Source organism: Ignavibacteriales bacterium (assembly GCA_026390575.1).
Lineage (GTDB): Bacteria > Bacteroidota > Ignavibacteria > UBA10030 > UBA10030 > Fen-1298.
Genome location: JAPLFR010000015.1, coordinates 57,672 through 173,014, shown reverse-complemented (window position 1 = coordinate 173,014; position 115,343 = coordinate 57,672). Strand labels below are relative to the sequence as shown.

Here is a 115,343-nt window from a genome sequence, read left to right as displayed (position 1 = left end):
CGGCAAATTGTTCAGACAGACGCGTATCCACAACCTGTACGCTGCTTTCCCTGTCGATGATGCGATATGCAAGCTCGTCAGGTGACATGATTTTCACGCTATGTGTTATAGTATATGATGCACTCTGCACTTTTTCTGTCAAATGTGCTTGGCGGGATGGCAGAAACAAAAACACAACACCTAGCAGTATAATGCCAGTACCAGCAATTTTGTGCTTTAATGGTTTGAATTCCAAGGATGGTGCAGAAGATTTATTCGCTCTTTTTTCTATCACCGTCGTTATTGTGAAAGCAGTGACTGCGACGGTAATAAGGATGAATGCAAACAACCCTTGCGAGATACCGAGCGAATCAAATACTGTGATCGGTCCCAGTGCTGTCGATTCATAAAAAGTATGATACAACGGATAGAGTTCACCGAATGCAAAGACGCCCAAAATTCCTCCACCGACAAAGAACATGGCATCGATCTTTCCAATTGCAGCAGCGCAAATCGATGTTCCAGGGCAGTATCCGCCTATGATGAATCCGAATCCCATAATCACTCCGCCAACAATTGCAGGCATCAACCATGTCGGATTCATGTAGATCGATTGAAGGTCGAGGTAACCGAAATACGCCAGCAGTAAGATGCCGCTCATCGCTGTGAGGGCCGCTGTAAAGAACACACGCAGTACAGTGAAGTCATAACCATAGAAAACTCCCGCAAGTTTACGTGAAGAAGAAAAACCGGCTTGCTCCAATACAAAACCGAAACCAATGCCAATGAGCAAGGCAACAATCAAATTTAATTGATCAGAAATAAGTTCAGGTACGAATGGTCCCATGGTCGTTTCTCCTATAGCCACAGCTTACGGAAGAAATAGGCAATCATATATCCGGATCCAAAAATTGCCGTCATGGTAATGAAGCCGGCTGTCGAAAGTACCGCCATACCGGTGAGTGCAGCACCGCTGGTGCATCCACGAGCAAATTGAGCGCCGATTCCAAATAATGCTCCGCCAATTGCTGCAAATATCCAACGCGATATATTCCTAGTGTGCGGACCGCTTTCACTCACGAATTTCAATCTGCCTGAAATCAAACCGGAGAGAAAGCCGCCGATGAGCACTCCGGCTACTTCAAACACCAGCCACGATTTCAATGGACTGTCTTTTCCTGCGCCGACATACGATCCATAAAATGCTGATTGTTCCGCATGTGCAGGAGCAACACCATCAACTGTTGCAACGACAATGCTTTTGATGGCACCGCTGGCACCAAGGCCGCGACCTGTTATAAAAATTGCTGCCAGCAACACAAGTCCTAAAAAGAAACCGGCAAGATACGGATTCATATACTTTGTTTTCATAATCATCTCCTCGTCAATTTTTCTTCGTTTTATCAGATGATGTGTGTTCATGGTCAGGCAATTCCTCGTATCCTGTGAGCATCGCTTTCAGATTGGAAGTGATGGTATGTCCAGTGGTAATAAGGTAGAGATGTGCAATGAAGAAACATACCAAGAAAAATGCACCAAGCGTATGCAAGGTTGCCACCACTTTTAATCCGGCGATATTGAGGCTAATTACTTCGTATCGCTGCGGATATCTGTAAAACATATACACGAGACCGCTGAAAACCATCAATGGTATCACGATCACTTTCAACCCGGCATAGACAATCTTTTGAAGAGGATTCAATTTGCTCAGTACCGTTTTCTTTGTAGGGTGCGGTGCATTACGAAATATTCCAAGAATGTAATACTCCATCTGTGCACGAAGGTATTTTCGTGTAGGCAAGTATTGGCGCCATTCACCCGTCGTGACGTGCCAGAAAATAGCAAAGACAATTAAAACCAGAAATGCTATTGCAGCACTGTTATGGAGTTTTACGGCTTGCTCGAATCCGAAAAAATGAATACTGCCATGAATTTCAAATCCCGTGAACCCGAGAAAGATAATCAATAGTGCCTGCATCCAGTGCCAGAAGCGTTCGAAGGATTTATAGACATATTCACGTTTCATGTATTTTTCTCCTTCTGCTTTCGCGATGCTGCTATGCGCACACCGCCATGAATCAGCACACCAGCAAGTGTGATCAGAATTAATCCAGTTCCAAGATATTCTACCCAGGAAATATAATCTCTTCCAGGGATGTAGAATCCGGTAAGAGAAGCGATTCGCCCATTATTGCGTGTGTGGCATTCTGCACACGGCACGGTTTTGATTTTCGGTGAAATCATATGATTCACCGGCCAAGTCATTTCAGTTTCTATAAAACCGTACTTACCGCTATAGGGAAGGTTAATTAATTTCATTCCTTCTTCAGATGCCCTGTTCCAATCGAACTCTTTCCAGTATCCACCATCCCCTTTTTTTGTTGAAAAGGTTTTCGGCTGAATAAGGTATTTGTTCTGCAGGTCATAAATTTGTTTCGCACGATGTATTTTCACCGGAACAATCTTTGAATCAGGATCATCATAGCTCCCATATAACGTATTGAGTTTTACCGGTGCCGAAGGGTTTATCGTATCACCAACCAAATAGTGCGATGCGGTTCCGTTGAACCAGATATATTCCGGTTTCAGATTCTTGCCCCAAACAAATGACCCTTTGATGGACATATACACATCGACGCCGTTAGAATCAGTTTCTTCGTACGGCTTTCCGTCCTTTAATTTTCCCGCTGTTGACCAATCCCAATGCAATTTAGTTGGATTGACCTTAGCGTATTCAGGAATATGACAGGCCTGGCAGGCCACTTTTAACGTATGCTTATTCAGAACATCATCTGCATGCGGAAGGGTTGTATGGCATTGCTCGCATTCGACGCGGTTGCGGTTCATGGAAGAAACGGAATACATCTTGCCGAGCATCTGATGTTTGCGTGCGGTATGGCAATCCACGCACTGCATATCTTCTCCGTCCGACGCCATATGCACATCGACATCGCGCGAGGGATCGAAGAGCGCGTTTTCAAGGTCGCCGTGCTTCACATTATTTCCACCGCCGCCGAAGAAATGGCATGTTCCGCAATTCGCGCGCATCGGTTTTCCGACATGCTGAGCGACATTTGCTAAATTCACCGAAGCGTCGGGCATGCCGGCTCCGCCAACTGCTTTTATGTATTTGTTGCTATTATCATGGCATGCAAGGCAGTCAACATTCAGCGGATTCTTAAAATCAAATTTCTCATCTCCCCAGCCGTATCCAATATGACATTTGTTGCAGCTTTGTTCATTGCCGGAAATGCCGATACAAAAATTGTTCAGAATATTTTTCTTGCCGAGCGTTCGTATTCCTTTTCCTTCCACATACTCCTGTCGTTCCCAATTCCAATGACTGGATTGCATCACTTCTTTGTGGCGTTCGTTATGGCAAGCAATGCATGCAAAAGTGACTTCCTGCGGTTTGGAAAAATGTTTTTTGAGCTGCGAAAATTGTGTGTGGTCGACAGAGGGTGTTTCTTTCTGACGGTATTTCTTGCGCAAGGTCGTAAGCGGTGTTGTTGGTGTGCCATGATCAGATAGAGTCAACATGACAGTCAACGAAAACACAAGAACACCAAGCCCGACGCTGATAATCGTTTTATTCATGTGAATGGATTCCTTGTTTTAAGAGGAAGAATCTTTTCGCTCAGAGACACTGAGTGATCGTTGAATCAGTTTCTTTATATTCCCGCAATCAGATGAAAGTTGATACACTTTACATAACCGGCATTCGCGTGTTGCACAATCGGTGTTCTTTTGTTCGAAGGTCCAGCACCCGGCATTGTGTGAGCCGTATGCAAGGCAGTCATTTCGTTTTTCCGGAGGACAACTCACCATTTCCCAGCAAGGTATCAGAGAATGAATCTTACGAATACCTTCCATACTGATCTTCTGTTCGTTGATGGCGTTGCGAATACATCGAATACGTTCTATATCATCTTCCGTGTAGATACGCTGATTGCCAGCACTTTTTTGAATGAGCATTAATCCGCGTTCTTCATAAAGCCGGAGTATTTGGGCTGACACCCCAAGCAATTTGGCAACTTTACCAATAGAATAGACTGTCGATTCTTTTGTCTCGGTTTTCATAGTTACATTTATAATTAGCAACTATTGTACCGTGTAAAAACCTCGAAAAAAGAGAATTATTAGCAAATCGCATTAAATTTTATGCAGATATTGAAATCCGTTTAGAGCGTATTGTCAAAAAATGGAAAGATGTAGGTTGGGTGAGTTAACGCATGATTTTACCAGCGTTAGGCAATCAGATGATTAATCTAAACAACACCATATGCAGTAACTGAATTGTTTCCACAGAAGAGAAGCCCGCTTGTTTTACAGCTGTAAGAATTTCTTCTGATTTAAGACGGTGTTCTAAGGGTGGGCCACTTTCTTCCTGTTTGTATGGCCATTCAAGGACGCAGACTTTTTGCTTTGCTACACGTTTGGATTCGGAAAGTGCTTTAACAATATTGTCCGATTCGTGCAGGACATGGCCCAAGAAAACGAGATCGACTGATTTGTCTTTAAATGGTATTTCCTCAATTGTACCTTGTTGAAATTTTCCGGCAGGGACAAAGTCCTTTGCTGCCTTTAACATTTCTGGATTCGGATCAATCCCTGTTACATTCATTCCTCTTTTTGAAAATGCTTCTGCAAATATTCCGCTTCCTGTTCCCACATCCAACACATTTGTCGCTTGAATTCCTTCAAGACACAGGTCGACAACCCGTTCTACTTCGAGGAGTGCAAGGCGTTGCGGGGTTCGAAGGCGTTCTATTTCTCCATGAAATCTGCGTTCGTGCATATCGTCTCTCGAATAAAATTATTTCTTACTCCAATAGTGCGTTACTTTAGCTTGCATGTATTGCGCAAGTGCCAAACGGACAATGCTGCTTGTACATTCACTTTCAAATTTATTATATGCTTTGCTTGCAATCTGTTCCGCTTCTACTTTGGATCGAGCATCGCGTATGCTCTTTTCAATGCTAGAGCAATGTTTCGTAATGAGTTCAGATTGTCGTATCTGATTGAGGTGCAGAAATTGTTGCTCGTTGATGAGCTCTTCATTCTGTATCATTTTTCAATTACTTTCCAAAAATCATCTTCAGTCCAACAGCTACAAGAAATACACCAAATATTTTTCCGAGCATATCGTTTGATATTCCTATCGCATAGCGCGCACCGAGTAAGCTGCCGACAATAAAGCCAGCTGCGATAAATGCTGCTACCTTTAAATCCACAAAACCGTGTTGATAATATGTCCATGCTGCAAGAAGACCAATTGGAGGAACGAGAAGTGCAAGTGTCGTTCCCTGTGCCTGCTGTTGTGAAAAACCAAAAAGAAATACAAGTGCGGGAACAAACAAAATGCCGCCGCCTATCCCTACAAGTCCGCTAAGAATGCCAGCGGCTAAACCTAAAAGCAGATATGAAATTATATTTCCCATAGTTATGGAGTCCTTTTTATCGCTGGTGAATATTCCCTTGTCAATTAACAAGAGAAAAGTGATAAAAACAAGAACCGTCCAATACGTTAGATAACTTGAGACTGTCTCTTTGATTTCATCCTGTTAAGATGATATTGAACAGAAAGAATCAAAGGACACTGCCTGCCGAAATCTGTGAGGCCAAGAAAGAGTGCAGCACCTGAACCGATCAATAAAAAATAATTCCTGGGGATTCCCAGAAGAAAGAGAACGATCCCAAGGAAACCAATTCCCTTCAACACATTTCTGACAATGATTCGTTGCTGCACTTGGTTTCCTTTAAGCATCTTTCTTTTTTATTGTCGAAAGCTTCAACGGCAGATACAACGGGCAGAACCCGATTGCACTTGTCAATAGAAATATGACTGCAAGGATACCAAAAATTATGGCTAGTGTACCACTGATTTGACCTGTAAAGTACAGAACCGCTATAACTGCAGCAACAAGAATACGAACACCTTTGTCGATGGAACCCATATTTCGTTTCATGATATTGCTCCTTTATGTATGTAAACGGTTTATAGATAGGATGCCGGCAGACTGGAAAGGATTCGTGTATTAAAAATTTTTTCTAAGAAAGATGAATCGTTTTCATTTCACCATCATCTTATCTGTAACAAAGATAATGTAATAAATTAACAAAGGAGAACAACCATGTCAGAACATCTCAACAAAGAAACCTTCCGCGATAAAGTCTTTAATTTTGAAAAGAATAAAGAGTGGAAATATGAGGGGAATCTTCCAGCACTCGTGGACTTTTGGGCGCCGTGGTGCGGGCCGTGCCGTATGGTAGGTCCGGTCATTGATGAACTTTCCAAAGAATATGCCGGGAAGGTAAATTTCTATAAAGTGAATACGGAAGAAGAGCAAGAGCTTGCAGGCATGTTCGGTATTCAAAGTATTCCCTCGCTGCTCTTTATTCCGCTCAATGGAGAGCCGAAGATGGCGTTGGGTGCCTTGCCGAAAAACGAATTGAAAAGAATTATTGACAGTGATTTGATAATATCCAACCAAGAAGCAGCGGTAGTTCAATGAAATCACTCATTCTTCGGCTGAAAGAATACTTGGCAGGATCAATCTGGCGAAAGCGGATACTGTTTTCTCTTATCGGGGCTTTAGGAGGATACGCATACTATTACTATATCGGATGCAGTACCGGCACATGTCCAATCACACGCAATCCCTGGATAAGCACTGCATATGGCGCAGGTATGGGACTTATCTTGACAATTGGGGAACGTAAGAAACAGCAGTTGTGATTTGACAACAATGCTTTGTCGCATTTGCTATCGCGGTTGTCCTTCCACTGCCTTGACGTTGTAAATAAGAACCGCTTTTAATTTTGTTGGACAGCTTGCATGGGACAATAACTGACACAATCCATACATTCAGCACATTTGCTTTCATCAATAACAGGCAAGCCTTTACCTTCTTGAGATATTGCTTCCATGGGACAAATGTTCAAGATAGGACAACGATGGTTCTGCGGACATACATAAGAATTTATTGTAAGTGCCATAATATAATTTTCAATATTGGAGAATCCATAGTTCTAATTCAAGTGTTCAGTAATAGGATGCAGAGTTGGGCGAAAAGGGTTCATCTAAAAGAAAAAGAATTATGAGAAGTAGAAATTGAGCGGAATGCTGCAACTACAGCAGGTAATTATTTCTTCGCTATCATCAATGACAAACCAGCCATTAACTTCTTGTGGGATTGTTCTGAAATGCCAGGAACAGGGCAATTTCGATAAAGAAATACGGTTTTTTTAAGTGACTCTAATTGCGACGTGCATTTTGGACAGGTTTGAAGATGCTTTCTGATTGCGCGGCATTTTCTGGAATTCAGATGTTCGTCCAGATTCTCGCAGACATATTTTGCCACTTCGCTACAATGTAGTTTGTTTACAGTTTTCGTTTTCATACTTCCATATACTCCTGTAATTGCTCGCGTAAGAACACGCGTGCACGACGAAGCCTGGATTTTATTGCCGGAATAGAAACCTTGAGAATTTTGGCAGCTTCTTCCGAAGATCGTCCTTCAACATCGCGCAAAATGAAAACAATCCGCTGTTCCATTGGTAATTTCAGAATAGCAGTGTCGAGAAGCTCACGGAGTTCCTTGTTCACCACTTCATCCTGCGGCGTCTGTGTTAACGAAACAAGTGTCTGAAGCGGTGCTCCATCGCCTTGAAGTTCTGAATCTTCCTGTGCGTTCTCTGGAGATTCAATTGAAACAGATGATTTGTCCAGCTTAGTTTTTCTTCTCTTCATCAGACAATTATTCGTAACGATCTGATAAAGCCACGTACTGAACTTCGCCTTTCCATTGAACTGATCAAGTTTCCGATAAACATTCACAAATGTATCTTGAAGAGTCTCTTCAGCCTTTTCTTCATTGCGACACACTTTGTAGGCAAAGCTATAGACAGTTGATTCGTATTTCTTTACCAGCAATGAAAACGCGCGTTGATCTCCATTTTGCGCTTTCTGAACCAGTTCCGATTCGTTATCAACATTCTGAATTTGTTCTATTTTCATATACTTAAAAGATATGGAAATATCGAGTACTATACTACTCCCCGTCATTGATCCAGATTGAGTGATAATTGAGCAATTTATTGTACTGCAAAGTATTTTTTCCTAAACCTCAGTGCAACATTTACCAGCCCTATAAGCGCGGGCACTTCCACCAAGGGACCAATCACGGTTGCAAATGCTGCTTGTGAATTTATTCCGAACACCGAAACGGCCACAGCAATGGCTAATTCAAAATCATTACTGCCGGCGGTAAATGCCGTAGTTGTTGATTTTTCATAACCAGCTCCCATCTTCTTTGCAATAAAGAAAGTAATAAAAAACATACCGGCAAAATAAAACAAGTATGGGATAGCAACTCTTACGACATCAAGCGGCAATTCGACAATCTTTTCACCTTTGAGCGAGAACATCACAAAAATGGTAAAGAGCAATGCAATGGGAGTAAGAATCGAAATTTTCGGGACAAATGTTTTGTGATACCATTCTTTATCTTTAATCTTAATCAGGCTTGCGCGGGTTATCATTCCGCCAAAGAATGGTATGCCAAGATAGATAAGAACAGTAACAGCAATTTCCCTAATAGATATTTCTACAAGTGCTCCTTTGAATCCAAAAAGCGGTGGTAATACGGTGATAAAAAAGTAGGCATATACTGAATAGAGAAATACTTGAAAGATAGCGTTGAAGGCAACAAGCCCGGCGGCAAGCTCAGAATCGCCTTTTGCCAGATCATTCCACACCAGTACCATGGCAATGCAACGCGCAAGTCCTACGAGAATGACACCAATCATCATCTCTGGTTTATCAGGCAAGAACACAAGTGCAAGAATAAACATAACCAACGGACCGACAATCCAGTTTTGGATTAATGATAATGAAAGCAGTTTCACATTTTTGAAGACGACAGGCAGTTCTTCATATTTCACTTTTGCAAGCGGAGGATACATCATGAGAATTAATCCGATTGCAATGGGGATGTTTGTTGTGCCGGAGCTTAACGAATCCCAGAAACCAGCAATGTCGGGGAAGATAGATCCGGCTGCTACCCCCAAAAACATTGTAATGAATATCCACAGGGTCAGATACCTGTCAATGAATGATAACCTTTTCGATACTTGTTCCATTGCGATAGCCCTTAATTCGTTTTTAGATTTTTAGTATAAAAAGAGTTGAAATTATGTTTTATTTGGTCGCGTACTTTTCTGAATACAGAAAGAACTTCCTCTTCTGTTCCGGTTGCTACTGCGGGATCGTCGAATCCCATATGCAGACGATGTGTGACTTTGCCGATGAAAACTGGACAGGTTTCTTTTGCGTGATCGCATACCGTTATCACATAATCAAAAGAATCGTTTAGAAATTGATCCACGAGTTTGGTTTTGTGCGATGAGAGATCGATGCCAACTTCTTTCATCACTTGAATCGCTTTGGGATGAACCTTTTGCGCGGGGTTCGTGCCGGCAGAATATACCTCCAAGTTTGGATCGAATGACTTGAGGAATCCCTCCGCTATCTGGCTTCGGCAAGAATTACCGGTACAGAGAATGAGTATTTTCATTTTATTTCCAACCTTATTATGTTTACTAAACTTGAGTCAGCATTTATACGCTACGCTAGGACATTGTTCCTGAATAGCAAATCCGATGCCTTTTGAATCATTGCAATACCTTTTATTTCCGATTCCAGAAGGGGCATCACGGTAACCGGCAATCGAAACCTTTCCTTTATTTCTGCAAGGTATTTTTCCTGCATTATTCTTCTTTTGATGAAATATTTATTTGTGCAGTATTCCGGATCAAGCACTTGATTCGCAACAATGAACTGAGTTTGAATCCCGGCTTCTTTCAAATCAAGCATTGCGCGGTAGGCCTCAACGACCGGCGTTGATTCCGGATAGACAACAAATGAGAATATGGACCGTTCGGAATCTTTCATCCTTGCGATAACTTTATCAAACCTTTTTTGAGTGACTGATTTCGCATCCTGACTTTTTTGATTCGTCGTCACCATCAGGCTGACCTGATCGCTATAATCAAATGGAAGTTCAAGTAATCGCAGAGTATGTCCGGTTGGAGCTGTATCGAAAATAACAAAGTCATACTCATCACTTTCCACATAGCTCATAAATTTATCGAATGCCGCCATTTCTTCCGTACAAGGGGATTCCAGTTCTTCTTTAATGGCTATCATCATATCTTCAGAATACTTGGATTTTGATTCTTCAATAATCCTTTGCTTGTATTCTATCGTCGCTTTTTCCTGGTCTACGATGACAGACCAAAGATGGGGAACGCCCTCCACCTTTTGAATTTTGTCAGTGATATGCTGTTCGAGCACTTCGCCAATATGCGAAGCCGGATCGGTGGTTAAAAGAAGGGTCTTGTGGCCTTCTGATGCGAATTTATACGCTGTCGCCACAGAAATTACAGTTTTCCCGACTCCACCCTTTCCCGTGAAGAATATTGATTTGGTTTTGCCGTTTGGCTTAATTATTTCGTCAATTGAATCTGCTTCAAATTCTTTGAAGTGTGTTTTTACCAATTCGCCATTACCGAGGGAGTAGGTCTGATCAGTGGAATTGGCAAATAAGTCCCGCTCAATATTTAGTATTCTTTCCAGGCCTTTAATCTCACCGTCGCGCTGATACATTTTTCTGATCTTCAGCGGAAAATCGGACTGAATGATTTTCATATACTTCTGCTGCATTTCATATCTGCTCTTGAAGAACGGATGCTCGCATACTGCCTTCGGGAGTATACCATTAATAATCAATTCAACATTTTTAACACCGATTTCCTTTAATTCATTTGATGATCGTTTTGTCTCGTAGACGGACGTTTCTTCAGGCTGTAGAACAAACATAAAGGTCGTTCTCTTTGCATCACCGAGAAGTCGAGTAGCTTCATCATACTTCACTTTGTTTTCCTGGATAGAGGCAACGGGACCGATGCAAGTATTGCCCTCACCTTTTGCGCTTTCTTCGATGTGCTTGCTCCAATCCACAGGTAATTCAAGAAGGCGGATTGTATGTCCGGTAGGTGCAGTGTCAAAAATGACCGCGTCATACTTCTCGCCTTTGCCCTCTTTTTCAGCGACCATGAAATCGACGAATCGATCGAATGAGGCAATTTCCGTTGTGCATGGAGAATTAAATTGCTCCTCCAAGACCACCATGACGCTTTCGGGCATAACGGCTCGCATGGGCGAGAGTATTCTTTCGCGATATTCTTCAGTCGCTTTATCCGGGTCAATTTCCATTCCCCAAAGATTATTCATCAAGGGTGTAATTTTATGTCCAATCTCTGTTTCAAAGACATCGGCCAGATTACTCGCCGGATCGGTCGTAACTATTAAGGTTCTTTTACCTTCATTTGCATAGTGAACGGCTGTTGCACAAGCCATCGTTGTTTTACCTACGCCACCTTTACCGCTGAAGAAAATATATTTTGTGTTATTCATTTTATGATATCAGATTCATTCGAATTATGTTTTATTATTTATCTTTTACAAATTTCATAAACTCATCATACGATGGATATGATTTTTCTTTTACTACCTTGCCATTCATGAGAGTAATCGGAAGTATCTCAACACCGTTTGTTTGGAGACGTTTCATGACTTCCGGCTGCTGCATAAACTTCTGCCCTTGCTGGCTGAGTAAATATCTTTCTATGTGCACTTTTCCATCATATTCTTTTTTAATTTTTAATATTGCTTCACTAATATCCAGCAGTGCAGGATCAATATCCGGCCCGCATAATCCGCTTGGGCAGCACATGGGCGGATCAAAGATTTCGATTTGAATTAATTTAATTTGTTGCATTGTCATATTTCATTCTCCTAACATCTCATACTATTTACAGCAATTTTGGATTCGAAAACCACCCTTCATACACGAGAGAAAATCCTGAACAAGCTTTGAAAGCCGTTCCAGCTTCTCCGTGTTGATTGAATAACAAGACATTGTTCCCTTCTGTTCTCGGATCACAAGATTTAATTTGACTAAAACCGATAAATGCTGCGATACTGTTGCCTGAGCAAGAGGAAGTGCTTCAACAAAATTTGCACAGCTACACCCTTTAACACTGGCGAGCTGCAACAAAATTGCTACCCGCGCAGGATGTGAGAGACTTTTCGCTAATGACGAAAGTTCTCTGTCATATCCATAAAATGTTTTAACTTTTTGCTGTGCCATAATTCATGCATCCTTTCAGCGTAAATTAAACAGAGCGTATCTCTCCATCAACGATTTTGACAGACCGGTCTGATAGGTTTGCCAAGTTTGGATCATGTGTAACCAGGACAACGGTCTTTCCTTTTTTATTCACTTCTTTAAGAATATTTATTATTTCGGAAGCTGTACCTGGATCAAGATTACCTGTAGGTTCATCCGCCAATATTAAATGCGGATTTTTTACCAGCGCCCTTGCCAAAGCGACGCGCTGTTGTTGTCCCACGCTCAATTCGCTTGGAAGATGTTCGAGACGTTCCGACAAACCCATCCGATTCAAAATGCTTAGGATATCTTTTCCATTCCTGCCATTTGGAGCAGACAAGCTCAAAGATATTTGAACGTTGTCATAAACATTCAAATACGGCAGCAAATTAAACGTTTGAAACACAAAACCAATGTTTTGTGCGCGCCAATCTGCTCGTTTATTTAACTTCCACTCATAGATAGGATCGTTCTTCCAGAATACTTTTCCAGACGTTGGCGAACTCATGCCTCCCAGCGTGAGGAGCAGTGTGCTTTTTCCGGAACCACTTGGGCCGATAATGCTCAAGAATTCACCTTCTTTAATTTCAAGTGAGATATTCTTCAGCGCTTGAACCTTTGTATGCCTGCCCGTAAAAACCTTATTGATATTTTCGACTTTTATCATGAAATCAATCCTCTTGCATAATGACATGTGGATCTACTTTGGTCGCCCTGATTATCGGTAAAATACTCGCGATGAGAGAAACGAGTATTGAAACAAGGATCCCATACACGGCTAGCATTGGTATAGGAAGCACTGGAATATCCGCCAGCCTCGGCCCCAGGACAACTGCAATGAGTGTTCCCACAATGTATCCGATAATTCCGCCTGCAAGACCTATGAGAAGGGATTTGAGTAAAAATAGTTTGACGATCCAACCCGGCGTTGCTCCCATAGCCATGAGAATGCCTATTTCGCGCCGTCGTTCATACACATTTGCAAACATATAATTTGCGATGGTGGCACCGCCAATGATGACAATAATAATCAGCAAAAGAAGAGATAAATTATTCATCATATTATTGGTATTGATTTGCGTGCTTACGATTTGCGTAATAGTAACAACTTTGGCATCGGGCAACAGTTTGTTCAGTTTTTGAATAAGTCCTTTGGAAATCTCAGAACAGCAACCTACGATTTCAATGACATTTAAAGCAGACTTGCGGTTATTCAGATTTTGAACAGTGTGGAGATGTGCAAAGATTCTGTTGTCATCCACTGTGCCGGTTACTGGCAGCACTGCATTGACAAAGAATGTTTGTTTTAATATGCGAAGGGAATCTCCTTCTTGCAGTTTTAGCTTTTGTGCAATATCGCAGCCTACCAGAACAGCATTCCCTGATAAATCTTCGATCACACGTTTTCGCACCTGAGTTTTCTTAGAGTCAGTCAGGCCGGGGATATTTGGAACGGTTCCGCATCCTTCCGGTCTGGAAAAAACTCCCAAAGCTCCCTGCCAAGTGGCCTTCGACTTAAATTCATTTTTCGGCATAATTCCTGTAAGGACTGTTTTCTGTCCATTGACTTCGACCGGAACGCTCAGTTTAGGAGAGAGATTATCAAGACCTTGAATATCCGAATTGATTAAAACGTCCACATAGCTTTCCGGAATTTCTTCTTCCTGAAAATCGGCACTGTAGTAATCCTGTACCGTCGCTGATTTAGGCAGGATGAGAACATTAGCCCCCAGAGCATCCAATTCTCTCGATACCGCTTTTTCTGAATAGACGCTAATGTTCTTGATGCCTACAATAACAGCAATGCCAAGTGTAATCGCAGTTAAACTGGTTACTAATTGGTTTCCGCGTTGAAATGTTTCCTTAAAAACTAATTTTCTTATTTTCATTTTTTACTCTTCCTACTTCTTGGAACCACAGCAACTACCACCGGAACACGAGGCTAAACCAGCAATAAGAGTTTCCTTGGTTATTTTTCCCTTAAATACACCGCCAATTTTATTCGGCGGGACAATCATAACGGTAGAGGCTTCTGTTGATGTGTTCTCTACTTTACACTGCGTGAGAAAGTCTTTTATATTACCCTCACTCGGATCCTGCTTAATGATATCCACATAGCCAGCGACACGTGTATCTTTAGAGAATTCTACAGCGACATTTTCCACTTCGGTATTTAACGTTGTATTCTTATTCTGAAGCAATATTAATGCGATTTTACCTGACTGAACTGTTTTTAAAATATTCATAATCAAATTTGGGACCATACAATCTGTAAGCTGTTTCTCCGTGGCTTTTTGAGGGAAGCCGCCCGTTATCGCACCGTTGGGTGCGAATACAAGGAGAATGGGAAGTGGCGCTTGATTAATGCCATATTTTTGAATCACATCCGATTCCTTGCTATCAGTTGTCATGGCTTCATAAGTCTTTATCGGTTTGACCGATTTTTTTACGAAGGCCTGAACGGTCTTCCGCATTTCTTGGTAAGAATCGTCTTTCTTTTCATAAAACATTATATACAGGTAATCGCCATTTTGCTGAGCCTGTGCAATTGCCTTATTTGCTGATTCGGGTGCAGAAGAACTTTTCCCCATTGTCTGCTTTTGAGTTTTTGAACGATTTGCCGTTTGTGAATTAGCAGAATCACTCATACAGATTAAAATGGTGACTAGGGCAAAGACGATCATTATTGATCCAATGTTTTTAGAATTCAAGTAACGTACCATCAGTTGATTCTCCATTTAATATTGTTTTCATAATCAAACATTAGCTACTCCTATCCACAGCACGATGGTGGCGCAGCTGCAGAGGCAAAATCAAATCTCAATATTTTACTCAGTACATCGTTGCATTCATGCAATCGGTTCACCATTACTTGACGTGTTTGAGTATAGGTCGATGTGACAGGGTGCGAGTTGAGTTTTTTTTGAAGTGCGCGCACATCGTCAATTTCTTCTTGTGTAATTGTTCCATGAGATTGCTTTGATTGGGCCATGGTCTGTTTCTCACCGAACTGCTTCCGGACTTCGCGCAATTCAGGATTTCCTTGAAATTCAGCTTTCGCTTTCACAAAGGCTTTCATCTCGTGGGAATTTATCAGAGCATTCACAAACAGTTCGGCATCAGTTTGAAGTTGTGTATTTAACATTGTCATCTCCTCTTCTATCCACAGCACCCACGCTGGGGTTTGGACAATCCGGAAAAATCCATATTGAGCTTTTCGCTGATAAATTCATTCAATTCTCTGAGCAATGGAACTAGATTTTCCTGAGCAGCAAAATATGCCGTGAGCGTCTGATTTGACTCGATTAATTTCTTTATTTGTCTGACCTGCTGCATTGCCTCTTCGGTTGAACTTTTTAATCGCCACATCAATTGAAGCGCTTGCTGAGCTTCCTCATGTTTTTTAAGCAATGCCTGAGCTTGGAGGTCGTTCTGGAAACGTTTTTCTGCATCACTATATGCTTGATACTCTGCCGTTTCAACAATGGCATTGCCAAGTTTAAGCGCAGCATTATTAATATCTATTGTGCTTACTTCCTTCTGCTTTTCAGTCGTATGCATACTGTATTGATCTCCATCTTTTATCATTTACTCTTCGGCTGTAAGTATTCGTTCAAGCTCTTGTGCAATAGTACGCTCTGAAAGTTTACCGCCATTCTGAATGAGCTTACCATCGACAGTTACAAAAGGAGGAGCCTGACCTTCCTTGAGCAAATTCATAATATTCTCAAACTTGAACGATTCCGGTGAATATAATTCAACATACACCGTGCGGACATTCTCTCCATACCTCGATGCAAGCCGGCGGCCAATCAGGTCTGCCGCTGCTTTCCACGTTTTGGCTGGATCGCATGCTTTCATCGGCAAACCAAAAATGTGGACTGTCGCCATTTCGCACTCAGCAACAATTCCCGCCACTACAGCAGCTTGAACCACCACCGGTCTTTTGATTCACCTGAGAACCAGTGAGGATTGAAAAGCCACCGAATACCTGTTCAATCTTACTGCTTCCACACTTTTCGCATGTGATAGAAGCTTCGCGGTCCTTTCGTTCCTTATCCGCAACTGTCAAGAAAGACTCAAATGTGTACCCACATTCTTTACAATGAAATTCATATGTTGGCATGGTATTCCTCTTTGATTATCGTTGATATTACTGTTCTTTTCGTCCGCTCTGAAGAAGCTCGTCTGCTAATTTATAAATATCTGCAATAGGGCGTTCTTTTACCTTTTTAGAAAGCGCAATTGCTTCAGAAACATCATCTATATTACAGCCTGCCTTCATTGCTTCCGCAAAATGATAGCGCAGGCATGGCAGACAGTTTCCCCCGATAGATGCCCCAATGGCAATCAATTCGCGAATTTGTGTATTCATAATAGATGATTGAGGCATATTATTGAGCTCCTACGAGTGCAGGCATTAGATGAGGCTTAAGAACGGAGTACGTTGTGCAGCATCCACGCTGAATATTTTTGGCAAGGAGCTGAGTGTCGCGTTGCGCCACTGGATTCGCCTTCAGTCCGGCAGCAATTGACTGTAATAATTGTCGTTGTTCAGCACTCTGAGACTCCGCGATAGAATAGAGCATCCAAAGTCCTTGCTTACGGTACTTTACGAGGCCTGCTTTGCGGAGATATGAAAGATGACGGGAGACCTTTGTTTGAGAAAAACGAAGAGTTTTCTCAATATCACATACACACAACTCATCCGATGCAAGAATGAGATAATAGATCCTCAACCGAGATTCATCGGAAAGTGTCTTAAATATTTTAGATAGGTTTTTCATCTGTATCCTCTATATTTGCTTAGACAAATATATATATTTGTATAAACAAATGCAATATTTAAGCCGTTCCCTCTTTATAAAATATTTTAAAATTGGAAGAACGGATTCTTATACCGGATTCTCAAATGCGGCTGCGATCTTTTTCATGGCTTCTTAGGTCGGCATATTACGCAGGCAATAGTCAATGCCATTCTTTAGAGTTGTCGATTTGCATACCTTACTCCTTGTTCTGCTTTTCAATAAACTTGCGATACTCCCGAAACAAAGCGTCTTTGTAATCAGATTCTGTTCCGGGTGAAATATAATTTCCATAATCTTTGACCAACTGAAGGAGTTCGGTTTTAAGTTGCTCTTCATCCTTAATACCTGAAACGTAGATATGCTTCAGTGTTTCTTCCAAACCAATAATTCCTGCATCAAAGTTTCCAACATTAATTATCTTTGCTATCGGTTTTATACAACAAGATTTTGACATGTTTCTATATCTTCTCTTTTATGAAGAATATAATGTATAGATACCTCCGAGCACCACAAGGAAACCGGCAACACGTTTTGTCCAAAGAACTGTGTTTGATTTATTCGTCCAATCGAGATACGACTGAATGCGAGAAGCAAGTCCACCGGCAGTAACAATGACCCCGCAATGTCCCACACCGAAGGCAAGCAAAAGCAAACCGGCTGCAATTGTATTTGTTGTAGAAAGTTGGAATACAACACCGAGCACCGGAGCCATATATGCAAATGTGCAGGGCCCTAAAGCAATGCCGAAAACCAGACCAAGCACTAATGCTGATAATAATGGAGAACGAATTCCCATCGGTCTCAATCCAACATTTGTGTCGGGAAGGCGAATAATATCCATTAAATATAATCCGACAACAAAAAAGATTATTGCGACAAACCATTTGCCATAGATACCGACATCGCCCATAATGCGTCCCAAAGCTGCTGTAATAATTCCTATGACGGCAATGGTGATAAAGATACCAAGAGAGAAAATAAACGAGAGAAGAATTCCGCGAGACATTTTCTTTTCACCTTGCGCTGTAAGAAATCCGATAATGAGCGGGATGCTGGAAAGATGGCAAGGACTAAGAAGGATGCTCAGGATTCCCCAGACAAAAGAGGCAAGCAGTGCAAGCGAATAACTGCCATAGAGAGCTTCTGTTAACGATGTGAAAAGAGATTCCATACATTATCCTTTATCGTTAGATTTAGGTTTTAGACCTTTCGATTGCAGGAACGCATCAATGTCCTTCTCCGGGAAAAAACCTTCATGCCGCATAAGCTCATTGCCCTTGGAATCCAGAAATACCTGTGTGGGTATCAAACGGATCTTATACACCTGTGCAAAATGCGATTGGTCTTGCTGCCAGACATCATAAAAAATTATCTTGACCTGGCTTCCATATTTTTCTTCGATGGATTTCATAACAGGCTGCATAGCTTTGCAAGGAATGCATCTGACAGAACCAAGCTCGATAAATGTAACAAGAGGCTTTGTAACAATTTTGCTCGAATCTTTTAGAGCTGGCACTGGCTTCGCTCGTTTAATCGATTTCTTTGATTGAGCAATTGCAAATGTGCAAACCATAATACTGAGTAAGAGAGTTACAATGATCTGTTTCTTCATACATGCTATCCTTTCATCCATTCAAGAAGTTGAGTGTCTTTAGGTATAGATCCGACACTTTTCAATACTCCATCGATCACTAAACCGGGAGTTGCTAAAATCCCGAATTTTATCATCTCTTGAATATCGGTCACTTTTTCAACTTCTATAGGTAGTTGATGTTTTGCGACTAATTGACGAACTCGTTCTTCAAGCGTTTTACACTTCGTACAGCTCGACCCGAGAATTTGAACTTTCATAACATCTCCATTTTTTAGTACACAATATTAAAGAGATAGCCTACGATTATGATACCGACAGCCACGACACCGACAAAAATGGAGATCAGTTTCAATTTGAGGACTTTTCGGAGAATGATCGTTTCCGGCAGTGATAATCCGATAACCGCCATCATAAATGCAAGTGTCGTTCCAAGTGATGCTCCTTTTTCGAGCAGGGCATGAACGATGGGGATTATTCCTGCCGCATTGGAATAGAGCGGGACACCGATAATAACAGCGATGGGAACCGACCACCATGCTGATTTGCCCATGAGTCCGGCCATAAAATTTTCCGGTACATATCCGTGAATACCGGCACCGACACCGATACCAACGAGAAGGTACGGCCAGACTTTCCCGACAATGTCCTTCACCGCATCATATCCGAATTGAATCCTATCACGAAATGTTAATTTCGCTTCTTCAATCGCATTCGGATTCGAATGGATTTGATACACCCAATCTTCCACCAAGTGTTCTACTTTCAAGCGGCCGATCACATAACCGGCGGTAATGGCTATGACCAATCCCGTGCTCACATATAATAATGCCGTTTGCCAGCCGAACAATCCAAAGAGCAATACCACAGCAATTTCGTTAATCATAGGAGCAGCAATCAGAAATGAAAATGTGACTCCCAGAGGCACACCAGATTCTACAAATCCGATGAAGAGTGGAATTGCAGAACACGAACAAAACGGTGTGACAATTCCGAGCATACTTGCAAGGACATTTCCGGTAAAAAGGGATTTCCCCTCGAGGATTTTGCGTGTGCGTTCAGGAGAAAAATATGTACGCACAATACCGACTGCGAACACGATAAGAGTCAAAAGGAGCAGTACTTTGGGCACTTCAAACACGAAAAACCGGACAGATTCCGTTAAGTGTTCACCGGAAGTCAACCGTATAAGAGAAATAAATCCATCTGCAAGAGGCTGCAATGCCATATAGATAATAATCCATACGGCTAACAAGACCAATGTGAAGCTGATGGTATTGCGTTCAAACAATTTATTCATTATACGCTCCGATGAGCAAGGAGAAGTTCTTTAATTTTTTCCACTGTCGGTACAAATCCGGAAGTTGCGACTTTTTCATCGATTACCAAACCGGGTGTACGCATAATGCCATAAGAAGCAATCTGTTGATAATCCGTTACTTTTTCGACAGCAGCATCCATTTTTAATTCCTGCAAAGCTTCGATGGTTCGTTTTTCTAGAGTCTTACAGTTCATACAACCGGGACCTAATACCTTGATGTTCATAACAAATCCTTTCGGGATTCAGAGTTTTGTTATTTTGATTCGATCGACGCGAAAGACCTTTTTTAGATCTGCCTGCACTATGTCGTCGTCTTCAAATGAATTTTTAATAAGATTGATGGTAGAACGAATAAATTTACGATCAGATTTATCATTAATTCGGAAGTTCACCCATTTCCCTTCCTTTGAATCCAAAAGAAGATCGGCGTTTCTAAGAATTGTCAGATGTTGGGAGACTGTCGAATTGGAAAGATTAAGCATTTCCCGTACTTCACACATACACAGTTCGCGCTTACAGAGCATCTTCACAATGCGAATTCGATTGGGGTCGCTTAGCGCCTTGAATACATTTACATAATCACGTTTCATTATATGCTCCTATATTTCGTCAACTAACGAAATATAACACAGAAGAAAGTGATTGTCAAGCGACATTAAGAGAATTAGTAATTGACTAACTTGAGGTAGCAGGATAAGATATTTGTTGCACTTTTCATTCCGAAACAGATGCACTCCGGAATGGAACTGTACTATACCATAAATGACTACTTATTGATAGAATGAATCTGGTCAAATTAATTGCAAGAAACCTCGTCCGGGCCGCCGCATGTTGGAGCTGTACCGTTAAATGCACCTTGTATAATTCCTGCAGCACATCCGCATCCATCTCCCACATCAAGGAGAATCGCTCCCTGCGGACAGTTCTTTTTACATGCGCCGCATTCCATGCAAAAATCACGGCCGACAATGCGAACCTTCTTATCTTTCAGCTCAAAAACTTCATGCGGGCACACCTTCACACACATACCGCAGTTATTGCACTTCTCCTGGATCAGTTGGAGGGTGACAACCTCAGAATAATATCGTAGTCTGTTCATAGGATTACCTTCCTGAGAATGTACCATGAAGAATGATGAGAATCACGGCAATGACTACAGAAGCAATTTGTACCGGCACTGCAATTCTCATTTCCTTCTTGACTCCTGCAAGAGATGTGAATGTCGACGCTCCGGTAAAATTCATTGCGAGAAATGATGAAATACCAGAAAGAAGAAAAAATATTGTTGGAGTAATAAAAATTGTATTTTCAAATGACTTTCCTGCTACAATGATCGATGAGACAATGACTCCCATAAGGAGTCCTTTAAAAGAAAAGCTGCGGAACAAAAGATATGGGAGCAGGAGCGGAGTCAAGACTATTCCAGAAATATATCCTGCTACAATTATTTGAGAAAGAAAAACTATGTGCCCGGATGCTTGCCGAAGAGAAAATCCATCTCTATTGATTCCGGAAAGAATAAAAAAGAATACCAGCAATATGCCTAGATATCGGAGATTATATATTAGATCGTTGGGGACAAGCTTCAGGCGGTCGTACCATTCAAACTTTACACGCCTCATTTCTTTGGATGCTTTATATCCTGCATGTATGAATGACGGAATATCAGACGCTCTCACAGGCCCATAAATCACGGTATATCCGGAAGTTTCTTTGACCAGATGCGCGGCAACACCAACGGCGCCAAGCTGCGGAAGAATGATGCGCCTGTGCTGCACGATTTTGTCAAGAGAAGTTATGTATATTCGGTTGATAAGTTCTTTCGTTCCGAATGTTCCTTTTCCGGCCGAGCACCACACATTGACTCCTTTTGTATCCAAGACCATAAGCCATACGTTCATCCCCTCGAGATTTTTGCGAACCTTATCAAAGGACAGCTTATAGTTGGCGGTCACGAGGACATCTGAGCGTTCGTTCGGTGTTCCCACAGCGTAGAGTCCCGGGTCGATACGATACCGATCTCTTCCAAGGCCCCAACGTACTTTCACAGCACCAAGAAAATCCGATACATCCAAGCGAGTAGTAATCTTTGGAACTGCTCCCGCTGGAGTTGGAATTGCGCCTATAATGAAATTGCGGTTGATCACTGCCGGTTTGGTTCCTTCTTCTGCAGGTGATTGGCAATAATTCTGATTGACTTCTTTCCTGGTAATAGAAACCAACTCGTTCGTATTCCCGCATCCGCATTTTTGATCAGAGCATCCCATATGCTATCCTTGATTATCTTTCAGCTTTGATTTATAAAATTCATAAAACTGTTCTTTGATTTCGTCCCGTACTCGCCGAAATACTGCAAGCACTTCATCTTCCGTGCCTTGTGCTTCTGCCGGATCATCGAACCCGATATGGAGCTGGTGTTTTACGTTTCCAGCAAAAATCGGGCAAATTTCTTTTGCATGATCACACACTGTGATGATATAATCGAACGGTTCACCAATGAATTGCTCAACCGATTTTGGATGGCCGCCGCCGATGTCTATGTCAATTTCTTTCATGACCTGATACGCATGTGACGAAACACGCACTGCTGGATTGGTTCCAGCAGAAAAGATTTCCAGTTTCGAATCGAACGACTTCAGAAACCCTTCTGCCATTTGGCTTCTGCAGGAATTGCCGGTGCAAAGAATAAGAATACGTTTTGACATAGATTTAATCTCTGGCTTCTTCTTCACTTATCGATTCAAGAGGTAATCCAACTGACTGTGTACTCGGTACCTTCAGGAATTGTTAATTTTGGTTCATCGATAATCCAAGAACCCTGCAAACCGAGCTCACGCACAGCGAATTTAAAGTGGCACATCGCAATACCCATATCCACTCGTTGCAAATCTGCAAGCCGCAATAAATTGAATATCAGACTGCCTTTTCCATATCCTTTTGTTCGCTGGAGATAGAAATGCCATGCATTCCCGTTTCGAACAAGCCGCCAGGGTTGTTTGTTTGAAGCTGAAGGCGCCCAGCGAACCATTTCGAGCACCTGCGCATACATGCCGATATTTTCTTCATTAATTGGATTTCCAAAAAACTTATCAAAGAATAAATTTTCCTTGGGAAGTCGGTGCTGTGCGCCCGCACGCTTGCGTATCTGACCTCTGATATTATCGTTGCCTGCGATATATCCGATTGCTGTAACCGCCGGTATTATTTCTGTGCTTGTTGCTGAAATCTTTTTTGCAAAACTGCTCTTTGTAAAGGATCCTCCAAGCCAACATGTCCCTAACCCTATGTCAGTCGCAACGAGGACAGCATGTTCCAAGAGGTATCCATAATCTTCTAGGTTTTTTGATCCATGTTCCACTGCTCCAACAATAAAACCTGTTGCGTTCTTGATGAAACCATAAGTACCAAGTCCCTTGAGAGATTTTCGATCGTACTCGGTCGCTGCAATGAGTGCAAACCGCGATTGGGTTCCAAAAGGTCCTGTGCGGTTCAGTTCTAGAAAATCCATCACTGTTCGCCGGTCATCTTCTCCAATGGGTTTATCAAGATATGTGCGACAGGAGAAGCGTTGTTGAATAATTTCAGAAATAGGTTTATTCATTCTGGGGTACTGTTTTTCAACTTTTCAATTTTTATAGAGTACTGTCTTTTTTGATAAAAATCTTTTATGGTTTTTCCGCATACACTGTAACACTAAAAATACCAATGTGGCTTTTTTTGTACTCTCTTAGTAACTCGACTGAAAGAAACTTTGCTAGTATTTCATTCGGAATATCGATCTTGCGATCTTTTTGAACGACGATGTTTGTAAATCCTGCTTCTTTAATAATGCGTAAATACTCTTCTTTTTGAACTGCACCGGAAATACATCCTGCATACAATGTCGCTTCGTTGCGCAAATCATCCGGAAGCTCTCCTTGCAGAACAATATCCGAGATGCTGAAATGTCCGCCTTGCTTAATAATACGGAATGTTTCAGAAAATGCTTTCTGTTTGTTGGGGACAAGGTTCATCACACAATTGCTCACAACGACATCGGCCGTGTTGTCTTCAACCGGCATGTTGTCGATATCACCGAGACGAAATTCTACATTCGTGAATCCAAGTTTTACAGCATTTGCTTTTGCTTTGGCAATCATTGCTTCCGTCATATCGATCCCGATGACCCGACCGGTCTCGCCTACAATAGAGCGTGCAATAAAGCAATCATTTCCCGCGCCCGAACCAAGATCAACGACGGTGTCACTCGGTTCGATCTGAGCAAACTCCGTCGGCAACCCGCACCCTAATGCGAGATCGGCATCAGCAACGTACCCGGGAAGTTTTTTGTAATCTTCTGCCATAATGGAAAACTCGACATTTGAACATCCACATGTGCTCCCGCAGCAGGAAGACTGGTTCTGTTGTTTTGATTGTTCGGCGATGGCTCCATATTTCTCTTTTACCATCTCCTTTATTTCTTGTTCCGTGTTCATATATTTTCTCCAATTATTGTTTATCGCAATATTACGATTGGTTAGGGTAAAAAAATATCAACAACAATTTTTTGCATTAACAAGAAATTGAGATAGGAGTTGTTTCGCCTCGCCCCATGCTTTCTGATTAATACAATAACAGACTCGCGGTCCTTCAATATCACCTTTAATAAGACCGACGCGTTTCAACTCGGCAAGATGCTGTGAAACAGTTGCCTGCGATAATGGAAGTTCTTCGACGATATCCCCGCAGATGCATGTATCCTTCTTGGCAAGAAATTCGAGGATCGCGATGCGCGCCGGATGCGCCAGGGCTTTCGCTAAATCAGCAAGCCGATTCTGACTATTACTAAAAGCTTCTTTCTTTGATGTTCCCATAGTTCTTATATCGTAATAATACGATAGAAGTTTCAAAAAATCAATAGTCAACCAAAAAATATTTTTAGAATCAAAAAATACTCCGGTCTCCCGGAGATAACAACTTGGAAGTAGAGAGACTCATTCCATGACAATAATTTACAATTCCTGACCGAACGGTGACATCTTTAGCGTATCGTGGGCGTATTAAGTACCAGTCGACGAATTATAAACCCACACTTTTACAGGAGGATGTTATGAACAAGAAACAAATGATATTGGCTGCACTGATGATAGTTGTAATAACCGGTCTTTCACAGGCGCAAACCTTTTATCCTGCTCTCAAAGGATATTCTGCTGAAGCGAAAGAACAACTGGATCTCGCGTATGCGTCCCTTTTAAAATCTCAGAACAACCATTATATTGAAAACGCTCTTGCTACTGTTACGATGATACAACTGGATCTTCCTGCGGACAAATTTCCGATGATCCAAAATAGAATTGATACTATTGCAGCGCATGCTGCAACACCGACAATTCAATATAGAGCATCATTAGCGAAAGCAGTGTTTGCTAACACGGCTTTCTTCAAAGAAGAGGCTACATGTCATTATAAGACCACGGATGCATTTTTCAGCGCAGTTGCTGAGAGGGCGGTAAAGCTCAATGAATACTCATTAAACTATCGTTCCTTGAAGGAAAATAACGAAAAATAATTCGGAAAAAAATCTTTGAACTGATTTTCGAATAATCCAAGATACATTTTTATGGGTTCACCGCACCCGCAAATAAACAGCGGCCTCCTAAATAACAAAACGGAGAGTTCTTTACAGGATTCTCCGTTTTTGTTTATATATTTCCATTGCTCAGAAAAAATATTAATGTTTTTTGTTGAGACTTGTCTAGAGTTTGAAAAAGATGTTACCATAATAAAAAACTCCGGCCTCCCGGAGATAACGACCCGGAACTGGAAGACCGGAGATATGTGAACCATCCTTCATTCCCACCGTGCAAGAGAGAATGGACGGAAACTCATTTTTTTAATATGGTACGATTGTATTTTTAATCCATAATTTTTCTCAGAAACGCCGGACGTTCTGAATCGGATTTATCAATTTTCTCGCGCATTCCAACTTCGCGGAGCGGTGTATTTGGAATTTCCACGCCGCGCCGGGCATAGGTTGGCACGTCGAACCGTTGAAGTTCGGTTGGACCTACGGGGACATGATCGATTAATTTTGCAGCTGGTTTTGCTGGCCGTTGTATTGCCGCCGCGCGCTTGTTGAATCCCGTCGCGATGACGGTGACCATAATTTCTTCCGTCATATTCTCATCGATCACAGTACCGAGGATGACATTCGCTTCTTCGCCTGCCGCTTCGTGAATGATTTTTGTCGCTTCATCCACTTCGGTCAGACTGAGTTCCTTGCCGCCTGTGATGTTGATAAGAATGCCCTGCGCACCGGCGATAGAGACACCTTCAAGCAGCGGACTAGAAATTGCCATTTGCGCCGCTTCCGTTGCACGATTATCACCAGTAGCAATTCCGGTACCCATGAGCGCATCGCCCATTTCTTTCATGATCGTGCGGACATCAGCGAAGTCGACATTGATATAACCAGGAATCGTGATGACCTCCGAGATTCCACGGGTGGCATTATAGAGCACCTGATTTGCAATCTCAAACGCTTCCATAATTGGAGTGCGGCGATCAATGAGATCGAGTAGCTTCTGGTTTGGAATGACGATAAGTGTATCGACATTCTTTTTCAGCTCTTCAATTCCTTCTATAGCTTGTTCATTCCGCTTTTTTCCTTCACTATTAAACGGTTTCGTTACAATGCCAACCACAAGCGCACCAACGCTTTTTGCAATGTTTGCCACCAACGGAGCGCCGCCTGTTCCAGTACCACCGCCCATTCCTGCTGTGATGAAAACCATATCGCACCCGCTTAGCGATTGGGCGATCTCTTCTCGGTCCTCTTCCACGGCACGGAATCCGATGCTGGGGTCAGAGCCTGCACCAAGACCGCGTGTGAGATTTTTGCCGATTTGAAGTTTGTGCTCGGCTTTGCTGCGCTCCAATGCTTGAAGATCTGTATTAATGGAAACAAAGTCGACGCCGGTTAGTCCTTTGTCGATCATGCTATTGACGGCATTACCGCCTCCTCCGCCAACGCCAATGACACGAATTTTTGCTCCTCGACCAGATGGTATATCAAGTTCGATAGGCACGGTATATTCTCCTTTTAAGTTAGTTTGTTGTTTGTTAGTAATTACTAATTCTATTTCATTACACAGTCGGCAGACTACAGAATGCAGACTGAAACTTAATCTTTAATAATTGTTCGTTGAAAGCCAATAAGCATTGCAATGATTTCATCAATTTGTTCAAATAGATATTTATGTTGTTGTTCAGTTGTATATTTATTTTCTAAAGCAATATCAATGCATCCAATACACTCATGAGCAGAACGGATTGCATAATCTAAGAACTTAGCGAATTCCTTGTTCGATCGATTACCTGCACCCTCTGCAATATTAAGCACAATTGAATCTACAGCTCTTTGGAATTGAGACGTCAGCGAGAATAATTCTCTCTTTGGAAAATCATTTGTCACTTTTCTAACATCCATACTTAACAATAATCCTTTTTGATATACATGTAATTTTCTAAAATTATGCATGGTTCTATCTTTTTTCTGTCATCTGTAATCTGTTCTTCTGCTGTCTCGTTTACAACTCATCAAACCATGATTTCATTTTTTGGAAAATTGTTTTTCCTTTTCCATCCTGAATAACAGCTTTTACTCCTGATCGGTCCCGGTTTTTCAATTCGTGCATTACTAATCCAACCCCGGTTGCATAAATAGGATTTTCAATTTCCCGCACGAGTCCGGAGCTGAACCCGCCAGGAATTCCAATCTTTACGGGCATGCCCAGTACTTCTTTGGCAAGATCAGCTGTTCCTTTGATAAGCGATCCGCCGCCTGTAAGGACGACGCCAGCCGAGAGATGCTTGGAATATCCAGAGCGCTTGATTTCCATCGCGGCAAATTCTAGAATCTCTTCCATCCGCGGTTGTATTACTTTGCATAGAAGCCGTTTGTCAATATCTATGGGCGCGCGGCCGCCGATGCCGGGAAGTTGAATCGGCTGGTTATCCACAATTGCCGGTTCATATGTGAAACCGTATTCAACTTTCGTTCTTTCTGCTTGATCTGTCAAAATGCCGAATCCTTTGCGAATATCGTCTGTTACTTTTTTGCCGGCAATACCGATGACAGCGGTATGGCGAATCGTGCGCTCTTCAAATACTGCAAGATCCGTCGTGCCGCCGCCAATATCCAGCAGCGCCACACCAACTTCTTTTTCTTCATCATCCAATACCGCATAACTTGATGCAAGCGGTTCAAGCACCATATCATTAACATGCAGACCGGCGCGTTGAACACATTTATAAATGTTTTGCGCCGCTGTGACAAGTCCGGTGATAATATGGACAACTGCTTCCATCCGCACGCCGGACATACCAACTGGATCATAAATTCCATCCTGTCCATCAACAATAAACTGTTGCGGAATAACGTGAATAATTTTTCTGTCGAGCGGGAGCGCGACACGTTTGGTGTCTTCAATCAGCCGATCAACATCTTCCTGTGTGATTTCATTTTCCGGCCTGCTGATACTGATGACACCGCGGCTTTGAAAGCTTTGGATGTGGTCACCTGCGATGCCAACCGTAACGGTTGTGATCTTTACACCGGATTGCTGCTCGGCATCTTGCACCGCTGCTTGAATAGAGCGAACAGTTTTTTCAATGTTCGTTACAACGCCACGCGTCAATCCTTCCGATGCGCTTTTTCCGATGCCGAGAATTTTCAATTTACCGGGATAATTATCATCCGGCGACGCGACGATTGCGCATACTTTCGTTGTGCCAATATCTAACCCAACTGCAATATCTTGTTCCATGCTACTTCCTTATAGTCAATAGTTCTTCCATCAGAGCTTTGCCGCTATAGGCTTTTCGTCGCCGATGGTTCGGATTTCCAACTTGCTACAACTTGATCTTGATAGCGTAAATCTACATACTGCAGCAATTGTGTACCGCGTGTACGCACTATAGTGTTCCAAAAAGTTTCTAACCGTACTAATTTACTGGGCATTTCATCGCGCCCGAAGATGATAGGCACGCCGCCTTCTGCCGAATAAACGACAATATCGCCCCCATTCCGCAATTGCACTTCTGAGATATTATGATACATCGGACGATTCACTGTCTTCATCGTGCTCAGCAGCTGCAATGCTTCAATAACATCCGGCTGTTTGATGATTGAACCTAAGACCATCGGTTCGCTGGCCGAAATTCCGCTGATCATTGGCAGATCAAATAATCTGTGCGAAATACTTCTTGGAAGCACCACGCCATTTTCATCCAAATACATTGTTTCAGCGCGGTTCACGATTGCGATCGGAACACGTTCCAGAACTTGAATATGGATGGAATTAGGCAGGTTGCGTTCCACTAGTGCATCTTTTATATAGTGATGACTCATCACATTCCGCTGAACTGCCGTTAAGTCAACATTATACAGAAGCGTGTTCATCTGAACTTGGGTGAGTTGAAGAATCTCATTTGCTCCGACAATTCGGTTGCCATCGACCTTAATCTGTTTTATTTTCAGACTTGATTTCCAAGCGTTCGCACCGAATACAAGACAAATCACAATGGTGACGAGCACTGACACGCCGGCAATTTTATGTTTTATTCCGCTCATGCGGCTTCCTTTGCGAAATTCGAAAACCCCACCATCTTTACTTCTAATTCCAACATCAAACCAGAATTTTGATATACCGTGCGTTTTACTAAATCGATCAGTCTCACTATGTCTGCCGCTTTTGCATTACCTAGATTGACAATGAAGTTGGCATGTTTTTCTGAAATCTGTGCATTGCCTACGCGTTTACCTTTGAGTCCGGCTTGCTCGATCAACTTTGCAGCAAATGTATTCGGCGGATTCTTAAACATGCTGCCGAGATTTGGATACTCCAACGGCTGTGTTTCGTTGCGCTTTAAAATGAACTCGCGTCGTAGTGCTGAAAGTTTTTCTTTATCCCCATCCTTTAATTTGAACGTTGCACCCAATACAACATCATCGGCAAAACGAGAGTGTCGATAGGTAAAAGATTCTTCGTCTTTTTGAATTCGCTGAACAATGCCGTCACGAATAACTTCTACTTCCACGAGATGGTCTGCAATTTCTCCACCGTGCGCACCAGCATTCATTACTACTGCTCCGCCGATCGTGCCTGGAATTCCGGCAAGCATTTCTACGCCGGCAAGTTCGTTTTGGATACAGAAATCTACAAACCTGGTCAACCGCACGCCAGCCTCAGCGAACACCAAACTATTTTCCATGCGGATGCCTGAAAGCGAATTTTCAATATTGAGGACAGCCCCGCGAACTCCCTCATCGCTGATGAGCACGTTGCTGCCGCGTCCAAGCATTATCCAGGAATAGTGATTCACACGGAAATACTCGACAATGGAAATCAAATCATTCTTGTCCGCTGGTTCGATATAGAAATCCGCAGGCCCTCCGACTTTCATCCACGTGTACTTTGTCATTGGCACATCGACAGCAATGTTCCCGCGAAGAAATTTCTGTATGTCCGTTAGAGAAATCATTTATTTGAAAATAGTTTTAAGAATTCTTCACCGTATTTCCAGATATCGCCCGCGCCCATCGTAATAACAATATCACCAGACTTGACAATGGTTTTGAGAAATGCAGGAACCTGTTTTTTATCTGGCACGTAATGAACATCCTTGTGACCAAACTGCTGTGCCGCATTCACAATTAACTCGCCGCTCACGCCTTGAATCGGTTCTTCACGTGCCGGATAGACATCCGTCACAACGAGCACATCGGACAAGAGAAACGACTTGCCAAAGTCTTCATAGAAATCACGCGTGCGGCTGTAGAGGTGCGGTTGAAAGACACACACGACACGGCGGCGCCAGCCGGCTTTTACACCGGAAAGTGTAGCCCTGCACTCGGTTGGATGATGTGCATAGTCGTCATAGACTGCAATGCCATTGCGTTCGCCTTTCTTTTCCCATCTGCGATAAACACCGGAAAACTTTTCAATGCCTGATTTAATTTTTTCAAATGGAACACCAAGCTCCAGTCCGACGGCAATTGCACCAAGTGAATTCTGCACGTTATGCTTGCCCGGCACTTGAAGCGTGATCAAACCGAGTTCGTTATTACTGCGTAGAAGTGTGAACGTTGTGGTATTATCTTTATGATGGATATCAACTGCTTGTACATCTGCTTGCGGATTGAGACCGTATGTTATAATTTTTTTCTTGCTGAGATTTGGCATGATATCCAAAAGCGCCGGCTCATCAAGGCATAGAACAATGAATCCGTAGAACGGTATTTTATTGCCGAATTGAATAAACGCGCTTTTGATGTCTTCCAAATCTCGATAGCAATCAAGATGGTCGGTCTCGAGCGTTGTCAGTACAGCAATAGTCGGCGAGATAGATAAAAATGACCGATCATACTCATCCGCTTCTACGACAATAAATTCTCCGCGTCCAAGCCGTGCATTCGTTCCGCCGAGTCCGCTGAGTTTTCCACCGACGATAACAGTCGGATCAAGTCCGCCTTCCATGAGAACGAGACTTGTCATCGATGTTGTTGTAGTTTTTCCGTGTGTACCAGCAATGCCTATACCGTATTTCAAACGCATGACTTCTGCAAGCATTTCTGCTCTTCGCACAACAGGAATCTTTCGCCTCTGCGCCTCAAGAATTTCCGGGTTATCCGGTTGAACAGCGGATGAATACACAACTGTATCCACATCGTTCGCAATGTTGCTTGCACGATGTCCTTCAAAGGTGATAGCACCGAGACTTTGGAGGCGTTCGGTGACTTCGGACAGAGATCGGTCAGATCCGCTGACTTTGAATCCTTGGTCGAGCAATATTTCTGCAATGCCGCTCATACCGATGCCGCCAATCCCGATAAAATGTAATTTCTTTATTGAACTAAACATCTAATACTCTTTCATGAAATATTTCTACACACACACTTACTTTGCCAGTTCAAGAATTCGCTGGGCAATTTCTCTGCCGGCATTCGGTTTTCCGATCGCGCGGCTTGCTTCGTTCATCTGCAGGCGTTTCTTATCATCGTTCATTATAGAATTCAAAACATCTTTTAATTTCATCTTTACATCTCGATCTGCGATCATCACGGCCGCGCCGGCATCTACCAATGTCTGCGCATTGAATGTCTGATGATCAGCGGCGGCATGCGGATACGGAATTAATACCGATGCTTTGCCAAGCCGAGTTAATTCCGCAAGTGTGGTTGCACCGGCACGGCACACAACCACATCAGCAGCCGCGTATGCATATTCCATTTTATCAATGAATGTATTCACCCAGCAATTCTTCCTCGCTGCCATTTCCTTTGCCAATGTCGCATCAGTGCTGCCCGTTTGCCAGATCAATTGAATATTGAAATCAGCAACATCATTCACCAATAATTTTACTGCCTGATTGATGGATGTTGCACCGAGACTTCCGCCGAACACAAACATCGTCTTTTTCAATGGATCAAGATTGAAAAACCTTATTCCATCTTCACGCGATACAGTTCCGAGTACATCCCGTGTCGGTGTGCCTGCCAATTCGATATTGTCCTTCCGCTTTAACCAGCGAGCCGTAGCATCAAATGCCGTAAAGATTCTCGTTGCTCTTGTTGACAGCATCCGCGTTGTTATTCCCGGATAGCTGTTCGATTCATGAACAACCGTTGGAATTCCAAGCAGCGACGCAGCATACAACACGGGCCCGCATACATACCCGCCGGTTCCAATGACAATATCCGGCTGAAACCGCTTCATGAGAAAGAACGACTGCACAAGCGATACAACAACTTTTATTGGAAACAGAAAATTATCCATCCGCACACTGCGGTGAAATCCGCTGATCCAAATAAACTCAAGCGGATATCCTCGTTGAGGAACAACGCGCGATTCAATTTTTTCTTTTGTACCAATAAATATAATTTCTGCATGTGTTCTCAGCTTTTTTATTTCATCTGCGATAGCAATTGCCGGAAATACATGCCCGCCGGTTCCACCAGCCGCTATGAGAATTTTTAGTCGCTCGTTCGACACGCGTCAATACACTTTTCCGAGTCCAGTCTCTGATCCAAGCGTTTCCATAGTTTCTTTTTCTGTTTTTACTGCTCGCGGATGTAAATCCGTATGCGCGGAAATGTTCAACAGCACACCGATGGAGAATGCCGACAGCATAAGAGATGAACCACCATAACTGATAAACGGCATCGGTAAGCCGGTGGTGGGAAGAAGTCCCAGCGCCACGCTTGCATTAACCAATGCATACAACGTAATCGTACTTGCAATAGCGACTGCGAGGAATCTTGCAAAATCGTCTTTCGCGTGTTTAGCAATCCTAAAGCCGCGCAGCATCACAAATAGAAATGCACCCAGCACAAGGAGTGTACCGAGCAATCCATATTCTTCCCCAACAATCGAATACACAAAATCGTTGTACGATTCTGGCAGGAATAAATCCCGTTGGCGGCTTTCGCCGGGGCCAACGCCGAACAAACCGCCGTTGCCAAAACCGATGATGCCCTGCCAAAGTTGATAATTATGCTGTCCGTTTGGATTTCCACGCACGAAGTGCATAATACGTTCTAGCTGGTACGGACGCTTCAGGACATATGCCATAAAGAGCACATAGAGCGCGAACAAACAGACGGCAACAACGATCATTCCAAAAAGATGTGTCATCCTTACATGCCCGACAAATAAAAGTACGATCGTTAACGCAAACAACATTATGCCAGTACTCAGGTTCGGTTGTGCTAACACCAATCCTGTTACAACACCAATCCAAATGATGACAGGGAGAAATCCTTTATTAAAGTCTCGTATATGTTCGCCTTTCGTAGCCATGAGCAGGCTTATATGAAAGAGAAGTGCAAACTTTGCAAACTCGGATGGCTGAAATCCTAATCCGCCAAAACGCAGCCAGCGCACAGCTCCTTTGGTTTCACCTCCGAGCACAAAGGTTACTGCCAAGAATAGCACTGCGAGAACAAGTGCTGTCTTGGTGAATTTTTTGTACATAGTGTAAGGAATACTTAATCCCACAAATAAGGCGGCAATACTTAATAAAATTTTTATCGCGTGCAGATCAAGGTAATGACTCTGCGTGTCGAATCGTTTAAACGACCATTCCGCAGATGCGCTGTACACTATTCCGAGACTTGCGACCATGAGTCCAAGGACGACGATAAGAAGCCAGATGTCAATATGATTGCGTTGTATTTTTAACATTGATTATTCTGATTACGCAGATGTTCCACTGATGACAGATTGCACTGATTTACAACAAAATATTTATTTAGTTGATTTTTTATCAGCGAAATCTGTAATCTGCGTTTAATCCGTATCATCCATGAAATCATAGCTTATTCACCAATTGTTTAAATACTTCACCACGATGTTCGTAGTTCTTAAACCAATCAAACGAAGCACAGGCTGGAGAAAGGAGAACCACATCTCCCGGTTGTGCAAGAAAGCGTGCTATATCAACAGCTTCTTCCATCGACGACGCCTTTTTAATCACTGTCGCACCTTTGAACGCCTGTTCGACGAGGTTTGCCGATTCGCCAATAGCGACAATTGTTTTTACCTGTTTGCGTACAAGTTCTGTTAATCTGGAATAATCATTTCCTTTATCGCGGCCGCCTAAGAACAGCACTATGGGTTCTTTGAATGATTGTAAAGCGAACCATACAGAATCGACGTTTGTTGCTTTTGAATCGTTGTAGTAACTGACATCGTTGAGTTTGCGAACAAATTCAAGACGGTGTTCTACTCCTTCAAATGTTTTTAACGTTGATTGAATCAATGGTGCATCAACCTTCAGCAGTTGTCCTACAAGCACTGCTGCCATCGCATTGTAAAGATTGTGCATGCCTTTGATAAAGATCTGGTTGACATCGATGACTTCTGTCCTCATGCCACTAAAGGACGTGACAAGTTTGCCATTTTCAATGAACGCTCCTTTGGGCAGCTTTTGATTCACGCTAAAACCAAGCTTACGGCACTGTGCATTCAAAACTACCTTAGTTGTCCAAGCGTCATCTACATTATAGATAAGCACATCATCGGCTCGCTGATTTTTGAACACACGTGCCTTCGAAGCAGCATATTTTTCCATCGAGTGATCATATCGATCCATATGATCAGGCGTAATGTTGAGCAGGACGGAAACTTTTGGCCGGAACTTATCAATATGGTCTAATTGAAAACTGCTCACTTCCAGAATAGCAACATCTGTCTCAGCCAAGTCCAAAACGACAGATGAGAATGCCGTTCCAATGTTACCAGCAACAACATGTTTTTTCGCTGCATCGCTCAGTATCCTTCCCGTTAATGTTGTGGTTGTTGTTTTTCCATTACTGCCGGTGATTGCAACAATAGGCGCCCGGCAAAACCAACTACCAACTTCAAGTTCACTAACGACCTTCATCTTTCGCTTTTGTGCTTCAAGAACTACCGGCGCATTGCTGGGTACACCGGGACTGACCACCATCAACTCACATTCATAAACACGATCGCTGTGCCTGCCAACTTCATATTCAATTTTTTCTAGTTGGAGATTGGGAAGCGAGGATTGGAGTTTATCTGCAACAGACGAATCGCTAACAAATACAAGAGCGCCATGCGATTTTAACAACGTTGCTACTGCGACACCACTGCGCGCCGCGCCGATAACAGAAACTTTTTTATTATGAAGAATATTGATATCCATGACGAAAATTACCGCACCTTAAATGTTGCCAGACTTAAAATCATTAACAGAATGGCGATGATATAAAATCTTGTAACGATCTTTGGTTCCGGCCAACCAAGCATTTCAAAATGATGGTGAATCGGAGCCATTTTAAACACTCGCCTGCCCTCGCCGTACCGTTTCTTGGTATACTTGAAATACATTCGCTGTATAATAACCGAGACAGTTTCCATTAAAAAAATGCCGCCAAGTGTCGGCAGGAGTAATTCTTTTTTTATCAGAACACACATCGCGCCGATAATGCCGCCGAGCGCTAGCGAGCCGGTATCACCCATAAATACCTGCGCAGGATGTGAATTGAACCAAAGAAATCCAAGCGCCGCCCCGCTGATTGCAGCACAGTAAATCGCAAGCTCGCCGTTGCCACGCAGAAAAGGAATTGTCAGGTACTGACTCCAAACGGCATGTCCTGAAACATAGGTAATAATAGCGAGCGTCCCGCAGACTATCCCAACCGTGCCTATAGCGAGGCCGTCGAGGCCGTCTGTGAGATTCACTGCATTCGATGTTGCTGTAATGATAAAGATGACAACCGGGATGTAGAACACTCCTAAATTCCACTCTAGGTTTTTCATGAACGGCACTGTCGTGCTCGATTTGAATGGCACAAGTGTTTGATCAATCCATTGTGGAAAGAAATATATAACACCGCCAACGACTAAGCCGACGAAGACTTGTCCTGCAATTTTATACTTACCGATGAGTCCTTTGGGTTTCTTTCGGACAACTTTGAGGAAGTCATCTAAAAAACCGACAGCACCAAGCATAACTGTAACAAACAGAATGAGCAAGATGTACCCATTTTTCAAATCTGTCCAGAGAAGCGCAGGAATGATCACTGATAAGAGTACAATCAATCCGCCCATTGTCGGTGTGCCGGCTTTTGCCAAATGCGACTTGGGCGCTTCAAGTTTTGCCGACTCGCCGATTTGATAGTCACGAAGTTTGCGAATAATTATTGGTCCGAGCCAGAATGAAATAATGAGCGCCGTGATTGCAGCAGCACCAGCGCGGAATGTAATGTAACGGAATATTCCAAGGCCGGGAACGTTGAACGTCTTGTGCAGATACGTAAAAAGATAGAACAGCATGTGTTAGATCCCTGTCTTTGGTGAAAGCTGTTCACTGAGATTCATAACAACTTCTTCCATTTTCATTCCGCGTGATCCTTTGACGAGCACAACATCACCATCGGCGAGCGTGTGCAGTAAGTATTCTATGAGCGTAGATTTATTTTCAAAATGTGCTTTCGTTCCCACTAAAGCAGCGTCGTGAATAAATTTTGAAAGTGAACCGAAGGTGAGAAGAATGTCAATACCGTATCGCGTTGTATTCTTTCCAATGTGCTGATGAAGCTCTTCTGCCTGCCCGCCAAGTTCCAGCATGTCGGCGAGAACCGCAATTTTCTTACCCGTCGCTTTCATTGCCTGCAAGGTTGCTAATGCTGCAAGTGTGGAATCCGGGTTTGCATTGTATGTGTCGTTGAGAATTGTTATTTGTGCTATGCGCTGTAATTGCATTCGCTTACTGGAGGATTGGAATGAAGCGAGTGATTTCTGAATATTCGCAAGCGGCACATTCAACTTTATTCCTACAGCGGCAGCGGCAAGGGCATTCTTTGCATTATGTTCTCCGGAAACTCCTACGGTGACTTCAAATGCCTTCTTGCCTCTCGGTTTTATATGCAGCAATGCTTGTGCATGTGCGTTAAACGATTCAATCGTCCCTTTGATAGAGACTCCACGCGTAGAGAGCCCAAAACTCACTATTCTTTTATTCTTCTTAGATAAACGAACAAGATGTTTGTCGTCTGCATTAACAAGAACGATGCCATGATGCTTTGCTATCCAAACGAACAATTCGCCTTCCGCTTTAGCAACTCCTTCCAGTGAGTCAAAGAATTCCAAATGTTCCCTGCCGATATTTGTGAGCAACCCATGCGTTGGTTCTAGAATAGAGCACAGGTAGTCGATTTCACCAGGATGATTCGTGCCAATCTCAACAATCGCAACCTCGTGCTTCTTTTCCAAACGGAAGAGTGTTTGCGGCACACCGATATGATTGTTCAGATTTCCTTCTGTACATAGCACATGATATTTCGTTTCAAGTACGCTCCGGATCATATCCTTTGTTGTAGTTTTACCGTTTGATCCGCCTATAGCGATAACTGGAATATCAAATTTGTGGCGATAGATGTTGGCAAGTTTTCCTAGCGCTTGAATTGTGTTTTCGACAATAAGGCGTGGAATATTGATGCTGACCATCATCGAGGCATTAACATCTGCCCAGCGGCGCTCGACAATGATACCGGCTGCACCTGCTTCCATTGCTTTAGAGATGAAGTTGTGTCCATCGAACTGATCGCCGCGAACAGCCAAGAACAACTCGCCGGTTTTCAGTATTCGCGAATCTATAGCGATGCCAGTAACCTTAAAATTTTTCAGTCCGTCGAAACCAATCGCTTTGAAGTGTGGTATTGCTAATATGTCAGATTTTGTCAGTTTCATTATTGATTGCTCTGATTACGCTGATGGATTGCAGAGGGCGGATGACAGAGATTGGATATCTGCGGAATAAGTAATCTGCGGCAGCTCTGTAGCATCAGCGTCATCATAAAAGGCTTTCTACAATTTCGCGATCGCTAAAATGTTTTTTCTCTTTACCTATTATTTGATAATCCTCATGCCCTTTGCCTGCGATGAGGATAACATCGCCACTTTTTGCACATTTGATTGCGCGTTCAATTGCCGTCTGTCGATCCACTTCACGCAAGACGCTTGCATGCCGGGTTATACCCCGCATAATGTCATCGATGATTGTCTCCGGTACTTCTGACCGCGGATTGTCCGAAGTTACAATGACGAGATCACTGTAGTCGCCTGCAATTCGTCCCATGATCGGGCGTTTCGTTTTATCACGGTCACCGCCCGCGCCAAATACCGTAATGATGTGACCACGATTTTTTGAGGGCAAAACATCGTGGATAGTTTTTAAACAATTCTCAAGTGCATCGGGGGTATGCGCATAATCAACGATAGCCGTCCATCCGCCAGGAGAAGCAATGCGTTCAAATCTGCCTCGTACATTTTTTAAATTCTTGATACCTACAAGAATCTGTTCTTGCGGAAGCCCAAGCCCTACACCTGTCGCATAAGCCGCAAGAACATTATACACGTTAAACTTGCCAATGAGCGATGTTGAAACCGTGCATTCTTGTTGTCCATTGCTGACAACGAATGTTGTCCCGTCTATACTCAGTTTGACTTCCTTTGCGAACACATCTGCAGTCAAGTTGAAACCATACGAAATTTTCTTCGCTTTGATAAAGCCGAGCAGTTGAACTCCCCATGGATCATCATTATTGATAACTGCACAATGCGATGGCTTCAAACGCGTAAATAAGATTTTCTTCGCCTCGAAATAATTTTCCATCGTGACGTGATAATCAAGATGATCTTGCGTTAAGTTGGTGAAAACGGCAACATCGAAATCTAATCCATACACACGGGATTGATCCAGCGCATGTGATGATACTTCCATGGAAACAGCAGTGCAGTTGTTTTCTACCATCGATGCGAACAATTCGTTCAACTCCAAGGATTCAGGTGTCGTATGCGTTGCCGGAATAATTTGCTCGCCGATCGTGTATTCGATGGTTCCGACCAAACCAGCTTTTTCTCCGCCCGCCTCCATAATCGCTTTGACGAGATGTGATGTTGTGGTTTTTCCATTTGTTCCTGTGATACCGACAAATTTTAATTTTTTTGACGGATGACCAAAATAATTTGCTGACATGAGAGCAAGTGCTTTTCGAGCATTCGGAACAACGACCTTAATGACGCCTGCGTGCATGCATAACGGATCAGGAAGAACTGTATCATCTTGAAGCACCACAACCTTTGCACCTTGATTAATAGCGCTTTGAATAAATGTCTGTCCGTCACTCGCCGTACCTTTGATCGCAACGAAACAGTCACCACGCTGAATTTTTCTCGAGTCGTACTGTACCTTACCTATTTCCACCTCGTGTGTAACAACCATTTGGCCGTACATCGTCTGGAATAATTTGGAAACAGTGACGCCTTCAAGAAGTTGAGAAAGCCTCATGAGAAATCAGAAACCTTTCATTAGATAAAATATTTTCTACTGTTCACGGACTCGGAGTGTACCTCCAGCCAAGAAAACTTTAGGATCAAAACAGTGTTGCCTGCAACACACTTCGCGGCGAGCACAGTAACAGGATGCTTGAACCCGAACGAGCACGTTCACCTGCTGATGGGATTTGCTGTGTCACCACACCTGATCCTTGCACCTTTATTTCAAATTCATCTGAAACAAGACGGTTCATTGCACGACGGATGCTCATGCCGCGCACGTCCGGCACGGTAATCATTCCATCAGATGAAACAAGTGATTCACCGTTGAGAATGAGAGAGACAGTTTCGCCTTTTTCGATTTTCTTTCCCGGCTCAGGCGTTTGCTTTATCACCATCGTGCCTGTTCCAAAAGTCTGACAGTTCAATCCGTAATTCGTTAGCATCTTCTTTGCCAGCGATGGCTGCAGCATACGAACATCAGGGACGGAGACTGTACCGTTGAGAGCAGGTTCTTGCGCAATTGCGGTACGTGAAAACTTATATGATGTCGTAATCACTCGTTCGGCAATTGAACGAAAAACCGGTCCGCTTGTGCTGCCGCCGTAATATCCTCTTGTCTTCGGATTATCCATCATCACCAAACATACAACTTGCGGATCTTCTACAGGAAAAAAGCCGACAAAGGAGGCGGTATAATTATTTGTCACATATCTGCCATTAACATATTTGCGGGATGTACCTGTTTTACCGGCAATACGTACACCATTAATACGCGCTTCTTTTCCGGTGCCGCGCTCGACCACTCCTTCAAACGCCGAGATAAGTTCGCTTTGAGTCTGCTGTGACATCACACGCCGGATAGCTTGAGGTTTTTGTTCAAGCATCGTTTTTCCGTCTGCGTCTTGAACTTTGGCGATGACGAACGGTTTCATCAATATTCCTTTATTTGCCACGGCAGCATAGGCACATGCTATCTGAAGCGGCGTTGCACCAATTTCATAGCCGTACGACATCGTCTGAAGTGTTGTACCAGACCAATCATGATCGCTTGGCTTCTTGAGCACACCGCGCACTTCACCGGGAAGATCGATCCCTGTTGTCATACCAAATCCAAAATCACGCGCCTGGCGATAAAGCTTTTCGCCGCCCACGAGTTTACCAACTTTTGCCAGCACAATGTTGCTGGACATTTCAATGGCTTCCTGAAATGTGAGAATATCAAATTCATGCGAATCGCTGATCAAACGAAATTTGTTTCCACCGAGGGATACTTTCATTTTCCCGTGCTCGGCGTTGAAGCGCATTTCCGGAGCCACGAGATTATTTTCGTACGCTGCAGTCGCCGTCACAACTTTGAACACCGAACCCGGCTCGAACACATCGCTCACAATCCGGTTTCGTGCAGCAGCCACGTTGAACGTACCGGCATCATTCGGATTGATGCATGGATACATGGACAGCGCAAGCACTTCACCAGTTTTTGGATTTAAGATCAGCGCACAGCCGCCATCGGCTTTGTTGGCCTCCACGCCATGCTTGAGTTCTTCATCAACAATTGCCTGATATGTTACATCAATTGTGAGAGACAGATCTTTTCCGTTGACCGGTTCGCGACGCGGATAATCTGCAGAAGGACGCACGCGCCCTAAACCGTCCCGCTGCATCACAACCGAACCGTTCACACCTTTCATCTCGTTGTCATATTGTAATTCAATTCCCGAGATGCCCTTATTGTCAACATCTGTAAATCCAAGCAGTGCGCCGGCAAGTTCATCATAATGATACAACCGCTTCGGTTCGTTTATGATCACGATACCGTCTAGTTTGGCCGATTCAATACGACGCGCAATCTCCGGTTTTACTCTGCGTTCAAGCCAGACAAACCGCTTATTATTTTGATTCTGATCTGTCTCCTGTAACTTATCCAGATAGAACGAACGCGGCTTTCCGAAAATACTTGCAAACGTTTCTGCTACACGCTCCTGATTGTCACCAATAATCTTGGGGTCAGCGGCAAATGAAATAAACATCGTGTTGGAGACGACAACGTTACCATTCCGGTCGAAAATATCTCCGCGTGTTGCCGGCAGTATAAATGAACGCTCATATTGCTTCCGCGCCAATGTCTTATACTTGCTCGAATCAATTACTTGAATCGTTACTAATCGAACTACAATAACAGCGAAGAAAGCAAGGAAGCACAGCGTTAAAACGAAAAACCTGGAATGAGAAAGAGACGATGTATCTTTTTCTGGAATTGTATTCTCTGGTTCCCGATCCGTCATCGCTTGCGTTCCATTTTTTGTTGGAAAACTTCTTCTACGTCGTTGATTCGCTCGGGACTAATCTCAATCCACACTGGAAGCTGTCTGGGATTCCGCAATCCCAATTGATCCTGTGCAAGCTGTTGAATCCGCTCCAGCCCGGACAACCTGTTGATCTGTGCTTTAAGCAATTCCTGCTGATTCAAGATTTGCTGATGCTTTGTTTGGAGTTGATTAATCTGAACCATCAGATGTCCGACAGCTAAAATATTACCTATGTACAAAACACTCGACACTGCACCGCCAAGAAGAAGCAATACAATGGTAAACGGAGAAATCCTTCGCTGCTTTTGTTTCTTGCCGCGCGGTGTCTGTAATGTGTTGAATGGTGCCGTTTCGTCGTTTAACGGATCTGTAGGTCCGTTGTACACCATATCCCGTGTTTCGCGTATTTTCGGGATAGAAATTGGCGAAGTCGGTTGCCCATATCTTGCCATTGCATTCGCTGCAAAAATTTCTCCAATATTTTGTTTTTCATATCCCACAAACAGTGCTTTTCTTATACTTTCTCTGCGGCACGGAGTTTTGCGCTTCGCGAACGAGGGTTGCATTCCAATTCTTCTTCCGATGCCGTGACAGGTTTTCGAGTCAACATCTTTAGTACCGGCTTGAGCGGCGTATCTGGAATAATTTTATTTCCCGAAGGAATCGACTGTGCCGATGCTGCACGAAAAGCATATTTGACCAAGCGATCCTCCAGCGAGTGATAGGAGACGACAACGAGTCTCCCACCGGGGTTCAACACATCAATACAATCACACAGTGCCTGCCGTAGATTTTCCATTTCATTGTTCACTTCAATGCGGATTGCTTGAAAAACCCGCGCCAAAGTTTTATTGAGAAATTGTCCGCCGATAGTTCGCTCTATGAGAGCCGCAAGCTGGCCCGTGGTTTCGATCAACTGTTTGCTGCGCTGTTGCACAATCGCTTTCGCAATTCGACGTGAATGTTTTTCTTCACCATACGTCCATAGAATATCCACGAGTGCTTGTTCGTCGTACTGGTTAACGACGTGTTGGGCATCCACGTGCTGGTGACGATCCATACGCATGTCGAGCATTTCGTCCGTTTGAAAACTAAATCCTTTTGTCGGTTCATCAATTTGGTACGATGAAACACCGAGGTCGAGCAAGATGCCTTGAACTGCCCCCACGCTATTGTGAGAAAGAACAGATTTAATATTCCTAAAATTTTCTTTTACAAAAATCGCACTTGTTCCAAAGCGCGCCAGACGTTTGCTCGCTGCTTCCAACGCATCATCATCAAGATCAATCCCCATCAACTTTCCGGATGGCGTCAGCTGTTCGAGTAGTGCTTCTGCATGACCGCCGCCGCCGAGTGTTCCATCAACATAAAACCCGTTCCTTGCGGTAAGGAGGTAGAAAAGAACCTCCTGCAACAGAACGGGAGTATGATACGTGTGTGCCTCCAATGAAAGCCGATGAATTATTGCTGCGGCTTAAATACTTGCTCGGCAACAGTCTCGTATGTGTCTGGCTGATTTCTCTGATACTCTTCATACACTGCAGGGTTCCAGATCTCCATTCGATCCAGTACGCCAAGAATTAATACCTCGTTTTTTATTCCGGCAAATTCCATAAGATCTGGAGGGATGGTTATGCGTGATTGACCGTCGATTTTTGAATCATTTGCTCGCTCAAATAATGTGCGTGCATAGAAACGATGTTGTGCATCCAAGAATGAAAGGCCTCGCACAAATTGTTCTAATCTATTCCATTCATCTTGCGGATAGACATAGAGACAACGTTCGAAACCGCGTGTAACGACAAAATTTCCTTTTGCACTTGTTGCAAGATTACTTCGCAGTTTTGCCGGAAGCGCCACGCGTCCTTTTTCATCTACCGAATAGGAATATCTGCCTTTAAATGACGACACAAATGCCTCATAATTTATATAGATTTTTTAGCAGGAAAAGAGGCTTCCCAAATTCCCCACTTTTCCCCACACTGGAGATGAAATTTACTGAAATACCATTGAAAGTCAAGCAAAAATTAGGATTTTTTAGTCGAGGGTCGAAAACGATTTTACAATTTCCCCACAAAGCCAATTATTTTTCTTCTTCTCCGGTTGGAACTTCTAAGATCATTAAGATAAATGAGTATTCTTCCTTTGTAAAAGCGGATATAGTCGCTTGAGCATAGAGCTCTTGAGATGTTTCACTGAGAGGTAGTGGGAGGACATCGACAATCTTTGCAACTTCCATCACAAGATTGATGGTTTTAAAAAAAAGTGTTCAACATGGAAGATTTGAATTTATCCTTTCAATTCGATAGCTTGACTTCATTGAACAGCTGATGGAGTTTATACGATGGATCAAAATAGAAGAGATTTTTTAAAATCCACTGCCATGGTAACCGGTGCCGCTATGATAACGAACAACCCGTACACAACTCTTGCCGAAGGTATTCCAGACAATTTCCTCACCGGAAAGATGAATTTGACATATCGTCCGTATACGTTAGAATTAAAACACGTCTTTACTATTGCAACCAACTCTCGCACGACGACGCCAGTAGTATTAACAGAAATTGAATTCAATGGCGTTGTTGGTTATGGTGAAGCATCCATGCCGCCTTATCTTGGTGAGTCGCATGAAAGTGTCCAGGCGTTTCTCTCAAAAGTTGACCTCAGTCGATACGAAAATCCCTTCGATCTGGAAACTATTCTCAATGACATCGATTCGCTTGCTCTTCACAATCCGGCAGCAAAGGCATCGGTTGATATTGCACTGCACGATCTTGTCGGGAAGCTCATGGGGCAGCCGTGGTATAACATTTGGGGATATGACAAGAATAAAACACCGTTCACATCTTTCACTATTGGTATCGACACAGCAGATGTCGTGCGGCAAAAAACAAAAGAAGCGGAAGAATATAAAATATTAAAAGTAAAACTTGGCCGCGATACCGACAAAGAAATGATCGAGGCCATTCGTTCTGTCACGGATAAACCGATCACCGGTGATGTAAATCAAGGATGGACAAACAGGGAAAGAGCGCTCGAGATGCTTCACTGGCTAAAAGAAACCGGTGTGGTCATGGTGGAACAGCCGCTACCGAAAGAACGCATTGATGATTTAGCGTGGCTGACTGAACGATCGCCGCTCCCCATTATCGGTGATGAAGGAGTACAACGGCTTGCAGATGTGAAGAATGCTGTTGGTCTGTACCACGGCATTAATATCAAACTCATGAAGAGTACAGGAATGCGCGAGGCTCAGAAAATGCTGACACTTGCCCGTTCGCTGGGAATGAAAGTAATGCTTGGATGTATGACAGAAACTTCCTGCGCCATTTCTGCAGCTTCGCATCTCTCGCCGATGGTGGACTGGGCAGATCTAGACGGTGCACTCCTCATCAACAATGATATCTTTGACGGCACAAAAATCATCAATGGAAAAGTGACATTAATGGATCGGCCTGGTATTGGTGTGATTCCACAGATAACACAGAATAAACGCAGATGATCGATTTCGCGGATGTGTCTCACCATGAAATCTGTCATCCGTGATCAATCAGCGTAATCAGTGTAATCATAAAAGAACACCAAGATCTTTCAACGTCTTTTCTAACTTCGCTGGGTTTTCAAACTTTATTGCTTGCATTCCTGCTGCTTGAGCACCATTTACATTTGTGATAAGATCATCGATGAGAAGCATTTCAGAGGGATCGATTTTTTGGTCTTTAATGATTGCGTCGTAAAATCCACGAGCCGGTTTCATAACGCGTAATTGGTATGAGAGATAATGTTTCTGAAGAATGCTGAGCACCACTAATTTTTTGAGACTGAGTCTGTAATGAATTTCATTAGTATCGCTTACTAAGGCTGTTCGGTGTTCTTGAGATACATGCTTCACGATATCTAACATTCCATCAACAGGTTCTTGTATAATATTCTCAAATGCCTGTTTTAGTTGTTTAACATTAAAACGTCGTCCGAAAACAGATTGAAGTCCAGACAAATATTCGCTTGTTGAAATAAACCCTGTTTCATACTGGCGTGTCCACGATTTATATCCATCTGCAAACGGAGCAATTTCTTCTGGACGCACAAGTCCGAGTGAGCGCCAGAATTCATTAAAATCGATATAAGCGAGCACGTTTCCAAGATCAAATAACAGTGTTTTTATTTGCCCCATGAATCATTCTCCATTCTTCTTCTCACAATGAAAGATCGTAAGAAGTTCTAAGAGAAAAAAATGAAATCTCTGGGAACCTCATTCACCCGTTTTCTTGTTATGAATCGTGACAATACATCATTCAAATTTAACATTAATTGAAAAAGGAAATTTTATGATTAAGATTAACGCACCAGCACCCGACTTTACTGAAGATGCTTATATCAGCGATCAAATTAAAAAGATCTCGCTTAAGGATTATCGAGGCAAATGGGTCATTCTATTTTTCTATCCGGCGGATTTTACTTTTGTGTGCCCAACAGAACTTGGAGAATTGGCGGATCATTATGCCGAAATAAAAGCAGAGGGCACGGAAGTAATTTCGGTCAGTGTCGATACAGGCTTTGTGCATAAGGCTTGGCATGATACTTCTGACACCATCAAGAAAATTACATATCCGATGCTTGCCGATCCGGCACGGCGTGTTTCCTCTGCATACGGTACACTTATTGAAGACGAAGGACTGTCACTGCGCGGAACATTTCTCATCGATCCGCAGGGTGTTTTGAAAGCGTACGAAATTCATGACAACAGTATTGGCAGAAGCATTGATGAACTTATTCGCAAATTGCAGGCGGCAAAATTTGTAGCCGAGCATGGCGGTGAAGTCTGTCCAATGAATTGGAAACCCGGAGCAAAAACTCTTAAGCCGGGATTAGATTTGGTCGGAAAAATTTAGTTTGTGCGGATAAAATAATAGGTTGGTAAAAAGTGATGGAGTGATGCACGCCTCCAGAGTTTTTATTAACGAAGGAGGCGTTTGTCTGTATTCATCTTCGACGTTTGACCTGAACTCTCATATCAACTTCAAATGATATGAACTGATCCCCCCTACTCACTATCATCGTTTTACGTATAGCTCTTGTTGTATTCAATATTCTTTTCTATTGGCATAGAAGTTCATCAGCAAACCGACCATCGTCATATTTGCGATAAGCGCAGAGCCGCCGTAACTCATAAAAGGAAGCGGCAGGCCGATGACCGGCATCATTCCCATGGCCATACCGGTGTTTATGACTGTATGCGTCGTGAGAATGCCGGTAATACCAATTGCCGATAAACTTCCGAATTTATTTTTAGAAATATTCGCCACCTTCAATCCGTGTAACGATAATGCCGCAAACAAGACTAAGACCAAAGAAGCGCCGAGAAACCCAAACTCTTCTCCCTGAACGCAGAAAATAAAATCTGTCCATTGTTCAGGAATGTAATTAAGCTGTGTTTGCGTTCCTTTTAAAAAACCTTTCCCCCTAAATCCGCCGGAGCCGATGGCAATTTTCGACTGTACGACATTGTATCCAGCACCCAATTGGTCGGCTTCAGGATTGAGAAATGTCGTAATTCTTTTTTGTTGATATACATGCATGTGCTCGTACATAATTTGCACTGAAAGTCCGATGGCAAGAGCAATCGCGAAAGCAACCGCAAATGCGAATCGATTCGCACGGAAGATATATAATAAGGTCGCTCCGAGAATCGATGCAATGAGAAATTGTGCCGTGCCTAAGAGCGCGCCCAATGCAACAAGAATCGGGACGAGAATGGCAATAAGAATAAAATTTGAAACGCCTGCCCAGTAAAGAAGCGGCAGCAGTGTTGCAAAAAATACAATGGTTGTTCCAAGATCGGGCTCTGCAAGGATGAGGAACATGGGCATAGCAAAGATGCACAACGCTACGACAAGATGTTTAATCTGCGAAATAGAAACATCTGTTTTTGAAAGATACGATGCAAATGCGAGCACGGTTGCAATCTTCGCAAACTCAGATGGTTGTCCTCCGATACCGCCGACACCAAACCAGCTTTTCGATCCTTTGACTGTACTGCCAACCACAAGAACAATGAAAAGTACAGCAAGCGTTGAAAAATAAAATGCGAACGATAAACGCTGTACAGTGCGAAGAGGAATGAAAGCTGTAACCATCATGACGATGAAGCCAATTCCAGCCCAGAGGGCCTGTCTATAGAAATTTGTCGCATTGTTGATGTCAAATGTTGCGCTATAGATTGACATCAAGCCAATGATCACCAAAGCAAGACAGATGAGGCATGCACGGAAATCAAAATATTCTTTCAAGTAAGAAAACATACTATTGCTTTCGTGTGTTCAGTGAATGTTTCGTTGTGTCGTTCATTGATGCTGCCCGCGGACTGCTGATAGTTTTCAACGGTAATTCGCCAAAGATGTACTTCTGCATCACCTTGCCTGCAATGGGGGCTGCTTTTGTTCCGCCGAATCCGGCATTTTCCAACATCACAGCAATAGCGATTTTTGGATGATCAAATGGCGCAAAGCCGATATACCAGGCATGATCTGCACCGTGTGGATTTTCTGCAGTTCCAGTCTTCCCGGCTGAAACGATACCCGGTATGCGTGCCATACCGCCGGTGCCGCCGGGCGCTTCCACAACACGCCGCATGCCTTCACGGATCAATTTCATGACGCTCGAATCAATTCCAACCGAACTTTCCTTGTGATCAATCACATCGAAACTGTTGGTGCGTTTATTACGAATGGAATTAACCGCATGCGGCTGTAAGAGTGTGCCCCCGTTCGCCAACAAAGCAGCATAGCGCGCCATCTGCATAGGCGAGACACCAACTTCACCTTGGCCGACACCGAGACTTACAAGATATCCTTGCGTCCATTTTCCTTTTCCATAGACGCGGTTGTAGTATTCGACAGAAGGAAGAATGCCCGCTGTTTCTTCACCGATATCAAAACCTGTTGGCTGACCGAACCCAAACCGCTTGCCGTATTTGTAGAGATTATCAAGTCCAATTTTGAGAATGAGTTGATAAAAAAATACATTGCATGAATGTTGAATTGCTTCTACAACATTCATAGAACCATGGACATGGAGATCTTTGAAGGTTTTATTGCCGAATCGGTACGCCCCGTTGCATGTGATACGAAAATGTTCGTCGATAATTCCTTCTTCAAGCGCCGCTGATGCAATGAGCATTTTAAACGTAGAACCTGGCGGGTAGCGCGTCATGGTGGCGCGATTGAAGAGCGATTTATCTGGATCATTATTCAATTGATTCCATACTTCAACAGATGTTACACCGCTGAAGACAGATGGATCAAAATCCGGTTTACTCACGAGCGCAAGCACACCACCGTCATTGGGATCGATAGCAACCAATGCACCCCGATAATTGACCATCAAAGATTCGGCAAGCATCTGGAGACCGAAGTCAACACTCAGATTCAAATCGAATCCTTCTTTCGAAGGAATGTCACGCCGTCCTCCATCAAGCGGTCCTAATAATTGCCCCTTGGAATTTACCGAGATGAACTCAAATCCCTTTTCGCCGCGTAAGAACGTTTCGTAACTTGCCTCCAAACCGGAAGAGCCAATAATATCACCTTGTTGATATGCACTGCCAACTTTTGCAAGCTGTGCATCGGTAATTTCCTTACAATATCCAAGCAGATGCGGCGCACGGACATTAAATGGATAGATGCGTTTCGATTCAATTTCATACGATACACCGGAGAGTTGATAGAGATTCTCTTCCACTGCCGTAAGCGTTTTAAAATCGACGTCCCGTTTGATGCGAACGGGAGAGAACCGCGAATATATACGGCCGCGATTGAGGCGTTCTTGAATCACCAATGGTTCCATCTGGAGAAGCGAACTAAAGAAAGAGAGTGCCATGGTATCAAACGTGGCCGGCGTTACAGTGATCGAATATGCCGGACCATCATCTACAACTAACAGGCCGTTGCGATCAAACATATACCCGCGCACCGGTTCTTTGATAATTGTTCGCACACTGTTCTCATCGGATTTCCTCCCAAACTCTGTATGATATAATAATTGCAACTGGTAAAGCCGAAGTACCAAGAATACAAACGCTGAAACAATAATAATGGTCAGTACCCGCTTCCGCAATGGGGCGCCAATTTCTTCTACATTAATCATTGTGCCCAAGGAGTGTTATATTTTCTGGAAAAGAAAAACATCGGCAGGACGCTGATGACGCACGTATAGAGAGTCGTTCCCATGGTATATTCAATCGTAGAAAACAATACAGAGTCGTTGCTCCCTTGGAAAAAAAATATGAAGTAGAGAAGATTATGAACAACGGAACAAAGTGCAACCAGCAACACATATCGGTACGAACCAAGAGTTTGTTCTGCTGTGTTTTCATTAAAAAAATATCCTGCAACGAATCCGGCAATAGTTTTAGAAAGTGCCGCCAAGCCAAAAAACTGTGTTGTGAGTATATCCTGCAGTAATCCGATGATGAATCCACTGATGGTTGCTTCAATTTGTCCGCGCCGCAGCGCAATATACACCAGATAGAATATGAAGAGATCGGGAAGATATCCGCCAAGCGCAATGAAGGGGAGAAATGTGGTTTGGAGCAGCAACAATCCGAGAACGATAAGGGCAGAACGTATGTAAGGTTGCATTGAATTCCGTAGGATATTTTAAAAAAAGTACCGAGAAATGGAGAGAGAAGCAAGAAAGACCACAATAAGAAATTCTGCAAGATTTGTTTAGGGAGGTTTGAGATACAAAAAAAAACAAAAGCCAGGTCCACCGGCCCGGCTTTGTGTTGACACTGCGGCTGCGTAATTTACTTACCGCTTGATCGTGTCCGTCGTTCCATACGCGCGTTACGTTGTTTTATCATTTCATCAAACTTCTTTGCCTGATCTTCTGTGAGAATGGATTTAATATTTTGCTCAGCTTTCTTCGTAATTTCTTTCCTTGCCGCTTGCAACGCACTTCGATCATCACGATGTTCATTCAACGCAGTGACTATTTCTTCGCGCTGGTCTTCCAGAATTTTTATGATTTTGGTGGTTTGTTTATCGCTCAGTTTCAAACTGTCTTTTAAAATCTTGACATGATTCTCTACAGACATTCGCTGCATCTGTATTTTTGGCTGCGCTTGTGTCAAAGTGGAAGACAATATTGAAATTCCAATGATAACGACAAGTCCTATGGTCGTTCGTTTGAGAGCGGTCGACATATATTATCCTTTCTTGTTTTTATAAAAGCGTTTTATTTAACATCTCTTGATAATGAACGGATACATAATAAAAATGTTTCTGATAATTAATGCACACTATACCTTCTTTTCATTAGACTCCGCAATAGTTCGACAGGTTGAATGGGGTTAGTGTCTTTTATGGATGTCTAATGAATACTTAAAATTTCCAGGTCGTTTACTTTGCTATTGCTTATCGTTTTGGTGCACCGCCGAAGAAAGTAAAAGATGAACCACTGAAGTACGACAACGGATTATGAAATGATTTTTGGTGGAAATTTATATTTTTAAAGCTTTTTTTGAGGTATGTAAAAATTCTCGATTTCCAAATATCAAGCTTCACACAATTACCAAATCCAAGTGTTCAATGACAAAAGATACATATCTGTTTTGTAACTTTATGTTTTGTTTGATATTTGTAGGTTGCGATTTGAGATTTAAAAGCATCTCTAAGGTTCTTGATTTACTTGAATATCCACAGTAGATATCCGTAGCCCTCTTTTTCCATGTCTTCTTTTGGAATGAATTTCAGCGATGCAGAATTGATACAATATCGCAAGTGCGTTGGAGTGGGTCCATCATCGAAGACATGTCCCAAATGTGAATCGCCTGATTTACTTCGTACTTCAATTCGTTCCATATATGCAGTCGAATCTTTCTTCTTCACGATGTATCGCGAATCAATCGGTTTAGTAAAACTTGGCCACCCTGTGCCCGAGTCAAACTTATCTGTCGAGCTAAATAATGGTTCGCCGGAAACGACATCTACATAAATGCCAACCTTTTTATTGTTCCAATAAGCGTTATTAAAAGCCGGTTCAGTCCCACATTGAGCCGTTACTTCATATTGCATGTCTGTGAGTTTTTTCTTCAGATCTTCTTTCGCTGGCTTTTTGTATTTCGATAATCCTATATCTCCCCAGGCTGCTTTGATAAATTGATCTCTGCCTGATGCGCTTCGATAACTGTAATATCGAACTGGATTCTTTTTACAATACTGCTGGTGGTAATCTTCGGCAGGATAAAATGAGGTGAATTGAATAATTTTCGTAGCTATAGGTTTATCAAATATCCCGGATGTGTCCAGTTCAGTTTTTGATGATTCGGCAATATTTTTTTGTGCATCGTTGTGATAGAAAATAGCTGAGAGGTATTGCGATCCTCTATCGACAAAAGAACCACCCGCATCTGTAGGATCGATTTGTTTCCAGAATATGTCAACCAGTTCAGAATAACTGATAAGCTGCGGATCAAACACAATCTGAACAGACTCAAGGTGGCCTGTTGTTCCAGTGCAGACTTCCTCATACGTAGGATCCTTCACATGTCCGCCCGAATAACCGGACACAACTTTCTTAACGCCATCTAAATCTTCAAACGCTGTCTCCACACACCAAAAACATCCGCCTGCAAAAGTTGCAGTTTCCAATCCTTGTCCATTTTCCGGTAATAATCCTGTATTCATATTTTTAAAGTCCGTTTTTGCACAACTTGAAATGACGAGAACGCTTATCAGTAATGATACAAACTTCATCTTCATAAGTATCCTTCATAGACTATCCTTACCTCATTGTTGAACAGTCAAAAAGATATTTTAGTTTCAATGCTGGTGTTGTCAAATGAGAAACAGGTGGATTGATTCGAAGGGTCTATGAAATCGAATCTTGGGTTATGCTCTATCTGCTTTTTCTGACATGCTCGCGGATTAGCGTTTTGTGCGTCCCGCGCTTTTTGCAGGATCAAGCGGACATCCAGATCTGTGATGTTCCTCGGTTCTGAATTCTCACTTTCGAGGAAATGACTATGGGTGCAATGGTTTTTTGCTTCTGTAGAGACGTGATTTATCACGTCCTTATAAGACATCACATCCTTCTTCACAGAGATTTGATAAATCAAATCCCTACGAGGATTTCCCTTTTTACCCGGCGGAGTTGCTTCGCAACGTAGGCGAGCCACAATCTTTATCTCTTCACCTTCGTTCTGTTTCCGTATCTGAATCACGTCACACCACATTCACCAAGAAAAATTCGCCGTGTCAATGCGGGAGGTTAGCTTCTTTGATTACTTCTTCTCCCCAGAATTTCTTATAAACTCGACTGTCTTTTCCGGTGATGCCATCCCTGGCATTGTCAACCAATCCTTATATTTATCTTTTTTACTTGGATCTGTGACAGCAGCAGTCATATCGACAAAATATTGACGCAATGTAATCACTAATTCTTTGTCACCAACCTGTCCATGCCCGGGAACAATTTTACTGTCTCCCCATCGGCTTACAATGGTATCCAATAAACATATCCAACGAGAAACATTTGCTCCACTCTCCTTCTTTAAAACAGGATTGATTCGATAGAATACTAAATCTCCAGTAAAGAGAATATGGCGATTGGATAGATAAACTACAAGATCGTTCGTGGTATGACCTTGGCCAATATTATAAAGATGCACTTTCTCATTACCAAGATCGATCACGAGACTGTCCTTCACAAAATCTGTCGGTTGATTCTCTGCATCGATATTTTTTAGAAGAAATTCTTTTCCATAACTCCCGATATAGATTTTACTTCCCTTGTAGAACTTGTTTCCACTTACGTGATCTTTGTGATAATGTGTGTTAATCACGATTATAGGTTTTTGACCCGTTCTTTCCTTTGCAAGCTTGTACAGGTCTTCTGAATTGCCCATCATTTTTGTATCGATAACAACAACAGCACTATCGCCAATAATAATACCGCTGTTGCCGCCACCACCCAATACCAATGTCAGCGTTGGATCAATCTGGACAATTTCTTTCTGTGTCATAAAACGGATCATAGGATACAATACGATGACTGCACCTATGAGTATGACGAGCACTGATATTCCGATGCCGATAAATATTTTCTTCTTCATAATTTTTCCTTTCATATAACTATCGTTTCAACAGCCGCCTTCTATCCACCAAACAACTCATCGGTATCGGTACTCATTCTTCCGCGCCAAAAATCTTGGCGGGCAGGAATTGAACGTCTCACCAAGGAATTTTACGAAGCTTTATGGAGCAATCGGTAAATCACAGGAAGACCAAAGAACAAGATAAAACTCGAAACAGAAAATCCACCGATAATAGCGATTGCGAGCGGCCTCTGCATCTGAGCACCGGCGCCAATACCAATCGCGAGCGGCAGAAGAGCAAAGACAGCGGCAAGCGTGGTCATGAGAATCGGCCGGGCACGCATTTGTCCTGCACGCACCAAAGCGTCCTCCAAATGAAGACCTTCCGCTTGAAATACTTTTACACTGTGTAAAACAAAGATGGCATTTTCTGCAACAATGCCGATGATCATAATAACTCCGACAAAGCTGGAAATGTTGAAGGAGACTCCTGTAAGCCAGAGAGCCCCCAGTACGCCGAAAAGAGAAAGTACATTTACGATGAAGATGGAGAATGGAACGGCAAACTCGCCGAACTCCAGTAAGAGCACAATAAATACCAACATAAATGCGGCGAGCGATACTAGCAACAATCCACGAAACGATTCTTGCTGTGTTTGGTATACGCCGCCGTATTCTATTGTAATTCCCTTCGGAAGAGGAAGCTCGTTAGCAAGTTTTTGTTGAATTTCTTCGACCGTTCTTCCCAGATCGCGTCCGTCGATTCTTGCCGTCACCGCCACAAGCTGGCGCAGCCCTTCGCGGTGCAATTCCGCTTGTCCTGAAGTTTTTTGAATTGTTGCGATGTTGCGAAGCGGAACGCGTACGCCATTTGGATTGACAAACTGCACTTGTTCGATTTTATCCACATCCGTGCGGTAACCGTCAGGAAATCGCACGCGAACAGCTACCAGCTTCTCGCCTTTTTGAATTTGAGTCTCCGAACGGCCACGCATAATCGTTTCCAATTGATCGCGCACATCCGCTGGATTCAATCCGGCAATGGATGCTTTGACAGCATCGACGTTCACAATGAATGACGGTCCAGAGATGATAATCCCCTTGGACACATCAACGACACCTGGTATGGTTTCAATGAACGCGGCTACTTTTTCTGCCGTGGCATGAAGCAGCGGTGTATCGTCGCCGAAGAGTTTAATTTCCACCGGCGAAGGATTGTTGGTGAGATCACCGATGACATCCATCATCAACTGCCCAAATTCAATCTGCAAACGCGGCTCGGATGATTCTACTTTCTCACGCACCTCAGCAATTACTTCATCGATTCCCCGCGAGCGATCTTTTTTTAGCTTGACAAGAAAATCTCCATCGTTTGGCTCCGTGAGGAAGAAACCTAATTGCGTCCCGCTCCGTCGCGAGTACGATTCCACTTCTGGAATCGCCATCAGAATATGCTCGACATTCATCAAGATGCGGTTCGTTTCATCCATGGATGTACCTGAAGGCGACTTATAATCTAAAACAAATGTCCCCTCATCCATTTCCGGCATAAAGTCGTTGCCAATGTGATTGTAAAGAATGTACGTTGCACCAAGAATAATGAATGCAACAGGAATAATAAGGAGTCGATATTTGAGAAGCTGGCGTAGAGTGTGCTCATACCAGGCAGCAAACTGAGAAGGATGGTTGTGCCGTTCTAATTCGTGTTCGATGTCATTTTCTCTCACTAACAGCATTGCAAGCAGCGGAGCGAGCGTTATGGAAAAGAGAAACGAGATAAGCATCGCAAACACCATCGTGATTGAAAGTGATGCGAAGAACGCTCCGGTTACACCGCCGAGAAATGCCAGCGGAATGTGGATGACAATTGTGCTTGCTGTGGAACCCATAATAGCCGGCATCAAGCCGCTCAATGAAGCAGATGCAGTTTTGGCAAACCCCGGCGCTCGCACGGTGCCGCGTTCGGGCTGATGCTTGGAAAAATGTGTGAAGATATTTTCAATGACGACGATGGAATCATCGATGATGAGACCAACAGCTGCAGCAATTCCGCCGAGTGTCATGATGTTGATCGTCAAACCGACCGAATAGAGACAAGCAAATGTTGACGCTATGGTTGCCGGAACAACCATCAGCATGACCAGGCTTATGCGCCAACTGCGCAGGAAGAGGAACACGACAATCATCGCCAGCACAACACCGATGAGAATGCTATCCCGCGTGCTGAGTATAGAACTGATGATGAAATCACCTTGATCATACCAATTCTCAAAGCGAACATTTGCCGGAAGATGAAGGTTGGCTATTTCCGCTGTAACATCTTCTCCTATTTGAACAGTGCTGCCCGTTGGCTGTTTCACAATATTGATCAACACCGCATCTTGTCCGTGCGCAGTCGTGCGGATAAATTTATCCTCAACCGATGGCTTCACTTCTGCCACATCAGATACTTTAATCGGAACACCGCCTTGAACAGCAATCACGACTGCTTTGATGTCATCCGTGGTTTTAAACAAACCGGAAACTAATGCAAGGTACATCTGGAAATTATTGTTCACAATTCCGGTAGATGAAATAAAATTTGTTTTCTGAACTGCATCTGCAACTTGACGGATGTCCAAGCGGTAGGCAGCAAGCTTTTCCGGCGAAACAGTGACAAGAAATTCCCGCGTGTCGCCGCCGGTTACTTCAACTTTTGCGACACCTTTCACTTTCATCAGAACCGGACGAATCTGATACAAGGCAATATCCCGCAGTTCCACCAAGCTCAATTTATCCGACGTGAGACTGTAGCCGTGAATTGGGAAAACGGCAACGCTCATTTGTTCCGCTTGTATGGAAGCAGATGCCGGAAGTGTATTACGAACATTTGAAATTCGACCTTGAAGAAATTGCAGTGTTTGTTGAACGTTCGTTCCCCAATCCAGACCGATGGATATTTCTGTCGAACCGCGGCCGGTGATGGAACGAACAAGCTTCACGCCGGGAATAGAACTTGCCACTTCCTCAAGAGGTTTCGTGACTTCTACCATCATCCGTTCCGCGGGCTGCTCTCCATTATCTGCTAGGATGACGATGCGGGGAAATGTAATATCCGGGAAAAGCGAAATCGGCATGTGCAGAGTAAGCGCTATGCCGGAGAGGACAAGCACAGTTACAGTGAAGAGAATCGCTTTCGCGTGATGATGAACGTATTCAAACAGACTCATGGTTCATCCTACCGTACAACGGCAAGTCGCATCGAATCAGTGAGCGCATAATTTCCTTCGGTGACAATCATCATTCCTGCTCGTATGTGTTCACTGAGTATTTCTGCTGAGTATTCATCACTGACGCCAATCGTAACAGGAACTATTTTTGCCAAAGAATCGGCCGTGATCATCACCACTGAATACGAATTGTCTTCGTCGTTGCGAAGCAGCGCTGTTTTTGGAATAAATAAAGCGTGTCTCCGAATACCTGTGGTAATTTTTGCGGTGCCGATCATCTCCGTTCGCAACAAAGAGAGAAGTGAAGTATTCAAAGTCGAAAATTGCAACCGAACTTTAACGGTCTGGCTTTGAATATCCGTTTGCGGATTGATTGCATCGACGATTGCGGGAAACAATTTTGCCGGTATGGATTGAAAACTCACTGAAGCACGCGCGCCGCGCTGAATCGATGAAACATCGCGAAGAGGTATATCCGCTAGAAAATCGATAGTGGAAAGATCGATAACAGTAAGAAGTTCGGCATTCTCTGCAACGAGTTCCCCTTCGCTTGCACTCCGCGTTGAAACGAAACCGTCAAACTTTGCGTAGACGTTCACGCTGCTCTGTGTTGTACGTGCAAGTTGGAGAATACGCTCAGCTTCAGATTTTTGCTCAGCAGTCACCGCTGACTTCAGCATCGACTCGGCACCAAGAATGGTTGCTTCGGATTCTTTCGTTTGGATAATGGCAAGAACGTCGCCCTTCTTTACTTCCATTCCCTCCAGTGCCTTGAGAGCAATGATGCGTCCAGCAATCGGTGCATACGATTTTTCTTTCCGCAAGGCATCAGTTTTTCCGATTGCATCAACGACGACAATGGCATCTCGTTCGCTCACAGTTCCAGCTTTTACAGATACGGTCGCTTTCGCAGCTGATTGACTGCCTTCGTCGTCACCCTGCTTTTGACGGCATCCATCAATGAAAAGTGAAGTGGAGAGAATGAGAAAAAAGAGCACGATCATTGTATAAGATTTTTTCATAGGGCTTATCGTGTAGTCAATTGTTCCATTTTGGCAGCAAGAAGTTGTATGTCTGCCAGCGTTTGTAATTCAGAAAGTTTTGTGTCGGTCAGCAATTGCTGCGCCGAGAGCACTTCCAGCGACAATGTTCCTCCGCCGGCATATTTAGATTTTGTGAGAAGAAAATTATCTTCCGCAGATTTAAGGTTGTTCTGGATGGAACGAAGCCGTTCGCGCTGTTTAATAATCTGAAGCCGTGTTTTCCGTGATTCGGTCGTAAGAGAACGCTGCAATAATTCCGATTGCAATCGTAGATTGTCTGCGTCAAGGTGTTTCTGCTGAACCCGCAAATCGGTTGCACCCCAATTGACAAGAGGAATTTCCAATGCAATACCAAAGGAAAACCCAAACATACTGACTCGCTCGTCGCGCGGTAAACGAAGATTATCCCCCGATGTAAGCAATCCTGCATCTCCCATAAACAAAACGGTTGGATAATTTTCGTGCTGGGTCAACTCGACGTCCATCAGGGAACGCTTGATAGCCAGCGATGCCGCCGACATTTCGAGACTTGATAATGAATCTGGATATGCATTCAACAACGATGAATCAATTTCCGTGTTCGTCGTATCGTTCAATGAGCCAACAATATTAAACGCCGTATCAAGCGGCATGCCTATTAATTCTGCCAAAGAATACTTTGCGACGGCAAATTCTTCAGTCGCTTTTTGAGACGAAAGCTGCGCGTTCGAAAGCTGAAGTTCGGTTTTCAACACATCAGTGTACGCAGCGCTTCCGACCTTGGAGAGACGGCGGACGATGTTTAAATAATCTCTCAATTGACGGACACTCTCTTCCTGCAAATCTATTTCTTTTTCGGAGCGAAGCGTTTCAACAAATGTTTGTTTAACGGAAAATATTAAATCGCGTTCAGCTATCCGTTTTTCTTTCGCAAACCGGTCGATGTCTATTGAAAGTTGGTCGGATTTCAATCCTCGTATGCCGCCATCGTACAAAGATTGTTGAACCATCACTTGTCCCGCCACTTGACCGCCATTGGATAATGCCGGATCATATCCAAAACTTCCTGATGATGGTGCATAGATAGAACTTGCGCCTAATTTTATTTGCGGAAGTTTCGTAGTGGAAAGTTCTGCATGCGAAAGCTCTGCGGCTCGTATGGCATTTTCAGCGCTCCGCATCCGCGGATTCTGTGTGCTTGCTAAAGTGAGGCAACGGTCAAGCGTGAACACTATCTGACCGTTTGCATGCGAAAGTACAACGAAAACAAGAAATAGAATTCTGATAGTGATTTTCACGGTTCTTATTTTTGAATTTTCAGAATACAAAATGTATCCGGTAAAATCGGTGGTCGTGATCGAGGCCGATCGGGTGTTGGAGCGGGCACCGGGCCGAATTCTGCAGCGGGAAGATACAACGTGTGCGTTTTGGGATCAACTGTTATTGTGCGTGCACCAATTTGGGTTTTCACAGTTTCCAGAACAGAAAATTTCGATGGAGAATCTTCGCGAATGACCGTCATGGTGCCATCGCCGTTTGATGAAAAAACGAGTCCTGCACCAGGATCAAACGCACAGCCATCGACTCTATCGCCGATGGGAAGCGAGGTAACAACATTTCCGTTTTCTGCATTTACGACGACCATCAATTTATTGCCGCACACAGAAAATAGGCGATTATGTTTGACATCGATAGCCAAACCGGAAGGTTCTTCACCGGGTTTTATTGACCAGCGATACAGTATTTTCATTGCTTTTGCATCGATGACGACAATTTCACTTTTATCTTCGATATTGACAAAGACACGTCCATTGCCATCAGTGACGGAAAATTCAGGTTTGCCGCCAAGCGGCAATGTTGAAACTACGGATCCATTTTTAGCATCAAGAATCGTTGCATCATTGCTTCGTCCGTTAAAAACAAATACGCGGCGGGAAAAAGAATCGTACAGAATCGCATCCGGATTTTTCCCAACGGAAACGGTGTCGATAAGCTTTAATGTTTTCAAGTCAACAATACTGACTGTGGCTGTACGTCCATTGGAGATAAAACAGCGTCCAAATTCGTTAGCCACCGCAATACCATGTACACCTTCTGTCTTAGGAATTTCGCCAATGACTTTATCGGAATCGGTGCTTATCACAACAACCTTGGTACCGTGCGATGCAAACAATCGATGCGATTGAGCATGAAACGTAATATAATCCCACCCGCCTTCACCGCCAACGGTAATCCTTTTTACGACATGATAACCGGTTGTAGGTTGTGCCTGACCAATTACTGAAAGGCACATAAAAAAAATTGCGATGTGTTGTATAGTTTTAAACATGATGGTTCTCCAAAATATGATTGTTTATATATAGCATACTTTATCTTAACAATAGAAAATCGCAAGTGGTTCTAAATAGTCTCTCCGCCAGCAAATGCTTTGCGATAGATGCAGATACCTTGGAATCATCTTTAATAAAAGTATAGACATAAATTACTCTATATATAGAGTACTAAAAAAAGATGAAAGAGGGATGAAAATTTTGAGGAACGATACTCTCCGTGACTGATTTCATGTGTTTGTTCCATAACAGGTACAACTATACTATTCGTAATACCGATGGAGCAAGAGTACCAATGGGATGGATATTTTTGAGATCACACATAATTCTTGATATTATCGCCATCATTCGCTATTTTTAAATAGTAAACATAATAAATATTGGTTATCATTTTACATGTTGTGACGCGGTTTTTGCCTTTTTTGTCCTCAAGCTTCCGTTCTCACCGCATTCATTATTATTAACTCAATCATAGTTTAATTAAGGAGAATTATTTATGAAAGTTTTGTTCCGGTTTATCGTATTGGTATTTTCAATTTTCACTGCTATCACTCCGCTGTTTGCTCAGTGGACTCCAATAAACAATAATCTTGGCAGCTTAAACATTACCGGTGTGGCTCGAGTTGGTACGACAATCTATGCCGGCACTTCAGATAAAGGAATTTTTAGTTCCACGAATAATGGTGATTCATGGAGTACTTATAGTGAAAATGGCACCTTACCAAGTCTTAACATTTTTGGTTTAGAGGGCGATGTTATTACTGGTCAAAATATGTTTATTTACGCTCAAAATGGCATGGCTCTCCTACAACCTCCAATTGCATTATATGTACCGCCGTTTGTGCAAACCCTTGCGAATAAAGATATAACTCTATATAGACAATACAATAATCCTTCAAGAAGAATAGTTGGAACAAAAAATGGCGGTATCTTTTTTACCGAGGATAATACTACGTTTATCTGGACTGAAGCAACTGGAATTCCTGCAGGAGCATCAAAAAACATTAGAGGATTTATGAGTCAGGATGTATCTGTTTTATTAATTGCAGGAACAGAAAATGGCGCTTTCAAGTCAACCGATCGTGGCAGCACTTGGACTGAAGCAAATACCGGGCTTAGTGGGGATGCATTGAAGATAAACAACATATTTTCGATTTTTGCTTTAACCAGTAACGGACTTTATTTAAATTTATCTCTTCCAACTTTTACCAGTTGGACGCCCGCTGTTGCAACGGGAGATTTTAGGTCATGCGCATCAGATATGATAAGTGGGCAATATTATTTCTTTGGCAATAATGTTGGTACGTCCATTAACCTGAACACATTCCAAATAGCAACGATACCTCTTGGTGGAATTTCGGGAGGAGTAATTACATCAGCATTATTATATGGCACGAATATTTTTGTTGGAACAGAAACTGGAGGAGTATTTAGAGTGCCGATTTCTGCGTTAACAACGGGTGTCAATGAAAGAAATGAATTGCCCAACGATTTTAATCTTTCTCAAAACTATCCCAATCCATTCAATCCAACAACGACCATCTCATTTAGTCTCCCATCAAAATCGTATGTATCGCTAAAAGTATTCGATGCATTGGGGAGAGAAGTGTCGGTTCTCGTTTCTGATGAAATGGCAGCTGGAACCTACTCAAAGCAATGGAACGCCAACAATTTGCCAAGCGGTGTGTATTTCTACCGTTTACAGGCAGGGACATTTTCAGAGACCAAGAAACTTATTTTACTCCGATAACGGACAGCTGCATCTCATAGTACCAACAGCAAAACGTACATCGTTTAGTATGAAGGTGAAGTCCATCTTCTTTTCTTTTACATCAGAAAGAGAAGATGGACTTCGTATTTGAGGGGGGAGTTATTCATATCTCAAAGCGTCGATGGGATTCAGCATTGTTGCTTTTCTTGCCGGATAAGATCCGAAAGACATACCATAATTTCTCGAAAATCCTGTAACAAGCAAGATGTAAGAGGTTTGCTCCAAGCGACCATATTCAACCAAACGCTGTTATCGGATATATTTTTTTCCCTTTGTCATGAGAATTGTTTTCTTCGTCGACATTGTTTCCGTTTTTGTAATATGAGGAATTCAAGATAATGAAGAGCATAATAATCTCATTTATGATCGCTTGGATAAAAATCTGTTGATCATTGTTGATCTGATCAATGGGCATAGTACAATAGACGAGGATATTTAAATTTTTTGAATTTGAAATAACCGTCGTACACGATGGAATGAGTTGTTTTTCAATAATCATTTTATTGCTGATGTGGGGATATGGACAAGAAAAGCCGTGTCGTGTTTCAAAACACTCGCTGATCGTTCTCTGGGTATTGCTGTTGATTATTCTCAACAAAGCCCAATTCGTGTTCACAATTCCAAGGACGCGTTCGCTCAGGAAACGGAAAGTCTTTTTAAATTCATTTTTTGTTTCCGGATATGTGTTCGCAGTATTAAAAATTGTTTTAATTTCTTCAATTTGAACATTTACTTTACCAATATAACTGAGTGAATCATAAAGTTTTTCCTCGGTTGTTTTCTTGTCATTATTTATTTTTTTTATGAATTCTTCCTGCCTGGAAGCTTCTCGCTTGTATAATTTAAAAATCATAATATTGAGAGAGAACAGAATAGCAAGAAGAATCACTTCGGCTATTTCTTCATCAATAATAAATGATTTTGTTATGTATACAGATCCCTTGATTAATATCGGGGTAAATATTATTACAGAAGACAGAGCCAAATAGATTATAAAATATATAGTTTGTACAACTGAAGCGTGATAATATTTTAATTTCATAGAAATGGTTCTCTCTGCTATGCAATTTCCTGTTTAGGAATCGAAAGATATGTACAAAAAAACACCACCCTCTATCGCTTCCCAGCAAATGGAAGCTCTATCGCGCAGATGCGCAGGTGGTGTGAAATGGTTTATAAAATCTTCTCTGCAACTTGAAATGAAACGAACCAACACGTTTACCCCGGAGAAATAATTATTCGCATAAACGGTCATCAAGGTTCTCTCTAGGTTTGTCCTTTCATTATATGTGTTTCATTGCTCATACATTGATAGACATACATTATTGAATAAAGGTTCCCTATTACGAAATTACGAGTTGTAGATTCTCCAAAGGACTGACAACTTGGATTTGTCTTCCATAAAATAATAGGCGCATCATTACCCTCTATGAAGATGGAACTATGATGAAAACTTCGAGGAAGGAGAAGTCCATCTTCTTTCGTTCATCAACCAGAAGTGGAAGATGGACTTCGTTCTTGGGGAAGTTATTCATATCTCAAAGCGTCGATGGGATTGAGCATTGCAGCCTTTCTCGCCGGATAAAATCCAAAAAATATCCCGATAGCAATTGAAAAGCCGAACGAAAGAATAATCGAGAATGCTGTGACGATCGTAGGCCACTTCGCAATGCTCGATATAATCGATGAACCGGCAACGCCAAGGATGATTCCAACAATACCGCCCAATAAACTAAGCACAAGCGCTTCAATAAGAAATTGAGTAAGGATGTCTCTACTTCGTGCGCCAATAGACATCCGGATACCGATTTCGCGCGTGCGTTCTGTGACAGAGACAAGCATGATGTTCATAATGCCGATTCCGCCGACAAGCAACGAAACCGATGCAATACTTGCCAGAAGGATTGTGAGGATATCAGTGGTTGCTGTTGCTGTTGCGGCGAGGTCAGTCTGGTTACGAATTGTGAAATCGTCCGGATCATACGGTTGAATTTTATGCCTCATGCGCAGAAGGTCGGAGATCTGTGTTTGAGCAACACTGATATCCTTCAAACTCGTAGCGGAGACAAGGATAAACCTTAAATTGGGCCAATGAGAGAGTCTTCGTATGACGGTGGTATAAGGTGCAAGGATAACATCGTCTTGATCCTGCCCCATTGCGTTTTGCCCTTTTTTTGTCAGCACGCCGACGACTTTAAATGGGACACTTCGTATGCGAACAGTTTGATCAACCGGACTCGATTCGGGAAAAAGATTATCAGCAACTGTTCTTCCTAAGATGCAGACTTTTGCTGCTGCCTTCACATCTTGATCGGTGAAGAACTCTCCGTATTCAACCGGCCATTGGCGTATCTCAAGATAGTCGGAGCCGACACCCTGAATACCGGTCGACCAATTTAGATTGCCGGCAATGACCTGACCTCCGGCTCCTGCCCCCGGCGAAATATACTGAACTGCCGGGCATTCTCTTCCAATAGCGAGAGCATCATCCTCTGTGAGAGTTGTTGCTGATCCTGCAGCAGTCCTTACTCCGGCTTGTTGTTGAGCGCCTGGATAGACCATAAGTACATTTGTACCCAACGCTGCAATTTGTTCCTTTACTGAATATTCAGCGCCCTGGCCGATGGCAAGCATCGCTATCACAGCCCCAACACCGATAATGATTCCGAGCATGGTGAGAAATGACCGCATCTTATTGCGCTGCAATGCTCTGAACGCTGAATGAAGAATATTGAGAATCTTCATGCCGCTTCCTCCTCTTCATCATCGATCATCGGCATCTCTTTGATCACCTCGGAAGCAACCTTTGGACTGCTGTTGATCCTGTCTGTTTTAATCTTACCATCTCGAAAAACGATGTGTCGTTTCGCAAACGTTGCAATGTCCGGTTCGTGCGTTACAAGAATAACTGTAATACCATGATTATTCAGTTCCTGGAATATACCCATGACCTCAACGCTTGTTCGACTATCCAGATTACCGGTTGGCTCATCGGCGAGAATAATACTCGGATCGTTTACCAATGCTCTTGCGATTGCAACTCGCTGTTGTTGACCGCCAGAAAGCTGGTTAGGATAATGATGAATTCTATCCCCAAGTCCTACGCGATCGAGCGCTTCAATAGCTTTTGCTTTGCGGACTTTGTTTGAGGTCGGACCGTAAAACAAAGGGAGCTCCACATTCTCAAGCGCCGATGTGCGCGAAAGGAGATTAAATCCCTGAAACACAAATCCGATTTTTTTATTCCGTATCGATGCGAGTTCATCTCTGGATAATTTGCCGACATCGATGCCCTCAAGGACATACGATCCCTTCGTTGGTTTATCAAGGCAACCCAAAATATTCATAAATGTGGATTTACCGGAACCAGACGCCCCCATGATTGCGACAAATTCTCCTTTTAACACACTTACCGATACTCCACGCAAAGCATGTACATCAACTTCTCCAAGTTGATAAACTTTGGTTAAGTGATCTATCCGGATAAGCGCTCCGTCAACACCTATTGGCGCAGTGTGGATATCGGCGATCATCGGAAGCCACCTCCCCCGGGGCCTCGCTGACCTTGACTTTGACTTTGTCCTGAGAGAGGACTCTGTACCTGTTGAGATGTCCCATTATTGTTAGAAGTCGCGCCAAGCACTATTTGATCGCCCGGTTTCAATCTCGATGAATTTATTTCCGTGAATCGTCCATCATTCAAACCGGTTCTTACAAAAATAGACTCAAGCAACCCATTGGATTTCAATACCCACACTCTTCCTCTTCCAGATTGATGAGAAGGTATATATGCACTTTTCTGGTACTCAGGATAATTCGAAACAATTCCGAATTTTGCAGCATCTCCAGACACTCGGGATTTTGGTTTACTTGAAGTGATTGGAGTGATCCTCTGGGACGTTTTGCCAGCGAACATCTTTTGCATTTCACTGCGTAGATCTTCTGGACTTAACTTGCCGCCATGCGCCGATTGAATTGAGTCTCTGATAGCTCGGAAACGCAATCTGTCTGTTGGTGATGGTTCTGATGAGTTGTTGTTTTCAGTAAAGGAAGGGCGGCCCGACTTTAATGAGTCTGTTATATTTTCTCCTCTTCCTATATAACTATTTCGTGCGGAACCAGCACCTGTTGTGTCAATAATATCTGCCGCAGGTTGAAATCGTAAGGCCATATTCGAGACTTTCATAACATTTTGTGCGCTCGCAATGAGGATCTTCACGTTTGCTGTCATTCCCGGCATAAGCTTCAACTGATCATTTTGAACATCGATGATGACAATATAATTCACAACGTTTTGTACTGACTGGGGAGCAAGCCTGATCTGTGACACCGTGCCTGAAAATGTCTCATCAGCATAAGCATCGACGGTAAATGTTGCCGGCTGACCAACACTGATCCTGCCAACATCGGATTCATCAACCGTGGTTTGAACCTGCATTTTCTTCAGATCGTTTGCAATGGTAAATAATGTTGGAGAAGAGAAACTCGCCGCTACTGTTTGACCTATATTCACTGCACGATTGATCACGACACCATCGATCGGAGCATAGATTGTCGCGTACGCCAAATTAATTTTTGCTCTATCCAATGAGGCTTGGGCTTGTTTTAACGCGGCTTGATTCGATTCGTACGACGTCAGGGCAGCAGAGTAATTCAATTCTGATTCGAGGCCTTTCTTATACAGTTCAGAAGTTCGTTCGTATGATCGTTTACTGTCATTTAATTGCGCTTGCGCACGATCAAGGCTTGCATCAGCATCTTTTACAGATTGGACAAGGAAGGTAGAATCAATTTGTGCGATGAGCTGTCCCTTCTTCACAATAGAGTTGAAGTCTGCATAGAGCTTAGCAACGATCCCTGAAACCTGTGTTCCGACATCAACACTTATGACGGCATTAATAGTGCCTGTTGCTGTTACAAAGACTGTCAAATCTCCTTGCGTAACTTTATCAAACCGGAAATTGTAGCTCTGACTTTTGTTTCTTGCAAAGAGTAGAATTACTCCGATAACTATTACGACAACCACTGAACCATAGATATAGTAAGATTTTTTCATTAGGAACTCCTGAAGAACTATCAAATAAGATTTTCACATCCTCTGTAGATATTAGACGAATCCTGCACCGGAAAGTTTTTTAATTTCAAACGGAATCAATGATGATTTCGAGCAGCAGGCTAACATATAGACAATATTTGAAGTCCGAAAGTTTCATCGGCTTTGTTCAATATTGTATGGCGGGGGATAAAATAACGTTATTTGGCGTGTTTGAACGTTAACTGTCTATGCGAAGGTTTGTTTTGTTACGATATGCCAATAAGTTCACGTAATGTTTTCCCTGAAATCACCTGGCCCTCTTTCAGAATTGTTCGAACAGAAACTTGCCCGCGTTTCGCACGACGTACAAAATCCGATTCAGTGAAAATAACGGTCTGCAATTTTGCACCATACCGCTTCCATACAATGGGTGTAATAAGGTTGAGGTGACTGCGAATTTCTCGTTCCGTCATCCGGCTGTTGATAACAAGGCACAAGTCAACTGTAGTGTCGTGCATATCGCGTTTCATAATACTGTTGCCATAAAGAATTGCACTCTCGACATGAATCGCCAATTCTTTCCGCAGACGCTTGGCAAGACGTCCAAGATGTCGCCGCTCAATCTCTAGCATGGGAAGAATTCCTTCATGCCACAAGCGATGTTCTCGGTTAACGGTGAAGAGGTGATCGCGTCCTCCACGATTGCGATTGACGAAACCGATGTGCTCGAGTCGTGTGAGAGCCTTCAAACAAGATCGGTGGTTCATGTGAGAAAGCCGCGCAATTTCTCTGCCGGAAAGCGGACGCGCAGCATCCATGAGGATTCGCAGTGTAGAGATATGTGACCACGTGGAAAAGACTTCATCAAGGATATAATCGAAACGCATAGATTGACTTTCTAGAGCCGGCAGTAAATTGGGCGTAAGTTTAATGCAGCGACACTCGGATTAATTCAGTTTGTTTTCATAAAAGTTTTGGATACATTTCTCTCCATATGGATACAAAAGCATCCATAATATAGCAGAATATTCATTTTCAAGAAAGCGGCTTTTGTTTTTTTCGCATAACTGAAAAGCAGAAGGCGATTTTATGCGAAAGAAGTCGCATTGCAGATCGGTACATTTCTTGTCTTCTTAAAGTTGATTCATTAAGAAAATGTGATGTTATGCATGAACTTTCGGTTGCACAAAGTATTGTCGAGATAATTCAGAATCATGTTCCCGAATCGGAATGGGAGCGCGTTGCAGCAGTGCGGTTAAAAATCGGTACAATTGCCGGCGTTGTTCCTGAGTCGCTTGAGTTTTCGTTTCAAGCCATTACGGCTGAATCATTCCTGAAGAATGCCCGTCTGGACATTGAATCTATTCCTTTTCAAATTCATTGTAACACATGCAATACGACAGCAGAAAACGAAGTTGGATTTGCGTTGTGTGGTACGTGCGGAAGTACAGATACGAAAATATTATCGGGATCGGAGCTGTACATCACAGAGATTGAGATAACAGAACCGGAAGAGGCGATGCCATGAGTATCGTGACCGTCGAACGAAAAGTGCTGGAGAAAAACGATGAGCTTGCGGCAAAAAACCGCGAACTTTTTCAACAGCATGGTGCATTTGTCGTAAACATTGTCAGCTCGCCTGGTTCCGGCAAGACAAGTATTTTAGAACGAACGTTCGAATATCTGAAAGGTAAGCTTCGTGTCGCGGTTATTGAAGGCGACGTGCAGACAGATTTTGATGCGCAGCGTGTTGCAAAGTTTCATGTGCCCGTTGTGCAGATCGTTACAAACGGCGGCTGTCATCTTGATGCAAAATTAGTGCAGGATGCGCTTGCGAATCTCAATCTAGACGGAGTGAAACTTTTAATCATAGAGAACGTTGGCAATCTGGTGTGTCCTGCCAATTATGATTTGGGTGAACATGTGAAAGTTGTCGTGGCAAGCACAACCGAAGGTGATGACAAACCGTTGAAATATCCGGCGATGTTCCGTAATGCTTCTGTTCTTCTCATCAATAAAATCGACCTTCTGCCATACGTCAACTGCAATCTTGCAGAACTAAAAGCTAATGCTCTTAAAATAAATCCAACCCTGAAAGTCTTCGAGACATCCTGCACAACAAATTATGGCATTGCAGAATGGTGTCATTGGCTGGAAAAAACAAGCCGAGAGTATTATAAATAGTCAACAAAGAACCATGAACGAACAACTGAAAATAGGCCAATAAAAAACTATGGTACAACCAGAAACAAAAAATCATCCAAGCGGCGACAATCGGTTTAAGCTGCTCGACCGCGCGATTACAAAGCATCATGGAAGCGGTGACGCATTGATCGAGATCCTCCATGTAGCGCAAGGCATTTTTGGATTCCTCGAAAATGACCTGATGGTCTACATTGCCAATGCACTGAAACTTCCGCTGAGCCGTGTGTATGGCGTCGCAACATTTTATCATTTCTTCCGCTTGAAACCGCAAGGCGAACACACATTCGTACTGTGCACAGGTACCGCATGTTACGTCAAAGGTGCAAATGAAATTCAAAAAGCAGTCGAACATCACTGTGATTGTAAATTCGGTGAAACAACAAAGGACAATAAAGTCTCACTCATTTCGGCGCGTTGTGTCGGTTCGTGCGGATTAGCTCCGATTTCTGTACTGGACGATTCTGTTGCAGGAAAAATGACTCCCGATGAAGCGGTAAAACGCATAAAACATTGGCAGGAAGAAATAAAGGAGGTTGCGGCATGACAAACGAAGATCTCCGTGAAGTAGCAGAAAAGGAACAAACACGACAGGCGCAATTCGAACACCGCATTCTTTATTGCTCATCTGCCGGTTGTGTTTCGAGCGGATGCGATGCAGTGAAAGCCGAGATGAAAAAAGCGATTGAAGAGCTCGGATTAACGAAGAAATGCGAATTGATCGGCACGGGCTGTCTCGGTCTCTGCGGCGAAGGTCCGTTAGTGTTCGTGCATTCCGATCCGACACTCTATCAGCATGTAGATGCAAAAACAGCACGTCGCATCGTAGAAGAACATATTGGACAGGGGAAGAAAGTACATGAGAACGAGATTGATTTAAATGCCCCGTTCTTTGCTTCGCAAAAGAAAATCGTGCTGGAAAATATGGGCAAGATTAATGCTGAGAGTATTGAAGAATACATCGCGGCAGGCGGATATGAAGCACTCGCTAAAGCGCTGACCGAGTTGACGCCGGAAGAAGTTATCAGCGAAATTCGAAAAGCCGGGTTGCGCGGCAGAGGCGGCGCTGGTTATCCCACCGGATTGAAATGGGATATCGTTCGCAAGGGTGTAGCAGATCAAAAGTATGTTATCTGTAATGCCGACGAAGGAGACCCCGGTGCATTTATGGATCGCAGCGTTCTCGAAGGTGATCCGCATCGCGTGCTGGAAGGAATGGCTATTGCCGGATATGCGGTTGGTGCAAGCCAGGGATTTGTGTATGCCCGCGCAGAATACCCGCTTGCCATTGAACGATTGAAGACAGCGATCAAACAGGCGGAAAGACTTGGACTGCTTGGAAATAGAATTTTTGAATCGCAATTCAATTTCCGTATTGATATTCGCATTGGTGCAGGTGCGTTTGTTTGCGGTGAAGAAACGGCGTTGATGCGTTCCGTCATGGGGCGCCGCGGCCGTCCAAAAGTGCGTCCGCCCTATCCGTCAGAAAAAGGATTGTGGGATAAACCGACCCTTATTAATAATGTGGAAACGTATGCGAACGTCGCTCCAATCTTGAGGAATGGCAGCGAATGGTTTACAACCATTGGAACACAAAAAAGTCCCGGTACAAAAGTGTTCGCGATTGCAGGAAATGTGATGCGTCCCGGGCTTATTGAAGTGCCGATGGGTATTGCGTTGAGAAAAATTGTGTTTGATATTGGCGGTGGAACACCGGAAGGGACGAAATTTAAAGCTGCCCAAGCTGGCGGACCGTCCGGTGGATGCATTCCAACAGAACATCTCGATATAACGGTTGATTATGAATCGCTTCAAACAGTCGGTGCTATGATGGGCAGCGGCGGTATGATTATTATTGATAATACTTCCGATATGGTGGAAGTAGCAAAATATTTTTCCGAATTCTGTATGGATGAATCATGCGGAAAATGTATTCCTTGCCGTGTCGGCACAAAACATATCTTTATGATGCTCGACAAAATTATCAAGGGAGAAGCAACCGAAGAGGATTTCGAATTGCTTAAAGAGCTTTGTGTCATGGTAAAAGAAACAAGCCTCTGCGGCCTTGGTCAATCAGCCCCCAATGGTGTGCTCTCTACAGTACGATTTTTCAAGGACGAATACATTTCGAAGTTGAAACAATCGGACAATAATGCAATACATACCAGTGAAAAATCGTCGCTCACTACCGCGAAGGAGGCATAATCCATGTCGATTATAACATTTATTATAGATGAAGAACATTACAGCGCGAAAGAAGGAGATACCATCCTTCAAGTTGCGCGTGATAATAAAATTCACATTCCCACATTGTGCTATCTTGACGGTTTGTCCACCTTCGGTGCCTGCCGATTATGCGTTGTCGAGATCGAGGGATCACCAAAATTGTTTCCTGCGTGTACTACAAAACCAACGGAAGGCATGATCGTTCGTACGAACACGGATCGGTTGAAAAAATATCGCCGAATGATTGTCGAGCTTCTGGCATCTGAAGGAAGCCACCAGTGTGCTGTGTGTGTGGTCAATGGACATTGTGAATTACAGAACTTAGCATACGAAGTCGGTCTCGACCACGTGCGCTTCCCTTATCTCTTCCCCCATAAAGCTCTCGATGCCACGCATAAAGAATTTGTGCTGGATAGGAACCGGTGTGTTTTATGTACGCGCTGTGTGCGAGTCTGTCATGAAGTTGAAGCGGCACACACATGGGATATCGCGGGCCGCGGGATTGATTGTGAAATTATTGCCGACCTGAATCAGCCGTGGGGTGCATCGGAAAGCTGCACATCGTGCGGCAAATGCGTACGCGTGTGTCCGACAGGTGCGTTGTTCGATAAAGGCGCGTCGATCGGCGAGATGCAGAAAGAGCGCGGGTTTATCAAGTTTATTGTCAATGCCCGCAACAAGCGCGAATGGGTACACACGGCGCATGAAGAAGAATAAAATCAGTGCAAAATGAAAAATAGATTAATGAAAAAACAATAACGAAACCACTCTACGAGAAATAAATAATTATGAAACCAAGAGTAGCAACAGCATGGCTGGGAGGATGTTCCGGCTGTCATATGTCGTTCCTCGATTTAGACGAACGGCTTATCGAACTTGCAGACAAGATTGATCTTGTCTATTCTCCTATTGCTGATGTAAAAGAATTCCCACAGAATGTCGATGTCACACTCGTCGAGGGCGCAATTGCAAATTCCGAAAACGAAGAGATGGCGCACATCATTCGAAAAAATTCCCGCATTGTTGTAGCATTCGGTGATTGCGCAACGACCGGCAATGTGACAGCAATGAGGAATTCCATTCCGCTCGAAGAAGTTCAAAAACGCTCATACATCGAACTTGCAGATAAGAATCCCCAGATCCCGAACGAGTATGTCACCATTGCACAACTTCTCAAAACGGCTCGGCCTTTGCACGAAATGATCAAAGTTGATGTGTGGCTGCATGGCTGTCCGCCGACCGCCGACCAAATTTGGTTTGCCGTGAGCGAACTATTGCAAGGCAAAATTCCCGTTCTGCCGCCGGCATATTTACGGTACGGATAACCGGGGGCATGGAACAAATGCACGCAAAGCATGCATCTTTATGAGGCATTGTAAAAGTAAAAAATATTAATCGTATGAAATGAGAAAAATATGTCGAAAACAATAACATTAGCACCCGTGACGCGCATCGAAGGTCACGCAAAGATTACTATTCAATTAGATGATAACAGCGATGTCTTGGATGCCAGATTTCATGTAAATGAATTTCGCGGATTCGAAAAATTCACAGAAGGCCGTCTACTCTGGGAAATGCCCGGTATTACATCGCGTATTTGCGGTATCTGCCCTGCCAGCCATCTATTAACATCGGCAAAAGCCGGTGATGATATTCTTGCGGTAGAAATTCCGGAGACTGCTGAGAAATTACGCCGCCTTCTTACACTCGCACAGTGGCTGCAATCTCATGCGCTCAGCTTCTTCCATCTTTCTGCACCGGATTTCCTGCTTGGATTTGATTCCAATCCGGCAACGAGAAATGTATTCGGTCTTATCGCTGCCGATAAAGAATTTGCAAAGCGCGGTATTCGCTTGCGAAAGTTTGGTCAGGAGATCATCGAGATTCTCGGCAGCCGCCGCATCCACACACCATGGACAGTTCCGGGCGGTGTTCGTGAACCGCTCGATCCTGCAAAGAAAGAGTACATGCTCGGCTGGATTCCTGAAGCGAAAGAAACTGTCGGGCTTGCATTGGATGCGATAAAGAAAATCCATAAGAAGTTTGCAAAAGAAATTCCGGAGTTCGGTAACTTCCGCTCTCTTCTTGTTGGACTTGTTTCTAAGGACGGCGGACTCGAGTACTACGACGGCACTCTTCGCATTATGGATGGAAATGGAAATACTATTGCCGATAAATTAGAACCCAAGAAGTATTTTGAATATTTTGGTGAAGCAGTAGAGCCGTGGTCTTATCTGAAATTCCCGTACTATAAACCGTTCGATTATCCAAAAGGAATGTACCGGGTTGGCCCATTAGCGCGCGTAAATATTTGCGATTATATTGAAACACCGCTTGCAGAGGCGGAACGAAAGGTTTTTAAGAAGCTGAGCGGCAATGTTGGCGTCGTGAACAACTCCTTCTATTATCATTATGCTCGCTGCATTGAAATGCTCTTTGCGGTAGAGAAAATAGAAATGCTGCTGAACGACCCCGCGATTCTCGACACGAATATTCGTTCGCAGGCATCAATCAATCGCCTCGAAGGTGTCGGCTGTACTGAAGCGCCTCGCGGTGTCTTGTTTCACCATTACCACGTGAATAAAGACGGCGTTATCCAGAAAGCGAATCTCGTCATTGCGACAGCACAGAACAATATTGCGATGAATCGTACCGTCCGTCAGATTGCCGCGCATTTCATTGATGGTAAGAAGGGAAAAATTACAGAAGGTATTTTGAATCGCATCGAAGCCGGGATCCGCTGTTACGATCCGTGCTTGTCCTGCTCAACGCATGCGCTTGGTCAGATGCCACTGCATGTGGAATTGGTGAGCGCGAGCGGAGAGGTGCTTGACGAAGTTCGGCGATGAGTAACGTGCTCGTCATCGGGTACGGCAATACGCTTCGCGGCGACGATGCGGCAGGTGTTCATGCGGCCGAGTTGATTGCACAGCGTCATCCTAAAATCACTTGCGTTTATTTACATCAGCTTGTGCCTGAAGTAGCGGAACAGATCGCTGAATGCGACGTTGTTTTCTTTATCGACGCACAAAAAGATATCACAGAAGCGAATGCGCGGTTAATTGCACCGAGTGTTGAGGCCGATCAGCCGCGTACTCATTTTATCTCACCGGAATCTCTTCTTGCTCTCAGCCAGCAATTGTACCAGCATCTGCCAGCAAAGGCATATGTGGTCGGTATCCCCGCATCTCAATTTGAATTCAGCGAGGAGCTTTCTGCATCTACCAAAATTGGTGTCGACGAGAGTGTACAAATAGTAAATAAAATACTTAACGAATTTCATCTTTAAGTTACCTTATTTATTCTACCTGTTTCTTTCGTTATTTTTCTATCTTCCCAAATCTCTTAAAAACCCATATTTTAGGGCTCAAAAATTTCTTTATAATTTACTTGACAGTATGATATTATAATGATATCATTTTAATAGCACACATTAAGAAAGGAAAAACTGCTATGAAAACTGTTACAGAAATAAATGCAAAACGCATCAATGCATTTGTTGCGCTTCTCTTCGTTATCATTCTACTCGTTCTCAACGTTTACCTGATTTATTGGATGGCGGTTAAGGAAGCACCGGAATATCTTTGGATAGAGATCCCGCTCTTCATCGTTACATTGATATCCTTTATGGGATTCTTCATCGTCCAGCCAAACGAGGCACGAGTGCTTGTGTTCTTCGGAAAGTATATCGGTTCCGTCCGCGAAGCCGGATTCTGGTATGCAAATCCTTTTGCCGTAAAGAAACATGTTTCGCTTCGTATTCGTAACTTCAACAGCGAGCGCATCAAGGTCAATGATCTGCACGGCAACCCTATAGAAATCGCTGCGGTTGTTGTCTGGAGCGTTGTTGATTCAGCTCGTGCATTGTTCGATGTAGAGCATTATGAAAACTTCGTCGCTATTCAAAGCGAGACGGCGATTCGTGCGCTCGCTTCCGAATATCCTTACGACGCACCGGATGAGGATGTACCGTCACTGCGCGGCAGACCGCAGGAAATTGCAGAACGTATGAAACATCAAGTCCAGACCCGGCTGGAGATCGCGGGTGTTGAAGTGAACGAAGCTCGCATCAGCCATCTCGCTTACGCACAGGAGATTGCACAAACGATGCTGCGCCGCCAACAGGCACAAGCTATTATTGCTGCGCGCAAGAAGATTGTTGAAGGTGCAGTCGGCATGGTGGACCAAGCATTGAAGATGTTGAGCGAACAAAAGATTGTAACGCTGGATGAAGAAAAGAAAGCGACCATGGTGAACAACCTGATGGTAGCGCTTGTGTCCGAAACTGCCGCGCAGCCCATCATCAATACGGGCACCTTATATCAATGAGCGATAAGAAAAAATTTCTTTTACGTTTAGATGAATCACTCTATGCCGCCCTCGAAAAGTGGGCGGCAAGCGATCTGCGCAGCGTTAATGCGCAGATCGAATTTCTTCTTTCGGACGCAATGCGAAAAGCAGGTCGGTTGAAAGCACAGGATCAATTTAATGATAGCCGAGAGAATTCAGACCGAGCGCCCTCGGTTTAGAGCATTCGTGGAAGGAATTATTTAGAATGTATACTGGAGAAATCATGTCCTCAATAAACTTAGATAAAAAAACAATGCGTACGATGACCGCACTTGTTGACCACACATTGACTTGGGTCAAGCCGAGAATCTTTAAATCGGACTATGAATTGCGCTTTGGAGATGAATTGATTGCAACACTTCGCTTTCCAAAGATCTTTAGCTCAGCAGCAATCGCAGAGAACGGAGATGGCTGCTGGACGTTTAAGCGTGTTGGTTTTTTTAGAAAAAGGACGATCATCTGCCCTCGCGGTTCAGGCACCATTTTGGGAATATTCAAGAAGAATTCGTGGAAAGCAGGTGGTTGCCTAGAGCTTTCCGATGGCCGCAAATTTAAGACAATTGCAAATCTTTGGAAGAATACAATCGAGTTTCAAACTGATATTGGAGAAACATTAATTCATACTAAGACCAATGGTTTTTTCCGATTTTCCGCGACTGTACAGATGAATCGCAAATGTTTGCAAATACCCGAACTCCCCTGGATGGTGATGTTAGGATTGTATTTGATTGTTATGATGAGACGAGATGAAGCGTCGCATGCTGCGCATGGATAATTTTTTCGAACGTCCTTTTTGCCCGATGCAGGCCAAACATCATAGAATTATTGTTGATTGAGATTACAAAAAGCAGAGCGGTTGAAAAACAGGATGATACTCTAAGGAAATATAAATAGTAATAATTTTTTCATGTAATCGGTTTGTTTAGATATCGATAAAACGATATTTATTGAATGAAAGGGGGTTCGTTATGCGGATTAAAAATCTTTTTATAGGCTTTATTTTTACATTTCCACTTGTGCTGGTGGTAAGTGTTTGCGTGGGGTACGGGTATAACTTGTTCGTTCATAGTACAGGTGTTTTACCCTGGGCATCTTCTTTCCAGCTTGCGTTCATCTTTGGAATCGCATTACCATGGATTCATGAATGGGAAAAACATACTCTCCTTCGCCTGGATAAATCGCTCTATGCGGCATTAAAAAATTGGGCTATGGAGGATCATCGCAGCGTCAATGCTCAAATAGAGTTCTTATTGACTGATGCTGCCCAAAAAGCGGAAAGGTTGAAGAAACAGGAGACTGCAAGAAGGTCAGATGTATAACGATTGCGCTTTACCTTCGATACCATTACTGATTGAATTTATGAGAGGATGAAAGAACTCGTTATAGGTTTGACACGTTTTTTCAAAATATGTTGGACAAGAGAATATTCTGTCCAAAAAGATTTGATCATCCCGCTCAGCCGATATGTGTTACATATATAGTCTTATTTAATCCCAGCATGATATTCCTGTAATGATTTCACCTTATATGCCCCATGTATTCTTGCTTTAATTCCGATGGCGGCAGCGAGGGCGGCGGCAGTTGTTGTGATATACTGAATTTTAAATTTTATAGCATTCTTCCTGATATACGAATCGTCGTATTCACTCATCTTGCCGGCAGGAGTATTGACAACAAGTTGAATTTCCCCATTCTTAATAGCATCGACAATATTTGGCCTGCCTTCATAAACTTTCTTGATTGACTGTGATGCAATTCCATGTTCTTTCAAGAAGCGATGCGTTCCTTCGGTAGCAAATATTTTAAATCCCATTTCTTGATATTGCTTTGCTGGTTCCAGAATTCCCTGTTTGTCTCTATCTGCTATCGTAATCAGGATATTGCCTTTAATGGGAAGACAGAGTTGTGTCGCTTCCTGCGATTTGTAATAGGCTAATCCAAATGAATCTGCCAGACCCAGCACCTCCCCGGTGGAGCGCATTTCCGGACCGAGCACAGGATCAACTTCCGGAAACATGTTGAAGGGGAAAACTGCTTCTTTCACTCCAAAGTGATCAAACTTCCCGTTTTTCAAACCGCACTCTGACAATTTTTTACCGAGCATAATTTGCGTGGCGATTTTTGCCATCGGAATATTACAGACTTTCGATACCAGTGGAACCGTTCGTGATGCGCGTGGATTCGCCTCGAGTATATACACCTGGTCGTTGCAAATGGCATATTGAATATTCATTAATCCTACCACCTTTAATTCAATCGCTATCTTTTTGGTGTACTCACAGATTGTCTTGATGTGTTTTTCCGGAATGTTCACCGGGGGAATAACGCATGCCGAATCGCCCGAATGCACTCCAGCGTATTCGATGTGTTCCATCACAGCGGGCACGAATGCATCCGTGCCGTCGGAAATTGCATCGGCTTCGGTTTCAATTGCATTTTCGAGAAATTTATCGATGAGTATAGGCCGCTCCGGAGAAATATCGACAGCAGCCTTGACATACTGCAGCAGCATGTCCTCATCCAGAACAATTTTCATTCCTCTCCCGCCAAGAACGTACGAAGGCCGCACCATGAGCGGGTAACCAATTCTGCTTGCTATTTCGATGGCCTGTTCAAGCGTGCTCGCCATGCCGGATTCCGGCTGAGGAATTCCGAGCTTTTTCATAACCTGACGGAACAGATCTCTATCTTCGGCGAGATCTATTGCATTAACACTTGTCCCAAGGATTTTTACATTTGCTGCAGCAAGTTGGGTGGCAATATTGAGCGGGGTTTGTCCGCCAAACTGAACGATGACTCCTTCCGGTTTTTCCTTTTGATAAATACTGAGAACATCTTCAACCGTCAGCGGTTCAAAATATAATTTATCGGATGTGTCATAATCGGTCGAGACAGTTTCCGGATTACAATTGACCATAATCGACTCATACCCGGCATCGCGAATGGCGAAGGCGGCATGCACACAGCAATAGTCAAACTCAATTCCCTGGCCGATACGATTTGGCCCGCCGCCAAGCACCATGATTTTTTTTCTGCTGCTGACAGAAACTTTGTCTGGTGCATTATACGTCGAAAAATAATACGCTGCATTTTTCACACCGCTCACAGGCACCGGTTCCCATCCTTCAGCAACACCGAGCGATTGCCGCTTTTCTCTTATTTCTTTTTCAGAGAATGCTAATAATTTTGAGAGATACTTATCCGCAAAGCCGTCCTTCTTTGCCTGGATAAGCAGATCATCCGGCAGTCTCTTTCCTTTATATGTGAGGATCTTCTCTTCCAACTCGACCAGCTCTTTCATCTGCTGGATAAAAAAGTGCTTGATATATGTTTTCGTATGAAGTTCCTCGATGCTCGCGCCTTTTCTCAAGGCTTCATACATAATGAATTGCCGCTCACTGGAAGGATATTGAAGCATCGCCATGAGTTTTTCGAGCGGTTTCGTATTGAAGTCCTTAGCAAAACCTAATCCATACCGGCCGGTTTCGAGTGAACGGATCGCTTTCTGGAATGCTTCTTTATAGTTCTTTCCGATACTCATCACTTCGCCGACGGCTTTCATTTGTGTGCCAAGCTTATCTTCAAGCCCTTCGAACTTCTCAAATGCCCATTTGGAGAATTTCACCACAACATAATCGCCGGAAGGTGTATATTTTTCCAGAGTTCCATCACGCCAATAGGGAATTTCATCCAGCGTTAATCCGCCTGCGAGAAGAGAGGAAACCATTGCGATCGGGAATCCGGTTGCTTTCGATGCAAGAGCCGACGAGCGTGACGTGCGCGGATTAATTTCTATCACGACAACCCTGCCTGTCTTGGGATCGTGGGCAAATTGGACGTTTGTCCCACCGATAACTTCAATGGCTTCAACAATGTCGTATGAATATTTTTGCAGTTTCTTTTGCAGCGCGGGATCGATAGTGAGCATCGGTGCCGTGCAATACGAATCTCCCGTATGCACACCCATTGCGTCCACATTTTCAATAAAACAGACTGTGATCATTTGGTTTTTGGAGTCTCGCACAACTTCCAGTTCAAGTTCTTCCCAGCCGAGAACCGATTCTTCTACTAAAATTTGATGAACAAGGCTTGCCGATAAACCTCTCGCGGCGACGGTACGAAATTCTTCTAAGTTGTATACTAATCCGCCGCCGGTGCCGCCCATTGTATACGCCGGACGGATAACAACAGGGTATCCAAGTTCTTCCGCAACCTTTTCCCCATCCTCAACGGTATGAACGGCTTTGCTCTTTGGCATATCGATTCCCAGCCGCGTCATCGTTTCTTTAAACGCTGTACGGTCTTCACCGCGTTCTATCGCGTCGATGTTCACGCCAATAACCTTAACGCCATATTTTTCCAGCACTCCGTTTTTCGCCAGCGTCGAAGATAAGTTGAGCCCCGTCTGTCCTCCTAAGTTTGGAAGAAGCGCGTCGGGTCTCTCTTTTTTAATTATCTCGGTAAGCGCATATTCATTCAAAGGTTCAATGTAAGTGAAATCGGCCATGCCGGGATCGGTCATAATGGTAGCTGGATTTGAATTGACAAGTACAATCTTGTAGCCCATCGAACGCAATGCTTTGCATGCTTGAGTTCCAGAATAATCAAATTCACATGCTTGTCCGATGACAATAGGTCCCGATCCAATAATGAGTACTTTCTTTATATCTTCACGTTTTGGCATTTGTCTCCCTTATATCTAAAAAAATTGTTGGGGATGTCATTCCCACATGCCAAAGGCATCCCTTCGGGAAAAGCGGGAATTCAGAACAATAGCCTCCCGCGTACGCGGGAGTAACAAAATACCTCGCTGTTTGCGTCGAGGATTATTTATTAATTATGCCGAGCAGTTACGAAATCTTTAACGTAATAATTTTAAACGCTGCTGCCGCCGCTCCTACTCCATTATCAATATTAACAACCGCAACTCCCGGAGCGCAGCTCGTGAGCATTGCAAAAAGTGCCGTGAAACCGGAAAGTGCAGTGCCGTACCCGACGCTTGTTGGAAGTGCAATGATCGGCTGCGGATAAAGTCCTGCGATAACGCTTGGGAGAGCGCCTTCCATCCCCGCTGCAACAATAAGAACATCACAATCTCGCAGCTTCGTATCGTTCGCAAACAGACGATGAATCCCGGCAACACCCACATCAAAAACTCTCTGCACTTCTACACCGAGACTTTCTAACACAAGCGCCGCTTCTTCGCACGCTGTAATATCGGTCGTTCCAGCGGAAACAATACCGATTCGTCTTCCGGAAACGTGCGGCAACGGTTTACCGACACGGAAGGAGCATGCATCTTTTAAAAACAATCCCTGCGGAAAAGCTTTTTTCAGCTTCGGGAAAAATTCTTTCGGGCAGCGTGTACCGAGCACGAGTTTTTGTTTTGCATAGAGCGCATTTGCAATTGCGATAATGTGCTCTACTGACTTATTTTCGCAATAGATTACTTCAGGAATCGAAGTTCGATCACGGCGGGACATATCAAGCTTTGCATACTCTTCAATAGTGTGCAACGACGATGAATGAAGGTGTGCTTTTTTGTAAGAGGACGTGCGGTTTTGATGAATTGCCGAGCGGGATTTTTTATTTTGCATTCTGTACAATCTCCCGATTGAGCTTCCCGGATTTAAATCCTTCTTCATCTATCAGCACTTCTTTATATCCCAGCGATTTTAGAAAATTCTGCACATCATTGAATATTGTTGAAAGCTTTGCAATCGCCCATGCGTCTACCTCGATTTTTGCAGTTGTCTGAAAGTGCCGTACGCGCACATTCGTAAATCCTTTTTCTCGAATGTAGCGTTCCGCCTGTGCAATCATACTAATAGAAGCTCTATCGATCATTGTCCCATACGGAATACGTGAAGAAAGGCATGGCGCAGACGGTTTATCATGATTCGGCAAACCATAGAAAAGAGCGGCAGCGCGGACGTCCTGCTTAGTGAATTGGGCTTCAATCAATGGAGAATGAACTTGATATTCTTTTGCAGCAATTCTCCCGGGACGGTAATCACCGATATCATCTAAATTTGCTCCATCCAGTATGAACGGGATATTTTCTTTCTTTGCGATTGCGCCAAGCTGTCTATAGAGCTCCTGTTTGCAGAAATAACACCGGTTAACGGGATTCGCTGCGTAATTCTTTATCTCAAGTTCGTTGTATGCAATTTCCCGGAAATTGAAACAATGCGTTTCGGCTATTTTTTGTGCAAGATCGACATCTTCCGCTGTAATAGTATCTGTTGCCGCCAGCACAATGAGTGCATTTTTGCCAAGTACTTTATTGGCAACAAATGCAACAAGCGTCGAATCTACTCCGCCGGAATATCCTACGATCACTTTTCCCCAATTTTGTATGAGAGCCTCAAGCTGCTCTGTTTTTTGCATGAAGAACCTTTCTGTTTCTGAATTAATCTACGCAAAAAAGTTGAAAACTGCTTATGTGCGTCCTGTAATTTCCCGAGGGGATGTAGACAGCTACATAAAAATTATTCAGCGTGTATCATCAATGATTTAGATTTTCCGCTGCAACCAATCGGCAGCATCACTCAAACTCTCTTCACTGATAGTATGTTGAATAGGATATTCGCAATAGAAGACATCCGCCTTGGCATCCATGAACCGCTGATGTGCTTGCCTGCCAAACTCAACCGGAACAATTGGATCGTACGTGCCATGTGCAATGAAAAACGAAATTTCATCAAGATCATTCCATCGATATTTTAACGTATCCTCTTGCGGCAGCAGGCCGCTGTGCGCAACAACCCCCTTGAAGCGGTGAGGATTGGAAAGCGATACTGTCAGCGACATCATCGCACCCATGCTAAAACCAAATAAAAAAACGCGCTTTGAATCAACAGAATATTTTTGCTGAATGTCATCCAAACATTGAATGAGAGCACCGCACCCTTCCATAAGCTGATCTGTGTTCACTCCGTTTTGTTCGTCAAGATCAAACCACGTATATCCGCCATAAGGAAATCTGTATGGCGCACGAACACTAACAATGAGGAGCCGAGGATCGAATGCCGATGCTAAACCGAGAAGATCATTCTCGTCTGTACCACGGCCGTGCAGGAGAATGAGTGTTGGATACGGTCTTGTATCGTTACTGCTCAGCGGTGCGACTTTGTAGAAAAGTGATGATGCTTCCATAAGAACTTGATCAACAAGAAAAAGGCGGATTCAATGGATGAAAATAGCGGGGAGGATGAGACATACTATGACTGTTCCGATGAACGGATCAGTTCGTCAATGCCGCTTGAGCGCAGTAGTATTAATATAGAAGAATGTGAAACGATGAGATATTTTTCATTCTCGTACTCCACTTCGATGGCGGCATCGCGTAAGAAAATTGCGTAATCGCCTTCTTCGGCTTGCAAAGGTATGTACTTCACGGGATCTTTGTGAGTTGTTGACCATGATTCCTGATCCATGAACTGTGGATTCGGCAATGCATATCCGGGACCGGTGCGTACCACATATCCGCTCTGAACTTTGTCTTTCTCTTTCACGCCCGGAGGTAAATATAAGCCGTGTGCGGTGCGTTCACTCTCCTTATCCGGTGCAATGAGCACTTTGTCACCAACAAGGATTATTTTTTTGCGTGTTTTAATTTCCATTGTTTCACTATCTATAGACAAAGAGAGCACAGATGAATACTGTGCTTTCATACTGCGCTCTCTTATTTCAAACTATTTCTCCCGCCACACAATGGCGGGATTCTCAATTCGGCAGTGAACTTAGCTCGCTAAGTTTAGCCGAATTGGAAGTCGGGACGGCCCGCCTTCACTTCCGCCTTCATTGCATTCCGGCGGATAAATTGTTTCGGCGGGTAAACGGGATTTTGCGCCAGAGGCGCATGAGCCTTCCGCCCAAAAAATGGCGGACAAGTCGGCTCAGAACCCGCGATCCCCTTGTCCGAAATTGTCCCGCGAGTGTTTTTCAACGAGCGGTTGACAATTTCAGGATCCCGCATATTTTTCATGCGGGACACCACCTTTCAAACTATTTCTCCCGCCACACAATGGCGGGACACTCATAAATCTGATTTCGTCGGGACGGCGGGATTTGAACCCGCGACCCCTTGCACCCCAAGCAAGTGCGCTAGCCGGGCTGCGCCACGTCCCGAAATTGACCATACCATGATAATCACTTTTTTATAAGCTTGCAATTCAGAAGATGAAGAAGATTGTCAAAACAAAGCGATGGGCGGTTATCCGTTATCTCCGGTGAGGCGTGCAATCTGAAGCACGTAGAATCGGAGCAGTTTTTGTTTGTCGGCAGGAAGTGCTTGTTCTTCGATCCGCGCGATTTGTTCAACATCTTTCATCGCACGAACAATTGTCACCGGTACTTCTACCATGCCTTCGGACAATGACGAAAGATATTCCAGCGACGCCGCAAGGAATTGTCGCATCTCATCGTCCGCACTGGAAGCGCGGAAGAACTGCGAGAGATCGGCCGAAAGTTTCATGCCGTGAGCAGAAGCGGGAACGGTATTGAGCGGTTTTCCCGACGTGAGTGAATTGAGCGCAATGGCGAGCTCGGTAAAACTATGGACTTGCTGAAAGACCGGTTCTTCTAACATCTGCCAGATTTTTGCCCGCCAGTATTGTACATGCTCGCGAACGCCAATGATATTTCCAATCGTTGTTTTCCAACCGGCATCAATTGTTCCGTTGATACCTTCAAGAAATGTTTCAATGTTGATGTTGAAAATGTCTCTTTGCAAGAGCACAGCCAAATCAGGTCGCACGGTCGATAAAAGTTCCGGAAGGAATACGCCATCTTCAAAGAACTCGTTCACATCCACACCGTGGCGGCGAATCAATTCCTGTTGAAAGAGCCCAAGAAAATCGCCTAAGCTGTCATTATCCTCGCGCAATGCCAGGAATGCGGAATTTCCTGCGGGAAATGCCGGTTCGATTTTTTTCAGATATGTCAAATCTACATCGTGATACAGGCGGAGTGTTTGGAGAATTTCATACACAGGAAGCTGCGGCAAAATTCGATCTGCAATAAGCGTACGTGCATCACCATCTTTAAATTCCATTTGGGAAAACACATTCAATGCTCGGAATAATCCTGTCGTCAATTGATTGACACCCAGCACCATTGTCTGCGCTTGATTGTGCGCGATAGCGCGCAGCATACTGCCGTAGCGTGCCAGCGGGATGGTCTTCATAATTTTTTCTAATATTCTCTGCCCGCGATCAGTGTCTGTATCGGAACTCGGACGCACAGTCGGCCGATCGCGAAGTTGGGGCATGGTACGCGCGATAAAGTACGACGCGATATGCATACCGATCACGTCTGCATCCCGTCCGTATAAAATTTGCCGAAAATTTTCTGTGAGGATCGAAATAAATTGATCCACCACTGCATCTTTGGAGCCGAGCGTCAATCGCTCAATTTCCTGCGCGCCGCGTTCTTTCAACTGCAGGCGGCTTTCCACCAGCGATTCCGACGCCCGCAGCAAATCGCTTTGATGGATGGATTGAGATTCTTTGACATGATGAAGCACTTGCATCAATTCTTGTGCCGGCAGATAGCGTAGATGTTCCGAAAGCGTACTTTGAAATGTGCGAAGATCGCCGCCGACGAAAATTCCCATCAACGGTGTGGTTGCATATTCTGCACTCTTTCGCGCAGACGCCGGAAGATGCTGTGCAATGAGTTTCATTGCTGTGTGCGAACGGGTGAATGCCGGCTCGCCGGAAGCAGGTGCATAGTATCCACCTTGACGCTGCATCGGTTCGCCGCTGCCCATTTTAATACGTACACGGTCTGTCAGTCCTCGCTGTGCAAGCCATAACACAATTTCATTTTTCGCCTGTCGATAAGCCGCCGCACCCGCTGCCTGACCTACAGCTTGGCTTAAGTCAGAACCCGCAATAAATATTTCAGAAATAAATTCAGCAAAACGATCTTTCGTTTCTTGATCCACTCTTCTGCTTTGGTGCGCATAATCCCAGAGTTTTCCGAGATAAGTTGAAATACTATGAACTGAATCCAAATCTTCAAAAAGTGGAATCAGCAGAATTGATGGAAGCTCGAGATCCGGATGTTCGCGCAATGTATTCTCACGGCGCGCCCGCATTTTGCGATCTAATGCAATGAGCGCTTCCGCTTTTGTACACATACTCACCTGTAGTGCAAGTATGATCCCTGGATTTCCATACCGTGATGCGAGCACATTAATTTCATGAAGATTATGCACCGTGGTGTCAATAACGAACGGATCTTGCGCTGTAATCATCTTTTGATGAACACGCGGAGTAATGACCATACGCTGGAGAAGATCGCGGTAGAGGGATGCTTCGATGACAAGTTCGCGATTATCAAGATGCTGGCGAATGACTGGAATGAGCGTGCGAAGCTGTTTGCGCATTTGTTTGTTGAGCGCAAAATAATGCTCCATCGTTTCCCATCGCCGACGGCGGAGCTCCAGCATCTTCCGCTCCAAGCGATCATTATGATACCAAAGCAGTGTGAGCGGATCGCGTGCAAGATGAAGTTTCATGCCGATGTTCCGCACTTTTCCCGGTTTGACATTGAACGGAAGAACACCCCGATATCGTTTTTCAAGCTGCTGTGTCAGTATGGTGATGTCATTGAGAAGGTGTGTGAAACGCAGATTGTTTTCAGGTACGCGCTGCATTTCCATAAGAAGTTTTTGATCAAGTGAAATTCCTTTTTCGACCTGAACCAGACGAGACAACAAACGAGCCAGCCGCGAGACATTTTCAATTAATGTGGTTGCAACGAGACGGTGCCCTTGACCGGACGGCCTGTTGCTTCCATCCCAATCTCCCCAAAACGAAATAAATGTCCGCAGATTTTCATTGCCAAAGAGTGCTGCATAGTTTTCGCCATCAATGAGTGAATCCAAATCAAGAATCAGTTCTTTCGATTCCTCGCTCGAATTAATAGCAACATTGAGCGCATAATATTCCCGCAACAGTTCGTCCACAGCTGACTGTATGCGCCCTTCTGAGATTGAGCGCCGGCTGATGAGGTCGGAAATTATAGTACTAAAACAAATTTCTACTTGTATGGAATACCTCTGCGTCGGGTGGACAGTCCTGTCGTACATCCGAGAACGAAACGCTTCATCACGCAGCGGCAGCAAATCTTTAAAGAGTTCTCTTTCTAGACGCTGTGCAAGTGCGGTACCTCCATCAGCACGGGCTTGCTGAAGCAGTTCTTCGGCAATAACCAACCGATCGCGATACCGCTGCTTGAACAACTTTAACCGTTGAGGTACATAGTCGTTTCTGAATTCTGCAAGGTGATGCGCTGAATCAAATTCAGGCCCCATGCCTAACTTCACACGCTGGCTTTTTTCAAAAACTGCTTGTTCTATCTTGTTCCACTGGTCAAGATTTTTTCGTTCATCATCCGATCCTTGATAGCGAGGAAGGATACTCGGCAATCGCTTCCTATTATAACGCGCCGCTTCTTCTGCAATTAATCGATTTAAATCTATCAAGACATGACGAGTTTTCTTGAACAGAACTTCTGCACCGTCCACACCGCCAAGCGTTAGACGGAATGTTTTTCTTCCTGTCTCAAATCCATCTTCTGTATGCGCGAACGTCGAAAGAGGAAGCATGCCGATCCCGCGCCGCGCAAGTCCGGATGCGAGCCATTCCAAAGAAAGTCCGGCAGGCAGATGATCAATGACCAACAATGGGTACATACTTCCGGTAGGCGGAAGTATGTGAATGTGAAACGGATTACGATCTGCCGGCAATTTTTCAACCGCTTCGAGCAATGCTTCTGTGCGCTCAAGAAATATCTTGTTGCGCAAACGCCAATAGGAATTTACGACATCTGAATCATGCCGATAAAATAAATACGTCAGAGCAATAGCACCGATATTTGGTGCAATGAGACTATTGTGTTCGTTGAACTTTTTAAGCAGCACTTCATCTCGAATCTCCAGAACGGCAAGCCGCGCACCGGCAAGACAATCTGTTTTTGATACCGAGTGAACAGTGACTACCTTGTCCGCTTGCTTTTCTGTAATCTGAGCATTGTGCACAAGTTCTTGAGTTATCTGGCGAACGGTTTTGATAAAAGGAATATCTACCGACGGGGCAACATTTTGATACGAAAGATCATCGATGACATAAATATCGTTTTCCAGCAGCCAAGCGACAAGCGTTCGTATTGCCGACTCTTGAAATATGCGGCCAGTTGCATTGTGCGGATTGTTAATAACAACAGCACCATGGTTGTTCCAGAGCGGATCTGCAGCAAGTTTCTTTTGAATAGTCTGAATCATTGCATCAACATCAATTTCAAATTTCGGCGTAAGAGGGACAGCACATGTTGCCGGGAAACATTGTTCGTATGACCAGCTTAAATCTGGTACGATCACTTCTCGAATGTCGCAATGAAAGCCAAGCAATCCCAATGCTGTGCGCGAAGATCCACTGACAACAGTGCAATGCGTCAGTTTGTATTCCGGATGGTGCTTGACAAAAACATGTAATAAACTCGCCTTGAGTTCCTGCTGCCACGATGAAGAGTCAATGTTCGCTATCAATTCATCCAGCAGCATTTTAGAATTCGTTCCTGCGAACTGATCGGAAGTCGGAATGAATCGATGTGATTCGAGGTGCTTGACCAGATGTTCTACTTTATCCGAAATCGTACCAATGCGCTGCTCCACAGCATTCGCCCGAACATCAACTCCATGGAGCACCCGCTGTTCAAACGAATGGGCGTGCATCGAAAGGGTATGGCCTGCAAGTCCCGTGAGTGTAATTCCTTCAGATGGCGGATGAATTGAGATGTGTGTTTCTTTTCTTTCGGCAGAACGTAATGCATTTGGATGATTCAGTACATACGTGAGCAATTCTATTTCCGATGCAGACGGTGATCCTTTGAGCTGAAAGTGAAAAGCTTCAAAGACACTCAGAATTTCTGCGGGACCCGCTAAGAACATTGTCGACAACGCCTGAAACTTCTGAGAGAATATTGCAGGCGTCAACAAACGGAGAACCCGATGCACAAGTTTTGCTTCTCGCGCCAGCGAAAGATGGTTCGGTGTATTGTTGGCTTCGATGAAAAATAACGGATGCTCAATACTGAGAGAACGCAGCAAGCGGCGAGTTTCCTCGCCCAGTTCTTTTCCGATGACAAGAAATGTTGGACTGGTGTCGTTCTGTGTAAAGAATTTTTGCAATTGAATAACGAGTTCAGGCTCAGATGCCGAGAGCCGGCTGAAGCGCAGCGCCGTGAAGATTGCTTCATCAGTCGGCGAAGCAACTTCCCATAAAAATATATGTGCCGGTCGATGCACGATATATAAGGAAAGCGCATGGTAAAGAACGCGAAGCGTTTCGTACACACCGCCGGTCGCGAGAACAATCTCTCTTTTTCCTGACGTTTTACCGAGATCATACGACAGCGGTTCCTGCTGATTTTGAAGCCATGCAGTAAATGCCGTTATCAGATCGTTTGGAGCATTTCTGGAGAAACCGCCGCGCGGAGAATACGGACAGCTTTTTTGAATCAGGCGTTTGAGAAATTCGAGAAGCGGTTTGTCTGTCTCATGCCACTCGATGCGTTGAAGAATGGCATCGGTATCTTCACCGTCCAACTCTTCGCGCTGCACATCGATGTCCAGCACGATGCGGAGATATGCCGCCATCAGCCGTGCATCCTGCACTGGATTGCCGATGTGGAAATTGACGCGATCTTCCGGTGCTGTTGCCGACGACGACGTTGCCTCGCTAATTTCTGAGACGCGGGCAACTTTTAGCGGCTTCAACTGGAACAATGTACGTAAATCAGAATGCTGTGTCTGCAAGGTTGGCGCCAGAGCATTGAGTGAATATAATCTCGTTTATTCGTTTCGAACGAGATTATTTCGCCTGTCTCTTCTCCTTGATGCTGCGGTACGAATCAAGCGCATTTTGTAAAATATTTTGGAACATACCGAACAACTCAGAGCCATGTGCCATGTCCTGCGGTGAAAGTGAAACAACCGTTCGTGCATTTTTCAATCCTTGGCTTGCTTCCGCCAAACGTGCTGCCTGTGGTGTAAGCATCAAGAGCTCTGGACTGCTCTTCAACATTTCCAATTCTTCTTTATCAAACTCCAAACGTTTGCGGTTTCTTTTTAACTCGTCGTTGATGCGTAAATCATTCAACTGTGCTTCACGCTCCCATTGGCTTTTCTTGAGGTCGTACTTCTTCATCTCAAGTTGATTTTCTAATTGAGAAATCTCTTCATCTGCTTTCAATTTTGCTTTTGTACTGGCGATACGCGCTTTCTGATTTAAGATTTCCGTTTGTTCAAGAATTCTTGCCTGCTCTTGTTGTTTCAACGCCTCCGATATTTGCGGATTCACCGGCTCGAACGAAAGAATTGTCAGCGAAATGACTTCTATGCCCAGGGCTGCTTTGCTTGCCTGAACTTCTTTATGCAGGTACTCATGAATTTTTTGCGAAGAGAGTTCTTCTATTTCGAATTGCTCTGTAAAACCCTTCACATATCCCTGCAGAACCGTTTCCAATTCTTTTGCAGCATGTGCAACCGCTTCGGTGCTCCATCCGCCGACGCGAATGAGTTCTGTCAAATGTCCGGAAGCTGCAGCAACCGTCGCCGCTAATTTTACCTTAATATCGATACCGCCTTTGGCAGTCGCGTCAACAGTTAACTGAAATGAATGCGTTGTCCGCTGCAGCAACAGACTGAAGTGCCTCGGATAGAACCGCCTTTTCCGAATCGCCAAACCGTCTTTCGTTTCATAGAGAACAATAAAATCTGGTTTGCGAATGCGATATTCAAAAGCAGCCGCACTAATGAGAATAACAACAAAACCAATGACGAATTCCATGATTCTTTAGTCTCCTTCGAATAAGATGTTCGATGATATATTCTACTATACCAAGATACAATATTCACCAAAATAACGCAACGCAAGCTTTACGATTGCTTGCAAATTATCCTATGAAACAATTATAGAGGAACTTTCTGTAATTCGATTATTTGATTTAGATACTTTTTCTGTATGTTGACGTGTGTAGATATTCTATTGGGAATCACGATTTAAACACCGAATTTCATGACTTCTTGCGAGGTATTATCAAGCACCAGTATCCAATTGGTTGTCATTTCGCTAGTCTCAGGGCAGCTGGATACGAACAACACCAAGGGGCCTTGAAGCTCTCTCAAAAACAGACAGGTGTGATTGTGCCTTTCATACGGCAGCAAGTAAAAATTTGAACAACGAATAACTATGCAATTATTAACATGTAACAGAATCTTTGCATTGTATGTATTTCCCAGACTTGTTTTATTGAAAAGAAAGTAAATGGACGCCAACTAGATGACCTCATCTCATCACTTTTTTGTTCTATAAAATGAAGCTGTATATTTAGGGTAAAGATAATTTGAATACACTGATCTCACCTTATCAGGATGATTATGGAAAAAGTCAAGATTGTTTTGTACTTGGTTTTCGTTCTGCTCCTTTGTTATCTCACTTTTTCTCTTGCAACAGATTACCAGCAGAAGGAAACACGCATTCATTGTTCGTTTATTATTTGGGTCATCGATACAATTGATCTCTTCATACATGAAACCGGCCATCTTGTGTTTAAAGTATTCGGCACATTCATGGGATTTCTTGGAGGATCCTTGTTTCAAATACTTATTCCCTTCGCTGCGGTTGTTGTATTTGCACGATCATCCTGGCGTTCACTTCCATTGACGTTCTACTGGACAGGACAAAGTATAGTAAACGTTTCTATTTATATTGGCGATGCACCTTATCAGCGCCTGCAATTGATTTCACGCGGCGCTATTCATGACTGGCGCTGGCTGTTCAATTATACAGGATTGATGGAATACGCTGAAGCCATCGCCGCAGGAGTAAATGTACTTGGTCTCATAACGTGCGTGGCTGGAATTGGAGTCGGTTTCTATTATGTTGTTCACACAGCAATTCAATTATCTTCGCAAAAGAAATTGCCACCTCACAAGGAGAACTGACGTTTAACATATTCTATCCTCTCGTATTTTCATTTCAAACTATTCCCTACCTATTCAGCGCTTACAGGTTGTCGACCGAAAATATTAATATCGGTTAATCTCAATAATTGCCTTGATTAATAATTATATTTATATATATTACTATAATAAGTAAGGTGTATTTCAGCGTTACCATTACTTCGCATATATTGAATACAATAACGGGAGTTCAATGAAAAAAATAGAAGCAATACTTCGTCCCCATGCTGTGGACGACATTCGAGCAGCGCTCCTCGAAGCGGGATTCCATGGAATGACCATGACGGAAGTCAAAGGCGTTGGCAGACAAAAAGGACACACGGAAGTCTATCGCGGAGCGGAGTACCAGGTAGATTTTTTACCAAAGGTTAAATTAGAAATTGTAACATCAGATGAACGCGTGGAAGATGTCGTTTCCATTATTATTAAGAGTGCAAAATCTGGTAAAATTGGGGACGGGAAAATATTTATCTTGCCCGCAGAAGATGCTATACGAGTACGAACTGAAGAAACGGGGGATGAAGTGCTATGAAAATAGATACAGGCGATACGACTTGGATGTTAGTTTCCACTGCACTTGTAATGCTCATGACACCGGGATTAGCATTATTCTATGGCGGTATGGTGCGCCAGAAAAACGTCCTTGGTACAATTATGCAGAGCTTTGTTGCGCTTGGTGTTGTCACTGTGCAATGGGTGTTGATTGGTTATTCACTTTCATTTGGCCCAGATATTCATGGAATAATCGGCAATTTGCAGTGGTTTGGTCTACAAGGAGTAGGGCTGGAGCCCAATCCAGAGTATGCAGCAACCATTCCCCATCAAGCATTTATGATGTTTCAAATGATGTTCGCGATCATCACGCCCGCTTTGATCTCAGGTGCGTTTGCCGAACGTTTTAAATTCAGTACCTATTTGGTCTTTGTTATTCTTTGGTCAACTCTTGTGTATGCGCCACTTGCTCACTGGGTGTGGGGAGTTGGCGGATGGCTACGGTCGTTGGGAGCATTAGATTTTGCAGGTGGACTTGTAGTACATATCAGTTCTGGTGTGTCTGCTCTTGCTGCGGCAATCATCATCGGAAAGCGTAAAGGTCATGGTCATGAACATATGCCTCCTCACAATTTGACCATGACATTACTTGGTGCAACGCTGTTATGGTTCGGTTGGTTTGGATTCAATGGAGGAAGCGCTCTTGCCTCTGGTGCGCTCGCAACGTCTGCATTCTTAATGACTCATATTGCAGCTGCATCAGCGACACTTTCGTGGCTCATTGTGGAATGGAAACATCGGGGCAAACCCACACTTCTCGGCGCGGCTTCAGGTGCGGTTGCGGGTCTGGTTGCAATTACGCCGGCATCCGGTTTTGTTGGTCCGCTTGCCGCACTTACAATCGGTATTGGTGCAGGTGCTATTTGTTACTTCGGCGTGAATATCAAAAATTTCTTCGGATATGATGATTCACTCGATGCGGTCGGTGTTCATGGTGTCGGCGGAACATTTGGGGCACTTGCAACGGGTCTCTTTGCATCGAAGGCAATCAATGCCGCCGGAGCCGATGGAGCATTCTTCGGTAATCCGTCTCTCTTGCTTGTCCAACTCTTGAGCGTAGCAGTAGCAATCATATATGCATTCAGTATTACATGGATCATACTTAAAATACTTGATCGGACAATGGGATTGCGCGTCCAAATCGAGGAAGAAGTTGAAGGTTTAGATCTCAGTCAACACGGTGAAAGCGGTTATATTTTCTAGTGAAATCGGTTTGGGGCGTAGCTATGGCAGCGCCCCATTTTTTTCTTTTCTTCTTCAAGTAAAATTCAAAGTTATCCTGCTGTAGTTCCTTTCTTGCATTTCCATCAAACTTTCTCTACCATAGTTCCGAAATTTAGTTTCAACCACTTATTTGCAGCATAATGAAAAAAATCTGGTTCAGTCTCTATAACATAGCCTTCATACCGTTCTTTTGGACTCTCATTCAAATTGCTGCAGTATTTAACACGAAAATCCGGCGGGGCGTGAAGGGACGAAAGGGGTTGTTTGAAAAAATTGAACGCGACCTGTTAAAACTCACATCGAAACAGAGAGTATGGTTCCATTCATCATCGATGGGAGAATTCGAACAGGCAAAACCTATCATCGCAGCACTGCGGAAGAAATACCGCGACATCAACATCATTGTCACATTCTTTTCACCATCCGGCTATGACCATTCAAAAAATTACAAACTTGCCGATATCATCACGTACATCCCTTTTGATACAAAAGCAAACGCACACCGTTTCCTCGATCTCCTGCAACCAACAGCAGCTGTGTTTGTACGGTATGATGTTTGGCCAAATCATTTATGGGAATTGAACGCGCGAGGAATTCCAGCATTCATTGCAAATGCCACCATGCGCACAACATCAGCACGATTCTATCCACTACTGAAAAATTTCCATCGTTTGTTATACAATAATTTCACGTCCATTCTTACTGTCTCCGCTCAAGATGCTGACGCCTTCGCTCTCTTCAGATTGACTCATCCATCGGTCGAAGCTATCGGTGAGACTCGGTACGATCAGGTTTGGCAGCGCAGTGCCGATGCAAAGAAGAGGCATCTCATTCCGCCTGCCATTCTCAAAGGGAAAAACCTTTTCCTTGCCGGCAGCACGTGGCCGGAGGATGAGGAGGTTCTTATTCCCTCAATCAAAAAAGTTCTTCAGTATGATTCAAACGTGCTGGTGATTCTCGTGCCGCACGAACCTACAGAAGATGCACTGGAAGATGTTGAAAATAAACTTGGTTCAAAACCACGCTCGATCCGCTTTTCCAATCTCAATGACTATGCCAATGAACGCATCATCATTGTCGATAGTATTGGCATTTTGATGGCGCTGTATCAATACGCAAATGTAGCGTATGTCGGTGGAAGTTTCCGGCAAGGCATCCACAACGTACTGGAGCCGGCAGTGTACGGCATTCCTGTCGTCTTTGGACCAAAGCATACAAATTCGCAAGAAGCAATGGAACTCGCTCGGCGCGGAGGCGGTTTTATTGTGAACGATCAGCAGGAATGTTATCGCACGCTTCGTATATTGCTTGACGATAAAAAGGCAAATACTGCCGCTGGAAAACAAGCGCTGATGTTGGTGGAAGAAAATATCGGCGCCACAGAACGATTCATCCAATGCTTGGAAAAAAGCCTGTAAGCCTATGCGTCGTTTCCGCCAGACGCGGATGTACTTCCGGCGCAGAATATATGAGAACAATAAAACATCGAGATAAAAATATAACATATCAATTTAAAATATTACAATCACTCAATTTTGTCATCACCAATTAACTGACTCACTCAATGAAAATTGCTTATTTCGATACTATTGCCGGCATCAGCGGAGACATGACGTTAGGTGCCCTCATCAGTGCTGGTGTTTCGTTCGACGAATTGAACACAGAACTCCAAGCACTTGGCATCGGCGGATTTGAACTGCAAGCGCGGCATATTGAACGCAACGGGATGGTCGCTACAAAAGTGGATGTCGTTATATCAGAGCAGCCGCATTACCATCGGCATCTGAAAGACATCGAAGAACTAATCGATAACAGTTCTCTCACTAAAAATGTCAAAGAGCGATCAAAGAAGATTTTCAGAGAAGTGGCAATTGCCGAATCAAAAGTTCACAATACCCCTATGGAGAAAGTACACTTTCATGAAGTCGGTGCTATTGACTCTTTGGTTGATATCGTTGGTGTTTCGATTTGCTTAGAAAAATTGGGTATTCAAGCTGTCTATTCATCGCCGGTAAAAGTTGGCAATGGCGGCATGGTAAAATCCCAGCACGGCGCTCTTCCAGTGCCGACACCGGCAACGATGGAAATCTTAAAAGACTATCCTATTCTGCTGACCGATATTCCTTTTGAATTGACGACGCCTACGGGGGCAGCCATCATCAAAGCGCTTTCAGTAGGCATATTAACGATAGAACAAATTCAGGTATCTGCAATCGGGTACGGCGCGGGCGGACGTGAAATTGAACAACTTCCGAATTTACTTCGCGTGTTCATCGGTCATCTAGAACCGAATTATATCGCCGATGAAATTGTTAGCATCGAAACGAATATTGACAACATGAATCCTGAAATTTATCCATACGTTATCGAAAAGCTTATGTCTGCCGGTGCAAACGATGCGTATTTAATACCGATCTTGATGAAGAAAGGCCGCCCTGGTATTATCCTTTCAGCGCTTGTTGAACGCGCAAAAATTGATCGGATTCTTGAGATCTTTTTTCGCGAGACAACGACACTCGGCGTGCGCATTCAACCGATCGAGCGTAAAAAACTTCCACGCGGTACAAAGCAGGTGCAGACGCATTTCGGTATTGTTTCCGCTAAGGTTATTATCGTAGACGGCAAGGAACAGCTGCGGGTAGAATTTGAAGAATGCAAACGCATCGCCGCAGAAAAGAATATGCCGCTGGGCGAAGTGTATCGAAAATTGGAAAAGGAACTTGGCAGTTAATCTTCACTGCTCTTTGCAGGTCCTTCATTGCAATCATTCTTAGTCGATATTGCCCTGCATATCCCGCTCGACCGTACATTTACCTATCTTGTTTCCCCGGAGCTTCAATCTTCTGTTGCCATCGGTAAACGCGTGATGGTTCCGTTCGGCAATAAACATCTTACGGGTATCATCGTTGGATTGCCTGCGTCGACAACCGTTCCCGGCCTGAAGCCAATCAATGATGTTCTTGATGTGAAACCGACTTTTTCACCGGAACTTCTCGCGCTGACAAAATGGATTGCGGAATATTATTTGGCACCATGGGGCGAAGTGCTCAGAGCCGCAACACCGCAGGGATTTTCGCGGGAAAGCAAAACGATGGTTCATCTTCTATCGCAAAATGTCGAAACACTTTTACAAGCAACAAAAAAATCTGCGCCGCGGCAAAACGCAATTTTACAAGCGTTAAAAAGCGGCGAAACACTTTCCTTGTCCCAGCTTCAGACAAAAGCACGTGCAAAAAGTCTTCACGCTGTCGTCAACGAAATGCAGCAGCGCGGGTGGATTTCTGTGGAAGAAGTAATAGAAAAGCAGAAAGCAAAACCGAAGAGTGAACGGATTGTCAGTTTTACAGCTGACGGCATGAAGGTGCTTTCGGATGAAATACGCAAAGCAATTTTTTCTTCGAAGCAGCTCCTTCTCCTTGAAGCGCTTCAGAAAGAACTACTACCTGAAATCAACGCAATCGGTCTCAATTTCTTCTTAAAAAAAAGCAATGCATCGCTTTCTTCTCTTAAGACATTAGTAAAGAACAACATCTTGCAGATTTCTGAGCGCGAAGTATTCCGCCGCTCAGAGTATGAACCGGACAGTCCACCGCCGGATATTATACTCAATGTGAACCAGCAGCATGCACTCAACGAGATCATGAACGCGACAACGGCAGGCAAGTTTCGCGCATTCCTTTTACACGGCATCACCGGCAGCGGTAAAACGCAAGTGTATATCGATGCCATTCGCCGTGTGATGGCGCTCGGTAAGACGGCCATCGTGCTGGTACCGGAGATTTCTCTCACACCCCAGACAGTGCGGCGATTCAAAGCACACTTTGGAAACGATGTTGCGGTTATGCATAGTCAAATGTCGATGGGTGAACGATATGATGCATGGCGGATGGCACATCAAAACAAAGTAAAAATAGTCATTGGGCCCCGATCGGCAATTTTTGCACCGTTAGAGAACATTGGACTTATTGTCGTGGATGAAGAACACGACGGCTCGTACAAACAATTCGATACCACACCACGCTACAATGCCCGCGATGTTGCAGTGGTCCGCGCTTCGCATATCAATGCGGTCGTCGTGCTTGGTTCCGCAACACCATCAGCAGAGAGTTTCGCGAATGCGCTTCATGAAAAATATTCGTTGCTTGAACTTCCATACCGCGTTGATAACGCCCAGCTTCCCACTATCGATATTGTTGATATGGCGAAAGAACGACGCGCCGTCTATGACGATCTCAAAGCAGAAATCAAAAAAAGCGGAAGAGAATTTCCTAAACGACTTCCATACTCCTCTGTCTCACGGTTATTGCAATCTCAAATCTCCAATCGTTTGGAAAAAAAAGAAGGAATCATTCTACTTCAAAACCGTCGCGGCTTTTCGCACGTGATGGAATGTTTCGACTGCGGATTCGTTGAAAAGTGCGACAACTGCGAAGTATCGCTCACGTTTCACACTACGAAAAAACATCTTCGCTGTCACTACTGCGGCTTTGTCAAGAAACCTCCAACTGTTTGCCCAAAATGCGGGAGTATTGAACTACGGATGCACGCTTTCGGTACCCAGCAAGTACAAGAGGAATTGCAAGCGCTTTTCCCGAAGGCGGTCATTCTTCGGATGGACCGCGACACCACGAGCCGCAAAGGTGCGCACGATAAAATATTGCAGCAGTTCGGAACCGGTAAAGCGGACATTCTCCTCGGCACACAAATGGTAGCAAAGGGATTGGACTTTCCGCGTGTAACACTGGTCGGCGTTATTTCTGCCGATACTCAGATGCTGCTGCCTGATTTTCGCGCGTCGGAATCTACATTCCAATTATTGACGCAGGTATCCGGGCGTGCCGGACGAAGCAACCTTGCCGGCGAGGTAGTTATTCAGACCTTGCAGCCGGATCATTACAGTTTGAAACATGTCGTTACGCACAACTTCCACGGATTTTATCAAGAGGAATTAGAATACCGGCGCGAACTAGATTATCCGCCGTTCTCCCGGATTGTCCTGCTAGAATTTTCCGGCGAGCGGGAGAACGAAGTTCAGCACCATGCGAAGAAATTCACCGAATACCTCGCTTCGCACAATCAACAGAAGCGGTTCATTATTCTTGGTCCTGCGGATGCTGCTATTCCAAAAATTAAAAACGTTTTCCGCAAACATGTTGTCATCAAAGATTTAAAAGAGAACGATCCTTCCGGTACGTACCTTCGCTCCGCGCTTCTAAAAACGAAAGCACAATTCGACGCATCGCCGCTTGCCGCCAACAAAAAAATCAAAATGATTATCGACGTGGACCCGCAAGGAATGATGTAGGTACAAAATTACAAGCGTTTGTTTTGCCTTTTGTGGACTGAAGTCATTGTAATATGGAGAAGAGGGTTGGAGATCGAACGCTTTTCACCTTCGTTTATTGATCTCATCTGTAAAGTTGTTTGCATGTATTGTTAATTGTTGTGTGTTTAATTATGTTTAAAACAGTTTAAAAACAAGCATATATCTACAGATTTGTTAATTGTAAAAATCACATTTGTTAATTCTGTCATTATTTTATAGAAAAACAATTGACAATACCAATCTCACGAGTTATATTGGTATCAGCAAGCCTGCCGCGCCTCTGCCTAGCATGCGAAATTCGGTGGGCGTTTTTTTTGTACGGTAAGCAATGAAATTCGATAAACCACCAATCACTATCGAACAACAGGCTAATCTCCTCCTTTCCCGAGGACTCATTGCTGATAAAGAAGTTCTTATGAATCGTCTTACGGTCGTTAATTATTACCGACTCAGTACGTATCTCTATCCTTTTCGATTGCCAGATCAACGGTACAAAGAAGGAACAACTCTTGATCTTATTTGGAGACACTATACTTTTGACAGGCAATTACGACTTCTTACGATGGATGCAATTGAGAGAGTTGAAGTTTCTGTACGCACGAAATTAGCCTATCATCTCTCGCACTCCTATGGGGCATTTGCTTACACTAATCAGAAAAACCTTCCTGACTTATCCGTTGACGTTCATCAAAAATGGGTTGCTGAATTAAAGGAAGAAATTGACAAAAGTAAAGAACCGTTCATCATTCATTTTATTCAAAAATATGGTGACACACATCCGATGCCGCCCTTATGGATGGCCATTGAAGTGATGAGTTTTGGAAAAACATTAACGATGTTTCGCGGTGTCGATTATAAAATGAAACAAAAAATATCAGCTTACTACAATGTTAGTGATGAAATATTTTTTTCCTGGCTGATCGCGCTTAATAGTGTACGAAATATTTGCGCACATCATGGCCGCCTGATAGACCGTGTATTAGGACCTCAACCAAAGATACCACGTGGTCAAAAATATCCTGAATGGCACTCACCGGTTGAAATAACAAGAGAAAGAATATTTAGCATCTTAACAATTCTTCAATATGTTCTTCAGTTTGATGCACCGACGAGCCGATGGAAGGAAAGGCTTAAAAATTTATTTTCGAGTTATTCCGATGTTTCTTTGCGAATAATGGGTTTTCCGACGAACTGGGAAGAAAGCCCATTATGGAAGAGAAAGTAGGTTACCTCTTCGAGAAATGCATCGATTTTGAAAACCAGCGATCTATCCGGTTTTTTCTTTCGCTCCACGCTTCTCAAAGCAAAGGTACAATGTAATGCATCGCCGCTTTCCGCCAACAAAAGAATCAAAATGATTATCGATGTGGACCCGCAAGGAATGATGTAAGATGAACAATCTGTTTGTATATTGCATACTACCGAATGCAGGAACTCAACCGCACATATCCTATCGACGACGTCTTACCGCGATTATTAGAAACATTTCAGCATACACATAACATCGTTCTTTCCGCACCGACAGGCGCTGGAAAAACCACGCACGTTCCGATTTCTCTGCTTGCTTCAGAATGGATGGCTGGGAAGAAACTGATTATGCTCGAACCTCGTCGCCTTGCCGCGCGCCGTGCCGCAGAATATATGGCAGCCCAGGTTGGCGAATCGGTCGGTCAGACTGTTGGGTATCGCATTCGCGGTGAAGCGATCATAAGCAAGAACACGCGCATTGAAGTAGTGACGGAAGGAATTCTTACACGGCTTCTTCAACATGAACCTGATTTACCGAATGTTGCCCTCATTATCTTTGATGAATTCCACGAACGCAGCATTCATGCCGATCTTGGACTTGCACTGACTCTTGATGTGCAGGAACATTTGCGGAATGATGTACGCGTGCTTGTCATGTCCGCGACACTCGATGGTATTGCGGTGGCAAAACTCATTGGCAATGCACGGATTGTCGAAAGCGCCGGCTTTCTTTATCCTGTTACTACAAATTACGCTCGCTTTCCTTCCGATAAACAAATTGAAACTCGAATGGTTGATACCATCATACGAGCACTTTCAGAACATGAAGGCGACGTGCTTGCATTTCTTCCCGGACGACGAGAAATTCGCCGCGTAGAAAATTCCTTATGGGAAAAACATGTACCGAATGATGTACTTGTGCATTCGCTCTTCGGCGATGCATCGTACCAACAGCAATCTGCAGCGCTGTCTCCGGCACCGGTTGGCAAACGCAAAGTCATTCTCTCCACAAGTGTCGCAGAAACGAGCTTAACCATCGATGGCGTGTGTATGGTGATCGATTCCGGATTGGCGCGCACAGCACGCTTTGATGTACGGCGCGGAATGTCCGGACTCGTAACAGTTCCCGTTTCCAAAGCTGTCGCAGATCAGCGGCGCGGACGCGCAGGTCGCCAACAACCCGGTGTGTGCTTTCGTTTGTGGACTGAGACAGAACATGCGCAGCTTCCAGAGTATCCTCAACCGGAGATCAAAACTGCTGATCTCGCACCTCTTGCACTTGATTTTGTATTGTGGGGTACATCAAATGGCGAGAATTTACGATTCCTTGATCCACCTCCACCGCCACATCTGCTTCAAGCTCAATCATTACTGAAAGATCTTGGTGCCGTAGATGGCGGGGGAAAACTCACGAAGCACGGGCGTTCAATGGCAGAACTCCCTCTTCATCCGCGCTTTTCACACATGATTCTACGAGGGAAAGAATTAGGGTCGGGATCGTTAGCCTGTGACATTGCAGCACTCCTCGAAGAACGTGATATTTTTTCCGGGAAAAAGGATGCAGATATTGATCTTGTTTCTCGTTTGCACATCCTGCATGAAAAACAAAAAACCAATGAAGAATCTCTTGCACGAGTTCTTTCACAATCGAGACGATTAAAGCTGCTCACAAATATCCAGCAATCAAAAGAGAAGATGGAAGATGTAATAGGAATTCTTCTTGCACTCGCTTATCCTGAACGAATCGCCTGCAGGCGTGATATAAAAAACAATCGATATCAAATGGCAAGCGGTACAACGGCTGTTTTACCAAACGGGAGTCTTCTTGCGCGGGAAGAATTTCTTGCTATTGGCGAAGTTGACGGCATTGGTACAGAGGTTCGTGTCTATCTTGCCGCACCGCTCGCCAAGAAAGATTTACAGAATATTTTCGCTGATGATATAATAGAGGAAGAAGAAATTCGCTGGAGTGTAAGTGATGATATGGTGATTGCACGAAATGTCTCGCGGCTCGGTGCTATCATTATTTCTGAACAACACATCAAACCACATGGAGAGAAAGTAAGCGCTGCAATGGTTGATGGTGTACGACAGTTGGGATTAGAATGTCTACCGTGGGGTAAAGAAACGCGTTCGCTTCAACAACGCAGTGAATGGCTGCGAAAGAACCTCGATCAAATTGATTTACCGGATATCAGCAATGCAATGTTGTTTAAAACATTGGAAGATTGGCTCGCTCCATTCCTTGATGCGATATGGCGCCGTGATCAACTTCAGAAATTATCGTTGATGGATATTCTCCATGCACGGTTCACGTTTACGCAATGGCAGGAGCTCGAACGGCTTGCACCTACGCATTTGAATTTACCAAGTGGATCGCGCATAGCATTGGATTACTCCAGCGAGCAGCCGGTGCTTGCTGTGCGTTTGCAAGAATTGTTCGGACAATCTGACACGCCAAAAATTTGCGATGGTAAGATAAATGTACTCGTGCATTTGCTTTCACCTGCGCATCGCCCGCTCGCGGTCACACAGGATTTACACAGCTTCTGGACAAACACTTATCCCGAAATCCGTACACAAATGCGCGCGCGTTATCCCAGGCACGTCTGGCCGGACGATCCCCTGACAGCAAAGCCGACGAACAAAACAGTGAGAAGGAAAAAGTAAATGAACTGTCAGGTAAAAAAAGGTAGTGGGCTATTTTAGATTCCCGTCCGACTTTATCGAGATCTCGAGGTTGACCAAAAAGAAAGAAAATGTCACCCCGAACTTGTTTCGGTGTCTAATTTTTTACAAAAAACAGATGCTGAAACGAGTTCAGCATGACAACTCCGGACTTTTTAGACAGCCTCGACTTATCTCGATTGTCTCGGACAATCGGGACGGGACTATCGGGAATTTATCTTTTAACAAATAAACTATTTGAAAATAGCCCTCTACGAAAAAAAAGCCCGGTATTTAACCGGGCATGAAAAACACAATCTCCTTCCTTATTTCTCCTAAGCCGCGGGCGTTGCTTTCTTCCCAAACACGAGTGCAAGCGCAACACCGACAATTATATATTCGATCACACCATAAATAAACCATTGGAGCGCAAGCGAATAAGGAATGGCAATCATTGCATATGTGCCGTACGCCATGCCGATACTGATTAACACACCTATATAGAAACCATAACGCAAGCCCTCGATGATTCCTTTTCCTTCATATCCCTTCGAGAAGATAAACGTCACAAGAAAGGCAACCACTATTTTTACGATGTGTAAAATCCACATCTTTTGCATCATGTCCGGCCGCCAAACACTTTGTGTGGCTTGATACACGTTCATAAGTATTACGCCATGAACGAGAATATCCAGCACTTCCAAAAGAATAAACGTAACGACAAAACCAATGAGTACTTTTTTCATGGTTCCTCCTATTAAATTATTGGTTGATGTGAGAAGCTGGATTATGATTACTTAACGGTACAGAAAATGAAATTTTATTGCTAGCAGATTCATTATTCCCTGTTCCCTGCTTTTATTTCTTCAAGCTCATGCCATCGTCTATAAAGACGCTCAAGTAATATTTTCGCAGCTGTAAGCTCTTCCGTTAATTGAACGGTTTGCTCACCGCGTTTCTCGTAGAAATCAGGAGAGGCAAATATCGCTTCGATCCGCGAGACTTCCGATTCGGCATGCATAATATCACTTTCAATCTTCTCAAGCTCCTTCGCTTCTTTCCATTTCAGTTTATTTGTTTGAGTTTTTTGGCGCACTTCTTGCTTTTCCGGCAGATCAGATTTTATAGAATGAGCCGACGCTTCTGCCTCTCTTATAGTCCGCTTTTCTAGATAATAGCTATAATCGCCTTCGCTGAAGTGCACGTTTCCGTCACCTTCAAACGCAAGGATGCCGTTGCAGACACGGTTCAAGAAATACCTGTCGTGACTGACAGCAATAACACATCCATCAAATGCGGCGAGCGCTTCTTCTAGAATGCGGAGCGTGGCAAGATCCAGATCGTTTGTCGGTTCGTCGAGAATTAAAAAATTTCCGCCATTCTTTAATACCTTTGCAAGCAGTAACCGACTGCGTTCTCCGCCGGAAAGTTTTTCCACTTTTGTATTCATGCGGTCATCGGCAAAAAGGAACCGCCGCAAATATGTCCACACTTTCATCTGTTCGCCGCCAAACAGTATCCATTCACGTCCTTCACCAAGTTCCTGGACTACGGTATTTTCATCGTTCAGCGCCACACGCGATTGATCGATATAATTGAATACCGTTCTTTCGCCAACAACAACGCTGCCTGTGGCAGCGTTGAGTTCTCCTAAAATAATTCTCAACAATGTTGTTTTACCAAGGCCGTTCCGTCCGATGATTCCTAATTTCCGTTTCCTGTCAAAATTGAAATCAAGCCCTTCAAACAATTTCTTTCCACCTAATTCCATTCCTATCTGTTTCAAATTTAAGATTGTCGCACCGAGTCCCGGCGCTGGGGGAATAATCAACTCCACTTCTGCTTCAACATCCGGTCCTTTTTGATCTACAGCTTCAAAATATGCATTGAGCCGGCTCTTTGCTTTAGTTCTTCGAGCCCTCGCTCCGCGGCGAACCCATGCGAGTTCCCGGCGCAAAAAGCTGGCCCGCTTTTTCTCTTCAGTTTCTAATTGCATTTCCCGCTCTGCTTTGTCTATCAAAAAGTCATCATAATTGCCATCGTGGGAATAACACTCGCCGTTGACAAGTTCGACAATTCTATTTGCAATCGAATCTAAGAAATATCTGTCGTGCGTAACGAAGAGACATGCGCCGGAATAATTCTCAAGATATTCTTCTATCCATTCAATCGATTGTGTGTCGAGATGATTCGTTGGTTCATCAAGAATAAGGAAATCGGGGCGCGAGATGATTGCTTTACACAATGCAACACGTCTCTTTTCCCCTCCAGAGAGCGTATCAATTGCGCGCTGCTTGACCGGTACATTGAGCGAATGCATCGCTGTTTCAATTCTATTTTCAAGATTCCATCCGTCACGATGCAGGATTTGCTCTTCCAGCACGTGGCGTTTCTCGGAAGTCGGCGGCAGGCTTTCGTATTCTCTCAGAATATCAATAACATCGTGCGCACCTTCGACAATATTTTCGTACACAGATTTCGTGGGATCAAGTTGAAAATTCTGCGGAAGGTACCCGATAATAATATCCCTGCGCCGCGAGATCGATCCTGAGTCCGGCTCCATCTCGCCGGCAATTATTTTAAGCAGTGTCGATTTGCCTGAACCATTATTGCCGATCAGCCCAATCCGGTCTGTCTGGTGAATGTTCAACGTTGCATTCTTGAGCACAACCTGCGATCCATACTGAACGGCTAAGTTTTGTGCGGCAAGTATGGCGGGACTGATAGTTTTAGACATAATTTAAAATAAAGATGTTACAGTATTTTAGAATCTACCAAAACAAAAAACGAGTTAGCAAACAAACGCTAACTCGTATCATTTTCTGAGCGGGCGACGAGGTTCGAACTCGCGACATTCAGCTTGGGAAGCTGACACTCTACCAACTGAGTTACGCCCGCAACTAAATTTTATTTATCAAAAGAACTTTTATCACCCAGCTTGGTCCCGCTAAAAAGAAGCGGGATTCTGAAAACTGCATCCGCTCACATAAAACGTTCGCGGGCAGTTTTCGAAGAAGCTGGCATTTTTACCCGCGATCTTTTTGGCGGGCTACCGCTGCCTGCCCCGCTGCTTTTGAGCGGGGAATGACTCCCGCAAGAATTCTGTATCAATATAATTTTTTATATGAAGACAATCAAACAGTCAAACAAACGGGTAGTGGTGCATTTTGAAATCTAAACAATAATTAACCAGAAAAGACACTATGAAAACCAATCTTGCAGTTAATAATCATAAATATGATATTGTTTTGAATCCCCCGTTACAATGGCAACCAAAAAGGAAAAAGGGCATGGCAAAATTCGATCTTGATGCAATGATTCCGCGAGAGGACTTTACGGTAACAGAAAAAAAGAGGTAGAGTCTGCAAAAAATTCAACAGTAAAAATAATCGAATTAGCACATCTCATATTGAAAGATAAAATCTTACCATAAGAATGAACATGCGACGGCTTACAAGACTTACAAACGCATTCAGCAAGAAACTTGATAATCATAAAGCGGCAATCACATTGCATTTCTTCCATTATAATTTTATGCGGATTCATCAAACACTTAGAATTACACCCGCAATACAGGCAAGCGTCACAAATCACATTTGGACATGGGGAGAGTTCGTAGGTATGCCAAAAACAGACAAAAAAGCGGCTTAATTAATATTTGGCTATTTTTTACTTGACATTGAGTAGACGTAATAATATATTTTTTATGTTGTTTATATATTAATATTTACACATAGATTTTTGTGGAACTTTTTGTGTAAATATTCGTTGTAATATTTGGTGGTAGTATTGTATTATTTGTAGAACATCGGAGGACTTATGAACGCAGAAACTGTTGTCACAACATGGAAAAAAATAAATTTTCAAACTTCTCCCGAATTATATTTTCGCGCCAACCAAGTCGCAGAAGACCTTAACTCTTCGTTAAGCGAAACAATAAGAATAGCCTTAGAAGAGTTCTTGAAAAGATATGAAACAGAAAAAATTCAGAGAGAACTTGAAGAAGGGTACAAGGCAAACGAAGAATATTATTTCAAAATGAATGAAGAATGGAAGTTTGCAGACGCAGAATAATATGACTGGACTAATTGAGCCCCTATTGAGAGGTGATGTGTATGAGGTTAATCTTGATCCTACAGTAGGGGCAGAAGTTAAAAAGAAAAGACCCGCTTTAATTATCCAAAATGACACTGGAAATAAATTTAGTCCAGTAACTATTATTGCGCCCATTTCGAGTGTAAAAGAAATTACTAAACCCTTGCCAATAATGGCTTTTTTAAAGAAGGGTAAGGGGGGATTAAAAGAAGACAGCTATGTGGACTGTGGACAAATACGAACCCTTGATAAAAATATTCGCCTACTTGATAAGTGGGGTTCTCTGTCGGCTACAGACATGGAACAGGTAAATAAAGCCATTAAAATTTCACTCGCGCTACCCTAAGTTTGATTTTCCCGATCAAACATTTCTTATAAGTTCCCGATTCTCAACCATGCACTTCATTTTGTAAATTGAAAATGCACCACTACCATCTTGAGTAGTATACTACTTTCGATTCTTAGTAATTGATTCCTTCGCCGTCTTGGAAACTTATTCAGTGAGAACTCATTACCACCTACTTCCTACTCCTCTCATCGCATCCCATCCAACTCCAAATCATCCCAACATACGCATACATTATTTCCTCCATCATCATAACATTCCTCGATGAAGGCACCAGGCAACCGGGATATTTCTGTGATTCGTGTTTGATTATAAATGCTGTTGGTGCCGGGACTGGATTCAACCCAGCTTTTTTGAAAAGCGTCATAGCTCTTGGCATGTGGATAGAGCTCGTAACAAGAATAAGATTATCTTTATTGCCGAAGTTTCTTATATACTCGTCTGCCTCCATCCTTGTGTCACTCGGCAAGGGCAGGGTCGACATCGAAGCTGAATCCACACCGAGCGAGAGAGCTGTACGGTAGAGCACAAGAGCATGGGACAGCTCGGATCGATAACCGTACCCGGACAATATTAACTTGCTGTGGGGGATCATTTTTTTAATACGGATTCCTTCCACCAACCTTTCGAGTGCAGTTGTTCCAAGCTGGTTATTAGGAGAAAGGCTTTTATCATCCGAATGTCCACTGCCCAGGACAAGAATATTACATGAGCCGGTAAGTTTCTTGAGAACATCATTTGATATCTGAGAATATTGATTTTCAAACGATTGAACAAGTACTTGCGGTACAGGTGCAGTTGTTGTTACCAGGAACCATAACCCTGCGATCCACAGCATGATTTTACCTCTCCGTCTCTGGTTCATTCTATAAAAAATAATTGTCGCCAGCAGGAAATAAAACAAAATAGGAACAGGCATTATAAATAATAGAATTTCTCTCATCGCTCATCCTTCAGTCTTTTGGTCCTTAAGTGACCTTGGTATCGCGATCACTTTTTCTTTATACCGGTAAAGCACTACAGAATTATCTGCCACATTTTAAGGACTCTCTTATTTTGTTTCATGATTTCCTAATGGAATGAAATAAATTTTATAACCAAAGAAACTCCGACAGAAAAACTGCGCGGCCTAGGATCTAATCGTTATTGAGGCCGTATTGGCTTATACATAAAGCTCATTGAAAACTAAGAAGATAGAAAGTCATTAGCAACGTGCCGAGGAGGTGGATCGGCTGGGACAAAAAGAGCTACGATGATATTCATGTAGATTTTTGTAGTTAAAGAAATACCCTTTTCTTTACGACTCACGGATATCAGTTGCTACCATGCCTGCCATGCGTGCCGCTTTCAGCCCAATATCCCCGTCTTCAAACACTTGACATAACTGCGGATTTACATGAATACGCCGAGCGGCTTCCAAAAATATTTCCGGCGATGGTTTCGGTGGAACATCTTTATCATCAGCAGTGATAATAACTGTAAAGTATTCTTTGATCCCAATCAATTCTAATGAGAGCAATACATTTTCTCGTGACCCGCCGGAAGCAATCGCCATCGGAAGCCGTGATGCATACCGGTGCACAACATTGACAACCGCATCGATCGGTTTCATCTCCGCACAATACTTTCGGAAATATTCTTGTTTTAAGCGCGCTGTGTATTCAACATCCAGATTCATTCCAAAAGATTCATTATATGATGCAAGAATGTCTTTGCCTTGCATCCCTTTCTTGGAGAAGATAAAATCATAATCCCATTCTCCATCTGCTTGCGTGATAGCATGCTCCCACGCTTTCATGTGGAGAGGCATTGAGTCTATCAATGTTCCGTCACAATCAAATATTAATCCCTTGATATATGCAGGCACTTCAATTGTTTTCATATGCATTCAAAACTATTTTCAAGAAAGGCATCATGGATTGTCGGTATATAAATCATTTTTCTTTTTTAAAATTATTATGCCCATGTATTTTTTTTACGAAGACAAGCAATTGGGAGAGGTTAGAAGTCAACGTTGAAAGCGGTAATATATGATCGGGGAACTAACAGCTGATGACTGAATTCTGAATGCTATGCTTTCCTTACTTTCAGCAACTCTTCCATTAATTCTTTTTTATTGGCTCGCGAAATCTGTCTGCCATAAATCGAAAGCCCTTCAAGAGTCCGCGCAAGACGGCGTAGTTCATGCACCGTCATACTATCTAACTCTTTGAAGTACGCTTGCAGTTCCGGACTCAATCCTTCCGGCATTGTATACACTTCTTCTGGAGCCTGTTCTTCCTTGGGCTCTTCACCGGCCTCTTGAATATTCTCGCTTTGTGGCGCGATCGGTTCTTCTTCCTGAAGAGGAAAGTCCTTTTTTTCTGAGACCGCTGTTTCCCCGTTGAGAATTCTTTCTACATCATTCTGCGAGAGTTGACTTTTTGCAAAGATCAGTTCTTCCAGTCCGTCTCCAGGGCGTGGAATGATGTGCTGAGAAATAAGTTCGCCAACACGTTGTGCCGCCGCTGCTCCGGCTTCAACTGCGGAACGCACTGCTGCAGTGTCGCCGACGACTTTGATTGTGACGAGCGCACCTCGTGTTATCTCCTTACCAACCAGAATGACATTGGCAGTTTTCACCATTGTGTCAGCCGCTTCAATGGCGGCAACAAGTCCTTTGGTCTCCACTAAGCCGAGAGCGTAGTCAACCATGCATGATGATCCGATAAAAAAATCCCGACGGTGTACAATCATTCGGGATTATGATTCAGAAATAATTATTTTTGCGCTGGACGTTTAGGGAGAATGGTTTCCACATCACTGTGCGGACGCGGAATAACATGCACCGATACCAACTCGCCAACGCGCTGTGCCGCTGCCGCTCCGGCATCGGTTGCTGCTTTCACGGCACCAACATCGCCGCGTACCATAACGGTGACATATCCGCCGCCGATTTGTTCTTTACCGATCAGTGTCACTTTAGCCGCCTTGACCATTGCATCGGCTGCTTCGATAGCGCCGACAAGTCCTTTGGTTTCGACCATGCCAAGTGCGTCTAATGAAATGTCTGACATTGAAATTCTCCTTACGTGTGTGGTCAGAATGGAAGTTTCACGCTGACGCCAATATAAAGAATGACCATCTGAATGTCAACATACGTTTCCATTTTTGAAATTTGTTTTTTTTCAACACAAACAAGAAAACAGAAAATCGGTGCAAAGAATAGAAGAATGCGCTATCTTATAACTACGAGAACATGGAATTAACTTTCAATTGTAAATAGTTCCCAGCATGACAACATTGATTCAACCAGCTGCACAAAATATTGCACGCGAATTGTTCGATTCATACGATTCTTTCAAGGCGGCTGAAATTATTTCGTGCCGAATCACACACGCGGAAATGATGAAATGGCTTCGGTCGTTTAAAGAGCAAAATCTGTTCACCAAAATGCCCTTAGGAACATCGGGTGAAGGCAGAACAATCTCCCTCTATTCAATAGGAACTGGATTAACGAAAGCAATGCTCTGGTCGCAAATGCACGGCGATGAACCGACAGCGACCATGGCACTTATAGATATATTCAACTTCTTCACGAAGCATCCGGACCATATTGTAACGAACACCATCCGGGAAAAATTGAACCTGCTGATGATTCCGATGCTGAACCCTGATGGAGCCGAACGATTCACTCGCCGGACAGCTCAACTCGTGGATTTGAACCGTGATGCGTTAGCACTAGAAACTCCAGAAGCTCGAATTCTAAAAGAAGCATGCATTAAATATCAGCCGGAATACGGATTTAATCTTCACGATCAAGATACGCGGCTGACAGTCGGTACTACGAAAAAAATCACCGCAATCGCATTGCTTGCTCCTTCTACAGACGAATCGCGTTCAGATACTCCGGTGCGAATAAGGGCAAAAAAAGTTGCTTCTATATGTGCACAAATTTTAGCTCTATTTATTCCCGGCTTTGTGGCAAAATGGGACGATACGTTCGAACCGCGCGCGTTTGGCGATAATATTCAGAAATGGGGCACAAGCACGGTGCTGGTCGAATCCGGCGGATGGAAAGGCGATCTCAATAAATTTTTTATTCGTAAATTGAATTGTATTGCACTGTTAACGACGCTGTACGCAATCGCTACTGGCGAGAGTGCGCATGCAGACACCGCGGTGTATGAACAAATTCCATTCAATATGAAATTAGGATGTGATCATATCATTCGGAATGCAGTACTACAGTCGGACAATCAAACTGCTCCAATCCGAGTCGATGTCGGTATCAACTTTGAAACACGAAGGGACGAATCAACAGATTCACTGGAACAGATTGCTACGATTGTAGAGGTTGGCGATCTCAGTACTTTCACGGCATTAGAGGAAGATGTAGATGCAAAGGGAGCGGAGCTTGAAGCGAAGAGAATCAAACTTGATCATTCATTTTCTGCAAACGAGTTGTCGCTGCTCTTAAAGCACAAGTGAACAGGATGGCTCACAAACACACAGATAGCGTAGCTGACCCTACTGCCTCTCACGCGCTCCGCAAACGGCAGGCGGAATTTGAAGCGGAAGCGTTTCCGCACAAGGATATTTTGCTCAACTTTGCATTACGCACCACAGGTGATGCAGATGACGCGAAAGACCTTCTGCAGGAAACGTTTATGAAAGCATTCCGCTTTTGGGATAAGTACGAGAAAGGAACAAACATTCGCGCGTGGCTCTTCCGCATCATGAAAAACTCCTACATCAACCGTTATCGTAAAGAAACACGCGAGCCGGGAATGGTTGACTACGATGACGTTGAAAATTTTTATGATTCCATTCGCGACGACAGTACAGATTCCAACGATCTGCAGAAACGAATGTACAGTAATATGCTGAGTGACGAAGTGACCGGCGCGCTGCAATCTTTGCCGGAAGATTTTCGAACTGTGGTCATTTTGTGCGATATTGAACAACTGACGTATGAAGAAATATCAGATTTTTTGAATTGCCCAATCGGTACTGTCCGTTCTCGTTTGCATCGCGGCAGGAAAATACTGGAGGAAAAGCTGCACGATTACGCAAAAGAGCGCGGCATCACTGTAGATTAAACTCCCCATTCACTTTGCACTCTCTCCCTCGCTCTCTCTTTTATTGTCGCTGGAATGTTCAATCGTTATTCATCATTGCCCACGCTCGATTCGAAATTCAATCATATTCCCATGAACAATCGATGTCCCAGTTTTGGGGGTAGTGTACTGTTCAATATTTTTCGTGCAGCTGTGTGCATATCGTACGGACTGCGGATATTTTCGTATGACCACGTATCGGTATCAAAAACGCCAAAACTCAAATCTGAATTCCGATCACGCGGTTGGCCGATACTTCCTACATTGATGATCAAACGTTCTTCTTTTGTCATCTTGCTTCCCCGTCCACCGGTTGAGAATATTTCGGGAGTGTGTGTATGACCGATGAAACAAATCAATTCTGAAAAACAATGAAATTCAGCAGACGCACCATAGGTATCAAGAATATAATGCCATTCTGCAGGTTGACATGGCGAGGCGTGCACAAAGAGAAGATCATCGGCTTTGTGAGAAAGAGGAAGTGTACGGAGATACTCGAAATTCTTTTCCGTCAATTGCTTTTGTGTCCATAAGATTGCGGCGCGTGCATCGTCGTTGAAGAATTCTGTTTGAGAAATATTTTCGACGGCATCTTCATGATTGCCTTTGATGACAGTATCGCATCGTTGACGCACCAGTTCGACACACTCATTAGGATTCGCGCCGTACCCAACAATATCGCCAAGACAAACAATCTCATCAACAGATTGTCTATCAATAATCTCAAGTGCTTTTGTTAATGCTTCAAGGTTGGAATGAATATCAGAAATGATAGCAATACGCATGGTCGTTCTCAATCCGATATCCCATTGTTGTTTGTTCTTTTCGTTCTAGATACGCAGCGGTGACATTATTCTCTTACTTCATTATTGTGAATATATGCAAACTCACTGTGCTTTGCAATGTTCGTTGCACTCTATAGAAACGCTCTGTATATTGAGCGGTCATAAGAACACAAGTATCTATGAAGATCGCAGCCGGCAGAGAAAAACAATTTATAGCACTCACGTCAGTGCTTGCAGCAGTATTCTTGACAAGTTTTAAACTTGGCATTGGATTATGGACGAACAGTCTTGGCATTCTCTCCGAAGCGGCGCACTCCGGACTTGATCTTCTCGCAGCCATCATTACACTGTTTGCAGTTTCGTTTGCAGATCGCCCTGCTGATGACGATCATCCCTACGGTCATGGGAAGTTAGAAAATATTTCTGCGTTTATAGAAACGCTTCTCCTTGTCATGACATGCGCGTGGATTGTTTGGGAAGGTGTGAGCCGTTTGCTCGCTCATTCTCACCATGTCGAAACAAATATTTGGAGTTTTATTGTGATGGGTGTGTCCATTGTAATCGACACAAGCCGGTCACGCGCTTTGTACCGGGTTGCAAGGAAACACAACAGTCAGGCGCTTGAGGCCGATGCGCTTCATTTTTCAAGCGATGTCTGGTCGTCGCTGACAGTTATCGGCGGATTATTTTTTGTGTGGCTTGGATATCCTGAATTTGATGCTGTTGCCGCGATCGGTGTAGCACTGCTGGTGCTATTTGTCAGCTATCGGTTAGGTCGACGCACGATTGATGCCCTGATGGATCGTGTGCCGCAAAGTTTAACGAAAGAAGTGGAACGCACTATTCAATCAGTAGAAGGCGTAGAAGAACTGCGCAAGGTACGCATTCGTACTTCCGGCGCGCACATGTTTGTGGATACCGTTGTTGCTATTCGCCGGACAATTCCATTTCAAAGTGCTCATGCAATTATGGACAGCATTGAACGGGCGGTGCATGACATTCATCCTAACGCCGATGTTGTTGTGCACTCGGAACCATTCGAATCAAAGGATGAAACCATCATCGATAAAATTCGGATGATTGTGATGGACAAGGGACTGCGTGCACCGCATAATATCGAAGTGCATCTTACTGACGGGAAATATTTTATCGACTTCGACGTGGAATATGCAGAAGGAAAAAGTTTTACCGATGCGCACGAAATGACTTCAGAGATTGAGCGGCAAATTCAAACCGCGCTTCCCTCCATCGGCAAGGTAACGATTCATATGGAAGAATATCATCCATCCGAGCGTATTCTCATGGACGTCACAGACGCCGAGATACATCTGTCGAAGGAAATCCAAGAAGCGACAGAACGGCATAAAGATGTTTTTGCCTGCAAGGATTTAACCTTACTGAAAGAGGGACATCAGTATAACGCTACACTCACATGTCAGATTGAAAAGACAAAAACACTCGATGAAGTACATCAGATTATTTCGGACGTGGAGGCAGTGCTTTTCCGACATTTCAAACAGCTGCGAAGAATCATGATTCACGCGGAACCGAAGTAACTCATTGAGTTGATGAGTCTTCAGCAGTTCAGTAGTATACTCTATCCAACATTTCTGAGAATGATAAACCCGGCTC

General features: G+C 43.7%; 117 protein-coding genes, 2 tRNA genes and 3 pseudogenes (2 of these 122 cut by a window edge). 35 read left to right on the top strand and 87 right to left on the bottom strand.

Translation table 11 applies throughout. The features are described 5' to 3' along the window. The 10 genes from NTX44_12075 to NTX44_12030 form a co-directional block, all read right to left on the bottom strand. A protein-coding gene (locus NTX44_12075) for a YeeE/YedE thiosulfate transporter family protein (GenBank protein MCX6122337.1) crosses the window boundary here: on the bottom strand, positions 1-826 show its 5' portion. The gene continues 368 nt to the left of window position 1, outside the view; the window shows 826 of its 1,194 coding nt (coding positions 1-826); its start codon is at positions 824-826; its stop codon lies off the left edge, out of view. Positions 827-837: 11 nt separating this feature from the next. After that, on the bottom strand, positions 838-1,350 hold the full coding sequence (locus NTX44_12070; GenBank protein ID MCX6122336.1) for a YeeE/YedE thiosulfate transporter family protein: 513 nt from the start codon (positions 1,348-1,350) through the stop codon (positions 838-840). 13 nt (positions 1,351-1,363) lie between these two features. After that, positions 1,364-2,005, bottom strand: a complete 642-nt coding sequence (locus NTX44_12065; GenBank protein MCX6122335.1) for a cytochrome b/b6 domain-containing protein — start codon at positions 2,003-2,005, stop codon at positions 1,364-1,366. Next, on the bottom strand, positions 2,002-3,576 hold the full coding sequence (locus tag NTX44_12060; protein MCX6122334.1) for a tetrathionate reductase family octaheme c-type cytochrome: 1,575 nt from the start codon (positions 3,574-3,576) through the stop codon (positions 2,002-2,004). Before NTX44_12060 ends, NTX44_12065 begins: the two co-directional genes overlap by 4 nt. Before the next feature lie 18 nt (positions 3,577-3,594). Then, positions 3,595-4,059 (bottom strand): MerR family transcriptional regulator, encoded by a 465-nt coding sequence (locus NTX44_12055; GenBank protein MCX6122333.1) that lies wholly within the window; start codon positions 4,057-4,059, stop codon positions 3,595-3,597. A 175-nt stretch (positions 4,060-4,234) separates the two neighbouring features. Further along, positions 4,235-4,777, bottom strand: a complete 543-nt coding sequence (locus NTX44_12050) for a class I SAM-dependent methyltransferase (protein ID MCX6122332.1) — start codon at positions 4,775-4,777, stop codon at positions 4,235-4,237. Positions 4,778-4,795: 18 nt separating this feature from the next. Further along, positions 4,796-5,050: a hypothetical protein gene (locus tag NTX44_12045; protein ID MCX6122331.1), complete on the bottom strand. Its 255-nt coding sequence runs from the start codon at positions 5,048-5,050 to the stop codon at positions 4,796-4,798. Between the two features lie 7 nt (positions 5,051-5,057). Further along, complete coding sequence (locus NTX44_12040) at positions 5,058-5,534, bottom strand: sulfite exporter TauE/SafE family protein (protein MCX6122330.1); 477 nt, start codon at positions 5,532-5,534, stop codon at positions 5,058-5,060. Continuing rightward, positions 5,507-5,728, bottom strand: a complete 222-nt coding sequence (locus tag NTX44_12035) for a hypothetical protein (GenBank protein ID MCX6122329.1) — start codon at positions 5,726-5,728, stop codon at positions 5,507-5,509. The genes NTX44_12040 and NTX44_12035 overlap by 28 nt, the downstream gene beginning before the upstream one ends. A gap of 10 nt (positions 5,729-5,738) precedes the next feature. After that, entirely contained in the window at positions 5,739-5,948 is a 210-nt protein-coding gene (locus NTX44_12030) for a DUF2892 domain-containing protein (GenBank protein ID MCX6122328.1), read from the bottom strand. Positions 5,949-6,113: 165 nt separating this feature from the next. Here NTX44_12030 and trxA point away from each other — a divergent pair, with 165 nt between their 5' ends. Next, a complete protein-coding gene (gene trxA / locus NTX44_12025) occupies positions 6,114-6,494 on the top strand; it encodes a thioredoxin (GenBank protein MCX6122327.1) in 381 nt (126 codons plus the stop codon). After that, a complete protein-coding gene (locus NTX44_12020) occupies positions 6,491-6,718 on the top strand; it encodes a DUF6132 family protein (GenBank protein MCX6122326.1) in 228 nt (75 codons plus the stop codon). Before trxA ends, NTX44_12020 begins: the two co-directional genes overlap by 4 nt. A gap of 660 nt (positions 6,719-7,378) precedes the next feature. On the opposite strand, the gene NTX44_12015 is transcribed toward NTX44_12020, so the two are convergent. The 27 genes from NTX44_12015 to NTX44_11885 form a co-directional block, all read right to left on the bottom strand. Continuing rightward, positions 7,379-7,999 (bottom strand): sigma-70 family RNA polymerase sigma factor, encoded by a 621-nt coding sequence (locus NTX44_12015; protein MCX6122325.1) that lies wholly within the window; start codon positions 7,997-7,999, stop codon positions 7,379-7,381. Positions 8,000-8,076: 77 nt separating this feature from the next. After that, positions 8,077-9,123 carry an ACR3 family arsenite efflux transporter gene (gene arsB / locus NTX44_12010; GenBank protein MCX6122324.1) on the bottom strand — a complete coding sequence of 349 codons (1,047 nt, stop codon included), beginning with the start codon at positions 9,121-9,123 and terminating at the stop codon, positions 8,077-8,079. 11 nt (positions 9,124-9,134) lie between these two features. Further along, entirely contained in the window at positions 9,135-9,557 is a 423-nt protein-coding gene (locus NTX44_12005) for an arsenate reductase ArsC (protein MCX6122323.1), read from the bottom strand. A gap of 50 nt (positions 9,558-9,607) precedes the next feature. Next, on the bottom strand, positions 9,608-11,458 hold the full coding sequence (locus NTX44_12000; GenBank protein ID MCX6122322.1) for a TRC40/GET3/ArsA family transport-energizing ATPase: 1,851 nt from the start codon (positions 11,456-11,458) through the stop codon (positions 9,608-9,610). A gap of 34 nt (positions 11,459-11,492) precedes the next feature. After that, complete coding sequence (arsD, locus tag NTX44_11995) at positions 11,493-11,828, bottom strand: arsenite efflux transporter metallochaperone ArsD (protein MCX6122321.1); 336 nt, start codon at positions 11,826-11,828, stop codon at positions 11,493-11,495. Positions 11,829-11,852: 24 nt separating this feature from the next. Continuing rightward, positions 11,853-12,194: a helix-turn-helix transcriptional regulator gene (locus NTX44_11990; protein MCX6122320.1), complete on the bottom strand. Its 342-nt coding sequence runs from the start codon at positions 12,192-12,194 to the stop codon at positions 11,853-11,855. Positions 12,195-12,219: 25 nt separating this feature from the next. Continuing rightward, positions 12,220-12,882: an ABC transporter ATP-binding protein gene (locus NTX44_11985; GenBank protein ID MCX6122319.1), complete on the bottom strand. Its 663-nt coding sequence runs from the start codon at positions 12,880-12,882 to the stop codon at positions 12,220-12,222. A gap of 4 nt (positions 12,883-12,886) precedes the next feature. Then, positions 12,887-14,104, bottom strand: coding sequence for an FtsX-like permease family protein (locus NTX44_11980; protein ID MCX6122318.1), 1,218 nt, complete (start codon positions 14,102-14,104; stop codon positions 12,887-12,889). 12 nt (positions 14,105-14,116) lie between these two features. Further along, the gene (locus NTX44_11975) at positions 14,117-14,953 is read right to left on the bottom strand and encodes a hypothetical protein (protein ID MCX6122317.1); all 837 of its coding nucleotides are present in this window, start codon (positions 14,951-14,953) and stop codon (positions 14,117-14,119) included. A 35-nt stretch (positions 14,954-14,988) separates the two neighbouring features. Beyond that, complete coding sequence (locus NTX44_11970; GenBank protein ID MCX6122316.1) at positions 14,989-15,360, bottom strand: YlbF family regulator; 372 nt, start codon at positions 15,358-15,360, stop codon at positions 14,989-14,991. 14 nt (positions 15,361-15,374) lie between these two features. Continuing rightward, positions 15,375-15,776 (bottom strand): YlbF family regulator, encoded by a 402-nt coding sequence (locus tag NTX44_11965; GenBank protein ID MCX6122315.1) that lies wholly within the window; start codon positions 15,774-15,776, stop codon positions 15,375-15,377. 27 nt (positions 15,777-15,803) lie between these two features. Then, on the bottom strand, positions 15,804-16,106 hold the full coding sequence (locus NTX44_11960; protein MCX6122314.1) for a hypothetical protein: 303 nt from the start codon (positions 16,104-16,106) through the stop codon (positions 15,804-15,806). Positions 16,107-16,368: 262 nt separating this feature from the next. Continuing rightward, entirely contained in the window at positions 16,369-16,608 is a 240-nt protein-coding gene (locus tag NTX44_11955) for a carboxymuconolactone decarboxylase family protein (protein MCX6122313.1), read from the bottom strand. A gap of 1 nt (position 16,609) precedes the next feature. Beyond that, positions 16,610-17,002, bottom strand: coding sequence for a metalloregulator ArsR/SmtB family transcription factor (locus tag NTX44_11950; GenBank protein MCX6122312.1), 393 nt, complete (start codon positions 17,000-17,002; stop codon positions 16,610-16,612). A gap of 217 nt (positions 17,003-17,219) precedes the next feature. Next, on the bottom strand, positions 17,220-17,477 hold the full coding sequence (locus tag NTX44_11945) for a hypothetical protein (GenBank protein MCX6122311.1): 258 nt from the start codon (positions 17,475-17,477) through the stop codon (positions 17,220-17,222). An 18-nt stretch (positions 17,478-17,495) separates the two neighbouring features. Then, positions 17,496-18,194 (bottom strand): cytochrome C biogenesis protein, encoded by a 699-nt coding sequence (locus tag NTX44_11940; GenBank protein MCX6122310.1) that lies wholly within the window; start codon positions 18,192-18,194, stop codon positions 17,496-17,498. 3 nt (positions 18,195-18,197) lie between these two features. Next, positions 18,198-18,635 (bottom strand): thioredoxin family protein, encoded by a 438-nt coding sequence (locus NTX44_11935; protein ID MCX6122309.1) that lies wholly within the window; start codon positions 18,633-18,635, stop codon positions 18,198-18,200. A gap of 5 nt (positions 18,636-18,640) precedes the next feature. Further along, entirely contained in the window at positions 18,641-18,874 is a 234-nt protein-coding gene (locus NTX44_11930) for a thioredoxin family protein (GenBank protein ID MCX6122308.1), read from the bottom strand. Between the two features lie 14 nt (positions 18,875-18,888). Beyond that, complete coding sequence (locus NTX44_11925) at positions 18,889-19,914, bottom strand: permease (protein ID MCX6122307.1); 1,026 nt, start codon at positions 19,912-19,914, stop codon at positions 18,889-18,891. After that, positions 19,914-20,159, bottom strand: a complete 246-nt coding sequence (locus NTX44_11920; protein ID MCX6122306.1) for a thioredoxin family protein — start codon at positions 20,157-20,159, stop codon at positions 19,914-19,916. The genes NTX44_11925 and NTX44_11920 overlap by 1 nt, the downstream gene beginning before the upstream one ends. A gap of 18 nt (positions 20,160-20,177) precedes the next feature. Continuing rightward, positions 20,178-20,525 (bottom strand): metalloregulator ArsR/SmtB family transcription factor, encoded by a 348-nt coding sequence (locus NTX44_11915; protein MCX6122305.1) that lies wholly within the window; start codon positions 20,523-20,525, stop codon positions 20,178-20,180. A 206-nt stretch (positions 20,526-20,731) separates the two neighbouring features. After that, positions 20,732-21,034 carry a mercury methylation ferredoxin HgcB gene (hgcB, locus tag NTX44_11910; protein ID MCX6122304.1) on the bottom strand — a complete coding sequence of 101 codons (303 nt, stop codon included), beginning with the start codon at positions 21,032-21,034 and terminating at the stop codon, positions 20,732-20,734. Positions 21,035-21,038: 4 nt separating this feature from the next. After that, entirely contained in the window at positions 21,039-22,202 is a 1,164-nt protein-coding gene (gene hgcA, locus NTX44_11905; GenBank protein ID MCX6122303.1) for a mercury methylation corrinoid protein HgcA, read from the bottom strand. Between the two features lie 3 nt (positions 22,203-22,205). Next, a complete protein-coding gene (locus tag NTX44_11900; protein MCX6122302.1) occupies positions 22,206-22,640 on the bottom strand; it encodes an arsenate reductase ArsC in 435 nt (144 codons plus the stop codon). A gap of 35 nt (positions 22,641-22,675) precedes the next feature. After that, positions 22,676-23,536 (bottom strand): hypothetical protein, encoded by an 861-nt coding sequence (locus NTX44_11895; protein MCX6122301.1) that lies wholly within the window; start codon positions 23,534-23,536, stop codon positions 22,676-22,678. Positions 23,537-23,600: 64 nt separating this feature from the next. Continuing rightward, entirely contained in the window at positions 23,601-24,410 is an 810-nt protein-coding gene (locus tag NTX44_11890) for an arsenite methyltransferase (protein ID MCX6122300.1), read from the bottom strand. A gap of 57 nt (positions 24,411-24,467) precedes the next feature. Then, on the bottom strand, positions 24,468-24,788 hold the full coding sequence (locus NTX44_11885; GenBank protein MCX6122299.1) for a metalloregulator ArsR/SmtB family transcription factor: 321 nt from the start codon (positions 24,786-24,788) through the stop codon (positions 24,468-24,470). A 236-nt stretch (positions 24,789-25,024) separates the two neighbouring features. Between NTX44_11885 and NTX44_11880 the strand changes: the two genes are divergently transcribed. Continuing rightward, positions 25,025-25,483 (top strand): hypothetical protein, encoded by a 459-nt coding sequence (locus NTX44_11880; GenBank protein MCX6122298.1) that lies wholly within the window; start codon positions 25,025-25,027, stop codon positions 25,481-25,483. Between the two features lie 346 nt (positions 25,484-25,829). Here NTX44_11880 and ftsZ read toward each other — a convergent pair whose 3' ends face one another. The 16 genes from ftsZ to mraZ all read right to left on the bottom strand — a co-directional run bounded on the left by ftsZ (position 25,830) and on the right by mraZ (position 44,002). Further along, positions 25,830-27,002, bottom strand: a complete 1,173-nt coding sequence (gene ftsZ / locus NTX44_11875) for a cell division protein FtsZ (protein MCX6122297.1) — start codon at positions 27,000-27,002, stop codon at positions 25,830-25,832. A gap of 95 nt (positions 27,003-27,097) precedes the next feature. Beyond that, positions 27,098-27,454, bottom strand: coding sequence for a four helix bundle protein (locus NTX44_11870; GenBank protein ID MCX6122296.1), 357 nt, complete (start codon positions 27,452-27,454; stop codon positions 27,098-27,100). 49 nt (positions 27,455-27,503) lie between these two features. Beyond that, on the bottom strand, positions 27,504-28,742 hold the full coding sequence (ftsA, locus tag NTX44_11865) for a cell division protein FtsA (protein ID MCX6122295.1): 1,239 nt from the start codon (positions 28,740-28,742) through the stop codon (positions 27,504-27,506). 44 nt (positions 28,743-28,786) lie between these two features. Beyond that, positions 28,787-29,548, bottom strand: a complete 762-nt coding sequence (locus tag NTX44_11860) for an FtsQ-type POTRA domain-containing protein (protein MCX6122294.1) — start codon at positions 29,546-29,548, stop codon at positions 28,787-28,789. After that, positions 29,545-30,459, bottom strand: coding sequence for a UDP-N-acetylmuramate dehydrogenase (gene murB, locus NTX44_11855; GenBank protein ID MCX6122293.1), 915 nt, complete (start codon positions 30,457-30,459; stop codon positions 29,545-29,547). Before murB ends, NTX44_11860 begins: the two co-directional genes overlap by 4 nt. Next, positions 30,456-31,838, bottom strand: coding sequence for a UDP-N-acetylmuramate--L-alanine ligase (gene murC, locus NTX44_11850; GenBank protein ID MCX6122292.1), 1,383 nt, complete (start codon positions 31,836-31,838; stop codon positions 30,456-30,458). The genes murB and murC overlap by 4 nt, the downstream gene beginning before the upstream one ends. 36 nt (positions 31,839-31,874) lie before the next feature. Beyond that, positions 31,875-32,969 carry an undecaprenyldiphospho-muramoylpentapeptide beta-N-acetylglucosaminyltransferase gene (gene murG, locus NTX44_11845; protein ID MCX6122291.1) on the bottom strand — a complete coding sequence of 365 codons (1,095 nt, stop codon included), beginning with the start codon at positions 32,967-32,969 and terminating at the stop codon, positions 31,875-31,877. Between the two features lie 3 nt (positions 32,970-32,972). Continuing rightward, positions 32,973-34,160, bottom strand: a complete 1,188-nt coding sequence (locus tag NTX44_11840) for a putative peptidoglycan glycosyltransferase FtsW (protein ID MCX6122290.1) — start codon at positions 34,158-34,160, stop codon at positions 32,973-32,975. Between the two features lie 127 nt (positions 34,161-34,287). Beyond that, positions 34,288-35,643 carry a UDP-N-acetylmuramoyl-L-alanine--D-glutamate ligase gene (gene murD / locus NTX44_11835; GenBank protein ID MCX6122289.1) on the bottom strand — a complete coding sequence of 452 codons (1,356 nt, stop codon included), beginning with the start codon at positions 35,641-35,643 and terminating at the stop codon, positions 34,288-34,290. 8 nt (positions 35,644-35,651) lie between these two features. Then, on the bottom strand, positions 35,652-36,776 hold the full coding sequence (gene mraY / locus NTX44_11830) for a phospho-N-acetylmuramoyl-pentapeptide-transferase (GenBank protein MCX6122288.1): 1,125 nt from the start codon (positions 36,774-36,776) through the stop codon (positions 35,652-35,654). Positions 36,777-36,779: 3 nt separating this feature from the next. Beyond that, positions 36,780-38,192, bottom strand: a complete 1,413-nt coding sequence (murF, locus tag NTX44_11825; GenBank protein ID MCX6122287.1) for a UDP-N-acetylmuramoyl-tripeptide--D-alanyl-D-alanine ligase — start codon at positions 38,190-38,192, stop codon at positions 36,780-36,782. 103 nt (positions 38,193-38,295) lie between these two features. Next, positions 38,296-39,792 carry a UDP-N-acetylmuramoyl-L-alanyl-D-glutamate--2,6-diaminopimelate ligase gene (locus NTX44_11820; GenBank protein MCX6122286.1) on the bottom strand — a complete coding sequence of 499 codons (1,497 nt, stop codon included), beginning with the start codon at positions 39,790-39,792 and terminating at the stop codon, positions 38,296-38,298. Between the two features lie 85 nt (positions 39,793-39,877). Further along, on the bottom strand, positions 39,878-42,067 hold the full coding sequence (locus NTX44_11815) for a penicillin-binding transpeptidase domain-containing protein (protein MCX6122285.1): 2,190 nt from the start codon (positions 42,065-42,067) through the stop codon (positions 39,878-39,880). Beyond that, positions 42,064-42,591 (bottom strand): septum formation initiator family protein, encoded by a 528-nt coding sequence (locus NTX44_11810; GenBank protein ID MCX6122284.1) that lies wholly within the window; start codon positions 42,589-42,591, stop codon positions 42,064-42,066. The genes NTX44_11815 and NTX44_11810 overlap by 4 nt, the downstream gene beginning before the upstream one ends. Positions 42,592-42,605: 14 nt before the next feature. Next, positions 42,606-43,538: a 16S rRNA (cytosine(1402)-N(4))-methyltransferase RsmH gene (gene rsmH / locus NTX44_11805; GenBank protein MCX6122283.1), complete on the bottom strand. Its 933-nt coding sequence runs from the start codon at positions 43,536-43,538 to the stop codon at positions 42,606-42,608. Between the two features lie 14 nt (positions 43,539-43,552). Then, positions 43,553-44,002, bottom strand: a complete 450-nt coding sequence (gene mraZ / locus NTX44_11800) for a division/cell wall cluster transcriptional repressor MraZ (protein MCX6122282.1) — start codon at positions 44,000-44,002, stop codon at positions 43,553-43,555. Here mraZ and NTX44_11795 point away from each other — a divergent pair. Together NTX44_11795 and NTX44_11790 are read left to right on the top strand one after the other, a co-directional pair. After that, positions 43,993-44,262, top strand: a complete 270-nt coding sequence (locus NTX44_11795; GenBank protein MCX6122281.1) for a hypothetical protein — start codon at positions 43,993-43,995, stop codon at positions 44,260-44,262. The two genes, mraZ and NTX44_11795, sit on opposite strands and share 10 nt — an antisense overlap. Before the next feature lie 173 nt (positions 44,263-44,435). Beyond that, positions 44,436-45,593 (top strand): dipeptide epimerase, encoded by a 1,158-nt coding sequence (locus tag NTX44_11790; GenBank protein ID MCX6122280.1) that lies wholly within the window; start codon positions 44,436-44,438, stop codon positions 45,591-45,593. Between the two features lie 66 nt (positions 45,594-45,659). On the opposite strand, the gene NTX44_11785 is transcribed toward NTX44_11790, so the two are convergent. Beyond that, complete coding sequence (locus NTX44_11785; GenBank protein ID MCX6122279.1) at positions 45,660-46,265, bottom strand: HAD family phosphatase; 606 nt, start codon at positions 46,263-46,265, stop codon at positions 45,660-45,662. Between the two features lie 154 nt (positions 46,266-46,419). Between NTX44_11785 and NTX44_11780 the strand changes: the two genes are divergently transcribed. Continuing rightward, complete coding sequence (locus NTX44_11780) at positions 46,420-46,983, top strand: redoxin domain-containing protein (protein MCX6122278.1); 564 nt, start codon at positions 46,420-46,422, stop codon at positions 46,981-46,983. Between the two features lie 192 nt (positions 46,984-47,175). On the opposite strand, the gene rodA is transcribed toward NTX44_11780, so the two are convergent. The 10 genes from rodA to NTX44_11730 all read right to left on the bottom strand — a co-directional run bounded on the left by rodA (position 47,176) and on the right by NTX44_11730 (position 60,748). Next, entirely contained in the window at positions 47,176-48,393 is a 1,218-nt protein-coding gene (rodA, locus tag NTX44_11775; GenBank protein ID MCX6122277.1) for a rod shape-determining protein RodA, read from the bottom strand. 1 nt (position 48,394) lies between these two features. Continuing rightward, the gene (gene mrdA / locus NTX44_11770; protein ID MCX6122276.1) at positions 48,395-50,236 is read right to left on the bottom strand and encodes a penicillin-binding protein 2; all 1,842 of its coding nucleotides are present in this window, start codon (positions 50,234-50,236) and stop codon (positions 48,395-48,397) included. Further along, positions 50,233-50,730 (bottom strand): rod shape-determining protein MreD, encoded by a 498-nt coding sequence (gene mreD / locus NTX44_11765; protein MCX6122275.1) that lies wholly within the window; start codon positions 50,728-50,730, stop codon positions 50,233-50,235. Before mreD ends, mrdA begins: the two co-directional genes overlap by 4 nt. Before the next feature lie 167 nt (positions 50,731-50,897). Beyond that, the gene (locus NTX44_11760; GenBank protein MCX6122274.1) at positions 50,898-51,296 is read right to left on the bottom strand and encodes a hypothetical protein; all 399 of its coding nucleotides are present in this window, start codon (positions 51,294-51,296) and stop codon (positions 50,898-50,900) included. A 481-nt stretch (positions 51,297-51,777) separates the two neighbouring features. Then, positions 51,778-52,854 (bottom strand): peptide-methionine (S)-S-oxide reductase MsrA, encoded by a 1,077-nt coding sequence (gene msrA, locus NTX44_11755; protein ID MCX6122273.1) that lies wholly within the window; start codon positions 52,852-52,854, stop codon positions 51,778-51,780. 521 nt (positions 52,855-53,375) lie between these two features. Beyond that, entirely contained in the window at positions 53,376-54,206 is an 831-nt protein-coding gene (locus NTX44_11750; protein ID MCX6122272.1) for an MBL fold metallo-hydrolase, read from the bottom strand. Between the two features lie 131 nt (positions 54,207-54,337). Continuing rightward, on the bottom strand, positions 54,338-57,397 hold the full coding sequence (locus NTX44_11745; GenBank protein ID MCX6122271.1) for an efflux RND transporter permease subunit: 3,060 nt from the start codon (positions 57,395-57,397) through the stop codon (positions 54,338-54,340). A gap of 8 nt (positions 57,398-57,405) precedes the next feature. Continuing rightward, positions 57,406-58,419, bottom strand: coding sequence for an efflux RND transporter periplasmic adaptor subunit (locus NTX44_11740; protein ID MCX6122270.1), 1,014 nt, complete (start codon positions 58,417-58,419; stop codon positions 57,406-57,408). 5 nt (positions 58,420-58,424) lie between these two features. After that, the gene (locus NTX44_11735) at positions 58,425-59,717 is read right to left on the bottom strand and encodes a TolC family protein (GenBank protein ID MCX6122269.1); all 1,293 of its coding nucleotides are present in this window, start codon (positions 59,715-59,717) and stop codon (positions 58,425-58,427) included. 5 nt (positions 59,718-59,722) lie between these two features. Next, positions 59,723-60,748 (bottom strand): hypothetical protein, encoded by a 1,026-nt coding sequence (locus NTX44_11730; GenBank protein ID MCX6122268.1) that lies wholly within the window; start codon positions 60,746-60,748, stop codon positions 59,723-59,725. Positions 60,749-61,245: 497 nt separating this feature from the next. Here NTX44_11730 and NTX44_11725 point away from each other — a divergent pair, with 497 nt between their 5' ends. Then, entirely contained in the window at positions 61,246-62,499 is a 1,254-nt protein-coding gene (locus NTX44_11725) for a T9SS type A sorting domain-containing protein (protein ID MCX6122267.1), read from the top strand. A gap of 256 nt (positions 62,500-62,755) precedes the next feature. On the opposite strand, the gene NTX44_11720 is transcribed toward NTX44_11725, so the two are convergent. Further along, a complete protein-coding gene (locus NTX44_11720; GenBank protein MCX6122266.1) occupies positions 62,756-63,562 on the bottom strand; it encodes a hypothetical protein in 807 nt (268 codons plus the stop codon). Between the two features lie 49 nt (positions 63,563-63,611). Between NTX44_11720 and NTX44_11715 the strand changes: the two genes are divergently transcribed. Beyond that, positions 63,612-63,755: a hypothetical protein gene (locus NTX44_11715; GenBank protein MCX6122265.1), complete on the top strand. Its 144-nt coding sequence runs from the start codon at positions 63,612-63,614 to the stop codon at positions 63,753-63,755. Positions 63,756-64,047: 292 nt separating this feature from the next. Here NTX44_11715 and NTX44_11710 read toward each other — a convergent pair whose 3' ends face one another. The 4 genes from NTX44_11710 to NTX44_11695 all read right to left on the bottom strand — a co-directional run bounded on the left by NTX44_11710 (position 64,048) and on the right by NTX44_11695 (position 68,442). Next, the gene (locus NTX44_11710; protein ID MCX6122264.1) at positions 64,048-65,265 is read right to left on the bottom strand and encodes an ABC transporter permease; all 1,218 of its coding nucleotides are present in this window, start codon (positions 65,263-65,265) and stop codon (positions 64,048-64,050) included. Continuing rightward, positions 65,262-66,053: an ABC transporter ATP-binding protein gene (locus NTX44_11705; GenBank protein ID MCX6122263.1), complete on the bottom strand. Its 792-nt coding sequence runs from the start codon at positions 66,051-66,053 to the stop codon at positions 65,262-65,264. The genes NTX44_11710 and NTX44_11705 overlap by 4 nt, the downstream gene beginning before the upstream one ends. After that, a complete protein-coding gene (locus tag NTX44_11700) occupies positions 66,050-67,576 on the bottom strand; it encodes an efflux RND transporter periplasmic adaptor subunit (protein ID MCX6122262.1) in 1,527 nt (508 codons plus the stop codon). Before NTX44_11700 ends, NTX44_11705 begins: the two co-directional genes overlap by 4 nt. 245 nt (positions 67,577-67,821) lie before the next feature. After that, positions 67,822-68,442 (bottom strand): hypothetical protein, encoded by a 621-nt coding sequence (locus tag NTX44_11695; GenBank protein MCX6122261.1) that lies wholly within the window; start codon positions 68,440-68,442, stop codon positions 67,822-67,824. A 278-nt stretch (positions 68,443-68,720) separates the two neighbouring features. Here NTX44_11695 and hypA point away from each other — a divergent pair, with 278 nt between their 5' ends. The 12 genes and pseudogenes from hypA (at position 68,721) to NTX44_11635 (ending at position 77,652) form a co-directional block, all read left to right on the top strand. After that, positions 68,721-69,083 (top strand): hydrogenase maturation nickel metallochaperone HypA, encoded by a 363-nt coding sequence (gene hypA / locus NTX44_11690; GenBank protein MCX6122260.1) that lies wholly within the window; start codon positions 68,721-68,723, stop codon positions 69,081-69,083. Further along, positions 69,080-69,739, top strand: a complete 660-nt coding sequence (gene hypB / locus NTX44_11685; protein MCX6122259.1) for a hydrogenase nickel incorporation protein HypB — start codon at positions 69,080-69,082, stop codon at positions 69,737-69,739. Before hypA ends, hypB begins: the two co-directional genes overlap by 4 nt. Positions 69,740-69,788: 49 nt before the next feature. Beyond that, on the top strand, positions 69,789-70,304 hold the full coding sequence (gene hoxE / locus NTX44_11680; GenBank protein MCX6122258.1) for a bidirectional hydrogenase complex protein HoxE: 516 nt from the start codon (positions 69,789-69,791) through the stop codon (positions 70,302-70,304). Beyond that, positions 70,301-71,881 (top strand): annotated as a pseudogene (locus tag NTX44_11675) (SLBB domain-containing protein). Before hoxE ends, NTX44_11675 begins: the two are co-directional and overlap by 4 nt. An 84-nt stretch (positions 71,882-71,965) precedes the next feature. Continuing rightward, positions 71,966-72,700, top strand: a complete 735-nt coding sequence (gene hoxU, locus NTX44_11670; GenBank protein MCX6122257.1) for a bidirectional hydrogenase complex protein HoxU — start codon at positions 71,966-71,968, stop codon at positions 72,698-72,700. 71 nt (positions 72,701-72,771) lie between these two features. Beyond that, on the top strand, positions 72,772-73,308 hold the full coding sequence (locus NTX44_11665) for a hypothetical protein (protein ID MCX6122256.1): 537 nt from the start codon (positions 72,772-72,774) through the stop codon (positions 73,306-73,308). A gap of 90 nt (positions 73,309-73,398) precedes the next feature. Continuing rightward, positions 73,399-74,832: a Ni/Fe hydrogenase subunit alpha gene (locus tag NTX44_11660; protein MCX6122255.1), complete on the top strand. Its 1,434-nt coding sequence runs from the start codon at positions 73,399-73,401 to the stop codon at positions 74,830-74,832. After that, positions 74,829-75,272 carry a hydrogenase maturation protease gene (locus NTX44_11655; GenBank protein ID MCX6122254.1) on the top strand — a complete coding sequence of 148 codons (444 nt, stop codon included), beginning with the start codon at positions 74,829-74,831 and terminating at the stop codon, positions 75,270-75,272. Before NTX44_11660 ends, NTX44_11655 begins: the two co-directional genes overlap by 4 nt. Positions 75,273-75,436: 164 nt before the next feature. After that, complete coding sequence (locus NTX44_11650) at positions 75,437-76,312, top strand: SPFH domain-containing protein (GenBank protein ID MCX6122253.1); 876 nt, start codon at positions 75,437-75,439, stop codon at positions 76,310-76,312. After that, entirely contained in the window at positions 76,309-76,512 is a 204-nt protein-coding gene (locus tag NTX44_11645; protein ID MCX6122252.1) for an Arc family DNA-binding protein, read from the top strand. Before NTX44_11650 ends, NTX44_11645 begins: the two co-directional genes overlap by 4 nt. 44 nt (positions 76,513-76,556) lie before the next feature. After that, positions 76,557-77,108, top strand: coding sequence for a hypothetical protein (locus tag NTX44_11640; protein MCX6122251.1), 552 nt, complete (start codon positions 76,557-76,559; stop codon positions 77,106-77,108). A 193-nt stretch (positions 77,109-77,301) separates the two neighbouring features. Then, positions 77,302-77,652, top strand: coding sequence for a hypothetical protein (locus tag NTX44_11635; GenBank protein ID MCX6122250.1), 351 nt, complete (start codon positions 77,302-77,304; stop codon positions 77,650-77,652). A gap of 164 nt (positions 77,653-77,816) precedes the next feature. On the opposite strand, the gene carB is transcribed toward NTX44_11635, so the two are convergent. The 9 genes from carB to NTX44_11590 all read right to left on the bottom strand — a co-directional run bounded on the left by carB (position 77,817) and on the right by NTX44_11590 (position 91,194). Then, the gene (carB, locus tag NTX44_11630; GenBank protein MCX6122249.1) at positions 77,817-81,017 is read right to left on the bottom strand and encodes a carbamoyl-phosphate synthase large subunit; all 3,201 of its coding nucleotides are present in this window, start codon (positions 81,015-81,017) and stop codon (positions 77,817-77,819) included. 166 nt (positions 81,018-81,183) lie between these two features. Continuing rightward, the gene (gene larB, locus NTX44_11625) at positions 81,184-81,930 is read right to left on the bottom strand and encodes a nickel pincer cofactor biosynthesis protein LarB (GenBank protein ID MCX6122248.1); all 747 of its coding nucleotides are present in this window, start codon (positions 81,928-81,930) and stop codon (positions 81,184-81,186) included. Continuing rightward, positions 81,920-82,723: an ATP-dependent sacrificial sulfur transferase LarE gene (gene larE / locus NTX44_11620; GenBank protein ID MCX6122247.1), complete on the bottom strand. Its 804-nt coding sequence runs from the start codon at positions 82,721-82,723 to the stop codon at positions 81,920-81,922. The genes larB and larE overlap by 11 nt, the downstream gene beginning before the upstream one ends. A gap of 126 nt (positions 82,724-82,849) precedes the next feature. Continuing rightward, positions 82,850-83,491: an alpha/beta hydrolase-fold protein gene (locus tag NTX44_11615; GenBank protein MCX6122246.1), complete on the bottom strand. Its 642-nt coding sequence runs from the start codon at positions 83,489-83,491 to the stop codon at positions 82,850-82,852. A 65-nt stretch (positions 83,492-83,556) separates the two neighbouring features. Then, on the bottom strand, positions 83,557-84,009 hold the full coding sequence (locus tag NTX44_11610) for a co-chaperone GroES family protein (protein MCX6122245.1): 453 nt from the start codon (positions 84,007-84,009) through the stop codon (positions 83,557-83,559). An 83-nt stretch (positions 84,010-84,092) separates the two neighbouring features. Beyond that, positions 84,093-84,323 carry a hypothetical protein gene (locus NTX44_11605; GenBank protein ID MCX6122244.1) on the bottom strand — a complete coding sequence of 77 codons (231 nt, stop codon included), beginning with the start codon at positions 84,321-84,323 and terminating at the stop codon, positions 84,093-84,095. A gap of 68 nt (positions 84,324-84,391) precedes the next feature. Then, positions 84,392-84,466: transfer RNA gene (locus NTX44_11600), tRNA-Pro, on the bottom strand. Between the two features lie 85 nt (positions 84,467-84,551). Continuing rightward, positions 84,552-90,161, bottom strand: coding sequence for a pyridoxal phosphate-dependent aminotransferase (locus tag NTX44_11595; protein MCX6122243.1), 5,610 nt, complete (start codon positions 90,159-90,161; stop codon positions 84,552-84,554). Positions 90,162-90,216: 55 nt separating this feature from the next. Next, complete coding sequence (locus NTX44_11590) at positions 90,217-91,194, bottom strand: SPFH domain-containing protein (protein ID MCX6122242.1); 978 nt, start codon at positions 91,192-91,194, stop codon at positions 90,217-90,219. A 590-nt stretch (positions 91,195-91,784) separates the two neighbouring features. On the opposite strand from NTX44_11590, the gene NTX44_11585 reads away from it, so the two are divergent. The 8 genes from NTX44_11585 (at position 91,785) to hrpB (ending at position 103,389) form a co-directional block, all read left to right on the top strand. Then, on the top strand, positions 91,785-92,351 hold the full coding sequence (locus tag NTX44_11585; GenBank protein MCX6122241.1) for a hypothetical protein: 567 nt from the start codon (positions 91,785-91,787) through the stop codon (positions 92,349-92,351). Between the two features lie 211 nt (positions 92,352-92,562). Next, on the top strand, positions 92,563-92,901 hold the full coding sequence (locus tag NTX44_11580) for a P-II family nitrogen regulator (protein ID MCX6122240.1): 339 nt from the start codon (positions 92,563-92,565) through the stop codon (positions 92,899-92,901). After that, on the top strand, positions 92,898-94,124 hold the full coding sequence (locus NTX44_11575) for an ammonium transporter (GenBank protein MCX6122239.1): 1,227 nt from the start codon (positions 92,898-92,900) through the stop codon (positions 94,122-94,124). The genes NTX44_11580 and NTX44_11575 overlap by 4 nt, the downstream gene beginning before the upstream one ends. 161 nt (positions 94,125-94,285) lie before the next feature. Continuing rightward, complete coding sequence (locus NTX44_11570) at positions 94,286-95,563, top strand: 3-deoxy-D-manno-octulosonic acid transferase (protein ID MCX6122238.1); 1,278 nt, start codon at positions 94,286-94,288, stop codon at positions 95,561-95,563. A gap of 146 nt (positions 95,564-95,709) precedes the next feature. Further along, positions 95,710-96,876: a nickel pincer cofactor biosynthesis protein LarC gene (gene larC, locus NTX44_11565; GenBank protein ID MCX6122237.1), complete on the top strand. Its 1,167-nt coding sequence runs from the start codon at positions 95,710-95,712 to the stop codon at positions 96,874-96,876. Between the two features lie 27 nt (positions 96,877-96,903). Further along, complete coding sequence (priA, locus tag NTX44_11560; GenBank protein ID MCX6122236.1) at positions 96,904-99,450, top strand: primosomal protein N'; 2,547 nt, start codon at positions 96,904-96,906, stop codon at positions 99,448-99,450. A 349-nt stretch (positions 99,451-99,799) separates the two neighbouring features. After that, positions 99,800-100,696 (top strand): Abi family protein, encoded by an 897-nt coding sequence (locus NTX44_11555; protein ID MCX6122235.1) that lies wholly within the window; start codon positions 99,800-99,802, stop codon positions 100,694-100,696. 200 nt (positions 100,697-100,896) lie between these two features. Continuing rightward, positions 100,897-103,389, top strand: a complete 2,493-nt coding sequence (gene hrpB / locus NTX44_11550) for an ATP-dependent helicase HrpB (protein ID MCX6122234.1) — start codon at positions 100,897-100,899, stop codon at positions 103,387-103,389. 332 nt (positions 103,390-103,721) lie between these two features. Here the strand turns inward: hrpB and NTX44_11545 are convergent, their stop codons facing one another. The 3 genes from NTX44_11545 to NTX44_11535 all read right to left on the bottom strand — a co-directional run bounded on the left by NTX44_11545 (position 103,722) and on the right by NTX44_11535 (position 106,284). Then, positions 103,722-104,132 (bottom strand): hypothetical protein, encoded by a 411-nt coding sequence (locus NTX44_11545; protein MCX6122233.1) that lies wholly within the window; start codon positions 104,130-104,132, stop codon positions 103,722-103,724. Positions 104,133-104,224: 92 nt separating this feature from the next. After that, positions 104,225-106,123 (bottom strand): ABC-F family ATP-binding cassette domain-containing protein, encoded by a 1,899-nt coding sequence (locus NTX44_11540; GenBank protein ID MCX6122232.1) that lies wholly within the window; start codon positions 106,121-106,123, stop codon positions 104,225-104,227. Positions 106,124-106,211: 88 nt separating this feature from the next. Then, positions 106,212-106,284 (bottom strand) — tRNA-Gly (locus tag NTX44_11535). Positions 106,285-106,589: 305 nt separating this feature from the next. Here NTX44_11535 and NTX44_11530 point away from each other — a divergent pair. From NTX44_11530 to NTX44_11515, 4 genes and pseudogenes are all read left to right on the top strand, one after another. Next, positions 106,590-106,745 (top strand): hypothetical protein, encoded by a 156-nt coding sequence (locus tag NTX44_11530; protein MCX6122231.1) that lies wholly within the window; start codon positions 106,590-106,592, stop codon positions 106,743-106,745. A 19-nt stretch (positions 106,746-106,764) separates the two neighbouring features. Continuing rightward, a pseudogene (locus NTX44_11525) lies at positions 106,765-106,986 on the top strand (IS1 family transposase). A 219-nt stretch (positions 106,987-107,205) separates the two neighbouring features. Next, a complete protein-coding gene (locus NTX44_11520; GenBank protein ID MCX6122230.1) occupies positions 107,206-107,460 on the top strand; it encodes a hypothetical protein in 255 nt (84 codons plus the stop codon). A 1-nt stretch (position 107,461) separates the two neighbouring features. Further along, a complete protein-coding gene (locus NTX44_11515; GenBank protein ID MCX6122229.1) occupies positions 107,462-107,827 on the top strand; it encodes a type II toxin-antitoxin system PemK/MazF family toxin in 366 nt (121 codons plus the stop codon). A gap of 172 nt (positions 107,828-107,999) precedes the next feature. On the opposite strand, the gene NTX44_11510 is transcribed toward NTX44_11515, so the two are convergent. The 4 genes and pseudogenes from NTX44_11510 to eutM form a co-directional block, all read right to left on the bottom strand. Continuing rightward, positions 108,000-108,770: a YdcF family protein gene (locus tag NTX44_11510; protein MCX6122228.1), complete on the bottom strand. Its 771-nt coding sequence runs from the start codon at positions 108,768-108,770 to the stop codon at positions 108,000-108,002. 354 nt (positions 108,771-109,124) lie between these two features. Next, positions 109,125-109,709 (bottom strand): HAD family phosphatase, encoded by a 585-nt coding sequence (locus NTX44_11505; protein ID MCX6122227.1) that lies wholly within the window; start codon positions 109,707-109,709, stop codon positions 109,125-109,127. 551 nt (positions 109,710-110,260) lie between these two features. Further along, positions 110,261-110,521, bottom strand: a pseudogene (locus NTX44_11500) (BMC domain-containing protein). Positions 110,522-110,586: 65 nt separating this feature from the next. After that, a complete protein-coding gene (gene eutM, locus NTX44_11495) occupies positions 110,587-110,874 on the bottom strand; it encodes an ethanolamine utilization microcompartment protein EutM (GenBank protein MCX6122226.1) in 288 nt (95 codons plus the stop codon). Positions 110,875-111,100: 226 nt separating this feature from the next. Here eutM and NTX44_11490 point away from each other — a divergent pair, with 226 nt between their 5' ends. Continuing rightward, complete coding sequence (locus tag NTX44_11490; protein MCX6122225.1) at positions 111,101-112,297, top strand: M14 family zinc carboxypeptidase; 1,197 nt, start codon at positions 111,101-111,103, stop codon at positions 112,295-112,297. A gap of 5 nt (positions 112,298-112,302) precedes the next feature. Beyond that, positions 112,303-112,908 (top strand): sigma-70 family RNA polymerase sigma factor, encoded by a 606-nt coding sequence (locus NTX44_11485; GenBank protein MCX6122224.1) that lies wholly within the window; start codon positions 112,303-112,305, stop codon positions 112,906-112,908. 101 nt (positions 112,909-113,009) lie between these two features. On the opposite strand, the gene NTX44_11480 is transcribed toward NTX44_11485, so the two are convergent. Continuing rightward, the gene (locus tag NTX44_11480; GenBank protein ID MCX6122223.1) at positions 113,010-113,711 is read right to left on the bottom strand and encodes a metallophosphoesterase family protein; all 702 of its coding nucleotides are present in this window, start codon (positions 113,709-113,711) and stop codon (positions 113,010-113,012) included. A 179-nt stretch (positions 113,712-113,890) separates the two neighbouring features. Between NTX44_11480 and NTX44_11475 the strand changes: the two genes are divergently transcribed. Continuing rightward, entirely contained in the window at positions 113,891-115,267 is a 1,377-nt protein-coding gene (locus tag NTX44_11475) for a cation diffusion facilitator family transporter (protein ID MCX6122222.1), read from the top strand. 41 nt (positions 115,268-115,308) lie between these two features. On the opposite strand, the gene NTX44_11470 is transcribed toward NTX44_11475, so the two are convergent. After that, positions 115,309-115,343, bottom strand: the 3' end of a protein-coding gene (locus NTX44_11470) for an EamA family transporter (GenBank protein ID MCX6122221.1). 847 nt of this gene lie beyond the right edge of the window; only the last 35 of its 882 coding nucleotides appear in the window; its start codon lies beyond the right edge, outside the window — the gene reads right to left on this strand; it ends in the stop codon at positions 115,309-115,311.

What these genes read in the sequence shown, in the direction of transcription:
- NTX44_11975 (MCX6122317.1), bottom strand. Translation starts at nt 14,953, where the DNA reads ATGGAGAATCAACTGATGGTACGTTACTTGAATTCTAAAAACATTGGA.
- NTX44_11515 (MCX6122229.1), top strand. Translation starts at nt 107,462, where the DNA reads ATGACTGGACTAATTGAGCCCCTATTGAGAGGTGATGTGTATGAGGTT.
- NTX44_11720 (MCX6122266.1), bottom strand. Translation starts at nt 63,562, where the DNA reads ATGAAATTAAAATATTATCACGCTTCAGTTGTACAAACTATATATTTT.
- NTX44_11885 (MCX6122299.1), bottom strand. Translation starts at nt 24,788, where the DNA reads ATGGGAACATCAAAGAAAGAAGCTTTTAGTAATAGTCAGAATCGGCTT.
- NTX44_11795 (MCX6122281.1), top strand. Translation starts at nt 43,993, where the DNA reads ATGACGACACAAATGCCTCATAATTTATATAGATTTTTTAGCAGGAAA.
- arsD (MCX6122321.1), bottom strand. Translation starts at nt 11,828, where the DNA reads ATGACAATGCAACAAATTAAATTAATTCAAATCGAAATCTTTGATCCG.
- NTX44_11890 (MCX6122300.1), bottom strand. Translation starts at nt 24,410, where the DNA reads ATGAACACGGAACAAGAAATAAAGGAGATGGTAAAAGAGAAATATGGA.
- NTX44_11950 (MCX6122312.1), bottom strand. Translation starts at nt 17,002, where the DNA reads ATGAAAAACCTATCTAAAATATTTAAGACACTTTCCGATGAATCTCGG.
- NTX44_11970 (MCX6122316.1), bottom strand. Translation starts at nt 15,360, where the DNA reads ATGTTAAATACACAACTTCAAACTGATGCCGAACTGTTTGTGAATGCT.
- murD (MCX6122289.1), bottom strand. Translation starts at nt 35,643, where the DNA reads ATGGATATCAATATTCTTCATAATAAAAAAGTTTCTGTTATCGGCGCG.
- NTX44_11760 (MCX6122274.1), bottom strand. Translation starts at nt 51,296, where the DNA reads ATGTCGACCGCTCTCAAACGAACGACCATAGGACTTGTCGTTATCATT.
- NTX44_11730 (MCX6122268.1), bottom strand. Translation starts at nt 60,748, where the DNA reads ATGTTTAAAACTATACAACACATCGCAATTTTTTTTATGTGCCTTTCA.
- NTX44_12020 (MCX6122326.1), top strand. Translation starts at nt 6,491, where the DNA reads ATGAAATCACTCATTCTTCGGCTGAAAGAATACTTGGCAGGATCAATC.
- larE (MCX6122247.1), bottom strand. Translation starts at nt 82,723, where the DNA reads ATGCAAAAAACAGAGCAGCTTGAGGCTCTCATACAAAATTGGGGAAAA.
- NTX44_11490 (MCX6122225.1), top strand. Translation starts at nt 111,101, where the DNA reads ATGACAACATTGATTCAACCAGCTGCACAAAATATTGCACGCGAATTG.
- NTX44_11530 (MCX6122231.1), top strand. Translation starts at nt 106,590, where the DNA reads ATGAAAACCAATCTTGCAGTTAATAATCATAAATATGATATTGTTTTG.
- NTX44_11935 (MCX6122309.1), bottom strand. Translation starts at nt 18,635, where the DNA reads ATGAAGAAACAGATCATTGTAACTCTCTTACTCAGTATTATGGTTTGC.
- NTX44_12070 (MCX6122336.1), bottom strand. Translation starts at nt 1,350, where the DNA reads ATGAAAACAAAGTATATGAATCCGTATCTTGCCGGTTTCTTTTTAGGA.
- NTX44_11930 (MCX6122308.1), bottom strand. Translation starts at nt 18,874, where the DNA reads ATGAAAGTTCAAATTCTCGGGTCGAGCTGTACGAAGTGTAAAACGCTT.
- NTX44_11510 (MCX6122228.1), bottom strand. Translation starts at nt 108,770, where the DNA reads ATGAGAGAAATTCTATTATTTATAATGCCTGTTCCTATTTTGTTTTAT.
- NTX44_12000 (MCX6122322.1), bottom strand. Translation starts at nt 11,458, where the DNA reads ATGAATAACACAAAATATATTTTCTTCAGCGGTAAAGGTGGCGTAGGT.
- NTX44_11880 (MCX6122298.1), top strand. Translation starts at nt 25,025, where the DNA reads ATGAACAAGAAACAAATGATATTGGCTGCACTGATGATAGTTGTAATA.
- NTX44_12015 (MCX6122325.1), bottom strand. Translation starts at nt 7,999, where the DNA reads ATGAAAATAGAACAAATTCAGAATGTTGATAACGAATCGGAACTGGTT.
- NTX44_11635 (MCX6122250.1), top strand. Translation starts at nt 77,302, where the DNA reads ATGCGGATTAAAAATCTTTTTATAGGCTTTATTTTTACATTTCCACTT.
- NTX44_11475 (MCX6122222.1), top strand. Translation starts at nt 113,891, where the DNA reads ATGAAGATCGCAGCCGGCAGAGAAAAACAATTTATAGCACTCACGTCA.
- NTX44_11955 (MCX6122313.1), bottom strand. Translation starts at nt 16,608, where the DNA reads ATGCCTCAATCATCTATTATGAATACACAAATTCGCGAATTGATTGCC.
- mraY (MCX6122288.1), bottom strand. Translation starts at nt 36,776, where the DNA reads ATGCTGTTCTATCTTTTTACGTATCTGCACAAGACGTTCAACGTTCCC.
- murC (MCX6122292.1), bottom strand. Translation starts at nt 31,838, where the DNA reads ATGTTTAGTTCAATAAAGAAATTACATTTTATCGGGATTGGCGGCATC.
- NTX44_11985 (MCX6122319.1), bottom strand. Translation starts at nt 12,882, where the DNA reads ATGATAAAAGTCGAAAATATCAATAAGGTTTTTACGGGCAGGCATACA.
- NTX44_11610 (MCX6122245.1), bottom strand. Translation starts at nt 84,009, where the DNA reads ATGAAAGCACAGTATTCATCTGTGCTCTCTTTGTCTATAGATAGTGAA.
- NTX44_11650 (MCX6122253.1), top strand. Translation starts at nt 75,437, where the DNA reads ATGAAAACTGTTACAGAAATAAATGCAAAACGCATCAATGCATTTGTT.
- hrpB (MCX6122234.1), top strand. Translation starts at nt 100,897, where the DNA reads ATGCAGGAACTCAACCGCACATATCCTATCGACGACGTCTTACCGCGA.
- NTX44_11710 (MCX6122264.1), bottom strand. Translation starts at nt 65,265, where the DNA reads ATGAAGATTCTCAATATTCTTCATTCAGCGTTCAGAGCATTGCAGCGC.
- carB (MCX6122249.1), bottom strand. Translation starts at nt 81,017, where the DNA reads ATGCCAAAACGTGAAGATATAAAGAAAGTACTCATTATTGGATCGGGA.
- NTX44_11840 (MCX6122290.1), bottom strand. Translation starts at nt 34,160, where the DNA reads ATGTTAAAAATACAACGCAATCATATTGACATCTGGCTTCTTATCGTC.
- hgcA (MCX6122303.1), bottom strand. Translation starts at nt 22,202, where the DNA reads ATGGGATGCTCTGATCAAAAATGCGGATGCGGGAATACGAACGAGTTG.
- NTX44_11485 (MCX6122224.1), top strand. Translation starts at nt 112,303, where the DNA reads ATGGCTCACAAACACACAGATAGCGTAGCTGACCCTACTGCCTCTCAC.
- NTX44_11640 (MCX6122251.1), top strand. Translation starts at nt 76,557, where the DNA reads ATGTCCTCAATAAACTTAGATAAAAAAACAATGCGTACGATGACCGCA.
- NTX44_12005 (MCX6122323.1), bottom strand. Translation starts at nt 9,557, where the DNA reads ATGAAAATACTCATTCTCTGTACCGGTAATTCTTGCCGAAGCCAGATA.
- NTX44_11520 (MCX6122230.1), top strand. Translation starts at nt 107,206, where the DNA reads ATGAACGCAGAAACTGTTGTCACAACATGGAAAAAAATAAATTTTCAA.
- NTX44_11660 (MCX6122255.1), top strand. Translation starts at nt 73,399, where the DNA reads ATGTCGAAAACAATAACATTAGCACCCGTGACGCGCATCGAAGGTCAC.
- NTX44_11605 (MCX6122244.1), bottom strand. Translation starts at nt 84,323, where the DNA reads ATGAAAAATATGCGGGATCCTGAAATTGTCAACCGCTCGTTGAAAAAC.
- NTX44_11965 (MCX6122315.1), bottom strand. Translation starts at nt 15,776, where the DNA reads ATGCATACGACTGAAAAGCAGAAGGAAGTAAGCACAATAGATATTAAT.
- larC (MCX6122237.1), top strand. Translation starts at nt 95,710, where the DNA reads ATGAAAATTGCTTATTTCGATACTATTGCCGGCATCAGCGGAGACATG.
- NTX44_11715 (MCX6122265.1), top strand. Translation starts at nt 63,612, where the DNA reads ATGTACAAAAAAACACCACCCTCTATCGCTTCCCAGCAAATGGAAGCT.
- NTX44_11860 (MCX6122294.1), bottom strand. Translation starts at nt 29,548, where the DNA reads ATGAGCGGAATAAAACATAAAATTGCCGGCGTGTCAGTGCTCGTCACC.
- NTX44_11655 (MCX6122254.1), top strand. Translation starts at nt 74,829, where the DNA reads ATGAGTAACGTGCTCGTCATCGGGTACGGCAATACGCTTCGCGGCGAC.
- NTX44_11555 (MCX6122235.1), top strand. Translation starts at nt 99,800, where the DNA reads ATGAAATTCGATAAACCACCAATCACTATCGAACAACAGGCTAATCTC.
- NTX44_11915 (MCX6122305.1), bottom strand. Translation starts at nt 20,525, where the DNA reads ATGAAACGTGATTATGTAAATGTATTCAAGGCGCTAAGCGACCCCAAT.
- NTX44_11480 (MCX6122223.1), bottom strand. Translation starts at nt 113,711, where the DNA reads ATGCGTATTGCTATCATTTCTGATATTCATTCCAACCTTGAAGCATTA.
- mrdA (MCX6122276.1), bottom strand. Translation starts at nt 50,236, where the DNA reads ATGATTAATGTAGAAGAAATTGGCGCCCCATTGCGGAAGCGGGTACTG.
- hoxU (MCX6122257.1), top strand. Translation starts at nt 71,966, where the DNA reads ATGTCGATTATAACATTTATTATAGATGAAGAACATTACAGCGCGAAA.
- NTX44_11575 (MCX6122239.1), top strand. Translation starts at nt 92,898, where the DNA reads ATGAAAATAGATACAGGCGATACGACTTGGATGTTAGTTTCCACTGCA.
- mreD (MCX6122275.1), bottom strand. Translation starts at nt 50,730, where the DNA reads ATGCAACCTTACATACGTTCTGCCCTTATCGTTCTCGGATTGTTGCTG.
- NTX44_11925 (MCX6122307.1), bottom strand. Translation starts at nt 19,914, where the DNA reads ATGAATAAATTGTTTGAACGCAATACCATCAGCTTCACATTGGTCTTG.
- NTX44_11920 (MCX6122306.1), bottom strand. Translation starts at nt 20,159, where the DNA reads ATGAACATCAAGGTATTAGGTCCCGGTTGTATGAACTGTAAGACTCTA.
- NTX44_11590 (MCX6122242.1), bottom strand. Translation starts at nt 91,194, where the DNA reads ATGGAATTCGTCATTGGTTTTGTTGTTATTCTCATTAGTGCGGCTGCT.
- NTX44_11790 (MCX6122280.1), top strand. Translation starts at nt 44,436, where the DNA reads ATGGATCAAAATAGAAGAGATTTTTTAAAATCCACTGCCATGGTAACC.
- NTX44_11870 (MCX6122296.1), bottom strand. Translation starts at nt 27,454, where the DNA reads ATGCATAATTTTAGAAAATTACATGTATATCAAAAAGGATTATTGTTA.
- hypA (MCX6122260.1), top strand. Translation starts at nt 68,721, where the DNA reads ATGCATGAACTTTCGGTTGCACAAAGTATTGTCGAGATAATTCAGAAT.
- NTX44_12045 (MCX6122331.1), bottom strand. Translation starts at nt 5,050, where the DNA reads ATGATACAGAATGAAGAGCTCATCAACGAGCAACAATTTCTGCACCTC.
- NTX44_11895 (MCX6122301.1), bottom strand. Translation starts at nt 23,536, where the DNA reads ATGAATAAACCTATTTCTGAAATTATTCAACAACGCTTCTCCTGTCGC.
- NTX44_11540 (MCX6122232.1), bottom strand. Translation starts at nt 106,123, where the DNA reads ATGTCTAAAACTATCAGTCCCGCCATACTTGCCGCACAAAACTTAGCC.
- NTX44_11785 (MCX6122279.1), bottom strand. Translation starts at nt 46,265, where the DNA reads ATGGGGCAAATAAAAACACTGTTATTTGATCTTGGAAACGTGCTCGCT.
- NTX44_12050 (MCX6122332.1), bottom strand. Translation starts at nt 4,777, where the DNA reads ATGCACGAACGCAGATTTCATGGAGAAATAGAACGCCTTCGAACCCCG.
- ftsA (MCX6122295.1), bottom strand. Translation starts at nt 28,742, where the DNA reads ATGGAACAAGATATTGCAGTTGGGTTAGATATTGGCACAACGAAAGTA.
- NTX44_11585 (MCX6122241.1), top strand. Translation starts at nt 91,785, where the DNA reads ATGGAAAAAGTCAAGATTGTTTTGTACTTGGTTTTCGTTCTGCTCCTT.
- NTX44_11705 (MCX6122263.1), bottom strand. Translation starts at nt 66,053, where the DNA reads ATGATCGCCGATATCCACACTGCGCCAATAGGTGTTGACGGAGCGCTT.
- NTX44_12055 (MCX6122333.1), bottom strand. Translation starts at nt 4,059, where the DNA reads ATGAAAACCGAGACAAAAGAATCGACAGTCTATTCTATTGGTAAAGTT.
- NTX44_11750 (MCX6122272.1), bottom strand. Translation starts at nt 54,206, where the DNA reads ATGAAGAAGAAAATATTTATCGGCATCGGAATATCAGTGCTCGTCATA.
- NTX44_11980 (MCX6122318.1), bottom strand. Translation starts at nt 14,104, where the DNA reads ATGAAAATAAGAAAATTAGTTTTTAAGGAAACATTTCAACGCGGAAAC.
- NTX44_11820 (MCX6122286.1), bottom strand. Translation starts at nt 39,792, where the DNA reads ATGAGGCTTTCTCAACTTCTTGAAGGCGTCACTGTTTCCAAATTATTC.
- NTX44_11815 (MCX6122285.1), bottom strand. Translation starts at nt 42,067, where the DNA reads ATGACGGATCGGGAACCAGAGAATACAATTCCAGAAAAAGATACATCG.
- NTX44_11900 (MCX6122302.1), bottom strand. Translation starts at nt 22,640, where the DNA reads ATGTCAAAACGTATTCTTATTCTTTGCACCGGCAATTCCTGCAGAAGC.
- NTX44_11780 (MCX6122278.1), top strand. Translation starts at nt 46,420, where the DNA reads ATGATTAAGATTAACGCACCAGCACCCGACTTTACTGAAGATGCTTAT.
- NTX44_11940 (MCX6122310.1), bottom strand. Translation starts at nt 18,194, where the DNA reads ATGGAATCTCTTTTCACATCGTTAACAGAAGCTCTCTATGGCAGTTAT.
- NTX44_11990 (MCX6122320.1), bottom strand. Translation starts at nt 12,194, where the DNA reads ATGGCACAGCAAAAAGTTAAAACATTTTATGGATATGACAGAGAACTT.
- NTX44_11645 (MCX6122252.1), top strand. Translation starts at nt 76,309, where the DNA reads ATGAGCGATAAGAAAAAATTTCTTTTACGTTTAGATGAATCACTCTAT.
- rodA (MCX6122277.1), bottom strand. Translation starts at nt 48,393, where the DNA reads ATGTTTTCTTACTTGAAAGAATATTTTGATTTCCGTGCATGCCTCATC.
- NTX44_11615 (MCX6122246.1), bottom strand. Translation starts at nt 83,491, where the DNA reads ATGGAAGCATCATCACTTTTCTACAAAGTCGCACCGCTGAGCAGTAAC.
- trxA (MCX6122327.1), top strand. Translation starts at nt 6,114, where the DNA reads ATGTCAGAACATCTCAACAAAGAAACCTTCCGCGATAAAGTCTTTAAT.
- NTX44_11695 (MCX6122261.1), bottom strand. Translation starts at nt 68,442, where the DNA reads ATGCGTTTCGATTATATCCTTGATGAAGTCTTTTCCACGTGGTCACAT.
- NTX44_11725 (MCX6122267.1), top strand. Translation starts at nt 61,246, where the DNA reads ATGAAAGTTTTGTTCCGGTTTATCGTATTGGTATTTTCAATTTTCACT.
- NTX44_11570 (MCX6122238.1), top strand. Translation starts at nt 94,286, where the DNA reads ATGAAAAAAATCTGGTTCAGTCTCTATAACATAGCCTTCATACCGTTC.
- arsB (MCX6122324.1), bottom strand. Translation starts at nt 9,123, where the DNA reads ATGGAACAAGTATCGAAAAGGTTATCATTCATTGACAGGTATCTGACC.
- larB (MCX6122248.1), bottom strand. Translation starts at nt 81,930, where the DNA reads ATGCAAAATAAAAAATCCCGCTCGGCAATTCATCAAAACCGCACGTCC.
- hoxE (MCX6122258.1), top strand. Translation starts at nt 69,789, where the DNA reads ATGGTACAACCAGAAACAAAAAATCATCCAAGCGGCGACAATCGGTTT.
- NTX44_11505 (MCX6122227.1), bottom strand. Translation starts at nt 109,709, where the DNA reads ATGAAAACAATTGAAGTGCCTGCATATATCAAGGGATTAATATTTGAT.
- NTX44_12030 (MCX6122328.1), bottom strand. Translation starts at nt 5,948, where the DNA reads ATGAAACGAAATATGGGTTCCATCGACAAAGGTGTTCGTATTCTTGTT.
- NTX44_11580 (MCX6122240.1), top strand. Translation starts at nt 92,563, where the DNA reads ATGAAAAAAATAGAAGCAATACTTCGTCCCCATGCTGTGGACGACATT.
- NTX44_12060 (MCX6122334.1), bottom strand. Translation starts at nt 3,576, where the DNA reads ATGAATAAAACGATTATCAGCGTCGGGCTTGGTGTTCTTGTGTTTTCG.
- hypB (MCX6122259.1), top strand. Translation starts at nt 69,080, where the DNA reads ATGAGTATCGTGACCGTCGAACGAAAAGTGCTGGAGAAAAACGATGAG.
- NTX44_11960 (MCX6122314.1), bottom strand. Translation starts at nt 16,106, where the DNA reads ATGGCGACAGTCCACATTTTTGGTTTGCCGATGAAAGCATGCGATCCA.
- murF (MCX6122287.1), bottom strand. Translation starts at nt 38,192, where the DNA reads ATGAAACTGACAAAATCTGACATATTAGCAATACCACACTTCAAAGCG.
- NTX44_11945 (MCX6122311.1), bottom strand. Translation starts at nt 17,477, where the DNA reads ATGTCAAAATCTTGTTGTATAAAACCGATAGCAAAGATAATTAATGTT.
- NTX44_11740 (MCX6122270.1), bottom strand. Translation starts at nt 58,419, where the DNA reads ATGAAAAAATCTTATACAATGATCGTGCTCTTTTTTCTCATTCTCTCC.
- NTX44_11700 (MCX6122262.1), bottom strand. Translation starts at nt 67,576, where the DNA reads ATGAAAAAATCTTACTATATCTATGGTTCAGTGGTTGTCGTAATAGTT.
- NTX44_11545 (MCX6122233.1), bottom strand. Translation starts at nt 104,132, where the DNA reads ATGAAAAAAGTACTCATTGGTTTTGTCGTTACGTTTATTCTTTTGGAA.
- hgcB (MCX6122304.1), bottom strand. Translation starts at nt 21,034, where the DNA reads ATGAACAGACTACGATATTATTCTGAGGTTGTCACCCTCCAACTGATC.
- msrA (MCX6122273.1), bottom strand. Translation starts at nt 52,854, where the DNA reads ATGAAGATGAAGTTTGTATCATTACTGATAAGCGTTCTCGTCATTTCA.
- NTX44_12065 (MCX6122335.1), bottom strand. Translation starts at nt 2,005, where the DNA reads ATGAAACGTGAATATGTCTATAAATCCTTCGAACGCTTCTGGCACTGG.
- NTX44_11665 (MCX6122256.1), top strand. Translation starts at nt 72,772, where the DNA reads ATGAAACCAAGAGTAGCAACAGCATGGCTGGGAGGATGTTCCGGCTGT.
- murB (MCX6122293.1), bottom strand. Translation starts at nt 30,459, where the DNA reads ATGATTTCTCTAACGGACATACAGAAATTTCTTCGCGGGAACATTGCT.
- NTX44_11745 (MCX6122271.1), bottom strand. Translation starts at nt 57,397, where the DNA reads ATGAGTCTGTTTGAATACGTTCATCATCACGCGAAAGCGATTCTCTTC.